This is a genomic window from Pseudomonas sp. MSSRFD41, from assembly GCF_014230245.1.
Lineage (GTDB): Bacteria > Pseudomonadota > Gammaproteobacteria > Pseudomonadales > Pseudomonadaceae > Aquipseudomonas > Aquipseudomonas piscis.
In genome coordinates this window covers 673,130-784,621 of the sequence record NZ_JACKZK010000001.1, presented here as the reverse complement: position 1 = coordinate 784,621, position 111,492 = coordinate 673,130, and the positions used below count along the sequence as shown (strand labels likewise).

General features: G+C 63.9%; 99 protein-coding genes, 1 tRNA gene and 2 pseudogenes (1 of these 102 running past the window's edge). 56 read left to right on the top strand and 46 right to left on the bottom strand.

Going from position 1 to position 111,492, the window contains the following annotated elements; translation table 11 throughout:
• Positions 1 to 31 precede the first annotated feature (31 nt).
• On the bottom strand, positions 32 to 1,231 hold the full coding sequence (gene tyrS, locus H7A76_RS03680; protein WP_185697244.1) for a tyrosine--tRNA ligase: 1,200 nt from the start codon (positions 1,229 to 1,231) through the stop codon (positions 32 to 34).
• Between the two features lie 210 nt (positions 1,232 to 1,441).
• Between tyrS and H7A76_RS03675 the strand changes: the two genes are divergently transcribed.
• Entirely contained in the window at positions 1,442 to 2,863 is a 1,422-nt protein-coding gene (locus tag H7A76_RS03675) for a peptidoglycan DD-metalloendopeptidase family protein (protein ID WP_185697258.1), read from the top strand.
• 3 nt (positions 2,864 to 2,866) lie between these two features.
• On the top strand, positions 2,867 to 3,958 hold the full coding sequence (locus H7A76_RS03670) for an anhydro-N-acetylmuramic acid kinase (RefSeq protein ID WP_185697243.1): 1,092 nt from the start codon (positions 2,867 to 2,869) through the stop codon (positions 3,956 to 3,958).
• Positions 3,959 to 4,025: 67 nt separating this feature from the next.
• On the opposite strand, the gene erpA is transcribed toward H7A76_RS03670, so the two are convergent.
• Positions 4,026 to 4,376 (bottom strand): iron-sulfur cluster insertion protein ErpA, encoded by a 351-nt coding sequence (gene erpA / locus H7A76_RS03665; protein WP_011063789.1) that lies wholly within the window; start codon positions 4,374 to 4,376, stop codon positions 4,026 to 4,028.
• Positions 4,377 to 4,546: 170 nt separating this feature from the next.
• The gene (gene argC, locus H7A76_RS03660; RefSeq protein WP_185697242.1) at positions 4,547 to 5,581 is read right to left on the bottom strand and encodes an N-acetyl-gamma-glutamyl-phosphate reductase; all 1,035 of its coding nucleotides are present in this window, start codon (positions 5,579 to 5,581) and stop codon (positions 4,547 to 4,549) included.
• Positions 5,582 to 5,716: 135 nt separating this feature from the next.
• On the opposite strand from argC, the gene hemJ reads away from it, so the two are divergent.
• The 6 genes from hemJ to coq7 all read left to right on the top strand — a co-directional run bounded on the left by hemJ (position 5,717) and on the right by coq7 (position 10,219).
• Complete coding sequence (gene hemJ / locus H7A76_RS03655; protein ID WP_053137565.1) at positions 5,717 to 6,148, top strand: protoporphyrinogen oxidase HemJ; 432 nt, start codon at positions 5,717 to 5,719, stop codon at positions 6,146 to 6,148.
• Positions 6,149 to 6,180: 32 nt separating this feature from the next.
• Positions 6,181 to 7,149: an NAD(P)H-dependent flavin oxidoreductase gene (locus H7A76_RS03650; RefSeq protein ID WP_185697241.1), complete on the top strand. Its 969-nt coding sequence runs from the start codon at positions 6,181 to 6,183 to the stop codon at positions 7,147 to 7,149.
• Between the two features lie 95 nt (positions 7,150 to 7,244).
• Entirely contained in the window at positions 7,245 to 8,186 is a 942-nt protein-coding gene (locus H7A76_RS03645; protein ID WP_185697240.1) for a DUF805 domain-containing protein, read from the top strand.
• A gap of 61 nt (positions 8,187 to 8,247) precedes the next feature.
• Entirely contained in the window at positions 8,248 to 9,036 is a 789-nt protein-coding gene (locus H7A76_RS03640; protein WP_022641394.1) for an SDR family NAD(P)-dependent oxidoreductase, read from the top strand.
• A gap of 74 nt (positions 9,037 to 9,110) precedes the next feature.
• On the top strand, positions 9,111 to 9,449 hold the full coding sequence (locus H7A76_RS03635) for a histidine triad nucleotide-binding protein (protein WP_185697239.1): 339 nt from the start codon (positions 9,111 to 9,113) through the stop codon (positions 9,447 to 9,449).
• A 122-nt stretch (positions 9,450 to 9,571) separates the two neighbouring features.
• Positions 9,572 to 10,219 (top strand): 2-polyprenyl-3-methyl-6-methoxy-1,4-benzoquinone monooxygenase, encoded by a 648-nt coding sequence (gene coq7 / locus H7A76_RS03630; protein WP_022641396.1) that lies wholly within the window; start codon positions 9,572 to 9,574, stop codon positions 10,217 to 10,219.
• Between the two features lie 60 nt (positions 10,220 to 10,279).
• Here the strand turns inward: coq7 and H7A76_RS03625 are convergent, their stop codons facing one another.
• The gene (locus tag H7A76_RS03625) at positions 10,280 to 10,702 is read right to left on the bottom strand and encodes an OsmC family protein (protein ID WP_185697238.1); all 423 of its coding nucleotides are present in this window, start codon (positions 10,700 to 10,702) and stop codon (positions 10,280 to 10,282) included.
• A 239-nt stretch (positions 10,703 to 10,941) separates the two neighbouring features.
• On the opposite strand from H7A76_RS03625, the gene crp reads away from it, so the two are divergent.
• Positions 10,942 to 11,586: a cAMP-activated global transcriptional regulator CRP gene (crp, locus tag H7A76_RS03620; RefSeq protein WP_185697237.1), complete on the top strand. Its 645-nt coding sequence runs from the start codon at positions 10,942 to 10,944 to the stop codon at positions 11,584 to 11,586.
• Here the strand turns inward: crp and H7A76_RS03615 are convergent.
• The 14 genes from H7A76_RS03615 to H7A76_RS03550 all read right to left on the bottom strand — a co-directional run bounded on the left by H7A76_RS03615 (position 11,583) and on the right by H7A76_RS03550 (position 27,106).
• Entirely contained in the window at positions 11,583 to 12,284 is a 702-nt protein-coding gene (locus H7A76_RS03615) for a lipoate--protein ligase family protein (RefSeq protein ID WP_185697236.1), read from the bottom strand. The two genes, crp and H7A76_RS03615, sit on opposite strands and share 4 nt — an antisense overlap.
• A gap of 68 nt (positions 12,285 to 12,352) precedes the next feature.
• Positions 12,353 to 13,189 (bottom strand): indole-3-glycerol phosphate synthase TrpC, encoded by an 837-nt coding sequence (gene trpC / locus H7A76_RS03610; RefSeq protein WP_185697235.1) that lies wholly within the window; start codon positions 13,187 to 13,189, stop codon positions 12,353 to 12,355.
• Complete coding sequence (gene trpD / locus H7A76_RS03605) at positions 13,186 to 14,235, bottom strand: anthranilate phosphoribosyltransferase (protein ID WP_185697234.1); 1,050 nt, start codon at positions 14,233 to 14,235, stop codon at positions 13,186 to 13,188. Before trpD ends, trpC begins: the two co-directional genes overlap by 4 nt.
• Positions 14,236 to 14,244: 9 nt before the next feature.
• Positions 14,245 to 14,838, bottom strand: a complete 594-nt coding sequence (locus tag H7A76_RS03600) for an aminodeoxychorismate/anthranilate synthase component II (protein ID WP_185697233.1) — start codon at positions 14,836 to 14,838, stop codon at positions 14,245 to 14,247.
• 13 nt (positions 14,839 to 14,851) lie between these two features.
• Entirely contained in the window at positions 14,852 to 16,339 is a 1,488-nt protein-coding gene (gene trpE / locus H7A76_RS03595) for an anthranilate synthase component I (RefSeq protein ID WP_185697232.1), read from the bottom strand.
• A gap of 71 nt (positions 16,340 to 16,410) precedes the next feature.
• Positions 16,411 to 17,229 carry a phosphoglycolate phosphatase gene (locus tag H7A76_RS03590; protein ID WP_185697231.1) on the bottom strand — a complete coding sequence of 273 codons (819 nt, stop codon included), beginning with the start codon at positions 17,227 to 17,229 and terminating at the stop codon, positions 16,411 to 16,413.
• Entirely contained in the window at positions 17,226 to 17,900 is a 675-nt protein-coding gene (gene rpe, locus H7A76_RS03585) for a ribulose-phosphate 3-epimerase (RefSeq protein WP_185697230.1), read from the bottom strand. The genes H7A76_RS03590 and rpe overlap by 4 nt, the downstream gene beginning before the upstream one ends.
• 80 nt (positions 17,901 to 17,980) lie before the next feature.
• Positions 17,981 to 19,129, bottom strand: a complete 1,149-nt coding sequence (locus H7A76_RS03580; protein WP_185697229.1) for an iron-containing alcohol dehydrogenase — start codon at positions 19,127 to 19,129, stop codon at positions 17,981 to 17,983.
• Between the two features lie 261 nt (positions 19,130 to 19,390).
• Positions 19,391 to 20,215 carry an ABC transporter permease gene (locus H7A76_RS03575; protein ID WP_068575567.1) on the bottom strand — a complete coding sequence of 275 codons (825 nt, stop codon included), beginning with the start codon at positions 20,213 to 20,215 and terminating at the stop codon, positions 19,391 to 19,393.
• A 13-nt stretch (positions 20,216 to 20,228) separates the two neighbouring features.
• On the bottom strand, positions 20,229 to 21,476 hold the full coding sequence (locus H7A76_RS03570; RefSeq protein ID WP_185697228.1) for an ABC transporter permease: 1,248 nt from the start codon (positions 21,474 to 21,476) through the stop codon (positions 20,229 to 20,231).
• A gap of 76 nt (positions 21,477 to 21,552) precedes the next feature.
• Positions 21,553 to 22,596 (bottom strand): ABC transporter substrate-binding protein, encoded by a 1,044-nt coding sequence (locus H7A76_RS03565; RefSeq protein ID WP_068575569.1) that lies wholly within the window; start codon positions 22,594 to 22,596, stop codon positions 21,553 to 21,555.
• A gap of 44 nt (positions 22,597 to 22,640) precedes the next feature.
• Positions 22,641 to 23,765 (bottom strand): ABC transporter ATP-binding protein, encoded by a 1,125-nt coding sequence (locus tag H7A76_RS03560; protein ID WP_185697227.1) that lies wholly within the window; start codon positions 23,763 to 23,765, stop codon positions 22,641 to 22,643.
• Between the two features lie 298 nt (positions 23,766 to 24,063).
• The gene (locus tag H7A76_RS03555) at positions 24,064 to 24,693 is read right to left on the bottom strand and encodes a response regulator transcription factor (protein ID WP_103325778.1); all 630 of its coding nucleotides are present in this window, start codon (positions 24,691 to 24,693) and stop codon (positions 24,064 to 24,066) included.
• Between the two features lie 13 nt (positions 24,694 to 24,706).
• Positions 24,707 to 27,106, bottom strand: a complete 2,400-nt coding sequence (locus H7A76_RS03550) for a PAS domain S-box protein (RefSeq protein ID WP_185697226.1) — start codon at positions 27,104 to 27,106, stop codon at positions 24,707 to 24,709.
• A 74-nt stretch (positions 27,107 to 27,180) separates the two neighbouring features.
• Between H7A76_RS03550 and H7A76_RS03545 the strand changes: the two genes are divergently transcribed.
• The gene (locus H7A76_RS03545) at positions 27,181 to 28,173 is read left to right on the top strand and encodes an alpha/beta hydrolase family protein (RefSeq protein ID WP_185697225.1); all 993 of its coding nucleotides are present in this window, start codon (positions 27,181 to 27,183) and stop codon (positions 28,171 to 28,173) included.
• Between the two features lie 50 nt (positions 28,174 to 28,223).
• Here the strand turns inward: H7A76_RS03545 and H7A76_RS03540 are convergent, their stop codons facing one another.
• Genes H7A76_RS03540 through H7A76_RS03530 form a run of 3 tightly spaced genes read right to left on the bottom strand, consistent with a single transcriptional unit; the run spans position 28,224 to position 30,689 of the window.
• Positions 28,224 to 28,991, bottom strand: coding sequence for a TerB family tellurite resistance protein (locus tag H7A76_RS03540; RefSeq protein WP_185697224.1), 768 nt, complete (start codon positions 28,989 to 28,991; stop codon positions 28,224 to 28,226).
• A gap of 1 nt (position 28,992) precedes the next feature.
• Complete coding sequence (gene murU, locus H7A76_RS03535) at positions 28,993 to 29,667, bottom strand: N-acetylmuramate alpha-1-phosphate uridylyltransferase MurU (RefSeq protein WP_185697223.1); 675 nt, start codon at positions 29,665 to 29,667, stop codon at positions 28,993 to 28,995.
• Positions 29,664 to 30,689 (bottom strand): aminoglycoside phosphotransferase family protein, encoded by a 1,026-nt coding sequence (locus H7A76_RS03530; RefSeq protein WP_185697222.1) that lies wholly within the window; start codon positions 30,687 to 30,689, stop codon positions 29,664 to 29,666. Before H7A76_RS03530 ends, murU begins: the two co-directional genes overlap by 4 nt.
• Before the next feature lie 131 nt (positions 30,690 to 30,820).
• On the opposite strand from H7A76_RS03530, the pseudogene H7A76_RS32695 reads away from it, so the two are divergent.
• The 12 genes and pseudogenes from H7A76_RS32695 to H7A76_RS03475 form a co-directional block, all read left to right on the top strand.
• Positions 30,821 to 31,019 (top strand): annotated as a pseudogene (locus tag H7A76_RS32695) (hypothetical protein); the annotation flags it as partial.
• A gap of 62 nt (positions 31,020 to 31,081) precedes the next feature.
• Positions 31,082 to 33,652, top strand: a pseudogene (locus H7A76_RS03525) (LPS-assembly protein LptD); the annotation flags it as partial.
• The gene (gene surA / locus H7A76_RS03520; protein WP_185697220.1) at positions 33,633 to 34,949 is read left to right on the top strand and encodes a peptidylprolyl isomerase SurA; all 1,317 of its coding nucleotides are present in this window, start codon (positions 33,633 to 33,635) and stop codon (positions 34,947 to 34,949) included. The pseudogene H7A76_RS03525 and the gene surA, both read left to right, overlap by 20 nt.
• Positions 34,946 to 35,935, top strand: a complete 990-nt coding sequence (gene pdxA / locus H7A76_RS03515; RefSeq protein WP_185697219.1) for a 4-hydroxythreonine-4-phosphate dehydrogenase PdxA — start codon at positions 34,946 to 34,948, stop codon at positions 35,933 to 35,935. Before surA ends, pdxA begins: the two co-directional genes overlap by 4 nt.
• Positions 35,932 to 36,741: a 16S rRNA (adenine(1518)-N(6)/adenine(1519)-N(6))-dimethyltransferase RsmA gene (gene rsmA / locus H7A76_RS03510; RefSeq protein WP_185697218.1), complete on the top strand. Its 810-nt coding sequence runs from the start codon at positions 35,932 to 35,934 to the stop codon at positions 36,739 to 36,741. Before pdxA ends, rsmA begins: the two co-directional genes overlap by 4 nt.
• 125 nt (positions 36,742 to 36,866) lie before the next feature.
• Complete coding sequence (gene apaG / locus H7A76_RS03505; protein ID WP_185697217.1) at positions 36,867 to 37,247, top strand: Co2+/Mg2+ efflux protein ApaG; 381 nt, start codon at positions 36,867 to 36,869, stop codon at positions 37,245 to 37,247.
• Positions 37,247 to 38,107: a symmetrical bis(5'-nucleosyl)-tetraphosphatase gene (locus tag H7A76_RS03500; protein ID WP_185697216.1), complete on the top strand. Its 861-nt coding sequence runs from the start codon at positions 37,247 to 37,249 to the stop codon at positions 38,105 to 38,107. Before apaG ends, H7A76_RS03500 begins: the two co-directional genes overlap by 1 nt.
• A gap of 29 nt (positions 38,108 to 38,136) precedes the next feature.
• The gene (glpE, locus tag H7A76_RS03495) at positions 38,137 to 38,466 is read left to right on the top strand and encodes a thiosulfate sulfurtransferase GlpE (RefSeq protein WP_185697215.1); all 330 of its coding nucleotides are present in this window, start codon (positions 38,137 to 38,139) and stop codon (positions 38,464 to 38,466) included.
• Positions 38,467 to 38,768: 302 nt separating this feature from the next.
• Entirely contained in the window at positions 38,769 to 40,691 is a 1,923-nt protein-coding gene (locus H7A76_RS03490) for a PrkA family serine protein kinase (RefSeq protein WP_011063831.1), read from the top strand.
• A gap of 140 nt (positions 40,692 to 40,831) precedes the next feature.
• Positions 40,832 to 42,106, top strand: a complete 1,275-nt coding sequence (locus tag H7A76_RS03485) for a YeaH/YhbH family protein (RefSeq protein ID WP_185697214.1) — start codon at positions 40,832 to 40,834, stop codon at positions 42,104 to 42,106.
• Complete coding sequence (locus tag H7A76_RS03480) at positions 42,103 to 43,665, top strand: SpoVR family protein (protein WP_053137625.1); 1,563 nt, start codon at positions 42,103 to 42,105, stop codon at positions 43,663 to 43,665. Before H7A76_RS03485 ends, H7A76_RS03480 begins: the two co-directional genes overlap by 4 nt.
• A gap of 65 nt (positions 43,666 to 43,730) precedes the next feature.
• Positions 43,731 to 44,960: a multifunctional CCA addition/repair protein gene (locus H7A76_RS03475; RefSeq protein WP_185697213.1), complete on the top strand. Its 1,230-nt coding sequence runs from the start codon at positions 43,731 to 43,733 to the stop codon at positions 44,958 to 44,960.
• Positions 44,961 to 45,006: 46 nt separating this feature from the next.
• On the opposite strand, the gene folK is transcribed toward H7A76_RS03475, so the two are convergent.
• Both folK and folB read right to left on the bottom strand, forming a co-directional pair.
• A complete protein-coding gene (gene folK, locus H7A76_RS03470) occupies positions 45,007 to 45,522 on the bottom strand; it encodes a 2-amino-4-hydroxy-6-hydroxymethyldihydropteridine diphosphokinase (protein ID WP_185697212.1) in 516 nt (171 codons plus the stop codon).
• Positions 45,513 to 45,866 (bottom strand): dihydroneopterin aldolase, encoded by a 354-nt coding sequence (gene folB, locus H7A76_RS03465; protein WP_185697211.1) that lies wholly within the window; start codon positions 45,864 to 45,866, stop codon positions 45,513 to 45,515. The genes folK and folB overlap by 10 nt, the downstream gene beginning before the upstream one ends.
• A gap of 74 nt (positions 45,867 to 45,940) precedes the next feature.
• Here folB and plsY point away from each other — a divergent pair, with 74 nt between their 5' ends.
• A complete protein-coding gene (gene plsY / locus H7A76_RS03460) occupies positions 45,941 to 46,510 on the top strand; it encodes a glycerol-3-phosphate 1-O-acyltransferase PlsY (RefSeq protein ID WP_022641433.1) in 570 nt (189 codons plus the stop codon).
• A 46-nt stretch (positions 46,511 to 46,556) separates the two neighbouring features.
• Here the strand turns inward: plsY and tsaD are convergent, their stop codons facing one another.
• Complete coding sequence (tsaD, locus tag H7A76_RS03455) at positions 46,557 to 47,582, bottom strand: tRNA (adenosine(37)-N6)-threonylcarbamoyltransferase complex transferase subunit TsaD (RefSeq protein ID WP_185697210.1); 1,026 nt, start codon at positions 47,580 to 47,582, stop codon at positions 46,557 to 46,559.
• 202 nt (positions 47,583 to 47,784) lie between these two features.
• Between tsaD and rpsU the strand changes: the two genes are divergently transcribed.
• The 16 genes from rpsU to H7A76_RS03375 all read left to right on the top strand — a co-directional run bounded on the left by rpsU (position 47,785) and on the right by H7A76_RS03375 (position 68,808).
• The gene (gene rpsU / locus H7A76_RS03450; protein ID WP_002551877.1) at positions 47,785 to 48,000 is read left to right on the top strand and encodes a 30S ribosomal protein S21; all 216 of its coding nucleotides are present in this window, start codon (positions 47,785 to 47,787) and stop codon (positions 47,998 to 48,000) included.
• Positions 48,001 to 48,457: 457 nt separating this feature from the next.
• Entirely contained in the window at positions 48,458 to 50,434 is a 1,977-nt protein-coding gene (gene dnaG / locus H7A76_RS03445; RefSeq protein ID WP_185697209.1) for a DNA primase, read from the top strand.
• Between the two features lie 67 nt (positions 50,435 to 50,501).
• Positions 50,502 to 52,349 carry an RNA polymerase sigma factor RpoD gene (rpoD, locus tag H7A76_RS03440; protein ID WP_185697208.1) on the top strand — a complete coding sequence of 616 codons (1,848 nt, stop codon included), beginning with the start codon at positions 50,502 to 50,504 and terminating at the stop codon, positions 52,347 to 52,349.
• Between the two features lie 107 nt (positions 52,350 to 52,456).
• A complete protein-coding gene (locus H7A76_RS03435) occupies positions 52,457 to 56,200 on the top strand; it encodes an EAL domain-containing protein (RefSeq protein ID WP_185697207.1) in 3,744 nt (1,247 codons plus the stop codon).
• Between the two features lie 15 nt (positions 56,201 to 56,215).
• Positions 56,216 to 56,292: transfer RNA gene (locus H7A76_RS03430), tRNA-Ile, on the top strand.
• A 170-nt stretch (positions 56,293 to 56,462) separates the two neighbouring features.
• The gene (locus H7A76_RS03425) at positions 56,463 to 57,563 is read left to right on the top strand and encodes a pyridoxal phosphate-dependent aminotransferase (protein WP_185697206.1); all 1,101 of its coding nucleotides are present in this window, start codon (positions 56,463 to 56,465) and stop codon (positions 57,561 to 57,563) included.
• Positions 57,564 to 57,658: 95 nt separating this feature from the next.
• A complete protein-coding gene (locus H7A76_RS03420) occupies positions 57,659 to 58,120 on the top strand; it encodes an Lrp/AsnC family transcriptional regulator (protein WP_185697205.1) in 462 nt (153 codons plus the stop codon).
• Positions 58,121 to 58,280: 160 nt separating this feature from the next.
• Complete coding sequence (locus H7A76_RS03415; protein ID WP_185697204.1) at positions 58,281 to 59,963, top strand: NAD(P)/FAD-dependent oxidoreductase; 1,683 nt, start codon at positions 58,281 to 58,283, stop codon at positions 59,961 to 59,963.
• A gap of 106 nt (positions 59,964 to 60,069) precedes the next feature.
• Positions 60,070 to 60,864 (top strand): carbon-nitrogen hydrolase family protein, encoded by a 795-nt coding sequence (locus H7A76_RS03410; RefSeq protein WP_185697203.1) that lies wholly within the window; start codon positions 60,070 to 60,072, stop codon positions 60,862 to 60,864.
• Positions 60,865 to 60,912: 48 nt separating this feature from the next.
• On the top strand, positions 60,913 to 63,372 hold the full coding sequence (pqqF, locus tag H7A76_RS03405; protein ID WP_185697202.1) for a pyrroloquinoline quinone biosynthesis protein PqqF: 2,460 nt from the start codon (positions 60,913 to 60,915) through the stop codon (positions 63,370 to 63,372).
• A gap of 157 nt (positions 63,373 to 63,529) precedes the next feature.
• The gene (gene pqqA, locus H7A76_RS03400; protein WP_003194766.1) at positions 63,530 to 63,604 is read left to right on the top strand and encodes a pyrroloquinoline quinone precursor peptide PqqA; all 75 of its coding nucleotides are present in this window, start codon (positions 63,530 to 63,532) and stop codon (positions 63,602 to 63,604) included.
• A gap of 103 nt (positions 63,605 to 63,707) precedes the next feature.
• Positions 63,708 to 64,619 carry a pyrroloquinoline quinone biosynthesis protein PqqB gene (gene pqqB / locus H7A76_RS03395; RefSeq protein ID WP_022641450.1) on the top strand — a complete coding sequence of 304 codons (912 nt, stop codon included), beginning with the start codon at positions 63,708 to 63,710 and terminating at the stop codon, positions 64,617 to 64,619.
• Between the two features lie 228 nt (positions 64,620 to 64,847).
• Complete coding sequence (gene pqqC, locus H7A76_RS03390) at positions 64,848 to 65,600, top strand: pyrroloquinoline-quinone synthase PqqC (RefSeq protein ID WP_053137658.1); 753 nt, start codon at positions 64,848 to 64,850, stop codon at positions 65,598 to 65,600.
• The gene (gene pqqD / locus H7A76_RS03385; RefSeq protein ID WP_022641451.1) at positions 65,597 to 65,872 is read left to right on the top strand and encodes a pyrroloquinoline quinone biosynthesis peptide chaperone PqqD; all 276 of its coding nucleotides are present in this window, start codon (positions 65,597 to 65,599) and stop codon (positions 65,870 to 65,872) included. The genes pqqC and pqqD overlap by 4 nt, the downstream gene beginning before the upstream one ends.
• The gene (gene pqqE / locus H7A76_RS03380; RefSeq protein ID WP_185697201.1) at positions 65,844 to 67,010 is read left to right on the top strand and encodes a pyrroloquinoline quinone biosynthesis protein PqqE; all 1,167 of its coding nucleotides are present in this window, start codon (positions 65,844 to 65,846) and stop codon (positions 67,008 to 67,010) included. Before pqqD ends, pqqE begins: the two co-directional genes overlap by 29 nt.
• Complete coding sequence (locus tag H7A76_RS03375) at positions 66,976 to 68,808, top strand: S9 family peptidase (RefSeq protein WP_185697200.1); 1,833 nt, start codon at positions 66,976 to 66,978, stop codon at positions 68,806 to 68,808. Before pqqE ends, H7A76_RS03375 begins: the two co-directional genes overlap by 35 nt.
• 34 nt (positions 68,809 to 68,842) lie before the next feature.
• On the opposite strand, the gene H7A76_RS03370 is transcribed toward H7A76_RS03375, so the two are convergent.
• The 3 genes from H7A76_RS03370 to H7A76_RS03360 all read right to left on the bottom strand — a co-directional run bounded on the left by H7A76_RS03370 (position 68,843) and on the right by H7A76_RS03360 (position 71,272).
• Positions 68,843 to 69,001 (bottom strand): YqaE/Pmp3 family membrane protein, encoded by a 159-nt coding sequence (locus H7A76_RS03370; RefSeq protein WP_011063854.1) that lies wholly within the window; start codon positions 68,999 to 69,001, stop codon positions 68,843 to 68,845.
• Between the two features lie 262 nt (positions 69,002 to 69,263).
• Positions 69,264 to 69,989, bottom strand: coding sequence for a type 1 glutamine amidotransferase (locus H7A76_RS03365; RefSeq protein ID WP_185697199.1), 726 nt, complete (start codon positions 69,987 to 69,989; stop codon positions 69,264 to 69,266).
• Entirely contained in the window at positions 69,989 to 71,272 is a 1,284-nt protein-coding gene (locus H7A76_RS03360; RefSeq protein ID WP_185697198.1) for an aspartate aminotransferase family protein, read from the bottom strand. Before H7A76_RS03360 ends, H7A76_RS03365 begins: the two co-directional genes overlap by 1 nt.
• A 229-nt stretch (positions 71,273 to 71,501) precedes the next feature.
• On the opposite strand from H7A76_RS03360, the gene H7A76_RS03355 reads away from it, so the two are divergent.
• On the top strand, positions 71,502 to 72,431 hold the full coding sequence (locus H7A76_RS03355; protein ID WP_185697197.1) for a LysR family transcriptional regulator: 930 nt from the start codon (positions 71,502 to 71,504) through the stop codon (positions 72,429 to 72,431).
• 235 nt (positions 72,432 to 72,666) lie between these two features.
• Here the strand turns inward: H7A76_RS03355 and H7A76_RS03350 are convergent, their stop codons facing one another.
• The 9 genes from H7A76_RS03350 to bioB form a co-directional block, all read right to left on the bottom strand.
• Positions 72,667 to 74,445, bottom strand: a complete 1,779-nt coding sequence (locus tag H7A76_RS03350) for an acyl-CoA dehydrogenase C-terminal domain-containing protein (RefSeq protein WP_185697196.1) — start codon at positions 74,443 to 74,445, stop codon at positions 72,667 to 72,669.
• 417 nt (positions 74,446 to 74,862) lie between these two features.
• The gene (locus tag H7A76_RS03345) at positions 74,863 to 76,155 is read right to left on the bottom strand and encodes a GGDEF domain-containing protein (RefSeq protein ID WP_185697195.1); all 1,293 of its coding nucleotides are present in this window, start codon (positions 76,153 to 76,155) and stop codon (positions 74,863 to 74,865) included.
• A gap of 218 nt (positions 76,156 to 76,373) precedes the next feature.
• Positions 76,374 to 78,179 carry a phenylacyl-CoA dehydrogenase gene (locus H7A76_RS03340; RefSeq protein WP_185697194.1) on the bottom strand — a complete coding sequence of 602 codons (1,806 nt, stop codon included), beginning with the start codon at positions 78,177 to 78,179 and terminating at the stop codon, positions 76,374 to 76,376.
• A 304-nt stretch (positions 78,180 to 78,483) separates the two neighbouring features.
• Entirely contained in the window at positions 78,484 to 78,780 is a 297-nt protein-coding gene (locus H7A76_RS03335) for a pyrroloquinoline quinone biosynthesis protein PqqE (protein ID WP_185697193.1), read from the bottom strand.
• Between the two features lie 107 nt (positions 78,781 to 78,887).
• The gene (gene bioD, locus H7A76_RS03330; protein WP_185697192.1) at positions 78,888 to 79,568 is read right to left on the bottom strand and encodes a dethiobiotin synthase; all 681 of its coding nucleotides are present in this window, start codon (positions 79,566 to 79,568) and stop codon (positions 78,888 to 78,890) included.
• The gene (bioC, locus tag H7A76_RS03325) at positions 79,565 to 80,377 is read right to left on the bottom strand and encodes a malonyl-ACP O-methyltransferase BioC (RefSeq protein WP_185697191.1); all 813 of its coding nucleotides are present in this window, start codon (positions 80,375 to 80,377) and stop codon (positions 79,565 to 79,567) included. Before bioC ends, bioD begins: the two co-directional genes overlap by 4 nt.
• Positions 80,370 to 81,101 (bottom strand): alpha/beta fold hydrolase, encoded by a 732-nt coding sequence (locus H7A76_RS03320; protein WP_185697190.1) that lies wholly within the window; start codon positions 81,099 to 81,101, stop codon positions 80,370 to 80,372. The genes bioC and H7A76_RS03320 overlap by 8 nt, the downstream gene beginning before the upstream one ends.
• Positions 81,094 to 82,272 (bottom strand): 8-amino-7-oxononanoate synthase, encoded by a 1,179-nt coding sequence (gene bioF, locus H7A76_RS03315; protein WP_185697189.1) that lies wholly within the window; start codon positions 82,270 to 82,272, stop codon positions 81,094 to 81,096. The genes H7A76_RS03320 and bioF overlap by 8 nt, the downstream gene beginning before the upstream one ends.
• Positions 82,273 to 82,390: 118 nt before the next feature.
• Positions 82,391 to 83,446 carry a biotin synthase BioB gene (bioB, locus tag H7A76_RS03310; protein ID WP_185697188.1) on the bottom strand — a complete coding sequence of 352 codons (1,056 nt, stop codon included), beginning with the start codon at positions 83,444 to 83,446 and terminating at the stop codon, positions 82,391 to 82,393.
• 92 nt (positions 83,447 to 83,538) lie between these two features.
• Here bioB and H7A76_RS03305 point away from each other — a divergent pair, with 92 nt between their 5' ends.
• The 5 genes from H7A76_RS03305 (at position 83,539) to rarD (ending at position 89,203) form a co-directional block, all read left to right on the top strand.
• Entirely contained in the window at positions 83,539 to 84,273 is a 735-nt protein-coding gene (locus H7A76_RS03305; protein WP_185697187.1) for a ComF family protein, read from the top strand.
• Between the two features lie 65 nt (positions 84,274 to 84,338).
• Positions 84,339 to 85,103, top strand: a complete 765-nt coding sequence (locus tag H7A76_RS03300) for a TOBE domain-containing protein (protein WP_185697186.1) — start codon at positions 84,339 to 84,341, stop codon at positions 85,101 to 85,103.
• 106 nt (positions 85,104 to 85,209) lie between these two features.
• The gene (locus H7A76_RS03295; protein ID WP_185697185.1) at positions 85,210 to 87,111 is read left to right on the top strand and encodes a PhoX family phosphatase; all 1,902 of its coding nucleotides are present in this window, start codon (positions 85,210 to 85,212) and stop codon (positions 87,109 to 87,111) included.
• 127 nt (positions 87,112 to 87,238) lie between these two features.
• A complete protein-coding gene (locus H7A76_RS03290; RefSeq protein WP_185697184.1) occupies positions 87,239 to 88,213 on the top strand; it encodes a serine/threonine protein kinase in 975 nt (324 codons plus the stop codon).
• A 102-nt stretch (positions 88,214 to 88,315) separates the two neighbouring features.
• On the top strand, positions 88,316 to 89,203 hold the full coding sequence (gene rarD / locus H7A76_RS03285) for an EamA family transporter RarD (RefSeq protein ID WP_185697183.1): 888 nt from the start codon (positions 88,316 to 88,318) through the stop codon (positions 89,201 to 89,203).
• 225 nt (positions 89,204 to 89,428) lie between these two features.
• On the opposite strand, the gene H7A76_RS03280 is transcribed toward rarD, so the two are convergent.
• Complete coding sequence (locus H7A76_RS03280; RefSeq protein ID WP_185697182.1) at positions 89,429 to 89,947, bottom strand: glycine cleavage system protein R; 519 nt, start codon at positions 89,945 to 89,947, stop codon at positions 89,429 to 89,431.
• A gap of 473 nt (positions 89,948 to 90,420) precedes the next feature.
• Between H7A76_RS03280 and H7A76_RS03275 the strand changes: the two genes are divergently transcribed.
• Positions 90,421 to 92,598 carry a malate synthase G gene (locus H7A76_RS03275; protein WP_185697181.1) on the top strand — a complete coding sequence of 726 codons (2,178 nt, stop codon included), beginning with the start codon at positions 90,421 to 90,423 and terminating at the stop codon, positions 92,596 to 92,598.
• Positions 92,599 to 92,676: 78 nt separating this feature from the next.
• On the opposite strand, the gene H7A76_RS03270 is transcribed toward H7A76_RS03275, so the two are convergent.
• Positions 92,677 to 93,123 (bottom strand): response regulator, encoded by a 447-nt coding sequence (locus H7A76_RS03270; protein ID WP_185697180.1) that lies wholly within the window; start codon positions 93,121 to 93,123, stop codon positions 92,677 to 92,679.
• A 310-nt stretch (positions 93,124 to 93,433) separates the two neighbouring features.
• Between H7A76_RS03270 and H7A76_RS03265 the strand changes: the two genes are divergently transcribed.
• The 7 genes from H7A76_RS03265 (at position 93,434) to H7A76_RS03235 (ending at position 101,767) form a co-directional block, all read left to right on the top strand.
• On the top strand, positions 93,434 to 95,368 hold the full coding sequence (locus tag H7A76_RS03265; protein WP_185697179.1) for a putative nucleotidyltransferase substrate binding domain-containing protein: 1,935 nt from the start codon (positions 93,434 to 93,436) through the stop codon (positions 95,366 to 95,368).
• Complete coding sequence (locus tag H7A76_RS03260; RefSeq protein WP_185697178.1) at positions 95,365 to 96,072, top strand: PolC-type DNA polymerase III; 708 nt, start codon at positions 95,365 to 95,367, stop codon at positions 96,070 to 96,072. Before H7A76_RS03265 ends, H7A76_RS03260 begins: the two co-directional genes overlap by 4 nt.
• 249 nt (positions 96,073 to 96,321) lie before the next feature.
• Positions 96,322 to 96,840 (top strand): RNA polymerase sigma factor, encoded by a 519-nt coding sequence (locus H7A76_RS03255; protein WP_185697177.1) that lies wholly within the window; start codon positions 96,322 to 96,324, stop codon positions 96,838 to 96,840.
• Positions 96,837 to 97,814, top strand: a complete 978-nt coding sequence (locus H7A76_RS03250) for a FecR family protein (RefSeq protein WP_185697176.1) — start codon at positions 96,837 to 96,839, stop codon at positions 97,812 to 97,814. The genes H7A76_RS03255 and H7A76_RS03250 overlap by 4 nt, the downstream gene beginning before the upstream one ends.
• A gap of 154 nt (positions 97,815 to 97,968) precedes the next feature.
• Positions 97,969 to 100,398, top strand: a complete 2,430-nt coding sequence (locus H7A76_RS03245; protein ID WP_185697175.1) for a TonB-dependent siderophore receptor — start codon at positions 97,969 to 97,971, stop codon at positions 100,396 to 100,398.
• A gap of 62 nt (positions 100,399 to 100,460) precedes the next feature.
• Positions 100,461 to 101,582, top strand: coding sequence for a PepSY domain-containing protein (locus H7A76_RS03240; RefSeq protein WP_185697174.1), 1,122 nt, complete (start codon positions 100,461 to 100,463; stop codon positions 101,580 to 101,582).
• A complete protein-coding gene (locus H7A76_RS03235; RefSeq protein WP_185697173.1) occupies positions 101,579 to 101,767 on the top strand; it encodes a hypothetical protein in 189 nt (62 codons plus the stop codon). Before H7A76_RS03240 ends, H7A76_RS03235 begins: the two co-directional genes overlap by 4 nt.
• Here H7A76_RS03235 and H7A76_RS03230 read toward each other — a convergent pair.
• Positions 101,745 to 102,167 (bottom strand): hypothetical protein, encoded by a 423-nt coding sequence (locus H7A76_RS03230; protein ID WP_185697172.1) that lies wholly within the window; start codon positions 102,165 to 102,167, stop codon positions 101,745 to 101,747. The genes H7A76_RS03235 and H7A76_RS03230 overlap by 23 nt on opposite strands.
• A 105-nt stretch (positions 102,168 to 102,272) precedes the next feature.
• On the opposite strand from H7A76_RS03230, the gene H7A76_RS03225 reads away from it, so the two are divergent.
• Entirely contained in the window at positions 102,273 to 102,902 is a 630-nt protein-coding gene (locus H7A76_RS03225) for a glutathione S-transferase (RefSeq protein WP_185697171.1), read from the top strand.
• On the opposite strand, the gene H7A76_RS03220 is transcribed toward H7A76_RS03225, so the two are convergent.
• The 5 genes from H7A76_RS03220 to H7A76_RS03200 all read right to left on the bottom strand — a co-directional run bounded on the left by H7A76_RS03220 (position 102,899) and on the right by H7A76_RS03200 (position 107,274).
• Complete coding sequence (locus tag H7A76_RS03220; RefSeq protein ID WP_185697170.1) at positions 102,899 to 103,075, bottom strand: hypothetical protein; 177 nt, start codon at positions 103,073 to 103,075, stop codon at positions 102,899 to 102,901. The genes H7A76_RS03225 and H7A76_RS03220 overlap by 4 nt on opposite strands.
• Entirely contained in the window at positions 103,068 to 104,444 is a 1,377-nt protein-coding gene (gene creD, locus H7A76_RS03215) for a cell envelope integrity protein CreD (RefSeq protein WP_185697169.1), read from the bottom strand. Before creD ends, H7A76_RS03220 begins: the two co-directional genes overlap by 8 nt.
• Before the next feature lie 135 nt (positions 104,445 to 104,579).
• Entirely contained in the window at positions 104,580 to 105,998 is a 1,419-nt protein-coding gene (gene creC / locus H7A76_RS03210) for a two-component system sensor histidine kinase CreC (protein WP_185697168.1), read from the bottom strand.
• On the bottom strand, positions 105,998 to 106,681 hold the full coding sequence (gene creB / locus H7A76_RS03205; protein ID WP_185697167.1) for a two-component system response regulator CreB: 684 nt from the start codon (positions 106,679 to 106,681) through the stop codon (positions 105,998 to 106,000). The genes creC and creB overlap by 1 nt, the downstream gene beginning before the upstream one ends.
• Positions 106,682 to 106,773: 92 nt before the next feature.
• Entirely contained in the window at positions 106,774 to 107,274 is a 501-nt protein-coding gene (locus tag H7A76_RS03200; protein WP_185697166.1) for an ATP-dependent zinc protease, read from the bottom strand.
• A 234-nt stretch (positions 107,275 to 107,508) separates the two neighbouring features.
• On the opposite strand from H7A76_RS03200, the gene H7A76_RS03195 reads away from it, so the two are divergent.
• Positions 107,509 to 108,303, top strand: coding sequence for an alpha/beta fold hydrolase (locus tag H7A76_RS03195; protein WP_185697165.1), 795 nt, complete (start codon positions 107,509 to 107,511; stop codon positions 108,301 to 108,303).
• A gap of 14 nt (positions 108,304 to 108,317) precedes the next feature.
• Positions 108,318 to 109,457: an NAD(P)/FAD-dependent oxidoreductase gene (locus H7A76_RS03190; protein WP_185697164.1), complete on the top strand. Its 1,140-nt coding sequence runs from the start codon at positions 108,318 to 108,320 to the stop codon at positions 109,455 to 109,457.
• 26 nt (positions 109,458 to 109,483) lie between these two features.
• Here the strand turns inward: H7A76_RS03190 and H7A76_RS03185 are convergent, their stop codons facing one another.
• On the bottom strand, positions 109,484 to 110,488 hold the full coding sequence (locus H7A76_RS03185) for an AraC family transcriptional regulator (RefSeq protein ID WP_185697163.1): 1,005 nt from the start codon (positions 110,486 to 110,488) through the stop codon (positions 109,484 to 109,486).
• A 204-nt stretch (positions 110,489 to 110,692) separates the two neighbouring features.
• Positions 110,693 to 111,492, bottom strand: partial view of an alpha/beta hydrolase gene (locus tag H7A76_RS03180; RefSeq protein ID WP_185697162.1) — the 3' portion only. Its footprint extends 76 nt past the window's final position; the window shows 800 of its 876 coding nt (coding positions 77–876); its start codon lies beyond the right edge, outside the window; the stop codon is at positions 110,693 to 110,695.

Below are 111,492 nucleotides of genomic sequence, written 5' to 3'. Positions count from 1 at the left end.
TTAAACTCGCCGTCAACACTTATTTTCAGTTTTATTCGGACCTAAGCGTGATACGTGCAAAAGCCTTCTTGCCAGCCTGACAGACGTAGGTAGAACCCAACACGCATATAAAGGCGCGATCCACTACCCGACCATCTACACGCACGCCGCCAGATCCTAGAAGATCGCGAGCTGCTGCGGAGTTCTTCACCAGCCCCGCCTTATTAAGGACGGCAGCAATCGGCATATCCTCATCCGCGACCAACTCAACTTCAGGCAGATCATCCGGAAGCTCGCCATCCTTCATGCGGTTACCGGCGGCACGATGAGCATTCGCAGCAGCCTCCTCACCATGGAAACGAGCCACGATCTCTTCAGCCAGCTTGATCTTGATATCACGCGGGTTGGCACCGGCCTCCACATCAGCCCGGAATGCATTGATTTCATCCATCGAGCGAAAGCTGAGCAGCTCGAAATAGCGCCACATCAAGGCATCAGGGATGGAAACCAGCTTGCTGTACATCACCCCCGGCGCTTCCTGGATACCTACATAGTTACCCAGGGACTTGGACATCTTCTTGACGCCATCCAGCCCTTCAAGCAGAGGCATGGTCAAGATGCACTGAGCCTCCTGGCCATAACCGCGCTGCAGCTCACGCCCCATCAGCAAGTTGAACTTCTGATCAGTACCGCCCAACTCGACATCCGCACGCAGGGCTACCGAGTCATAGCCCTGCACCAGCGGATAGAGGAACTCATGGATCGCGATCGGCTGGTTGGTAGAGTAGCGCTTGTCGAAATCATCTCGCTCCAACATGCGCGCAACGGTGTACTGGGAAGTCAGGCGAATGAAGTCTGCCGGCCCCATCTTGTCCATCCAGGTAGAGTTGAACGCCACCTCGGTCCTGGCCGGGTCCAGAATCTTGAAGACTTGGCTCTTGTAGGTTTCGGCGTTGTCCAGGACCTGCTCACGAGTCAGCGGTGGACGCGTAGCACTCTTGCCGCTCGGATCACCGATCATGCCGGTGAAATCACCAATCAGGAAGATGACCTGATGCCCCAGCTCCTGGAACTGACGCAGCTTATTAATGAGCACGGTATGCCCAAGATGCAGGTCCGGTGCAGTCGGATCGAAGCCTGCCTTGATACGTAGCGGCTCGCCACGCTTGAGCTTCTCGATCAACTCGGACTCGACCAACAACTCTTCCGCACCACGCTTGATCAGCGCTAGCTGCTCTTCAACCGACTTCATAACAGACCCGCAAGGCTCAGATTCAAAAAGGAACCAACCATACAAGATCACGGACTAATTACAAGTTTTGCCCGGCGTACGGATATATCAGGAGAAGGGAGTGTCCGTGCGCTTGCGTCACAGATGATTTGGTTATATTTTATACAGTTATTTCATCTTCATCATGTCATTCATCTTTTCCATTTCATCTTTTTCAAAGTCAAATTACCTATGAGCACCGAACCGCCTAAAGCGCCACCGCTTTATCCGAAGAGCCACCTGCTCGCCGCCAGCGGCATAGCGGCCCTCCTCAGCCTGGCCTTGCTGGTATTTCCTTCCAGCGATGTCGAGGCAAAGAAAACGACATTGAGTCTTGATCTGGAAAGTCCGATCGAACAGCTGCGACAAGATCAAGACGCTGCATCCGTCGAGCAGGCCACAAACGAGGCGGTTGCATCGCCATTTGCGCAGATCGACGACGCAGCCCAAGCCCCCACCGAAACGGCCGAAAGCGAGCCAGCCCCTCCCATCGCGGAAGAACCCAAGGCTCCAGGACATCGAGAAGTCATAGTAGCGAAGGGCGATACCCTCTCGACCCTGTTCGAGAAGGTCGGCCTGCCAGCCGCGGCTGTCCATGAGGTGCTGGCCAGCGACAAGCAAGCCAAGCAATTCTCCCAGCTCAAGCACGGCCAAAAGCTCGAGTTCGAGCTGTCGCCCGACGGCCAGCTGAACAAGATTCACAGCAAGGTCAGCGACCTTGAGACCATCACCCTGACCAAGGGCGCCAAAGGCTTCTCCTTCGCCAAGGTCACCACCAAGCCGGTGGTCCGTTCAGCCTATGTCCATGGCGTCATCAACAACTCCTTGTCACAATCCGCCGCCCGCGCCGGCCTCTCCCATAGCCTGACCATGGATATGGCGAATATCTTCGGCTATGACATCGACTTCGCTCAGGACATTCGCCAAGGCGATGAATTCGATGTGATCTACGAGCAGAAGGTGGTCAACGGCAAGGTCACGGGCACCGGCAATATCCTTTCCGCGCGCTTCACCAACCGCGGCAAGACCTACACCGCCGTGCGCTACACCAACAAGCAAGGCTCCAGCAGCTACTACACCGCAGACGGTAATAGCATGCGCAAGGCATTCATCCGCACTCCGGTGGATTTCGCCCGTATCAGTTCGCGCTTCTCCGCGGGCCGCAAGCACCCCATCCTGAACAAGATCCGCGCCCATAAGGGTGTCGACTATGCCGCGCCACGAGGCACGCCAATCAAGGCGGCCGGCGATGGCAAGGTCCTGTTGGCTGGCCGTCGCGGCGGCTACGGCAACACCGTGATCATCCAGCACGGCAATACCTACCGCACCCTGTACGGCCACATGCAAGGCTTCGCCAAAGGAGTCAAGACCGGCGGCTCGGTGAAACAGGGCCAAGTGATCGGCTACATCGGCACCACCGGCCTGTCCACTGGCCCGCATCTGCATTATGAGTTCCAGGTCAACGGCGTCCACGTCGACCCTCTGGGCCAGAAGCTGCCCATGGCCGACCCGATCGCCAAAGCCGAACGCGCGCGCTTCCTTCAGCAGAGCCAGCCGCTGATGGCCCGGATGGAACAGGAAAAGGCCACGATGCTGGCCTCGAGCAAGCGCTGAGCCATGGCGCTTTATATAGGAGTCATGTCCGGGACCAGTCTTGATGGCCTGGACATCGCCCTGATCGAGCAAAGCCCGGCGATCAAACTGGTCGCCACCCATTACATTCCCATGCCCTCCCCTCTGCGCGCTGAGCTCCTGAGCTTGTGCGCCAGCGGCCCCGATGAAATCGCCCGCTCCGCCATTGCCCAGCAGCACTGGGTCCAACTGGCGGCCGAGGGCATCCAGACCCTGCTGCGACAACAGCAGCTGCAGGCCCGGGATATCCGGGCCATTGGTAGCCATGGGCAGACCATACGCCACGAGCCGAGCCACGGGTTCACCGTACAGATCGGCAACCCGGCGCTACTTACCGAGCTCACTGGAATCACCGTCGTCAGTGATTTCCGTAGCCGTGACGTAGCCGCGGGCGGACAAGGCGCCCCCTTGGTCCCGGCATTTCATGAAGCGCTGTTCGAGCAGCGCTCGGGCAACCGGGCAGTCCTGAACGTGGGCGGTTTCAGCAACCTGAGTCTGATTGAAACCGCCAAGCCAGTCGCCGGCTTCGACTGCGGCCCAGGCAACGTCCTGCTCGATGCCTGGATCCAGTTGCAACGCGGAGAGAGTTTCGATCGCGGCGGCCAATGGGCTGCCAGTGGCAAGGTCGATCCATTGCTCTTGAAGACCCTGCTCAGCGACTCGTTCTTCGCCACTCGTGGACCAAAGAGTACGGGACGCGAAGTCTTCAACCTCCCATGGTTGCAGCAGCAATTGGCGCAGCACCAGACCATCACCGCCGAGGATGTCCAGGCCACGCTGCTGGAACTGACCGCCCGGACAATCGTCGAGTCCCTGCAATCGGCCCAGGACGACACCCAGGAGTTGCTGGTATGTGGTGGCGGCGCTCACAACACCACCCTGATGCAACGCCTGGCGACCCTGCTGCCCGCTACCCAGGTCAACAGCACCGCGGTTTATGGCGTGGATCCGGACTGGGTGGAAGCCATGGCCTTCGCTTGGCTGGCCCATTGTTGCCTGGAGGGAATTGCCGGCAATCGCCCCAGCGTTACTGGAGCCCGGGGCCCGCGCATCTTGGGCGCGATCTACCCAGCTTGATCACCAGACAGCAAAACGCCGCAGGACCATGGGCCCTGCGGCGCTAGAGAAAGCGTGTGCTGGCTGACTAGATCGAGAACGAAGACCCACAACCACAAGTAGTCGTGGCATTAGGGTTCTTGATCACGAAACGCGAACCTTCCAGGCCTTCCTGGTAGTCCACCTCAGCACCTGCCAGGTACTGGAAACTCATGGGGTCGACAACCAGGCTCACGCCTTCGCGCTCAACGATGGTGTCGTCCTCGGCCACTTCTTCATCGAAGGTGAAACCGTACTGGAACCCCGAACAACCGCCGCCCGTAACGAATACGCGCAGCTTCAAGCGATCATTCCCCTCTTCATCGACCAGGGTCTTCACCTTGTGCGCTGCACCTTGAGTGAATTGCAAAGCCGTAGGGGTGAAGGATTCAACGCTCATGCTGACTATCTCCCGGCGTTACGCCGCCATACTGCGTGATGACGCGCATTATCCGCTTCTCCCAGAAAAGCGGTCAACTATTGTTACGGTATATCAATAGTCGTACAGCAATGCCCAGAGCGCAAAAAGGCCCGTCAAGCGGGCCTTTTTTCTTCAGTGCAACCACGAACTCAGGGCAGCATGCCCGCATGGGACAGGCCCAGGCGCTCATCCAGGCCGAACAGGATGTTGAGGTTCTGCACCGCCTGGCCGGAAGCGCCCTTGACCAGGTTGTCGATCACCGACAGCACCACCACCAGGTCATCACCCTGTGGCCGGTGCACGGCAATCCGGCAGACGTTGGCACCCCGCACGCTACGAGTCTCGGGATGGCTCCCCGCCGGCATGACATCGACGAACGGCTCGTTGGCATAGCGTTTCTCGAACAGCGCCTGCAGATCGACCGACTTGTCCACGACAGTGGCATAGAGCGTGGAATGGATGCCCCGGATCATTGGCGTCAGGTGCGGCACGAAGGTCAAGCCGACATCCTTGCCCGCCGCCCGGCGCAGGCCCTGGCGGATTTCCGGTAGGTGGCGGTGCCCCTTGACCGCATAGGCCTTCAGGCTCTCGGAGGTTTCCGAATACAGCGAGCCCACACTGGCGCCACGGCCAGCACCGCTGACACCGGACTTGCAGTCCGCAATCAGGCGGGACGTATCAGCCAGGCCAGCCTCCAGCAGCGGCAGGAAGCCCAGCTGGGTCGCCGTCGGATAGCAGCCCGGAACCGCAATCAGGCGCGCCTGCTTGATCTTCTCGCGATTGACCTCCGGCAAACCGTAGACCGCTTCGTCCAGCAGCTCGGGAGCACCGTGGGGCTGGCCATACCACTTGGCCCACTCATCGGCGTCCTGCAGGCGAAAGTCCGCCGACAGGTCGATGACCTTGGTCCCGGCAGCCAGCAGCTCGCCAGCCAGCGCATGGGCCACGCCGTGGGGGGTGGCGAAGAACACCACGTCGCAGGCACCGAGGGTCTTGATATCCGGCACGCTGAAGGCCAGGCCGTCATAGTGGCCACGCAGGTTCGGATACAGGTCGGCTACGGCCAGGCCCGCCTCGGATCGCGAGGTGATGACCTCCACCCGCGCCTGTGGATGCTGTGCCAACAGACGCAATAGCTCGACCCCGGTGTAACCCGTGCCGCCGACGATACCGACCTTGACCATAAACCTTGCCCTCAACGAACCCACTGGAAAGCTGCCGATAATAGGGGCGGCAACCCCCTGCGACAACCGTCAAGGTGACGTATGGATGCTCTAGCCTCTACTATCGCGCCACCGTGAATCTGGGGGATAACCAAAATGCTCTATCTATGGCTCAAGGCCTTTCATATCGTCAGCGTGGTCTGCTGGTTCGCCGGCCTGTTCTACCTGCCGCGCCTGTTCGTCTATCACGCCCAAAGCGAGGACAGCATCAGTCGCGAGCGTTTCTGCGTCATGGAGCGCAAGCTCTATCGCTTCATCATGGGCCCGGCAATGATCGCAGCGCTGGTCTTCGGCATCGGACTGATCAGCCTCAATCCCGGTGCCTACTTCAGCCAGGGCGGCTGGATGCACGCCAAGCTCACCCTGGTCGTGATACTGATCGGCTACCACCACATGTGCGGCGCCCAGGTGAAACGCTTTGCCCGTGGCGAAAACGCCCGCAGCCATGTCTTTTATCGCTGGTTCAATGAAGTACCGGTTCTGTTATTGCTGGCTATTGTAATTCTGGTCGTCGTACGACCGTTCTAACTCTATCCAGCTGCTTTCCCGGGGGTATACCGATGTCTCTGCCCGCTTTGCTCGAACAACGCTTGCGCCTGCCCGTGGTGGCGGCACCGATGTTCCTGATCTCCAATCCGGAACTGGTCCTGGCCTGCTGTCGCAATGGCGTGGTCGGCAGCTTCCCGGCGCTCAACCAGCGCGAAAGCAGTGGGTTCAAGGCCTGGCTGGAGGAGATCGAAGCGGGCCTGGCCATCCTGGAGAATCCCGCGCCCTATGCCGTGAACCTGATCGTGCACAACAGCAACCCGCGCGTGCAGGCCGATCTGCAGATCTGCATCGAACACAAGGTGCCGATCGTCATCACCAGCCTGGGGGCGGTCAAGGAAGTGGTGGATGCCGTACACAGCTATGGCGGCCTGGTATTCCATGACGTGACCACTCGCCGCCATGCGGAAAAGGCCGCCGAGGCCGGGGTCGATGGGCTGATCGCCGTTGCCGCGGGCGCCGGCGGCCATGCCGGGACCTGGAGCCCGTTCTCGCTGGTCGCCGAAATCCGCCAGTTCTTCGACAAGACCCTGCTACTGGCCGGCTGCCTGAACCACGGGCATGAGATTCTCGCCGCCCAGGTGCTGGGCGCCGACCTCGCGTACCTCGGCACCCGTTTCATCGCCACCAGCGAAAGCCACGCGCCCCAAGGCTACAAGGACATGCTCCTGGGCTCCCAGGCCGCCGATATCGTGCACACCGCCGCCGTATCCGGAGTGCCCGCCAGCTTCATGCGCCAGAGCCTGGAGAACGCCGGCTTCGACATGGCGGCCCTGCAAGGCAAGGGCGAAGTCAATTTCGGCGCCAAGCTCAAACCCATCAGCGACGAGGCCAAGGCCTGGAAAACCGTCTGGTCCGCCGGCCAGGGCGTTGGCGAGATCGATGACCTGCCCGGCATCGACCAGTTGATCGAGCGCCTGGACAAGGAGTACCGCCGGGCGCAGGAACGTTGTGCCCAGCTACCCAAACGCTGGCCACGATAACCAGTTCTCATAGTTTTTTGGCCAGCTGGGGGGCGCTGGCCTTAAACTACGCGACTTTATGTAAGCCTTCATTTCAAGTGACAGGGAAGCCCCCCATGAGCGAGATCCGCTACAAAATCGTCTTCGACGGCACTTTGCTGCCCGGCGTCGAGAAATCCACCGCGCAACTGAACCTCGCTGAACTGTTCAAGACCGATACCGCGGCAGTGGAGCGTCTGTTCAGCGGCCAACCGGTCGAGCTCAAGCGCGACCTGACCCAGGCCGATGCCCAGCGCTATCTCGAAGCCCTGAAAAACGCCGGCCTCGATGCCCGGGTCGAAGCCGAACCAGGCCTGGAACTGAACCTGGAGGCCGTCACCCCGGCCGCACCGCGCCCAGCCAGCGTCGCGGATTCGCCTTACGCACCGCCACAGGCCACCGTCGGCGATGCCGTTCCCCAATACGCGACACTCAATGTCTTCAGCTTCGAAGGACGTATCGGCCGCCTGCGCTACCTGGCCTGGACCCTGGTGCTGACCGTAGCCCTGTTGGCGGTGATCGGTGCCGGTGCCTTGTTCGGCGTCATTACCACAGCAGTCCTCAACTCCACCCTGCTCATGGGCCTGGGAATTCTCGCCGGCGCCGTGGTGTTCATCGGCTTCATCGTCGTCAGTATCCAGATCAGCGTACAGCGCCTGCACGACCTGGGCTGGTCGGGCTGGCTGTGGCTGCTGAACTTCGTGCCCATCGTCGGCAGCATCTTCCCCCTGGTACTGATGGTCAGCCCCGGCAGCAACGTGGCCAACCGCTATGGCGCCCCACCGCCGCCCAACACCACTGCGGTCAAGGTCCTGTCCTGGATGTGGGTGGTACTGCTGGTCGCGATCATCATCGGCATGGTCGCTGGCGGCCTGAGCTCCCTGGAAGACCGCTACAGCGAAACCAGCTACAGCGAATCCTATGACTCCAGCAGCGACGAGGCCGAAAGCGCTGCCGATGCCGCCGCAGCGGCTGAAGCCGCCGATGCCGCGAGCACTGTAGAATCCGAGGAAGAATAAACGCGTCCGGGCCTGCGACCCTTCCCGTCGCGGGCCGTCGGCCGTTGCGATGGAGAACTGCATGACCCGTTACGCTCTGATCACCGGTGCTTCCAGCGGCATAGGCCTGGCCATGGCCGAAGCCCTGGCCCGGCGTGGCCGCAACCTGCTCCTGGTGGCCCGCCAGCGTGATCAGCTGGAAAGCATCGCCCTGGAGCTGACCCAGCGCTTCGGCGTCGAGGTCCTGTTCCGCGCCTGCGACCTGGGCGAGCCCTTGAGGTTGTCCGGGTTCCTGCTGGAGCTGGAGGAAGGCGACCGGCAGATCGACCTTTTGGTCAACTGCGCCGGCATCGGCACCAGCGGGCCGTTCCTGGCCCAGGACTGGATGACCGAGCAGGACCTGATCGAAGTCAACATCCTCGCCCTCACCCGCCTGTGCCATGCCCTGGGCAACAGCATGGCGTTGCTGGGCGGCGGGCAGATCCTCAATGTCGCTTCGGTGGCCGCTTTCCATCCCGGCCCCTGGATGAGCACCTACTACGCCAGCAAGGCCTATGTCCTGCATTTCTCCGAAGGGCTGCGCGAAGAACTGAAAAAATGCGCGGTCAAGGTCTCGGTACTCTGCCCCGGGCCGACCCGGACCGCCTTCTTCCAGAACGCCCAGATGGACACCCGCAAGGTCGACGACAGCAAATGGCTCATGAGTCCCGAGGAAGTGGCGCTGTATACCGTCCGAGCCCTGGAGAAGAACCGCGCCATCATCATTCCCGGGCGCCTGAACCGCTGGATGGCCCAGCTTGGCCGCCTGAGTTCACGCTGGCTGACCCGCAAGATCGTCGGCTACGTCAACCGGGCCTACTGCCCACGCTAGACACCCCGTCGGGGCTGGGCGCAGGGCTTGCGCCTGAGTACACTCAGCCCGGACCAACCAATGGAGAAACAGCTGTGGATACTCTGTTCACCAAGATCATCAACAGAGAAATACCCGCGAAGATCATCTACGAGGACGACCAGGTCCTGGCCTTCCACGACATTGCCCCGCAAGCGCCGGTGCACTTCCTGGTGATCCCGAAGAAACCCATCCCGACCCTCAACGACCTCACCGAGGACGATAAGGCCCTGGCCGGACACATCCTGTTCACCGCCCAGCGCCTGGCCAAGGAGCAAGGCTGCGAGGATGGCTTCCGAGTGGTGATGAACTGCAATGAGATGGGCGGCCAGACCGTCTACCACATTCACATGCACGTCCTGGGTCAGCGCCAGATGAACTGGCCTCCGGGCTGATCGAACCTCCCCCTCTTCCAGCGCCCTTGCGCCCGCCCCGGGCGAAGGTGCGCTGATCCAGCGCAGGTTTCACCCCATCGATTGGAGTAAACTGGCCGCCGTGATTCTTCCCGGAGATAAGCATGACTACCCAACGTCACTACTCGCCGATCGACCGCCTGCTGCTGCAAGCCGATATGGCCATGCGCACGCTGCTGCCGTTCAGCGGCCAACCTTATCGCCCGTCGCCGGCCATCGTGCAGCCGGAAGCGCAGATGAGTGACGAGGACACCCGGCACGTGGCCGGCCTGATGCGCATCAACCATACCGGGGAAGTCTGTGCCCAGGCGCTGTACCAGGGCCAGGCCCTGACCGCCAAATTGCCCGAAGTGCGCCAGGCCATGGAGCACGCGGCCGAGGAAGAAATCGACCACCTGGCCTGGTGCGAGCAACGCATCCGCCAGTTGGGCAGTCATCCCAGCGTACTCAATCCGCTGTTCTACGGGCTGTCGTTCGGTATCGGCGCCGCCGCCGGGCTGATCAGCGACAAGGTCAGCCTCGGGTTCGTCGCCGCCACCGAGGACCAGGTCTGCAAGCACCTGAACGACCACCTGGAACAATTGCCGCCCGAGGACGAAAAATCCCGGGCCATCCTCGAGCAGATGCGCATCGACGAGGAGCACCATGCCGAAACCGCCCTCGAAGCCGGTGGCTTCCGCTTCCCGGCACCGGTGAAGTTCGGCATGAGCCTGCTGGCCAAGGTCATGACCAAGAGCACCTATCGGATCTGAAGCAAGAACAAGCAAAAAGGGCGCCCCTGGGGCGCCCTTTTCTTTTGCCGCAGCCTGGGTTCAGCCCAGCTCGACGATCTCGTAGTCGTGGGTAATGGCGACGCCGGCCGCGCCGAGCATGATCGAGGCCGAGCAGTACTTTTCGGCGGACAGCTCCACGGCACGCTTGACCTGGGCTTCCTTCAAGCCACGGCCCTTGACCACGAAGTGCAGGTGGATCTTGGTGAAGACCTTGGGATCTTCACTGGCACGCTCGGCCTCCAGGAAGGCCTCGCAGCTCTCGACCGCCTGCCGGGACTTCTTCAGGATGCTGACCACATCGAAATTACTGCAACCGCCCACGCCCAACAGGAGCATTTCCATGGGGCGCACACCCAGATTGCGCCCACCGGACTCAGGCGGACCATCCATCACCACCACGTGGCCACTGCCCGACTCACCGAGGAACATGGCCTCGCCAGCCCATTGGATGCGTGCCTTCATCGCCCAGACTCCACTGCGTTTAAAAAAAGGGTCGCCAGCTTAGCACAGCGGTTGGGACCGGCAGCGAGCAGCATCTTGATGCCAAAAGCGACCCACCTGTAAGAAAATTCTTAAATCTGCCTAGGATGTGTCTGTTAAGCTGACGCCAAATGAATGGCGCATCGCCAGCTTTATGCGCCGATGCTTTCCGCCCCATAAGAACACCACCCCATACCGTGCAGGCTTTCCGGGATACAACCATGGTTGCTATTGCCCCAACTCCCAAGATCAAACACCTCGACAAGCTGCTGATGCACTGTCAGCGCCGTCGCTACCAGGCCAAGAGCAATATCATCTGCGCCGGTGATGTGGCCGACAGCCTGTACTTCATCATCAAGGGCTCGGTGACCATCCTCATCGAAGACGATGACGGCCGGGAGATGATCATCGCCTACCTCAACGCCGGGGACTTCTTCGGCGAACTGGGGCTGTTCGAGGAAGCGGGACACGAGCAACTGCGCAGCGCCTGGGTCCGGGCCAAGGTGGAATGCGAAGTGGCCGAGATCAGCTACGCCAAGTTCCGCGAGTTATCGCAGAGCGATCCGGACATCCTCTATGCGCTCAGCGGCCAGATCGCCCAGCGCCTGCGCGACACCACGCGCAAGGTCGGCGACCTGGCCTTCTTCGATGTGACCGGGCGTGTCGCCCGTTGCCTGCTGGAACTGTGCAAGCAGCCGGACGCCATGACCCATCCGGACGGCATGCAGATCAAGGTCACCCGCCAGGAGATCGGGCGCATCGTCGGTTGCTCCCGGGAAATGGTCGGTCGCGTCCTCAAGGATCTGGAAGAGCGCAACCTGGTGCACGTCAAGGGCAAGACCATGGTGGTCTTCGGCACCCGCTAGCCCGGCAGAAAGCTGGCGAGCATCTGTCGATACAGGCTGTCCAGGCGCGCCATGGCATCCGGGGCGGCAAACGCTTCATGCAAGGCGATATGGCTTTCGGCCCGGCAACGCTGCTCCAGTGCGCAAGCCTGGTTGAAGGTATTGACCGCCCCCACCATGGACTCGCGCTCGTCATCCAGCAGCAGCGCCCCGTGCACCAGGCCCACCGGCCGCTGCCCACCTTTGCTCTGGCGCCAGCGCTGGGCCGTGCCGACCATCTTGCGGCCATCGAGATTGACGTTGAACCGCCCATCGCAGAAGGCCCCCTCCACTTCCCCCAGCGACGGATTGCCGCCCAGTTCGCTGAGCAGATCGCAGATCGGCTGGCACAGGCGCCGGTAAGCCATTTCGATCCGACCCTGGTCGCCTTCGCTGCGCGGTGGGGCATAAACCAGTGCAATATTCACCGTGGCCGCCGATTGCGGCACCGGCTCGCCGCCGGTTTCCCGCAGCAGTACCGGCCAGCCATTGGCTCGCGAGGCCTCGCAGGCCTGCTCGAACCCCGGCAAGCGGCTCAGGCGCCGGGGCATCACCAGCGCCCGGTCGCTGGGCTGCCAGAACAACAAGCCGAATGCCTGGTCGCCAGCACAAACCTGGGCCAGCAGATCCTGCTCGGCCTGCAGGCCGGCTTCGACGGTAAGCGCGAGGGGTTGGGTCATGGCAGCGGCAATTCCTTGGCAATCATCATGAAAAAGCCGGCATGGCCGGCTCGTTCATCGTCTCAGGTTCAATCCAGGGTCGAGCCCGTCACCGGCACGCCACGCTCCGGGAAGAACAGGCGCTGCAACTCGGTGCCCGGGTTCTCGGCGCGCATGAAGGCCTCGCCCACCAGGAACGAATAGACATCGCTGATCTCCATCAGCTCGACATCGGCTCGGTTGAGAATGCCGCTTTCGGTAATCACCAGGCGTTCGCGAGGAATCCGCGGCAACAGGTCGAGGGTGGTTTCCAGGTCGACCTCGAAGGTGTGCAGGTTGCGGTTGTTGACCCCGACCAGCGGCGTGTCGAGGGTCTTCAGCGCCCGCTCCAGTTCATCGCCATCGTGCACTTCCACCAGCACATCCAGGCCAACGCCCTTGGCCACCGATGCCAGTTCGGCCATGCGCCCATCGTCCAGCGCGGCGACGATCAACAGCACGCAATCGGCGCCCAGGGCCCGGGCCTCGACGATCTGGTAGGGATCGATCATGAAATCCTTGCGGATCACCGGCAGCTTGCACGCCGCGCGCGCCTGCTGCAGGTAGAGGTCGGCACCCTGGAAATAATCCACGTCGGTGAGTACCGACAGGCAAGTGGCGCCGCCCTTCTCATAGCTCTTGGCGATATCGGCAGGCACGAAGTTCTCGCGGATCACACCCTTGCTTGGCGAGGCCTTCTTGATCTCGGCGATCACCGCCGGCTGCTTGAGCTTGACCTGCTCCTGCAGCGCCTTGGCGAACCCGCGTGGCGCATCGGTCGACCGGGCCAGGCCCTCCAGCTCGCCCAGGCTGACGCGCGCGCTGCGCTCGGCAACCTCCTCGACCTTGCGGGCGAGGATCTTTTCCAGAACTGTCGGCACGCTCATCCTTCATTCTCCTGCTTGAACACCGCGGTAAAGGCTCCCAGCTCCTCGAGCTTCTCCCGGGCCAGGCCGGTGTGCAAGGCGTCATGGGCCAGGGCTACCCCTTCTTTGAGGCTACTGGCGTGATCGGCAGCATACAAAGCGGCACCGGCATTGAGCACGATCATTTCGGCAGCCTTCTGGCCATGTTCGGTCTTGCGCCGCCCCAGGGCATCGCGGATCAGCTCCAGGGAAGCCGCCGGGCTTTCCACCACAAGGCCGAACAGGCTCTGGCTCTTGATGCCCAGGTCTTCAGGCTGGACCCAGTACTCGGTGACCTGGTCGTTCTTCAGTTCGGCGACAAAGGTCGGCGCCGCCAGGCTGAACTCGTCCAGGCCATCCTGGGAATGCACCACCAGCACATGCTTGCTGCCCAGGCGCTGCAGGACTTCGGCCAACGGCCGGCACAGGGCCTGGGTGAACACGCCCACCACCTGGTGCTTCACGCCAGCCGGATTCGTAAGCGGGCCGAGCATGTTGAACAGGGTGCGCAGGCCCAGGTCACGACGCGGGCCTGCGGCATGCTTCATGGCGCCATGGTGGGATTGGGAGAACATGAAGCCGATGCCGACGTTATCGATGCAACGCGCCACCTGGACCGGGGTCAGGTTCAGGTAGACGCCAGCTGCCTCCAGCAGGTCGGCGCTGCCGCTCTTGCCGGATACCGCGCGGTTGCCGTGCTTGGCCACGGTGCAACCGGCGGCGGACACCACGAAGGCCGAAGCGGTGGACACGTTGAAGATGTTGGCGCCGTCACCGCCAGTGCCGACCACATCCACCACACCATCGAGGGTCTTGAGCTCGACCTTGTCGGCCAGCTCACGCATCACCGACACGGCACCGACGATCTCGTCGATGCTTTCGCTCTTCATGCGCATGGCCATCATGAAAGCGCCAATCTGCGCCTCGGTGCATTGGCCGGTCATGATCTCGCGCATGACATCGCGCATCTCATCGGTGCTCAGGTCCAGGTGGCCGACGATACGGCTCAGGGCAGTCTTGATATCCATGAAAAGTCCTTAGCGCGTGCCGCCGCTCTGTTTGAGGAAGTTGGCGAACAGCTCGTGGCCCTGCTCGGTGAGGATGGATTCAGGGTGGAATTGCACACCCTCGATGTTCAGTGTCTTGTGCCGCAGCCCCATGATTTCGTCCACGGAGCCATCGTCCAGCTGGGTCCAGGCGGTGACCTCCAGGCACTCGGGCAAGGTCTCGCGCTTGACCACCAGGGAGTGGTAGCGGGTCACGGTCAGCGGCATGTTCAGGCCGCCGAACACCCCCAGGTCGCGGTGGAATACCGGGCTGGTCTTGCCATGCATCACCTGGCGGGCCCGCACCACCTGGCCGCCGAAGGCCTGGCCGATGGACTGGTGGCCCAGGCAGACGCCGAGGATCGGCAGCTTGCCGGCGAAATGCATGATCGCCTCGATGGAAACCCCGGCCTCGGTCGGCGTGCAGGGGCCCGGGGAGACCACGATGCGCTCGGGCTTGAGCGCCTCGATCTCGGCCACGGTCAGTTCGTCATTGCGCACCACCTTCACCTCGGCACCCAGTTCGCCCAGGTACTGCACGACGTTGTAGGTAAAGGAGTCGTAGTTATCGATCATCAGTAACATAGGTGGAAACTCCTCAAGCCTTGGATGCGGGGGTTTGTTCAGCCAGTGCCACGGCACGGAACATTGCACGACGCTTGTTCAGCGTCTCTTCCCACTCCAGGGTCGGGACCGAGTCGGCGACGATGCCGCCGCCGGCCTGGACATGCAGTTCACCATCCTTGATCACCGCCGTGCGGATGGCGATGGCGGTATCCATGTTGCCGTTCCAGGCGAAGTAGCCCACGGCACCGCCATAGACCCCGCGCTTGACCGGCTCCAGTTCGTCGATGATTTCCATGGCGCGGATCTTCGGCGCGCCGGACAAGGTGCCCGCCGGCAGGATCGCTCGCAGTGCGTCCATCGCGGTCAGGCCTTCCTTCAATTGGCCGGTGACGTTGGACACGATATGCATCACGTTGGAATAACGCTCGATGACCATCTTCTCGGTGAGCCGTACCGAGCCGATCTCCGAGACCCGCCCGGTGTCGTTGCGCCCCAGGTCGATCAGCATCAAGTGCTCGGCGATCTCCTTGGCGTCGGACAGCAGGTCCTGCTCCAGGGCCAGGTCGGCTTCCTCGGTGGCGCCCCGCGGACGAGTACCGGCGATGGGTCGCACGGTGATCAGGTTGTCCTCGACTCGCACCAGCACCTCCGGCGAACTGCCCACCACGTGGAAGTCGCCGAAGTTGAAGAAGTACATGTAGGGAGTCGGGTTGAAGCAGCGCAAGGCCCGGTACAGATCGATGGGCGCGGCCTGGAAGTCGATGGACATGCGCTGGGACGGCACCACCTGCATGCAGTCACCGGCCAGGATGTATTCCTTGATGGTGTCCACTGCACGCTCGTAGTCGCCCTGGGTAAAGCTGGAGCGGAATACCGGCTCGGCGGCCGGCGGGCGGTCCAGGTCCAGGCCGCGCCGTGGCGTGATCGGCTGGCGCAGCTGTTCGAGCAATGCTTGCAGGCGCGCCTGGCCAGCTTCATAGGCATTGGCCTGGCTTGGATCGGCCAGCACGATGGCGTGCATCTTGCCCGCCAGGTTGTCGAACACCACCACCGCGTCGGAAACCATCAACAGGATGTCCGGTACGCCGATCGGGTCCGGGTTCGGGCACTGGCCCAGCCGGGGCTCGACATAACGCACGCAGTCATAACCGAAGTACCCCACCAGGCCACCGTTGAAGCGTGGCAGGCCGGCGATGGTCGGGACGTTGTAGCGCGCCTTGAATTCCTCGACGAAGGCCAACGGGTCGGCCACCTCGTGGCTTTCGATCTCGACACCGTCGTGGGTCACGCTGACCCGGTAGCCGTGCACTCGCAGCACGGTGCGGCACGGCAGGCCGATAATCGAATAACGCCCCCATTTCTCGCCCCCCTGCACCGACTCCAGGAGGTAGGAGTTGGGCTGGTCGGCCAGTTTCAGGTAGATCGACAACGGAGTATCGAAGTCGGCAATGGTCTCGCAGGCCAGCGGGATACGGTTGTAGCCAGCTGCGGCCAGGCGCAGGAATTCTTCGCGAATCATGGGATGCCTCGTGGCTTGAGGGTCTAACAGTCAGGTATGCAAACGCGCCGGCAGGGCCGGCCAGACAAAAATCAGGCGCGCCAACGCCAACGGGCCAAGGCCTTGATGACTTTCATCCAGAGTTTGCGAGTGACCACCACGATGGAGCTTCCAGAAGGGGATGGGACAGCGTCGGGCAACGTTATCTCAGCGGCAGGTTCTAAGCAACCGGGGATCAGCGCCCGCAGGTCGTCGATTACCAGGGCCGGAGACTCCTCGGCAATCGGCCGTCCATGGTTGTAGCCGTAGCTCAGCGCCACGCACTTGACGCCCGCTGCCCGGGCCGCCAGTACATCGCTGCGCGAGTCGCCGACGAACAGCGATTGCGAGGCCGGGATGCTGGCCATTTTCATCACGAAGAACAGCGCCGCCGGGTCGGGCTTCTTCTGCGGCAGGGTATCGCCGCCGATGATCCAGCGGAAATAACGACCGATGCGCATCTGGTCCAGCAAGGGCGCGACGAAACGCTCGGGCTTGTTGGTGATCAGGGCCAGTTCCACGCCCTGCTTGTACAACCATTTGAGGGTTTCGCGCGCACCGGGATAGACCACGGTCAATTCGTGGTTGCCCTCGTAGGCGGCGTTGAACAGCTCCAGGGCCTGGGCGACCTCGGCATCGTCGATGTCCTGGGGATCCAGCCTGTTGGCCAGGGCCCGGCGCACCAGCATCGGCGCACCATTGCCGACCCATTGGCGCACCGCCTCGATCCCCGCGGGCGGGCGGCCCAGCTCGAGCAGCATCCGGTCCACGGCGGCGGCCAGGTCGGGCACCGAGTCGACCAGGGTGCCATCCAGGTCGAACATCACCAGCCGTGGCAGGTTCCCGGAGAACAGCTGCTCGAAGGCACTCATGATCGAGCCAGCGCCAGCTCGGCGCGCATCTTCTCGATCACTTCCTGGTAGTTGGGCGCATTGAAGATCGCCGAGCCGGCGACGAAGGTGTCCGCGCCGGCCGCGGCGATCTCGCGAATATTACTGACGTTCACGCCACCGTCGATCTCCAGGCGGATGTCCCGGCCGCAAGCATCGATCAAAGCCCGCGCCTCACGCAGCTTGTCGAGGGTGCCGGGGATGAACTTCTGCCCGCCAAAGCCCGGATTCACGCTCATCAGCAGCACCATGTCGACCTTGTCCATCACGTACTTGAGCACGTCCAGCGGGGTCGCCGGGTTGAACACCAGGCCGGCCTTGCAACCACCCTCGCGGATCATTTGCAGGGAGCGATCCACATGCAGCGTGGCCTCGGGGTGGAAGGTGATGTAGGTGGCGCCCGCCTCGATGAAGTCGCCGATGATGCGATCCACCGGGCTGACCATCAGGTGCGCATCGATCGGCGCGGTGATCCCGTACTTGCGCAGCGCGGCGCAGACCATCGGCCCGATGGTCAGGTTCGGCACATAGTGGTTGTCCATGACATCGAAGTGGACGATATCGGCACCGGCGGCCAGGACATTGTCCACTTCCTCGCCCAGGCGGGCGAAGTCGGCGGAAAGAATCGACGGAGCAATAGCGAAGGGCTGCATGACGCACCTTTTTTGAGCGGAATCACGATGGCGCGCATTGTATACCTCATGCTTTGGAGCGCACACCGTCACCTCGATGATCAGTAGGCCGCCCGATAGATCTGCTCGATATCGGCGGGACTCAGCTTGCGCGGGTTATTGCGCATCAGCCGCTCGATACCCGCGGCCTCCTGGGCCATGCTCGCAAGCGCCTCCTCGGGCACGCCGAAACTACGCAAGCCCCTGGGTATCTCCACGGCGGCACACAGGGCGCTCATCGCCTCCACCGCCCGGTCAGCCGCCTCGTTGGCACTCAAGCGCGCCGTACGCACCCCCATGGCTGCGGCGATATCCTGCATGCGCTCGACACAAGCCACCTTGTTCCAGGTCATGACATAGGGCAGCAGCAAGGCGTTGCTGACCCCATGGGACACGTGAAAGCGCCCGCCCAGGGGATAGGCCAGGGCATGCACCGCGCCCACTCCGGCATTCCCGAAGGCCATGCCGGCCATCAGGCTGGCGGTCGCCATGTCTTCCCGAGCCTGCAGGTTGGACGGATTGGCAAACGCCTTGGGCAGGGCCTTGGCGATCAAGCGAATGGCGCCGATGGCCAGGGAGTCGGTGATCGACGAAGCATTGAGTGAAAGGTAGGCCTCGACGGCATGCACCAGGGCATCGACGCCACTGGCAGCGGTTACGCTGCGCGGGCAGGTCAGGGTCATCTGTGGGCTGACCAGGGCCACGTCCGGCAGCAGATAGTCGCTGACGATGCCCTTTTTCAACTGCGCGGCCTTGTCCGAGAGGATCGCCACGTTGGTGACCTCCGAGCCGGTGCCGGCCGTGGTGGGAATGGCGATCAGCGGCGGCCCCTTGCGTGGCACCTGGTCGACCCCGAACAGATCCTGCAAGGCGCCGTGATACCCGGCATAGGCCGCGACACTCTTGGCGATATCGATGGCGCTGCCACCCCCCAGGCCAATCAGGCCGTCATGTCCACCTTCGCGATAGACCTGCATGCAGTCCTCGACGATGGCGATTTCCGGATCAGGGCGCACTCGGTCGAAAATCTCGTAGTCACGCCCTCCCAGGTGCGCCAGCGCCAGGCCCACCGTGCCGGACTCGAGCAGGATGACATCGGTGACGATCAAGGGGTTATCCACATCCAGGCGAGTCAGTTCGGCGCCCAGTTGCTCGATGGCGCTGCTGCCGGTGAGCAGCTTATGGGCGATCTTGAAAGAGGAAATACTCATGTGCGCAGCCTCTTATATAAAGATGAGAGCCGGCACAAGCGTAGCTGGGATTGCAAAACCAGGCCGCCGTAATGCCCGATCGGCATCACGACAGGGAAAGCCGGCGGCTCCTCGCTACGGCACGAGCCCTCACCAGGGTCGGGTTGGAATGCCCCGCGCCCTCGCAGGCATGAGGCAATCCAGGTCCTTGGGTGGAGCCATTGTGGTGTTCGGCGGCAACCAAACCCTTGCCACAGATCAGGTTATCGCTCGGCCCAGGGCTCAAACCTGGGCCGTACGCAGTTTTTCGCTGCGCCCGCGCAGCCATTCCAGGGTCAGCAGCAGGATCACCGAGAAGGCGATCAGCAGCGTCGCCGCGGCGGCGATGGTGGGGCTGAGGTTCTCGCGGATACCGCTGAACATCTGCCGGGGCAGCGTCGCCTGCTCGGGGCCGGCGAGGAACAGGGTCACCACCACTTCGTCGAACGAGGTGGCGAAGGCGAACAGCGCGCCACTGATCACGCCCGGGGCGATCAACGGCAGGGTCACCCGGCGAAAGGTGGTCAGCGGCGAGGCGCCCAGGCTGGCCGCCGCCCGCACCAGGTTGTGGTTGAAGCCCTGCAAGGTCGCCGAGACGGTGATGATCACGAACGGCACCCCGAGCACCGCATGCACGATGATCAGCGACAAGAAGCTGTTGCCCATGCCCAGCGGGGCGAAGAACAGGTAGCTGGCGACCCCGATGATCACCACCGGCACCACCATCGGCGAGATCACCAGGGCCATGACCAGCGACTTGCCGGGAAAATCGCCGCGGGTCAGGCCGATGGCCGCCAGGGTGCCGAAGACCATGGCCAGCACAGTGGCCGCCGGGGCCACGATGATGCTGTTCTTCAGGGCGCGCATCCATTCGGCGGAGGCGAAGAAGTCCTGGTACCAGTGCAGCGAGAAGCCCTGCAGCGGATACACCAGGAAGCTGCCCGAGTTGAACGACAACGGGATGATCACCAGCACCGGCAGCACCAGGAACAACAGGATCAAGCCGCAGAGGATCCGCAAGCTGTAGAACCAGACCCGCTCGACGGGCGACATGTAGGGGCTCAGCATTTCGATTCTCTCCTTAGCTCAGGCGCAGGCGACTGGCGCCCACCAGCCAGCTGTAGATCAGGTACAGCACGATGGTCGCCAGCAACAGCAGGCCGCCCAGGGCGGTGGCCATGCCCCAGTTGATGCTGGTGTTGGTGTAGAAGGCCACGAAGTAGCTGACCATCTGGTCGTTCGGGCTGCCCAGCAGGGCCGGGGTGATGTAGTAGCCGATGGCCAGGATGAACACCAGCAGGCAACCGGCGCCGACCCCGGCATAGGTTTGCGGGAAGTACACCCGCCAGAAGCTGGCGAACGGATGGCAGCCCAGGGAGATCGCCGCGCGCATGTAGGTCGGCGAGATGCTCTTCATCACGCTGTAGATCGGCAGGATCATGAACGGCAGCAGGATGTGCACCATGGAGATGTAGACCCCGGTGCGGTTGAACACCAACTCCAGGGGCTTGTCGATCACGCCCATGGCCAGCAAGGCGCTGTTGATCAGGCCGCCGGATTGCAGGAGCACGATCCAGGCCGCTACCCGCACCAGGATCGAAGTCCAGAACGGCAGCAAAACCAGGATCATCAGCAGGTTGCTCTTGCGCGCCGGCAAATTGGCCAGCAGGTACGCCAGGGGATAGGCCAGCACCAGGCAGATGGCGGTGATCACCAGGCCCATCCAGAAGGTCCGGGCGAAGATGTCCAGGTAGATGGCCTGGTCCGGGGTGGCCGGGGCCAGTTCGCCCAGGTCGTCGATCCGGTGGTCCAGCGCCGCCAGCAGATAGTAGGGAGTCAGGCTGCTGGTATTGCGCCGGATCGCCTGCCAGTAGGCCGGGTCGCCCCAACGCTCGTCCACGCCCTCCATGGCTTCTTTGTAGGATTCGGGCTCGGCCTTGAACGGCAAGGCGCGGGCGGTCTTGGTCAGCAGGCTGCGATAGCCGGCCAGTTCCATGTTCAGGCGCTTGGACAGGTCGCCCAGGCCCTGGTTCTTGCGGGCCTCGGCCAGGTCTTCGCTCAAGGCCTTGAAGGCGGCCTCGGCGGGCAGGCCGCGACCGTCCCAGGCATTCACGGCCACCACCGTGCGCGGCATGCCGCCGACCACTTCCGGGTTGCCGACGCTCTTGTACAGCAGCGCCACGATCGGTACCAGGAACACCAGCAGCAGGAACAGCACCAGCGGCGCGATCAGGGCCTGGGCCTTCCAGCGGTTGACCCGCTCGGCACGAGCCAGTCGCTGCTTGAGGGTCGGGCCGGCGACCGCGTCCAGGGGAACGGTGATGGTCATGACAAACTCCGCGAATCGATCTTTCGAATACACCACCGACAGGAGCGGGCCAGCCCGCCCCTGCCATTAGCGATGGTTACTTGGCCGCCCAGGCGTTGAAGCGCTGCTCCAGCTGCTCGCCGTTGTCAGCCCAGAAGCTGACGTCGATCTGCACTTGGTTGGCGATGTTCTCCGGGGTGGTCGGCATGTCCTTGAGGATGTCCTTGGCCAGCAGCGGCACGGCCTGGGTGTTGGCCGGGCCATAGGCGATGTTTTCCGAGTAGGTCTTCTGCTGCTGCGGCTGCACCGAATAGGCGATGAACTTCTTCGCCGCTTCGGCTCGGGCCTTGTCCAGGCCCTTGGGGATGGCCCAGGCATCGAAGTCGTAGATGCCGCCGTTCCACACCACCTTCAGGTTGCTTTCCTTCTGCACCGCGGCGATCCGGCCGTTGTAGGCCGAGCTCATGACCACGTCGCCCGAGGCCAGGTACTGCGGCGGCTGGGCACCGGCTTCCCACCACTGGATGTTGGGCTTGAGCTCATCGAGCTTCTTGAAGGCACGGTCCTGGCCATCCTTGCTGGCCAGCACCTTGTACACGTCCTTGGGCGCGACGCCGTCGGCCATCAGGGCGAACTCCAGGGTGTACTTGGCCCCCTTGCGCAGGCCGCGCTTGCCCGGGAATTTCTGCGTGTCCCAGAAGTCCGCCCAGCTGCCTGGCGGCGCCTTGAGCTTGTCGGCGTTGTAGGCCAGCACCGTGGACCAGACGAAGAAGCCCACGCCACACGGCTGGATGGCGCCCTTGACGTAGTCTTCGCCCTTGCCGAACAGCGCCGGGTCGAGGGGTTCGAACAGGTCTTCGTCGCAACCGCGGGACAGCTCGGGGGACTCCACTTCCACCAGGTCCCAGGACACGCTCTTGGTGTCGACCATGGCCTTGACCTTGGCCATCTCGCCGTTGTACTCGCCGGCGACGATCTTGCCGTTGCCCGCCGCTTCCCACGGAGCGTAGAAGGCCTTGACCTGGGCGGCCTTGTTCGCCCCACCAAAGGACACCACGGTCAGGTCCGGTCCCGCCGCCAGGGCGTGCGCCGCCCCCAGCATGCCCAGCGTCAGGGCTGTGAGTTTCAGGGATCTCAGCATTTTATTGTGTTCTCCACGTGCAGGTTGGTGTTGCAGGGGGGCGATCAATTCGCCTCTAGAAGCGGGTCGAGCGCACGAACGTGCTCGACTTGCCAGCCAAGCGGTACCACGTCGCCCACCGCCAGCGCGGGATCGAGCTCGGCGATCGGCTGTTTCACGAAGAAGTCGCTCTTGCCGCAGACTTCCAGGCGTACCCGGACGTGGTCGCCCAGGTAGATGAACTCCGCCACCCGCCCGGAAAAGCGGTTGGCGCAGTGTTCGCTGGAACCGTTGAGGCTCACCCGCTCCGGGCGGATGGACAGGGTCACCGGGCCGCCGACCTGGCCGACGTTGACCGCCAATGCCTCGACTTTCTCGCCACGCCCCAGCTCCACCACGCAGCGCTCGCCGTCGTGGCTGTGCAGGCGGCCGCTGAGGCGGTTGTTCTCGCCGATGAAGTTGGCGACGAAGGTGTTCTTCGGTTCTTCGTAGAGGGTCCGCGGCGGTGCGATCTGCTGGATCTCGCCCTGGTGGAACACCGCCACCCGGTCGGACATGGTCAAGGCTTCGCCCTGGTCGTGGGTCACGTAGACCACGGTCACGCCCAGGCGCTGGTGCAGGTGCTTGATCTCCATCTGCATGTGCTCGCGCAGCTGTTTGTCCAGCGCCCCCAGGGGTTCGTCCATCAGCACCAGCTGCGGTTCGAACACCAGGGCCCGGGCCAGGGCGACCCGTTGCTGCTGGCCACCGGACAGTTGCGCCGGATAGCGCTGGGCGAAAGCGTCCAGCTGGACCATGCTCAGCACGCGCTTGACCCGCTCGCTGATGTCGGTCTTGCCCAGGCCCCGTACCGACAGCGGGAACGCCAGGTTCTCGGCCACGGTCATGTGCGGGAACAGCGCGTAGTTCTGGAACACCATGCCGATATCGCGCTTGTGCGGCGGCACATTGTTGATCGAGCGCCCGGCCAGTTGGATCTCGCCAGCGGTCGGTGTCTCGAAACCGGCCAGCATCATCAGGCTGGTGGTCTTGCCGGAACCGGACGGCCCCAGCAGGGTGAGGAACTCGCCCTTGCGAATTTCCAGGTTGAGGTCCTTGACGATCAGGTTCTCGCCGTCGTAGCTCTTCTGCACACCACGAAAGCTGACCAGAACATCATTGGCCCCAGCGCTTGAATCGACCTCGCTCATACCCGCACCTTTTTGTTTTAGACGGCTGTAGGGCAAGCCTAGTGCAGCCCACAAGGGCCGAAAATCGGGGGGTAGGAGAGATTCACCTCAGCCGCCTGGAAGGCTGCCTGTAGGGATTGCCCTACAAGAATGGCGGAAACAGGCAAGAGCAGGGGCGAGCGTGAAGCGGCAAGCCGCAAGAACAGGCACAGCCCGGGACGTGGCGATGTCGTAAACGGATATGCCCCGCCAATGCCTTGACCAGGACCATCGATCTCGGGGCGTCTCCATTGTGGCGGGGCAGCGTGCTCCCGCTGGCTCAGAGCAGCTTGTGCTCCATGGCGTATTTCACCAGTTCGGCCAGGGAGGTGACGTTGAGCTTCTGCATCAGCCGCGCCTTGTGGGTGCTGATGGTCTTGTTGCTCAGGGCCAGTTGCTGGGCGATGTCGTTGACGTTGGCGCCCTGGGCCAGGCGCTCGAACACCGAGAATTCACGCTCGGACAACAGCGAATGCAGGGGCCGGGCATCGGTCAGGCCAACCTCGAAGACCATGCGGTCCGCCAGTTCCGGATCTATGTAGCGCCCACCGGACGCCACCTTGCGGATCGCGGTCAGCAGCAGCGATGGATCGCTGTCCTTGGTGGCATAGCCGGCGGCGCCGATCTTCAGGGCCCGGGCGGCCATCTGCGCCTCGTCATGCATCGACAGCACCAGGATCGCCGGCGGATCGCTCAGGGCGCGGATTCGTGGGATGGCTTCCAGGCCGTTCACCCCAGGCATGGAGATGTCCAGCAACACCACCTCGCAAGGCACCTGGCGCAGGGTCTCCAGCAGTTGCTCGCCGTTGCTCGCCTCCCCTGCCACCGTCAGGTCCTTGGCCAGGCCGATCAATTGCTTGATGCCTTCGCGGACGATGGTGTGGTCTTCGGCTACCAGTACACGGATCACGCGGTTCTCCTCGTTATTGTTGGCGGTCCAGGGGCACCCGCACGGTCAGGCTGGTGCCCTCCCCCGGTTCGCTGTGCAGCGCCAGGCTGCCGCCCATGATCAGCACCCGCTCGCGCATCCCCACCAGGCCAAAGGAGGTGGGGCGCGTGGCGGCGGTATCGAATCCCAGGCCATCGTCGCTGATACTCATGCACAACTGTGGCCCGTCCAATACCAGGGACAGCTCCACAGTATGCGCCTGGGCATGGCGCATGACGTTGGTCAGGGCCTCCTGGAGGATGCGGAACAGGCCGATGGCCTTGGCGTCGCTCAGGCGTGGCAGGTTATCCGGCACGTCCACCAGGCACGGGATCTGCGTACGCGCCTCGAAACGCCGGGCCTGCCATTCGATGGCCGAGGCGATACCGGCATCCAGGATCGGCGGGCGCAGGGCCGTGGCCACGTCGCGCACCAACTGGAACAGCTGGGTGATCAAGCGCTTCATGCTGTTGAGGCGTTCGTTCAGCCCGGGATCGAGCTGGGCGTAGGCCAGCTCGCACATGGAGGTCTCCAGCTTGAGCACGGTGAGCATCTGCCCCAGTTCGTCATGGACTTCCCTGGCAATGCGGGCCTTTTCCTCTTCCCGCACGCTCTCCAGGTGCGCCGACAGCTCGCGCAGCTGCTCGCGGGAACTGGCCAGCTCCAACTCGATGCGCTTGCTCTCGCTGATGTCCCAGACGATGCCGTCCCAGACGAAGGTGCCGTCGTCCAGCTGCCGGGTAATCGCCTTGATCTCGGCCCAGCGCTGCTGGCCCTGGCGGGTGAGGATACGCCCCTGCCAGGACCAGTCGCTGTCGCTGTCCAGGGCCCGATCCTGGGTCTGGTGGTAACTGGCCTTGTCATCGGGGTGCACCAGGCTGCGCAAACCTTTGTCGCGATGGGCGAGGACCGCGGGCGAGTAGCCCACCAGGGTCTGGCTGCCCTCGCTGATGTAGGCGAAGTCGATCTGCCCGCTGACTGGCGCCCGCTCCAGGCGAAACACCAGGCCCGGCACGTTGGCGGCGATGCCTTGCAGCCGCGCTTCGCTCTCGCGCAGGGCCGCCAGGGCGCGACGGCGCTCGGTGACATCGGTGAGGTAGACCACCAGGTACTCGCTGTCGCGAAAACGCAGGAAGCTCAAGGACACGTCCGCCGGCAGGATGCTGCCGTCGGCCCGTACGCACTGGCTTTCGAAGCTCTGCACGCCCCCGGCGCTGGCCCGGGCGCGCTTCCACAGGTTGAGCCAGCGATCCATGTGCAGGTTGGGTTCGAAATCGATCAGCGGCCGCTCTATCACTCCGCCCGGGGCATAGCCGAGCATTTCCTCGGCGGCCCGGTTGGCATAGCGCACGTGGCTGTCCCAGTTGACCCAGAGGATGCCCACGGTGCTCTGGTCGATGGAAAACTGGGTCAGGCGCAGCGCTTCCTCGCTGGCGGCGCGCAAGGCGATGTCTTCCCGCGCCGCCAGCAGTTGCTGTTCCAGCCCACGTTGCTGGCGGCGCAGCCAGAGGATCAGGCCCAGGCTGCCCAGCAACAGCAGGGCCAGCAACAGGCTGAGGCTGCGCCAGGCGCCGGGGGACTCGCCCAGGCGCGGATACTTGGGTTGCAGCCAGCGGTTGTGCAGTTGCTCCAGTTCCTTGGCGGGGATCGTGCGCAGGGCGGCTTGCATGATGCTGGCCAGTTCCGGCCAGTCGCGCCGGGTAGCCACCCGCAACAGCTGCGGCAGGCCGATATCGCCCACCACCGCCAGGCCGGAGAACTCCGCCTCGGCGGACAGGCGGCTGAGCTGGGCTTCATCCACCACCGCGTAGCGGGCCTGCTGGCTCAAGAGCAACTGCAAGGCCTGGCGCTCCTGGGGCACGCCTTGCAAGTTGAGGTGGGGGTAGGTCTGGCGCAGGTACTCGGACACCGCGCTGGGCATGCGCACTGCCACCCGGACCTGGCTGTCGAGTTTCTCCAGCTCCACCGCCCCGGAAGCCTTGCGCGCGCCCACCACCAGTTGCGGTACCCGCATGTAAGGGTCGCTGTACAGCCACAGGCGCAGGCCGGCGGGGGTCTGGGTCAGGCCCGGGGCCATATCGATCTCGCCGTCGCGCAGGGCCTTTTCCAGTTGGGCCTGGTCGGGAAAGTTGCGCCAGCTGAACTCGGTGCCCAGGGTCCTGGCCACGGCCTGCATCAACTCGACGTTCGCCCCGGACAAGCGTTGCAAGCGCCGGTCGTACTGGGCCAAGGGCGCCTGCAGCACCACCCCCACGCGCAACTCCGGGTGCTGTTCCAGCCACTGGCGCAGCTCATGGCCCAGGACCGCGGCAGGCTCGCGGGGGGCCGGCGCCGCCGTGCCTATCAAGGGAAGGCACAGACAGCCGATAAGCAAGAGGCAGCGAAAGCGCATCATCTGAAGTCTCACACCCTGACAAATACTGACCAACCCATTAGGCTGCCGGAATTACTTCTGGCCTGGAATATCCGATGCCCCTCGTCCCCCGCTCGGCACTGCCCGTATTGTGCCTGTCGCTGATCCTGCCCTGGAGCTTTTCCGCCCACGCCGACGATCCGGCTCCCGAGGCCAAGCCTGCCGAGGAACAACCGGCGCCGCGTCCCGCCCTGCCCGAACGCAGCCAGGAAGATGCCATCGCCCTGGAGCGCCGCTTGCCCACCCAGGAACAGCAACAATTGCAGGCTGGCGACAGCAGTTTCCTGGCCCTGTGGAAACCGGCCAACACCAGCGAGCCCAAGGGCGTGGTGATCATTCTTCCGGGAGCCGGGGAAAGCGCCGACTGGCCACAGGTGGTCGCGCCCTTGCGCAATCGCCTGCCCGACACCGACTGGGGCAGCCTGAGCCTGACCCTCCCCGATATGCAAAGCGAAGCGGCACAACCGCGAATTGTCGAGGCGGCTCCAGCGGCCCCGACCGAAAGCGCCAATACCGCCAAGGACGCCAGTACCGAGGCCAAGCCCATCGAGCAGGTCGCCGGCGGTGAAGCCGACGTGGCCGATCATCCGGTCGCCGAAACCACCGAGGAGCAGGTCAAGGCCGACGCCGAGCGCATCTTCGCCCGGGTCGACGCGGCCCTGGCTTTCGCCGAACAGCAGAATGCCCGCGGCATCGTGCTGCTGGGCCATGGCACCGGCGCCTATTGGGCCGCGCGCTACCTGAACGAGAAACAGCCATCGCAAGTACAGAAACTGGTGCTGGTCGAGGCTCGTTCGCCAAGCAACGTCAAACCGCAACTGGCGGAGCTGACCCCGACCCTGAAACTGGCCACCGCCGATCTCTTCTATGTCGACACGGCCGTGGCGCGCAAGGAAGCACTGGAGCGGCTGCAGGCCAGCAAGCGCCTGAAGCACTCGAACTTCAGCCAGATCTCCCTCAAGGCCCTGCCCGGCAACGACCGTGCCCAGCAGGAACAGCTGTTCCGCCGGGTCCGTGGCTGGCTCAATCCACAAAACGCCGATCACTGAAAACAAAAGGCCGCCGTAGCCAGAAAGGCAGCGGCGGCCCCGCTTTGCCCTCAGCGAAAAGCCCGGCGCTGGCGCACCAGCGCATAGGCGCTGTGCAGTTCGCGGGTTTTCTCCGTGGCATCGCGCACCTGCTCCGGCGTCGCACCGCTGCCGGCGATCTTGTCCGGATGGTGGCGACTGAGCAATCGCCGGTAGGCGCGCTTGATCTGCGCCGGCTCGGTGGTCGCCGCCACCCCCAGCAGGCGCAGGGCTTCCTGGTAGCTCATGCCGATTTCGCTCGGGTTTCGCCTGGCGGGACCGTAGTCCTGGGCCAACGCCTGGATCTGCTCGCTGCTCCAGCCCAGCCATTTGCCCCAGGACTGGATCAACTCACGCTCCGCCGCACCGACCCGGCCGTCGGCCCAGACCATGCGCCAACAAGCGCGCAGCACGCCTTCGGCAGCATGGGGCTGGCTACCCAGCCGGCGCAGGTAGCCGCGCAAGTGGTCATTGCCCGACTTGCCGCGGTTGAAGGCGGCGATGGCCCGGCGCCGCGCCACTTCGTTCATGTCCAGTGAACGCATTTCCTGGCGCGCCTGCTGGATATGCCCATCCACTACCCGGCCGTCGCTTTTCGCCAGGCGCCCGAGCAACACGAACAGCAGCTCGTCGTTGCGCAGCGCCGGGCGCCCACCCAGGCGTTCACGGACATGTGCCCAGCTGTGCAGTTGCAAGCGCCGATCCAGCGCCTGCCCCAGCAACGCACCTAGCATGGCCCCCGGAATGCTGGCTATGGCAAAACCTGCTCCGGCTCCGATCAGAGTCCCTGGCCACCACATGTCAGCGCCCCGCTTGCAGCAGGTGCTCGACCTGCGCCAGACGCTCGACGGTTCCCACATCGACCCACTGGCCGCGCATGTGTTCACCGCTGACCTGATCCCGGGCCATGGCCTCGCGCAACAGCGGCGCGAGCTTGAAGGCGCCAGCGGTGCAATGCTGGAACAGGCGCGGATGCAGCACCGAGATGCCGCTGTAGGTCAGGGTCGGCACACCCGGCTGGCCGTCGTGCAGCAGGCCGTTCTCCAGGCAGAAATCACCACCGGAGGGATGGTGCGGCGGGTTGTCGACCATCACCAGGTGGGCCAGCCCATCCAGGGGCCGGCGCAGGCTGGCGAAATCGTAGTCGGTCCAGATATCGCCATTGACCACCAGGAAGGGCGCGTCACCGAGCAACGGCAAGGCCTTGAGGATCCCGCCACCGGTCTCCAGCGGCTGGTCCTCCGCCGAATAGCGGATGCTCAGGCCCCAGCGCTGGCCGTCGCCCAGGGCATCCTCGATCTGCTGGCCAAGCCAGGCATGGTTGATGACGATCTCGTGGAAGCCTGCGGCCGCCAGGGCCCGCAGGTGATATTCGACCAGAGGCACGCCCGCCACCGGCAGCAGGGGCTTGGGCGTGGTCAGGGTCAATGGGCGCATGCGCTCGCCCTTGCCTGCCGCCAGGATCATCGCCTTCATGCCTGGGCTCCCGCCGGCGGGTTCAAGCTGAACAGCAGTTGCGTAAGCTCCGACAACTCGGGCCGACGAGCCAGCACCGCTTCTATATAAGCCAGGAACCGCGGGACATCGGCCAGGTAGCGCGGCTTGCCGTCGCGGTGGCAGATGCGCGAGAAGATCCCGATCACCTTCAGGTGGCGTTGCACGCCCATCAGGTCGCTGGCCCGCAGGAATTCCTGGAAATCCTCCTGGACCGGGATACCCAGCGCCCGGGCGCGGGTCCAGTAGTTTTGCTGCCAGAGCCGCACGCGCGGTTCCGGCCAGCTGAGGAAGGCGTCCTTGAACAGGCAGGTGATGTCGTAGGTCACCGGGCCATAGACCGCGTCCTGGAAGTCCAGCACCCCGGGGTTCGGCGTGCTGAGCATCAGGTTGCGCGGCATATAGTCGCGATGGACCAGCACCTTGGGCTGCGCCAGGGCGCTGTCGATCAGCAGGTCGCTGACCCGCTGCCACTGCTGGCGCTGCTCGGCGGTGAGGGTAATGCCCAGCTCACGGCCGACGTACCACTCGGGGAACAGCTCCAGCTCGCGGCGCAGCAGGGCCACATCGTAGCTGGGCAAGGCGGCGTCCATCGGCAGTTGCTGGAAAGCCAGCAGCGCTTGCAACGCGTCTTCGAACAGCACGTCGGCATTGTCTTCGTTTATTACATCCAGGTAGGTCTGGCTACCCAGGTCATTGAGCAACAGGAAGCCGCGCTCCAGGTCCTGGGCAAAAATTTTCGGCACATTGATACCGGAAGTCGCCAACAGGCCAGCAATTTCCACGAAGGGCCGGCAGTTCTCCAGAGGGGGCGGGGCGTCCATGACCACGAAGCTGCGGCCAGCGCCCTGCCAACGGAAATAACGGCGGAAACTCGCGTCGCTGCTGGCCGCGACCAAGGTAGCCGGGGGCACTTCACCCCAGCCCTGCGCTGCATAGACAATCGCCAACTGTTCATCGAGCCAAACTTTCAGGTGTTGCAAGCGTACATCTTGGTCAGGCATTACAAGGGTCTCCGACGGCGCTAGCCGTCAAGCGGGTCATGCTTTATTATCCAGCATCTTTTTCAGACCATCGAGAGGCGTGCGGCCCAACACCGCGGGCAGATGGCACGCAGGAAGCCCGGACTAATAAGATGGCATTGAAATCCCCCGCGTTTCGTAAAAAATTCCCGTTGCTGGTCACTGGCGGTTTGCTGGCCCTGCAACCTCTAGCCACTTCCTTCGTGGTCGCCGCGGAACAGTACGACTGTTCGGTCTCCGCTAGCGGTGGCTGGGCCTGCGCCCCCAAGACCAGCGCAGCCCAACTGCCTCCGCGCCCGGTCCACGATGCCAACTCGCTCACCTCCAGCGGCGCCACCGACAGCGGTGCGACGCAAGATGCTGGCGACAAGCCCGTGTTGGTGACCGAAGCCAAGGGTCGCGGCCTGAAGTCCCGCAGCGCGGACTACAGCCATCTCGACTGGGTCCCGCGCGAGCAGCTCACCGCCGCCCAACTGGCCGAGACCGGTCCTTACTGCTCTGGTTCCTATATCGAACCGATTCGTCCTGGCATGAATGACAAGACGAAGAAAAGTGACGCACCGACCTTCATCGGCGCCAAGGCCTCGCGTTACCAGCAGGAACAGCAGGTGGCGACCCTGGCCGGCGACGTGGTCATGCGCCAGGGCAGCATGCAGGTCGAGGCCGACGAGGCCAACCTGTACCAGGCCGAGAACCGCGGCGAACTGAGCGGCAACGTACGTATCCGCGACAACGGCACGCTGATGGTCGGCGACCACGCCGACGTCCAGCTCGACACTGGCGAGGCCAAGGTCGACAACGCCGAGTACGTGATGCACAAGTCGCGGGTTCGCGGCAGCGCGCTGTATGCCAAGCGGGCGGAAAACGCCATCATCCGCCTCAAGGATGGTACGTACACCACTTGCGAACCGAACAGCAACGCCTGGCAGCTCAAGGGCAACAACATCACCCTGAACCCGGCGACCGGCTTCGGTACCGCGACCAACGTGACCCTGCGGGTCAAGGACTTCCCGGTTCTCTACACCCCGTACATCTACTTCCCGATCGACAATCGTCGCCAGTCCGGCTTCCTGCCGCCGAGCTTCGGCACCAGCAGCGACACCGGCTTCACGCTGGTCACCCCGTACTACTTCAACCTGGCACCGAACTACGATGCCACGTTGTACCCACGCTACATGGCCAAGCGCGGCATGTTGATGGAAGGCGAGTTCCGCTACCTGACCAAGAGCAGCGAGGGCCAGTTCGGCGCGGCGTACCTGAACGATGAAAGCGACGACCGCAAGAAGCAGACCGACTCCGAAAAAACCCGCTACTTGCTCAACTGGCAGCACAAGGGCGGGCTCGACTCTCGAACCATGACCGAGGTCGACTACACCAAGATCAGCGACCCGTACTACTTCCAGGATCTGGAAACCGACCAGATCGGCGTGAAGAGCGTCGACTACGTCAACCAGCAAGGTGCGGTGACCTACCGCGGCGACGACTACACCGCACGCCTCAACGTGCAGGCATACCAGCTGGCGACGGTTTCCAACATCACGCCGTACGACAAGCTGCCGCAGATCACCTTCAACGGCGCCCTGCCCTATCACCCCGAAGGCCTGGATTTCACCTACGAAACCGAGCTGGTGCGCTTCGAACGGGATCTGTTGAAAGGCAACTATACGGACAAGGACGGCGGGCCGTTCAACCCGGAGAAGAATACCTACGGCACTCCCCGGCTGGATACCAACGTCTCCGGCCTGGACCGTGCCAACGGCGATCGCCTGAACCTCAAGCCCGGTGTCAGCCTGCCGCTGAACTGGACCTATGGCTACCTGACTCCATCGCTCAAGTACATGTACACCCGCTACAACCTTGACCTCGACAACACAGGCAAGCAGGGCATTATCAAAGCACGCAATGCAGCTGCCACCAATGGTACCCGCTACATTGGCGGCGACTACAGCAGCTCGCAGAGCCGTGGCGTACCGATCGCCAGCGTCGATGGCGGCCTGTACTTCGATCGCAACACCCAGTGGTTCGGCAAGGACTATCGCCAGACCCTGGAACCGCGGATGTTCTACCTCTACGTCCCGGAGAAGGATCAGGAAGATATCCCGACATTCGATACCGGCGAACCGACCTTCAACTACTCCTCGCTGTTCCGCGACAACCGCTTCAGCGGTTCCGACCGTGTGGGCGATGAGAACAAGCTGTCCCTCGGCGTGACCAGCCGCTGGATCGAAGACAACGGTTTCCAGCGCCAGCGCATCAGCGTCGGCCAGGCCTTTTACTTCAAGGACCGCACCGTCCAGTTGCCTGGTATCGACTACCGCACCCGCGACGATGCGACAGCCAACGTGTCGCCCTACGCGCTCGAGTATGAATATCGCTATAACCGCGACTGGCGCACCACCGCCGAATACAACTGGGATCCGGATAGCCGCAGCCCGCGTTCCGGCAGCGCGATGTTCCACTACCAGCCGGAAGACAACCCGAACAAGGTGGTCAACGTCGGTTATCGCTATCGCAACGACCAGATCCGCTACGACCAGAACAGCGGCTCCTGGAAAATGGGCGGCGACTATGGCACCCCGGGCCAACCTGGCTACGTGAAGGACTACTACAAGATCCAGCAGCACGACTTCTCGACCATCTGGCCGATCGTGCCGCAGTGGAACCTGATCAGCCGCTGGCAGTACGACTACAACCGCAACCGCACGCTCGAGGCCTTCGGTGGTTTCGAATACGACAACTGCTGCTGGAAACTGCGCCTGATCAACCGTTACTGGGTCAAGTATGACGAGTTCAGTCAGAACGCTCCGGAGAACGAAAAAGGCGACCGCGGCATCTTCCTCCAAATTGTTCTGAAGGGTCTCGGTGGCGTCATGGGCACCAAAGTAGAGAGCTTCCTCGACAAAGGCATCCAAGGTTATCGTGAACGTGAAGACCAAGCTTTCTGATTGTCTGCGCCCGCTGATGCTGGGCGCGCTGTTCCTGAGCACTGCGGCCGGCGCCGCGGTGCAGTCCCTCGACAAGGTCGTGGCCATCGTCGACAACGATGTGGTCATGCAGAGTCAGCTGGACCAGCGGGTACACGAAGTCCAGCAGACCATTGCCAAGCGCGGCGGCGGCATGCCTCCCGCCAGCGTCCTGGAACAGCAAGTACTGGAGCGCCTGATCGTCGAGAACCTGCAACTGCAGATCGGCGAGCGCTCCGGCATCCGCATCACCGACGAAGAACTGAACCAGGCCATCGGCACCATCGCCCAGCGCAACAACATGAGCGTCGAGCAGTTCCGTGCCGCCCTGGCCCGTGACGGCCTGTCTTATCAAGATGCCCGCGAGCAGGTACGCCGCGAGATGGTCATCAGCCGCGTGCGCCAACGCCGTGTGGCCGAACGCATCCAGGTATCGGAGCAGGAAGTGAAGAACTTCCTCGCCTCGGACCTGGGCAAGATGCAGCTCTCCGAGGAACTGCACCTGGCCAACATCCTGATCCCGACTCCGGAAAGCGCCAGCTCCGAAGCCATCCAGGGCGCTGCCCGCCAGGCCATGGAGGTGTACCAGCAGCTCAAGCAGGGCGCCGACTTCGCCCAGCTGGCCATCGCCCGCTCCGGCAGCGACAACGCCCTGGAAGGCGGCGACATGGGCTGGCGCAAGGCCGCGCAACTGCCACCTCCGTTCGATCGCGAACTGAGTTCGATGGCGGTTGGCGACATCACCCAGCCGGCTCGTACTCCTGGCGGCTTCATCATCCTCAAGCTGCTGGACAAGCGTGGCGGTGGCAACCAGGTGCGCGACGAAGTGCATGTGCGCCATATCCTGATCAAGCCTAGCGAGATCCGCAGCGAAGAAGAGACCAAGCGCCTGGCGCAGAAACTCTACGAGCGCATCACTGCCGGTGAAGACTTCGCCGAACTGGCCAAGAGCTACTCGGAAGACCCGGGCTCGGCACTCAACGGTGGCGACCTCAACTGGATCGATCCGAACGCCCTGGTGCCGGAGTTCCGCGAAGTGATGGCCAAGACCCAGCAGGGCCAGCTGTCCAAGCCGTTCAAGAGCCCTTATGGGTGGCATGTACTGGAAGTCCTTGGCCGTCGCGCCACCGACAGCACCAGCCAGGCCCGCGAACAGCAAGCCATGACCGTCCTGCGTAACCGCAAGTACGATGAAGAACTGCAGACCTGGTTGCGGCAGATCCGCGACGAGGCCTACGTCGAAATCAAGCTGCCTGGCGCTGAACAGGCGGCACAGTGAAGCCCGCGCGCTTCGCCCTGACGCCCGGCGAACCGGCGGGCATAGGCCCCGACCTATGCCTGCTGCTCGCCGCGCAACCCCAGCCCCACCCCCTGATTGCCATTACCAGCCGCGACCTGCTCCTCGAGCGGGCCGCGCAACTGGGAGTGGCCGTCACCCTGCTGCCGGTGGACCCGGAGCACCTGCCGGATGCTCCAGCAGCGGCGGGCAGCCTCTATGTCTGGGATACCCCCCTGGGTAAACCCGTAGTCAGCGGCCAGCTGGACCAGGCCAATGCCGCCTTCGTCCTGCAGACCCTGACTCGCGCCGGCCAGGGTTGCCTCGACGGTCGCTTCGCCGGAATGATCACCGCTCCCGTACACAAGGGCGTGATCAACGATTCCGGGATCGCCTTTTCCGGGCACACCGAGTTCCTCGCGGACCTGACCCAGACCCAGCAGGTGGTCATGATGCTGGCCACCCGCGGCCTGCGCGTGGCTCTGGTGACCACCCACCTGCCGCTGCGGGATATCGCCGATGCGATCACCCCCGAGCGCCTGGAACGGGTCACGCGGATCCTGCATGCCGACCTGCAGCAGAAGTTCGGCATCGCCCAGCCACGCATCCTGGTCTGCGGGCTCAACCCCCATGCCGGCGAAGGCGGCCACCTGGGCCGCGAAGAAATCGACATCATCGAACCTACCCTGGAGCGTCTGCGCCAAGAAGGCATGGACCTGCGCGGCCCCTTGCCGGCCGACACTCTGTTTACCCCCAAATATCTGGAGCACTGCGATGCAGTGCTGGCGATGTACCACGATCAGGGCCTGCCCGTGCTGAAGTACAAAGGCTTCGGCGCCGCCGTCAACGTGACGCTAGGCCTGCCGATCATCCGCACCTCGGTCGACCATGGCACCGCCCTGGACCTGGCCGGCAGCGGCAGGATCGACACCGGCAGTCTGCAGGTCGCCCTGGAAACCGCCTACCAGATGGCCGAGAACCATATATGAGCGAGCAATACCAACACCGGGCGCGCAAGCGCTTCGGCCAGAACTTCCTGCATGACGCCGGCGTCATCGACCGCATCCTGCGGGCGATCAATGCCAAGCCCCAGGACCGCATGCTGGAAATCGGCCCGGGCCAGGGCGCTCTCACCGAGGGCCTGCTGGGCAGCGGCGCGCACCTGGACGTGGTGGAACTGGACAAGGACCTGGTGCCGATCCTCAACCAGCAGTTCGCTGGCCGCGCCAACTTCAAGCTGCACCAGGGCGATGCCCTGAAGTTCGACTTCAACACCCTGGGCGCCGCGCCAGGCAGCCTGCGGGTAGTGGGCAACCTGCCCTACAACATCTCCACGCCGCTGATCTTCCACTTGCTGCACAACGCCAGCCTGATCCGCGACATGCATTTCATGCTGCAGAAAGAAGTGGTGGAGCGCCTGGCCGCCGGCCCTGGCGGTGGCGACTGGGGCCGCTTGTCGATCATGGTCCAGTACCACTGCCGCGTGGAGCACCTGTTCAATGTCGGCCCTGGCGCCTTCAACCCGCCGCCGAAGGTCGACTCGGCGATCGTGCGCCTGGTACCCCACGCCGTGCTGCCGCACCCGGCCAAGGACCACCGGTTGCTGGAACGCATCGTTCGCGAAGCCTTCAACCAGCGTCGCAAGACCCTGCGCAACACCCTCAAGGCCCTCCTGAGCAATGCCGAGATCGAAGCCGCCGGCGTCGACGGCAGCCTGCGCCCTGAACAGCTGGACCTGGCCGCGTTCGTGCGCCTGGCCGACCAATTGGCCGACCAGGCCAAGCCCGCCAGCTGAGTCCCCCTCCCAGCGCCAGCGGGCAGGACGCCAATCAGGACGTCTGGTGTCCTACCCGCTACTTGACCTAGACTGACCTGCGTCAATCCTGTCCCGCGCCCCGCTTTGCTTTAAAGGCCCTTTGCATGTCCGATCCCCGCTATCAGATCGACGTCAGCGTCGTCACTCGCTTCCTGGCAGACCAGTCGCAACCCGAGCACAACCGTTTCGCCTTCGCCTACACCATCACCGTGCGGAACAATGGCCTGCTTCCAGCCAAGCTGCTGTCCCGGCACTGGGTGATCACCGATGGCGACGGCCACGTGGAGGAGGTACGCGGTGCCGGCGTGGTTGGCCAGCAACCGCTGATCGCCGTCGGCAAGAGCCACACCTACAGCAGCGGCACCGTGATGACCACACAGGTCGGGAACATGCAGGGCAGCTACCAGATGCTGGCCGAGGACGGCAAGCAGTTCGACGCCATCATCGCGCCCTTCCGCCTCGCGGTCCCCGGAGCGCTGCACTGATGGCAACCTACGCCGTTGGCGACCTGCAAGGCTGCCTGGAACCGCTGCAGTGCCTGTTGGAGCAGGTAGCCTTCGATCCCGCCCGGGACCGCCTGTGGCTGGTCGGCGACCTGGTCAACCGCGGCCCACAGTCCCTGGACACCTTGCGTTATCTCTATTCCATCCGCGAGTCGCTGGTCTGCGTACTGGGCAACCACGACCTGCACCTGCTGGCCGCGTGGCGCAACATCGAGCGCCTGAAGAAATCCGATACCCTGCGCGAGATCCTGCAGGCCCCGGACTGCGAGGAGCTGTTGCAATGGCTGCGCCAGCAGCAATTGATGCACTACGACGAAACCCGCAACGTCGCCATGGTGCATGCCGGCATCGCTCCACAGTGGTCCCTGAAGAAGGCGCTCAAGTACGCAGCGGAAGTCGAACAGGCGCTGCGTGACGACAACCTCTTCGAGCCCTTCCTGGACGGTATGTACGGCAACGACCCAGCGAAATGGGACAGTGAGCTCAAGGGTGTCACCCGCTTGCGGGTCATCACCAATTACTTCACGCGCATGCGCTTCTGCTCCAGCGACGGGAAGCTCGATCTCAAGACCAAGGAAGGCCTGGATACCGCGCCTGCCGGCTATGCCCCCTGGTTCAGCCACAAGGAACGCAAGACCCGGGAGTTGAAGATCATCTTCGGCCACTGGGCGGCCCTGGAAGGCCAGTGCAACGAACCGGGCGTCTTCGCCCTGGACAGCGGTTGTGTCTGGGGCGGCTCCATGACCCTGATGAATGTCGATACCGGCCTGCGCCTGGCCTGCGACTGCGATGCCCATGGCCATGCAGCGCCCGCCCCCATCCATACCCGGCCCGTCCCCTAGACGGCGCCGACCCAACCCAGGAGTCCGCCATGAGCGAATTCAAACGCATCCCTCCAGAACAAGCCCAGGCCCTTCGCGAACAAGGCGCCGTCGTGGTGGATATCCGTGACCCGCAAACCTACGCCCTGAATCACATCAGCGGCTCGCTGCACCTGGACAACCACTCCATCTCGGACTTCATTCGCAACGCCGACCTGGATGCCCCGCTGGTGGTGGTGTGCTACCACGGCAACTCCAGCCAGAGCGCCGCGGCCTACCTGGTCAGCCAGGGTTTCTCCGACGTCTACAGCCTCGATGGCGGCTTCGAACTGTGGCGCAGCACCTATCCTGCGGAAACCACCCGGGACAACGCCGAATAATTTTTTTCTACCGCTCTAGCCCGCGTACTACGCGGGCTGACGCTCCACCAGACGAACGGTAGCGTGTAACTAATCCGCCATCTCGCCTTGACCTCTGCGATTCCGAACTATCCTTAGCCACAGGCCATCCAAATCAGGGGAGAGCCGGTACACCGGCGAGCGGGTCATCGGTACTAGCTTTCAAGCTCGATAGCTTTGAAAGTGTTCTGGGGGGTAAACAGCAACTGGAACTTCGTCAGTTGCATGCCAGCACTTGACTGACTGATCCGCGGCCGGCTCCACGTATCGAGCGAGGTGACGTCATGAGTATTTTTAGCCACTTCCAACAACGCTTCGAATCCACGCGCCAGGAAGAGTTTTCCCTGCAGGAATACCTCGAACTGTGCAAGAAGGATCGCAGCGCCTATGCCTCGGCCGCAGAACGCCTGCTATTGGCCATTGGCGAACCCGAGCTGCTGGACACCTCGACCAATTCGAGGCTGTCGCGAATCTTTTCCAACAAAGTGATCCGGCGCTATCCGGCCTTTGAAGACTTCCATGGCATGGAAGAATGCATCGACCAGATCGTTTCCTATTTCCGCCATGCCGCCCAGGGCCTGGAAGAGAAGAAACAGATTCTCTACCTGCTGGGTCCGGTAGGTGGCGGTAAATCGTCCCTGGCCGAGAAGCTCAAGCAACTGATCGAGAAGGTGCCCTTCTACGCCATCAAGGGCTCGCCCGTCTTCGAATCGCCACTGGGGCTGTTCAACGCCACGGAAGATGGCGCCATCCTCGAGGAAGATTTCGGCATTCCACGGCGCTACCTGAACACCATCATGTCGCCCTGGGCGACCAAGCGCCTGTCGGAGTTCGGTGGCGACATCAGCCAGTTCCGCGTCGTGAAGCTGTATCCGTCGATCCTCAACCAGATCGCCGTGGCCAAGACCGAGCCTGGCGACGAGAACAACCAGGACATCTCGGCCCTGGTGGGCAAGGTGGATATCCGCAAGCTCGAGGAATTCCCGCAGAACGACGCCGATGCCTACAGCTATTCCGGGGCGCTGTGCCGGGCCAACCAGGGCCTGATGGAATTCGTCGAGATGTTCAAGGCCCCCATCAAGGTCCTGCACCCGCTGCTGACCGCGACCCAGGAAGGCAACTACAACAGTACCGAGGGCCTGGGGGCGATTCCATTCACCGGCATCCTCTTGGCTCACTCCAACGAATCGGAGTGGCATACCTTCCGCAACAACAAGAACAACGAGGCCTTCATCGACCGGATCTATATCGTCAAGGTGCCGTACTGCCTGCGCGTGACCGATGAAGTGAAGATCTACGACAAGCTGCTGTTCAACAGCTCCCTGGCCAAGGCCCATTGCGCCCCGGATACCTTGAAGATGCTCGCGCAGTTCACCGTGCTCTCGCGCCTCAAGGAGCCGGAGAACTCCAATATCTATTCCAAGATGCGGGTCTACGACGGGGAAAACCTCAAGGACACCGATCCCAAGGCCAAGTCGATCCAGGAATACCGCGACAGCGCCGGCGTCGACGAGGGCATGAACGGCCTGTCGACGCGCTTCGCCTTCAAGATCCTGTCCAAGGTCTTCAACTTCGACCCTCACGAAGTGGCGGCCAACCCGGTGCACCTGCTGTATGTGCTGGAACAGCAGATCGAGCAGGAGCAGTTCCAGGCCGAAACCCGCGAGCGCTACCTGCGCTTCCTCAAGGAATACCTGGCGCCGCGCTACATCGAGTTCATCGGCAAGGAAATCCAGACGGCCTACCTGGAGTCCTACAGCGAGTACGGCCAGAACATCTTCGACCGCTATGTGCTGTACGCGGACTTCTGGATCCAGGACCAGGAATACCGTGATCCGGAGACCGGCGAAATCCTCAATCGCGTGGCGCTCAACGAAGAACTGGAAAAAATCGAGAAACCGGCGGGTATCAGCAACCCGAAAGACTTCCGCAACGAGATCGTCAACTTCGTGCTGCGCGCCCGGGCCAATAACAACGGCAAGAACCCCACCTGGCTCAGCTACGAGAAGCTGCGGGTGGTCATCGAGAAGAAGATGTTCTCCAATACCGAGGACCTGTTGCCGGTCATCAGCTTCAACGCCAAGGCCAGCAAGGAGGATCAACAGAAACACAACGACTTCGTCACCCGGATGGTGGAGCGTGGCTACACCGACAAGCAGGTACGCCTGCTGTCGGAATGGTACCTGCGGGTCAGGAAATCGCAATAAAGCGGCAAGCGACAAGCCGCAAGCTGCAAGTCGTCCGGCGTCGGGCTCGTACCCGCGCCGTGGCTTGCGGCAGCGGTGGCTGCTCTTTCTTGCAGCTTGAAGCTTGAGGCTTGCGGCTGCATCCAGTCACCGGAGGAATCATGAGCTACGTAATCGACCGACGCCTGAACGGCAAGAACAAGAGCACGGTGAACCGCCAGCGGTTTCTGCGGCGCTACCGCGACCACATCAAGAAGGCCGTCGAGGAGGCCGTGAGCCGCCGCTCCATCACCGACATGGAGCATGGCGAACAGATCAGCATTCCCGGGCGGGACATCGACGAACCTGTGCTGCACCACGGGCGTGGTGGCAAGCAGACCGTGGTGCACCCGGGCAACAAGGAATTCACTGCCGGCGAGCATATCGCCAGGCCCCAAGGGGGAGGCGCAGGCGGCGGGGGCCGCGGCAAGGCCGGTAACTCCGGCGAAGGCATGGACGAGTTCGTCTTCCAGATCACCCAGGAGGAATTCCTCGAATTCATGTTCGAGGACCTTGAACTGCCCAACCTGGTCAAGCGCAACCTGACCGGCATCGACACCTTCAAGACCGTACGCGCGGGCATCAGCAACGAAGGCAACCCATCGCGAATCAATATCATCCGCACCCTGCGCTCGGCCCATGCACGGCGCATCGCCCTGTCCGGCAGCAGCCGGGCCAAGTTGCGCGAAACGAAAGAGGAACTGGCCCGCCTGAAGCGCGAAGAGCCGGATAATTTCGGCGATATCCAGGAACTTGAAGCAGAAATCGAACGTTTGAGCGCGCGAATTCACCGCGTTCCCTTCCTCGATACCTTCGACCTCAAGTACAACCTGCTGGTGAAACATCCCAACCCCAGCTCCAAGGCGGTGATGTTCTGCCTGATGGATGTCTCCGGCTCCATGACCCAGGCCACCAAGGACATCGCCAAGCGGTTCTTCATCCTTTTGTACCTGTTCCTCAAGCGCAACTACGACAAGATCGACGTGGTGTTCATCCGCCATCACACCAGCGCCCGGGAAGTGGACGAGGAAGAATTCTTCTATTCAAGGGAAACCGGCGGGACCATCGTCTCCAGCGCCCTGAAGCTGATGCAGGAGATCATGGCCGAGCGCTACCCCAGCAACGAATGGAACATCTATGCCGCCCAGGCCTCCGACGGCGACAACTGGAACGACGACTCACCCATTTGCCGCGATATCCTGATCAACCAGATCATGCCGTTCGTGCAGTACTACACCTACGTCGAGATCACGCCCCGGGAACACCAGGCCCTATGGTTCGAATATGAACGCATCGCAGAAGCCTTTTCCGAGACTTTCGCGCAGCAACAACTGGTTTCGGCCGGAGACATCTATCCGGTCTTCCGTGAACTCTTCCAGCGCAGGTTAGTGACATGACCGCCAGAGAGCAGAAACGCCAGCCCATCTCCACCGGCTCGGAATGGACCTTCGAGCTGATCCAGGCCTACGACCGCGAAATCAGCCGTATCGCGGCCCGCTACGCCCTGGACACCTATCCCAACCAGATCGAAGTGATCACCGCCGAGCAGATGATGGACGCCTACGCCTCGGTCGGCATGCCCCTGGGTTACCACCACTGGTCCTACGGCAAGCACTTCCTCAGCACCGAGAAATCCTATAGCCGCGGCCAGATGGGCCTGGCCTACGAGATCGTCATCAACTCCGACCCGTGCATCGCCTACCTGATGGAGGAAAACACCATCTGCATGCAGGCCCTGGTGGTGGCCCATGCCTGCTACGGCCACAACAGTTTCTTCAAGGGCAACTACCTGTTCCGCACCTGGACCGATGCCAGTTCGATCATCGACTACCTGGTCTTCGCCAAGCAGTACATCTCGCAGTGCGAGGAACGCCATGGCATCGATGCGGTGGAAGACCTGCTGGACTCCTGCCACGCCCTGATGAACTACGGTGTCGACCGCTACAAGCGGCCTTACCCGATTTCCGCGGAAGAAGAACGGCGCCGGCAAAAGGACCGGGAAGAGCACCTGCAAAAGCAGATCAACGACCTGTGGCGCACCATCCCCAAGAACGCCGACAAGCTCAGCGACAAGGACAATGCACGCTTCCCCGCCGAACCCCAGGAGAACATCCTCTACTTCATCGAGAAACATGCGCCCTTGCTGGAGCCCTGGCAGCGAGAGATCGTGCGCATCGTGCGCAAGATCGCCCAGTACTTCTATCCACAGCGCCAGACCCAGGTGATGAACGAGGGCTGGGCCACCTTCTGGCACTACACCCTCATGAACGATCTGTACGACGAAGGCCTGGTCACCGACGGGTTCATGATGGAGTTCCTCGCCTCCCATACCAGCGTGGTGTTCCAGCCGGGCTTCGACAGTCCCTACTACAACGGCATCAACCCCTATGCCCTGGGTTTTGCCATGTATCGCGACATCCGGCGCATGTGCGAGGAGCCCACCGAGGAGGACCGCCGCTGGTTCCCCGAACTGGCCGGTACCGATTGGCTCTCGAGCATCAAGTTCGCCATGAGCAGCTTCAAGGACGAGAGCTTCATCCTGCAGTATCTCTCGCCCAAGGTGATCCGCGACTTGAAGCTGTTCAGCATCCTCGACGACGACCAGCGGGACGACTTGCTGGTCCCGGCGATTCATGACGAAAGCGGCTACCGCATCATCCGCGAGACCCTGGCCGCGCAATACAACCTGGGCAACCGCGAACCCAACGTGCAGATCTGGAGCATCGATCGGCGCGGCGATCGCTCGCTGACCCTTCGCCACCAACAGCATGACCGCAAGCCGCTGGGCGATTCCACCGACGAGGTGCTCAAGCACCTGCACCGACTCTGGGGCTTCGATATCCACCTGGAAACCCTGCAGGGCGACCAGGTGATGAAGACCCACCACGTACCGCCCAGGAACGAGCACGGCGAAAGCGACTACGGACGACTGGACCTGGCGGTCATCCACCTCTGAGGCCGACGACAAGCCTCCGTTGGCACGACACAAGGGTTATCCTGTCGCGCTAACGGAGGTTTTCTATGCAAATTTACAAAGTCGGTGGCGCGGTACGGGACCGCTTGCTGGGTCGGGCGGTCACCGATGTCGACTGGGTGGTGGTCGGCGCCAGTGCCCAGCAAATGCTCGACCAGGGCTTTCGGCCCGTGGGCGCCGATTTCCCGGTGTTCCTGCACCCGCATACTGGCGAGGAATATGCCCTGGCCCGAACCGAACGCAAGAGCGGACGTGGCTATGCCGGTTTCACCTTCCACGCCAGCCCCGAAGTGACGCTGGAAGAAGACCTGATCCGCCGCGACCTGACCATCAACGCCATGGCCGAGGATGAGCAGGGCAAGATCACCGATCCCTACCATGGCCAGAAGGACCTCGAAGACCGACTTCTACGCCATGTTTCACCGGCGTTCGCCGAAGATCCCTTGCGAGTGCTACGGGTTGCCCGATTTGCCGCCCGCTATGCCGAGCTGGGGTTCCGCGTGGCCCCGCAGACCCTCGAACTGATGCGCCAGCTCAGCCAGTCAGGAGAGCTACAGGCCCTGACAGCGGAGCGCAGCTGGAAGGAGATTTCCCGCGCCCTGATGGAGGATCAGCCCCAGGTGTTCATCCAGGTGCTGCGCGAGTGCGGTGCCCTGGCGGTGCTGATGCCGGAGGTCGATGTGTTGTTCGGAGTGCCGCAACCGCCCGCCCATCATCCGGAAGTGGACACCGGCCTGCACATCCTCAGCGTCTTGCAACAAGCAGCCCTGCACCGGCAACCACTGAGCGTGCGCTGGGCCTGCCTGCTGCACGACCTCGGCAAGGGCGCCACCCCCGAGGATCAATGGCCACGGCATATTGGCCATGAGCAGGCTGGCCTCGAACTGATCAAGGCGCTCAATGAGCGCTTCAAGGTCCCCCGGGAATGCCAGGAGCTGGCCTTGCTGGTGGGCCAGTACCACACCCATGGCCATCGCGCCCAGGAGCTCAAGGCCTCGACCTTGCTGGAATTGTTGCAGCACTTCGACATTTTCCGGCGCCCCCAGCGCTTCGAGGAATTCATCGCCGCCTGCGAAATGGACGCCCGTGGCCGCCAGGGCCTGGAATCACGACCTTATCCACAGGCCGACTACTTGCGTGGCGCAGCCAATGCCGCACGCTCCGTGGCCGTGCAACCGTTGCTGGAACAAGGATTCAAGGGGCCGGAGCTGGGCGAGGCCTTGCGCCTTGCGCGTCTGAAAGCGATCAAGGCCTACAAGGAACAGCACGCCGCTTGAAAGCCCGCGGGCGAGGTCTTGTGCCTTGCCCGCCGGCCAACGGACCTTACAGATCCGGGGGAGTCAGTTGCTGGCCGCGCCATTCGAAAGGCACGGGCGCCAGCACCTGGTCTATCTGCGCTTGCCGCCAGAGCTCCGCCAGGTTCTTGCCGGCCAATGGATGCACACGTTCTGGAGCCATCAGCGACAACGGCCACAGCACGAAGGCATTCTTCAGGATTTCTGCGCGAGGCAGTACCAGGCCATCGAAGTTGCCGGTCAGGTCGCCGTACAGCAGCACATCGATATCCAGCGGCAGGCCCTTGCGGTCCGGCGCATAGCGGCCGTTGTCCGCCTCGATGAACTTGAGGCGTCGGTCGAGCTCGATCAAGGGCAGGTCGGTGAAGGCCGACACCACCAAATTGAAGAACGGGCCGCTCTTGATGCCCACCGCCTGGCTTTCGAACACCGCTGAACAGCGCATGTCCACCAGGAACCCGGCCAACGCGTCGAGCCCGGCACGCAAATGGGTCTCACGCTCGATATTGCTACCAAGCCCTAGGAATACCTGAGTCAGCGACATCCGCGCTCGATCTCCACGCCCACGCCCTTGGCAGCCGGGACAGCGCCTGGCTTGGTCAGCTTCAAGCGCAGCCAGGGAATGTTGAACTCGCTCATCAACACCTCGGCGAGGCGCTCGGCAAAGGTCTCCACCAACTGGTACTGGGCCTGCTCGGCAAACACCTGGATCCTTGTCGAAACACTGGCGTAGTCCAGCGCCAGGGACAGGTCATCGCCTGCCGCGGCCGGGCGGTTATCCCAGGCAAAGCTCAGGTCAAGACGCAGGCACTGGCGGATCCCCCGCTCCCAGTCATAGGCGCCAATCACGGTGTCCACTTCCAGTCCTTCGATAAACACTCTGTCCAAGCACTCTTCTCCGCAGCACGACAAGGGCGCAATGCCCCGTTAGAATCAGGGCGTCCTCGCCCGGAATAGTTAGCATGTTTTGGTTACTGGCGATTCTCGCCTACCTGCTCGGCTCTCTGTCCTTCGCCATCCTGCTCAGCCGCCTCACGGGCAACCCCGACCCGCGCATGAGCGGTTCCGGCAATGCCGGCGCCACCAACATGCTGCGCCTGGCCGGCAAGAAGCTCGCCATCCTGACCCTGCTGGGGGATCTGTGCAAAGGCCTGGTACCTGTGCTGATCGCCAGCCTCGCAGGGCTTTCGCTGCAGCAACAGGCTTGGATCGGACTCTACGCCGTGCTCGGCCACCTGTTCCCGCTGTATTTCCGTTTTCGCGGCGGCAAGGGCGTCGCCACCGCCGCCGGCATGCTGCTGGGGCTGTATCCCCCTGCGGCCCTGGTTGCCATCGCCGCCTGGGTCCTGACCTTCTACCTCACCCGCACCAGCTCGCTGGCGGCGCTCATCGCCACGCCCCTGAGCCTGCCGCTGCTGGCTTGGCAGGAGCCCGAGGCGCTGTTGCCGATGAGCGTGCTCACGCTGCTGATCGTCTGGCGCCACCGCGGCAATTTACGCGACCTGTTCGCCGGGCGCGAACGGCATTTTTGAATCCCGCAGGTGAAAAGCCTGCAGCTTGCCACCTGCCACAGCGCCATCAGATGGCCGACAGTTGCTCCATCGGCCAACGCGCCTGCACGCTGATCGCCAGCCCCTCCTGTTGCCCGGCCTGCAGCCGCTGGCAACCGGCGAAGGCAATCATCGCGCCGTTGTCGGTACAGAATTCGGGGCGAGCGTAGAACACGTTGCCCTTCATCTCGCCAAGCATATTCTCCAGGGAAGCCCGCAGCGCCTTGTTGGCGCTCACGCCCCCGGCGATCACCAGGCTCTTGAGGCCGGTCTGCTTCAGGGCGCGCTTGCACTTGATGGTCAGAGTGTCCACCACCGCTTGCTGGAACGCGAGGGAGATGTCGCAACGGGTTTGCTCGCCGTCGTCCCCAGCGCTGACGCACTGCTGCCAGGTGTTCAGGGCAAAGGTCTTGAGGCCGCTGAAGCTGAACTCCAGGCCAGGACGATCGGTCATGGGCCGTGGGAAGACGAAGCGTCCCGGCACACCCCGGGTGGCCAGGCGGGCGATTTCCGGACCGCCCGGGTAATTCAGGCCGATCAGCTTGGCGGTCTTGTCGAAAGCTTCGCCGGCGGCGTCATCCAGGCTCTCGCCCAGCAGCTCGTATTTGCCGATGCCGTCGACCCGGACCAGCTGGGTATGACCACCGGATACCAACAAGGCGACGAACGGAAACTGCGGCGGCTGGGCTTCCAGCATTGGCGCCAGCAGATGCCCTTCCATATGATGCACACCCAGGGCCGGAATGCCCCAGGCGAAGGCCAGCGCCTGGGCGCAGGAAGCCCCCACCAGCAGTGCGCCTACCAGGCCGGGGCCGGCGGTATAGGCAATGGCGTCGATCTCGGTGGGCACGCAGTCGGCCTGCGCCAGGACCTGGCGGATCAACGGCAGCATGCGCTTGACGTGGTCACGGGAAGCCAACTCAGGCACCACGCCACCATAGACGCGGTGCAGGTCGATCTGGCTGAACAGCGCATCGGCCAGCAGGCCCCGCTCACTGTCGTAGAGCGCGACGCCGGTTTCGTCGCAGGAAGTTTCTAATCCCAGTACTAGCATGGGTTTGCGCCTTGCAGAGGCTGAATTCGAAGGCGCGCATGATAGTCGCCACTCCCTCGCCCGACCAGCGGTTTTCGATCAGAGGCTTTGCATTCCTGGCGGCGAGGGGTTAACATCCGCAACCCTTAAAAACCGACGATCTCAGCCGTGATTTTATTGCGACGAGAACGTTGACCCCGGTAATGAATGAAGGTAGCTCTGGATGCCAGCCGTCAAAGTTAAAGAGAACGAACCCTTCGACGTAGCTCTGCGTCGTTTCAAGCGCTCCTGCGAAAAAGCCGGTGTTCTGGCTGAAGTTCGTAGCCGCGAATTTTATGAGAAGCCGACTTCCGAGCGTAAGCGCAAAGCAGCCGCTGCTGTTAAGCGTCACGCCAAGAAAGTTCAGCGCGAACAGCGCCGCGCCGTACGTCTGTACTAATACGCGGACGTTCGCTGCAAGCTTCTGCCAAGCCCGGCCTCTCGCCGGGCTAATGGCATTTGCGGATCACGCTTGATGCTTCATTGTCGAAGTCGCCCTGGCGGTCGAGACAAATCTGCTTCACCACGTCAGACCTGGCTACTGCCAGCGGTGCACGTCTTTTCTGACGAGCCTTCCAAGGCTACCGACGAGCACACCTTTTAATGACTCCTGCAGACACCAGCCCAAGGCGCCTTCCTCGATGCTCGCCCGATGGCTCCTGCCGGACTCGGCGCAACACCTCAGATAGTCGAATACTGATTACGATTAACGTCAGTGGACGCTCCGCAGATACACTTCCTGACTGCGATCACGCCGAAATCCCGGGGCGAGCCGTGCATTCCTCACGCCTTGCCACCCCTGATCCCTCGACTGCATCGCCAGGACTATTTTTCCGCGCAGTGATGACGAGAAAGCCATGGCCGGGCTCATTCCCCAGAGTTTCATCGACGACCTCCTGAACCGCACCGACATCGTCGATGTCGTCAGCTCGCGCCTGCAGATCAAGAAAGCCGGCAAGAACTACACCGCCTGCTGTCCGTTCCACAAGGAAAAGACCCCTTCGTTCAGCGTCAGCCCCGACAAGCAGTTCTACTACTGCTTCGGCTGCGGCGCCGGCGGCAATGCCCTCGGTTTCATCATGGACCACGACAACCTGGACTTTCCCCAGGCCGTCGAGGAACTGGCGAAGAGCGCAGGCATGGAGGTCCCTCGCGAAGAAAATGGGCGCGGCCAGCGCAAACCTCGCCAGCCCACCGACTCACCGCTATACCCGCTGCTCACGGCTGCCGCCGACTACTACCGCCAAGCCCTCAAGAGCCATCCCGCACGTAAGGCGGCCGTGGACTACCTCAAGGGACGCGGCCTCACTGGCGAAATAGCACGGGACTTCGGCCTCGGGTTCGCCCCACCCGGCTGGGACAACCTGTTCAAGCACCTGAGCAGCGATACGTTGCAGCAAAAGGCCATGATCGACGCAGGCTTGCTGATCGAGAATGCCGAGACCGGCAAGCGCTACGACCGCTTTCGCGATCGAGTGATGTTTCCCATCCGCGATACTCGCGGCCGGATCATTGCCTTCGGTGGCCGCGTGCTGGGAGACGACAAGCCCAAATACCTGAACTCCCCGGAAACCCCAGTGTTCCACAAGGGGCAGGAACTCTACGGCCTGTTCGAAGCGCGCAAGAACAATCGCAACCTCGAGGAGATCATCGTCGTCGAAGGCTACATGGACGTGATCGCATTGGCCCAGCAAGGCCTGCGCAACGCGGTCGCGACCCTGGGCACCGCCACCAGCGAAGAACACCTCAAGCGTTTATTCCGCATAGTGCCCAGCGTGCTGTTCTGCTTCGACGGCGACCAGGCCGGACGCAAGGCCGCCTGGCGCGCCCTGGAATCCACCCTGGGCTCCCTGCAGGACGGGCGCCGTGCGCGCTTCCTGTTCCTGCCCGAGGGAGAAGACCCGGATACCCTGGTTCGCTCGGAAGGCACCGATGCCTTCCTGGCCCGGATCAACCAGCACGCCCAGCCGCTGGCCGACTACTTCTTCCAGCAATTGATCGAGGAAGCAGACCCGCGCTCGCTGGAAGGCAAGGCCCACCTGGCAACGCTGGCCGCCCCGCTGATCGAGAAGATCCCCGGGGCCAACCTGCGGATCCTGATGCGCCAGCGGCTCACCGAGATCACCGGCCTGACCAATGAAACGGTCAACCAACTGACGCACAACCCCATGCCGGAAGCCCCGCCCCCCTACGACGCGGGCATCGACTACGATGGCATGCCGGACTACGCCGACTACCACCATGAGCCTCAGCAGGCAGCCTATGCTCCCCAGCAGGAGTGGACGCCGAAGAAGAACGGTGGCGGCAAGAAATGGGAAAACAAACCGTGGGACAAGCACGGCAAGGGCAAGCGCCAGGCAGATCGCGACCAGCCACGGGCTCCGCGCGTTCCCGCAGCGGTGGAACCGCCGACCCTGGCCGCCTTGCGGACCCTGCTGCATCACCCGCAATTGGCAGAAAAAGTTGAAGATGCCGGGCACTTTGCCGATGACGACAACACCAACACCCAGTTGCTGGTAGCCCTGATCGAAGCCGTGCAGAAAAATCCTAAGCTACGCTCTATTCATCAGTTGATGGCGCGCTGGCATGGGACCCAACAAGGGAACCTGCTCACCGCCCTGGCGGAAAAAGAGTGGCTGATCGACGGAGATAACCTTGAACAACAGTTTTTCGACACCATTAATAGCTTGTCCGCTCGCCAACGCGAGCGTGTTTTAGAACAACTTCTCAGGAAATCGCGCCAAAGCGAGCTCAGCAGCGAAGAGAAAAAACAGCTGGTGGAGCTTCTAAGACGCAATGTTCCCGCATCAAACCCGACCTCAACTGGCGCGTGAGGTCATAGCTCGGGTATAATCCTCGGCTTGTTTTTTGCCCGCCAAGACCTTCAGTGGATAGGGTGTTATGTCCGGAAAAGCGCAACAGCAGTCTCGCCTCAAAGAGTTGATCAGCCGTGGACGTGAGCAGGGTTACCTGACTTACGCGGAGGTCAACGACCACCTGCCGGAGGATATTTCAGATCCGGAACAGGTGGAAGACATCATCCGCATGATCAACGACATGGGGATCAACGTATTCGAGAGTGCTCCGGATGCGGATGCCCTTTTGTTGGCCGAAGCCGATACCGACGAAGCAGCAGCTGAAGAAGCCGCCGCAGCGTTGGCGGCTGTGGAAACCGACATCGGTCGCACTACCGACCCGGTGCGCATGTACATGCGCGAAATGGGCACCGTAGAGCTGCTCACTCGCGAAGGCGAAATCGAAATCGCCAAGCGTATCGAAGAGGGTATCCGTGAAGTGATGGGCGCCATCGCGCACTTCCCTGGCACGGTGGAACACATTCTCTCCGAATACACCCGCGTCACCACCGAAGGTGGCCGCCTGTCGGACGTTCTCAGCGGTTACATCGACCCGGACGACGGCATCACGCCGCCTGCCGCCGAGGTACCACCGCCTGTCGACACCAAGTCGGCAAAAGAGGACGACGACAGCGATGACGAGGACGGTGAAGCGTCCGAAGACGAGGAAGAAGCCGAAAGCGGTCCGGATCCGATCGTCGCAGCCCAGCGCTTCGGTGCCGTGGCCGACCAGTTGGAAGTCACCCGCAAGGCGCTGAAGAAGCACGGTCGCGAGAACAAGCAGGCTGTCGCCGAGATGCTCGCCCTGGCCGAGCTGTTCATGCCGATCAAGCTGGTGCCCAAGCAATTCGAGACCCTGGTCGAGCGCGTACGCAGCTCCCTGGATCGCCTGCGCCAGCAGGAACGCGCCATCATGCAGCTGTGCGTGCGTGATGCCCGTATGCCGCGTGCGGACTTCCTGCGCCAGTTCCCGGGCAACGAAGTGGATGAAAGCTGGACTGACGCCCTGGCCAAAGGCAAGAGCAAGTATGCCGAGGCCATCGCTCGCCTGCAGCCGGACATCGTCCGTTGCCAGCAGAAGCTGACCGCGCTGGAAGCCGAGACCGGCCTGAAGATCCTCGAGATCAAGGAAATCAACCGTCGCATGTCGATCGGCGAGGCCAAGGCCCGTCGCGCGAAGAAAGAGATGGTTGAAGCCAACCTGCGTCTGGTGATCTCCATCGCCAAGAAGTACACCAACCGTGGCCTGCAGTTCCTCGACCTGATCCAGGAAGGCAACATCGGCTTGATGAAAGCGGTGGACAAGTTCGAATACCGTCGCGGCTACAAGTTCTCGACCTACGCCACCTGGTGGATTCGCCAGGCGATCACCCGTTCGATCGCCGACCAGGCCCGCACCATCCGTATTCCGGTGCACATGATCGAGACGATCAACAAGCTCAACCGTATTTCCCGGCAGATGCTGCAGGAAATGGGTCGCGAACCGACTCCGGAAGAGCTGGGCGAGCGCATGGAAATGCCTGAGGACAAGATCCGCAAGGTATTGAAGATCGCCAAGGAGCCGATCTCCATGGAAACCCCGATCGGCGACGATGAAGATTCCCATCTGGGCGACTTCATCGAGGACTCGACCATGCAGTCCCCGATCGATGTGGCCACCGTCGAGAGCCTGAAGGAAGCCACCCGCGAAGTGCTTTCCGGTCTTACCGCCCGGGAAGCCAAGGTGCTGCGCATGCGTTTCGGCATCGATATGAACACCGACCACACCCTAGAGGAAGTCGGCAAGCAGTTCGACGTGACCCGCGAGCGGATCCGCCAGATCGAAGCCAAGGCGCTGCGCAAGCTGCGCCACCCGACGCGAAGCGAGCACCTGCGCTCCTTCCTCGACGAGTAACACCAAGACCCCCAGCCCTGCTGGGGGTTTTGCTTTCTGCAACCTCCCTGCGCCAATACCCCGTCTACACTCGAAGCATTCACCCGTTCCTCCACAACGAGACGGTTATGCCCAGACTGTCGGCCATGCTTCTGCTGGCGTTGCTTGACTGGACCGCAACGGCTGGCGCGCTGACTCTCACCGATGAAGAACGTGGCTGGCTCAAATCCCACCCAGAGTTGCGCCTGGGCGTGGATGCCTCCTGGCCACCTTTCGAATACCGGGACGAGGAAGGTCGCTACCAGGGCCTGGCGGCGGACTATATCCAACTGATCCAGGAACGCCTCTCCATCAGTCTCAAGCCGGTGGAGCCAGCCAGTTGGACCGCCGTGCTGGAAGATGCCCGGCAAGGCAAGCTGGACCTGTTGCCAGGGATCATGTCGACCCCCGAGCGCCAGAGCTACATGGCCTTCACTCGGCCCTACCTGGACTTCCCCATCGTGATCCTGGCCCATAAGGGCGGCGCCCAGCCCCACGACCTCGAAGACCTGTACGGGCTCAAGGTGGCCGTGGTGGAGAACTACGCACCGCACGAGTTGCTGCGCTCCCATCATCCGGACCTGAACCTGGTGGCCCTGCCCAACGTCAGCTCGACCTTGCAAGCCCTGGCCACCGACAAGGTGGATGCCGTAGTGGGCGACCTGGCTTCCAGCGTCTGGAGCCTGCGCCAACTCAAGCTCGAGGGTCTCTACGTCAGCGGCGAGACCCCTTACCGCTATCAGTTGGCCATGGGCGTACCGCGGGACAACAAGGTCCTGGTAGGCATTCTCGATAAGGTTCTCGCCGATCTCAGCCCGGAAGAAATCAGCACTATCCAGCAGCGCTGGGTCGGCAGTGTGCTCGACCACCGCACATTCTGGCGGGATGTACTGGTCTATGGCCTGCCGGGGCTGCTGCTGTTGGTTACCGTACTGGCGGTAGTGATCCGCATAAATCGCCGCCTGAGCTCGGAAATCTCCCGGCGGGTAGCCCTGGAGCAGGAACTGCGCAGCAGCGAATACCACTACCGCAGCCTGGTGGAGAGCCTCTCGGCCATCGCCTGGGAGGCGCGCGTCAGCGATTTCACCTACAGCTACGTCTCGCCCCACGCCGAGCCGCTGTTGGGCTATCCCCTGTCCCATTGGCTGGTCCCCGGCTTCTGGCGCAACATCATCCACCCCGCCGACCTGACCCGCGCCCAGGCGTTCTGCGATCACGAACTCGAGGCCGGACGCGATCACAGCCTCGATTACCGAGTGATCGCCGCCGACGGTCGTTGCCTCTGGGTCCGGGATATCGTCAGCCTGATCGAGCACGGCCACGAACCGGTGATGCGCGGCCTGATGATCGACATCAGCGAGGCCAAGCACACCGAGGAAGCCCTGCGCCTGTCCGAGCAGAAATTCGCCTCGGTGTTCCAGCAATGCCCGGACCTCCTGGTGATCGCCCGCTTGTCCGATGGCTGCCTGCTGGAGGTGAACAAGGCCTTCGAGGAACAGATCGGCCTGAGCGCCGCGCAAGTGATAGGCCAGACCGCCACCCAGCTCAACATCTGGGGCATCCCCGGGGTCGGCCCCAGTCTTCTGCAACGCTTGCAGGCCGGTAGCATCCGCAACCTGGAGATGCCCTTCCGGCGGCACAACGGCCAACTGTTCACCGGGCTCATCTCCGCCGAACCCTTCGACCTCGACACCACCCCGGCGCTGGTCGTGGTGGTGCGCGACATCAGCCCGCTCAAGGAAACCCAGCAACGACTGCAGACCTCCGAGGAGAAGTTCGCCAAGGCCTTCCACGCTTCCCCGGACGGCCTGCTGCTGAGCCGACAACGCGACGGCCTGTTGCTGGAGGTCAACGAGGGCTTCAGCCGCATCACCGGGTTCGACAGCGCCATGTCCCTGGATCGCTCGACCCTTGACCTGGGAATCTGGGTCAACCTCAACGAACGCAAACAGTTGCTCGATCTCTTGCAACGGGACGGATTCGTCCGCGACTTCACCTGCCATATCCGCCGCAGCGACGGCCAGGTCCGGCTCTGCGAAGTCTCCAGTCGCCCCCTGCCCATCGGCGAGGACGATTGCATGCTGACCATCGCCCGGGACATCACCGACCGCCACCTGATGCAGGAAAAGCTGCAACAGGCCGCCACGGTCTTCGAGAGCACCGCCGAAGGCGTGATGATCACCGACACCCAACAGCGCATCAGCGCGGTCAACCGCGCTTTCAGCGAGATCACCGGCTACAGCGAGAGCGAAGCCCTGGGCCACACCCCGCGCCTGCTGGCCTCGGGGTTACACGACAGCGCCTTCTACGCGGCGATGTGGCACCAGCTCACCCTGGAAGGGCACTGGCAGGGCGAGATATCCAACCGCCGCAAAAACGGCGAGTTGTATCCCAACTGGCTGACGATCAATGCGGTACGCAACCAGGAACAGCAGACCACCCACTTCGTCGCGGTGTTCGCCGATATCTCCAGCCTCAAGCACGCCCAGGCAAGGCTCGACTACCAGGCCCACCACGATCCGCTGACCGGCCTGCCCAATCGCACCCTGTTCGAAAGCCGGCTGCTGGCGGCGCTCGATAGCCAGCAGGACAGCGGCGGCCAGGGCGCGGTGCTGTTCCTCGACCTGGACCGCTTCAAGCACATCAACGACAGCCTCGGCCACCCGGTGGGCGACCTGTTGCTCAAGGGCATCGCCGTGCGCCTCAAGGAACAGCTGCGCGACATAGACACCGTGGCCCGCCTGGGCGGGGACGAATTCATCATCCTGCTCCCCGGCCTGCACCAGCCCAGCGACGCCGACTACATCGCCAGCAAGCTGTTGAACTGCTTCACCGCGCCATTCCAGGCCGGCGAACACGAGTTCTTCATCAGCGCCAGCATCGGTACCAGCCTGTACCCCAAGGACGGCTGCGACGTCGCCACCTTGATCAAGAACGCCGATGCCGCCATGTACCGCTCCAAGGCCAAGGGCCGTAACCGCGTGGAACGCTACACCCGCGAACTGACCGCCCAGGCCAGCGAGCGCGTGGCCCTGGAACATGAACTGCGACGAGCCATCGAACGCAACGAACTGACCCTGTATTTCCAACCCAAGATCAGCCTCGGCAACCATGAACTGGTCGGCGCCGAAGCCCTGATTCGCTGGCGCAACCCCAACTTCGGCGAAGTCGCGCCCGAACACTTCATCCCGCTGGCCGAGGAAAACGGCTTGATCCTGCCGATTGGCGACTGGGTGCTGGAACAGGCCTGCCTGCATCTTCAACACTGGAACCGGCACTACGAAAGCTTCGGCCCACTGTCGGTCAACCTGGCCGGCGCCCAACTACGTCAACCCAACCTGCTGGACCGCATCGAACAGTTGCTGCGCGACCACGACCTGCAACCCGGGCTGCTGCAATTGGAGATCACCGAAAACTTCATCATGAGCCAGGCCGAAGAGGCACTGGAGGTCCTGCACCAACTCAAGCGCCTGGGCGTGCAACTGGCCATCGACGACTTCGGCACCGGCTATTCATCCCTGAGCTACCTCAAGCGCCTGCCGCTGGACTTCCTCAAGATCGACCAGTCGTTCGTGCGCGGCCTACCGGACGACCCCCACGACGTGGCGATCGTGCGCGCCATCATCGCCCTGGGTCGCAGCATGCAATTCACGGTGATCGCCGAAGGCGTGGAGAACCAGGAACAGCAAGCCTTCCTCGCCCTGGAAGGCTGCGAACAGATCCAGGGCTACATCGTCAGCCTGCCGCTGGAAGCCGAAGAGTTCTGCGCACGCTTCCTGCAGATCCGCGTTTCCGGTTTTTCGGATAGCACAGCCGAGAAACCATCGTTATAATCCGCCGCCTACTGAGGGCCTATAGCTCAGTTGGTTAGAGCAGAGGACTCATAATCCTTTGGTCCACGGTTCGAGTCCGTGTGGGCCCACCAAACATCAAAACCGCGCATTGCGCGGTTTTTTCATGCCTGCGAACCGGCCTCCCGTACCACGAGCCATCGAATCGCCAGTTTAAATCCCGCTGTTTTCCCGCCGTCATATCGATGTCCAACCAGGACAAAGGACGCCTCGGGGTCTTTCACGATAAGAAAGGGATTTATCGATGGTTGAGATTACGCGCCGATCACTCATGGGGCTGGTATCCGCCCTGCCGCTGCTTTCACTGCCAGGCTGGAGCCAGGCTGCCGAACCCGCCCCATCGTCGGTACCGCCGCCGGCCACCGATGTCCTGATCAACTTCAACGAAAGCCCCTGGGGCCCTTCACCCGCCAGCCGCCAGGCCATGCAGCAAGGCATCGCCCTCAGCGGTCGCTATCCCTACAAGATCCAATATCGGCTCAACGCGCTGTTCGCCCGCCAGCAGGATATTCCCGAGGATCATGTACAGAGTTTCTGCGGCTCCAAGGCCGCGTTGCAGCACGCGGTCATGGCCTTCACCCGAGACGCCAGCCTGGTCATGGCCAGCCCCTCCTACGAGGCGCCCAGGGAAGCTGCCGAAGGGTGCCAGGCCAAGGTGCACGAAGTACCGCTGGATGCCAGCCACGCCCACGACCTGCAGGCGATGCTCGCCGTCGATCCCGCGCCGGGCCTGCTCTACCTGTGCAACCCCAACAACCCCACCGGCACCCTGACGCCACGCCAGGCCATCGAGCAGGCCCTGGCGCGCCTGCCCAAGGGCACGGTCATGCTGATCGACGAGGCCTACATCGAGTTTTCCACGGCCAGCACCTGCATCCCGCTGGTCAAGGAACACCCGCAACTGCTGGTGCTGCGCACCTTCTCCAAGATCTACGGCATGGCCGGGGCGCGACTGGGCCTGGCCGTGGGCCAACCGGCGCTGCTCGAGCGCCTGGAAGCCTACGGCGGCTACAACGTGCCGGCGGCGTCGACCTTGCTGGGAGGGCTGGCCAGCCTGGAAGACCCCAACCTGCTGGCCGAGCGCAAGCGGCACAACCAGCAGCTGCGCGACCAGACCATCGCCTGGCTACGGCAACGCGGATTCAACTGCACCGCCTCCCAGTCCAACTGCTTCATGGTCGATGTCCGGCGTCCGGCCCAGGACGTGGTGGATGCCCTGGCGGCACGCCAGGTACGCATCGGTCGGGTCTGGGACCACTGGCCGAGCTGGGCACGGGTCAGCATCGGCTCCGAACAGGACATGCAGCGCTTTCGCCACGCCTTCGCCCAGGTCATTCCCGCCTGAGCCCGCGCCGCCCAGGACCAGATCCCGGGCGGCGAGCGGCGGACCGTGGGAGACGCTAACATGTGCGCTCCCCGATCACCGCGCTGGAGCCCATCTTGTCCGATAGCCGTCCTCCCGTTCTCGACGAAGTCGACCGTCAGCTGATCGCCGCCTTGCAGATCAACGCACGTGAAAGCGTGGCCATGCTGGCCCGGCAACTGGGCATCGCCCGCACCACCGTGACCTCGCGCCTGGCGCGCCTGGAGAAGACCCGGGTGATCACCGGCTACGGCGTGCGCCTGGGCCAGCGGGTGGTCGATGGCGGGCTGCAAGCCTATGTCGGCATCAAGGTCCAGCCACGCTCCGGCAAGGACGTCCTGCGCCGCCTGAGCGGCATGGCCCAGGTCCAGCAGTTGTGTGCAGTCAGTGGCGAGTTCGACTATGTGGCCTGGCTGCGCACCGAATCCCCGGAGCAGCTGGACCAGTTGCTGGACCAGATCGGCAGCATCGATGGCGTGGAGAAGACCACCACCTCGATCATCCTCAGCAGCAAGATCGATCGCGGGCACGCACTGTGACAAGGCGCTCGTCACTCTGAACACAAGCTTCGTCACATCGAAAAATAACAATGCATAACGACGACAGTTTGCGTCTTATTTACGAGTTTCCCCCTCTCTAGAATGGCTGACATCTTTTCCTATACTCAGCATTCCGCTGAGCCGCCCGCCAAGGTCAGCCATGAACAAGAACAATCGCCATCCCGCAGACGGCAAGAAACCTATCACCATCTTCGGCCCGGATTTCCCTTTCGCCTTCGACGACTGGATCGAGCACCCCGCCGGCCTGGGCAGCATTCCTGCCGAGAAGCACGGCCAGGAAGTGGCCATCGTCGGCGCCGGCATTTCCGGCCTGGTGGCGGCCTACGAGCTGATGAAGCTGGGCCTCAAGCCGGTGGTCTACGAGGCCTCGAAGATGGGCGGCCGGCTGCGTTCGGAAACCTTCGAAGGCGCCGACGGGATCATCGCCGAGCTGGGCGGCATGCGGTTCCCGGTGTCGAGCACCGCCTTCTACCACTACGTCGACAAGCTCGGCCTGGAAACCCGCCCCTTCCCCAACCCGCTGACCCCGGCTTCGGGCAGCACCGTGGTCGATCTGGAAGGCACCAGCCACTACGCCGAGAAGATGGACGACCTGCCGGAAATCTTCCGCGAAGTCGCCCAGGCCTGGGCCGACGCCCTGGAAGACGGCGCGCGCTTCTCAGAGATCCAGGACGCCATCCGCGAGCGCGACACGCTCAAGCTCAAGGCCCTCTGGGACGAGCTGGTACCCAAATGGGACGACCGCACCTTCTATGACTTCGTCGCCACCTCCAAGGCGTTCTCGCAGCTGTCCTACCGCCACCGCGAGATCTTCGGCCAGGTTGGCTTCGGCACCGGCGGCTGGGACTCGGACTTCCCCAACTCCATGCTGGAAATCTTCCGCGTGGTGATGACCAACTGCGACGACCACCAGCACCTGGTGGTCGGCGGCGTCGAGCAAGTGCCTCGCGGCATCTGGAGCCACATCCCGGAAAAATGCGCCCACTGGCCGGCCGGCACCTCCCTGGCCAAGCTGCACAACGGCGCACCGCGTCCCGGTGTGAAGAAGATCGCCCGCGCCGCCGATGGCACCTTCGCCGTCACCGACTACTGGGGCGATACCCGCCACTACGCGGCGGTATTGGCCACTTGCCAGACCTGGCTGCTGACCACCCAGATCGAGTGCGAGGAAGCGCTGTTCTCGCAGAAGATGTGGATGGCCCTGGACCGCACCCGCTACATGCAGTCGTCGAAGACCTTCGTGATGGTCGACCGGCCATTCTGGAAGGACAAGGATCCGCAGACCGGCCGCGACGTGATGAGCATGACCCTCACCGACCGCCTGACCCGTGGCACCTACCTGTTCGACAACGGCGACGACAAGCCTGGGGTGATCTGCCTGTCCTACTCCTGGATGAGCGATGCCATGAAGATGCTGCCGCACCCGGTGGAAAAGCGCGTGCAGCTTGCGCTGGATGCATTGAAGAAGGTCTACCCGAAGGTCGACATCGCTGGCCACGTCATCGGCAACCCGATCACCGTCTCCTGGGAGGCCGATCCGCACTTCCTCGGCGCCTTCAAGGGCGCGTTGCCGGGCCACTACCGCTACAACCAGCGGATGTATGCGCACTTCATGCAAGACGACATGCCTGCCGAACAACGCGGCATCTTCATCGCCGGCGACGACGTCTCCTGGACCCCGGCCTGGGTCGAGGGCGCGGTGCAAACCTCCCTCAATGCGGTGTGGGGCATCATGAAGCACTTCGGTGGCGCCACCCATCCGGAGAACCCGGGGCCTGGGGATGTGTTCCACGAACTGGGCCCGGTGGCCCTGGCCGACTGAGCCATGCTGGGCCGGACCGGCGCCTACGAAGGCACCCTCCGGGCCTGGCCCGAGTCTGCGGTAGCGGCGAAGATGACCGCTACCGCAAGTCAGAGGAGTGAAGAACATGCGTGTCGCCCTGTATCAGTGCCCTCCACAGCCGCTGGACGTAGCCGCTAACCTGCATCGGCTGCAGCAGGTGGCCGCGCAGGCCACCGCAGTCGACCTGCTGGTGCTGCCGGAGATGTTCCTCAGCGGCTACAACATCGGTCCCGAGGCCGTCGGCGCCCTCGCCGAAGCCCAGGACGGCCCGGCCGCCCAACGGATCGCCGCCATCGCCCAGGCCGCCGGCATGGCGATTCTCTACGGCTATCCGGAACGTGACGCCAACGGCCGGATCTACAACGCCGTGCAGCTCATCGACGCCAACGGCCAGCGCCTGTGCAATTACCGCAAGACCCACCTGTTCGGTGACCTGGACCACTCGATGTTCAGCGCCGGCACAGACGATTTCCCCCTGGTGGAGCTCAACGGCTGGAAGCTCGGCTTCCTGATCTGCTACGACATCGAGTTCCCGGAGAACGCCCGGCGCCTGGCCCTGGCCGGCGCCGAACTGATCCTGGTGCCGACGGCGAACATGATCCCCTACGACTTCGTCGCCGACGTGACCATTCGTGCCCGGGCCTTCGAGAACCAGTGCTACGTGGCCTACGCCAACTACTGCGGCCACGAGGAACAGATCCGCTACTGCGGCCAGAGCAGCATCGCCGCTCCGGACGGTAGCCGGATCGCCCTGGCCGGGCTGGACGAGACCTTGATCATCGGCACCCTGGACCGCGACTTGATGAACGAATCCCGGACCCTGAATCGCTACCTGGCCGATCGCCGCCCCGAACTTTACGCAGCGCTGGGCAAGCGCTGATCCGGGGATATCCGCTAGCATGGGCGCCTCTCTGTCCTGGATGTGCCCATGCCCGCGCCGAACCACTCCCTGCCCCACCTGGAAACCCTGGCCAACGGCCTGCAGGTCTCCCTGCGCCATGCTCCCCACCTGAAACGCAGCGCCGCGGCGCTGCGGGTCGCCGCGGGCAGCCATGACGTACCACAGGCCTGGCCGGGCCTGGCGCACTTCCTGGAACACCTGCTGTTTCTCGGCACCGAGCGCTTCCCCGCCGAACGGGGGCTGATGGCCTACGTCCGCGCCCAGGGCGGGCAACTGAACGCCAGTACAGGCGAACGCAGCACCGAGTTTTTTTTCGAATTGCCAAGCAACGCCTTCGCCGGTGGCCTGGAGCGCCTGTGCGACATGCTCGCCCGGCCCCGCCTCGACCTCGCCGAGCAACGCCGGGAACGCGAAGTGCTGCATGCGGAATTCCTCGCCTGGTCCCGGGACGCCAACGCCCAGCGCCAGTTCGCCTTGTGCGACGGCCTGTCCGCGACCCACCCGCTACGGGCCTTCCATGCCGGCAACCGCTATAGCCTGAACCTGGCCAACCCGGCCTTCCAGCAGGGCCTGTGGCAGTTCCACCGCGATTTCTACCGGGCTGGGCAAATGACCCTGAGCCTGGCCGGACCGCAATCCCTGGCCGAGCTCCGGGCCCTGGCCGAACGCTACGGCTCGGGCCTGCCCGCGGGCCCGCGCCAGCAACAAATAGCACCAGTGCCACTGTTGGCCAGCACCGCCAGCAACTATCAACGGTTCGACGGACAGCGCCTGGACATGCTGTTCGCCCTTGAAGGACTGCCGGAAGGCGCCGGCGTGGCGCTGGATTTCCTTTGTACCTGGCTGCAATCGGATAAACCCGGCGGATTGCTTGCCAAGCTCCAACAACAGTCACTGGCCCATAGCCTCAAGGCCCAGGCGCGGTATGAGTTCGCCGGGCAAGCATTGCTGCATCTGGAACTGGATCTGGGCCAGGCGCCCAGCGAGGCGCCAGCACAAATCCGCCAACGGGTGCTGGACTGGCTGGGGTTCTTCAGCGCCCAGGGCGACTGGCCGCACTTGCGCGAGGAATATGCCCTGCTGCAACAACGCCGGCTGCAAGTCGGTAGCGCCCTGGAACTGGCCCGTCGGGACAGCCGGCACACCGCCCAGGAGCTGGGCGCCGACGGACTCCTGGCCCTCAAGGCGCTCCTGCGGCAATTGCAGCCCCAGGTTGTGGATGACCTCAGTGGCGACTGGCAATTGCCACCCGCCAACCCGTTCTTGCGCGGCGCCATCGAGGCGCCCCAGGCCGGCCTGATCCGCGGCCAGAGCAGTAAGCATCGCGGCCTGCGGACCTTCGCCCAGGACCGCAGCCGAGGCCGGCGGGATAACCCGGCCCTGAGCTTCAGCCAGGCTCTGCCCACCGATACCGATACAGCGCAGTTGCTGTTGCGCTGGCGCCTGGCGAGTCCCGCGCCGAGCGGCCTGCACCGGCGTTTGCAGCACAGCCTGGCAGCCCTGGCCGGGGACGCCCGGCAAGCCGGGGTGGAACTGAGCTTCAGCTCCTGCGGCATGGACTGGCTGCTGCAATTGCACGGCCTGCAGCAACCCATGCCGGCGGTGCTGCAACAGGCGCTGCGACAGCTGGGCCAGCCATCCCCGGAGTTCTGGCAAGCAGGCAGGATCGACGTAGAGACACCACCGATGCCCCTGCGCCAACTGCTCGAGACCTTCGCCGAACAACCACTGCCCGACAGCGGTACGACCTTGAACGCCGAGGCCCTGCAAGCGCTATGGGCCACGGCCCGCTGGGACGGTTTGGCGCTGGGCGTGCCGCCCCACGGACAGGACGCCTTCGCCCGGGCCCTGCAGCGGATGCCCGGGACCGCGGATACCAACCTGAACCAGGCACCGCAGCCAGGAACCGGCCATGTCTGGCAGACGGTGCCCATGGACAGTGCAGAGCAGGCACTGCTGCTGTTCTGCCCAAGCCCATCGAGCCTACTGGCCGACGAAGCTGCCTGGCGCCTGCTGGGCCAACTCTGCCAGACCCCGTTCTACCAGCGTCTGCGGGTCGAGCTGCAACTGGGCTATGGCGTGTTCAGCGCAGTACGCCAACTCGATGGCCGCACCGGCCTGCTGTTCGGGGTGCAGTCGCCGAACGCCAGCCTGGGCGAGATCCTCGGCCATCTGGAACAGTTCTTCCTGCGTTTGCCCGAACAGTTGCAGGCCCTCGATGCCCAGGCCTGGCTCGACCAGCGCCAGGTTCTAGCCCAGCAATTGCTACCCTCCCAGTTGCCCCAGCAACAGGCGGCGCAACTGCTGTGGCAGGCGCGATTGGCCGGCCATCCGTCGGACTACCTGGAACGATTGCAAGCCCACATCGAGGCCCTGACGCCCGCGCAGGTGATCCAGGCCGCCCGGCAGTTGCAGCACGCGAGCGGAGGTTGGAAGGCCCTGGCCAACGGCTCTTGCCCAGGTTCACCCTGGCAAGCGGCAAAATGATCGTTACCAGCGCTGTAACGAGCTTTCTTTAAGAATTGCAGGCAAGCCGTTATGTGAATTTAGTAAGATAGCCGCCTAAGCATCTGAACATCTCCGCCCGGAGGTGGACTATATGTATAGGCAACACCCGTCCGACCCACCTCAAAGGAGCATTTTCATGACTTGGTCCAAACCGGCTTACACTGACCTGCGCATCGGCTTCGAAGTCACCATGTACTTCGCCAGCCGCTGATTCCTGGCTCCGGCCGGAACGTCCAGCGCAACGCCTCGGCTCGTCCGGGGCGTTTTCATTTTCAGTCGTCCACAATCTTCAAGTCACAGCCCAGGGAGCGCCCATGTTTGTCCAGATTCTAGGTTCCGCCGCCGGCGGTGGTTTTCCGCAGTGGAACTGCAACTGCGTGAACTGCGCGGGATTTCGCGACGGCAGCCTGCGCGCCCAGGCCCGTACCCAGTCGTCCATCGCGATCTCCGATGACGGGGTGAATTGGGTGCTGTGCAACGCCTCCCCGGATATTCGCGCCCAACTGCAGGGCTTCGCTCCCATGCAACCCGGTCGAGCCCTGCGCGATACCGGGATCAGCGCCATCATCCTCATGGACAGCCAGATCGACCACACCACCGGCCTGCTCAGCCTGCGCGAAGGCTGCCCGCATCAGGTCTGGTGCACCGACATGGTCCACGAGGACCTGAGCACCGGTTTCCCGCTGTTCAAGATGCTCAGCCACTGGAACGGCGGCCTGCAATGGAACCGCATCGAACTGGACCAGAGCTTCAGCGTGGCCGCCTGCCCCAACCTGCGCTTCACCCCGCTGCCCCTGCGCAGCGCCGCGCCGCCCTACTCGCCCCATCGCTTCGACCCGCACCCGGGCGACAACATCGGCCTGATCGTCGAGGACCTGCGCACCGGCGGCAAGCTGTTCTACGCGCCGGGCCTGGGCAAGGTGGACGCGCCGCTGCTGCAGATCATGGCCGCCAGCGACTGCCTGCTGGTGGACGGCACCTTATGGGAAGACGACGAGATGCAGCGCCGTGGCGTCGGCACCCGTACCGGCCGGGAGATGGGCCACCTGGCACAGAACGGCCCCGGCGGCATGCTCGAAGTGCTGGAGCAACTGCCGCGCCAGCGCAAGGTGCTTATCCACATCAACAACACCAACCCGATCCTCGACGAAGACTCCGCCGAACGTGCCGAACTGGTACGCCGAAAGGTGGAAGTGGCTTACGACGGAATGAGTATTGAGCTGTAGCAGGCCGTTGAAAAACTATCTGCGTTGCCATCGCTGCGTTAAAAACAGGCTCAAAATGCTCATTTACCACTCGTAAACTGCGCTTTTTCGCCTGTTTTTGCCTTGCGCTGGCTGCCTCGCCAACGTTTTTCAACGGCCTGCTAGCCCACGAGCTCGGCCCCAGCGCCCTGGGGCCGTTTGCGCAACCGCGGGCCCGCCCGCGACCAGGCCAAGCCCCGGAGAACCCAGATGACCGACACCCCGCTGTCCCCCGCCGAATTCGAACAGGCCCTGCGCGCCAAGGGCGCCTATTACCACATCCATCACCCCTACCACGTGGCGATGTACGAAGGCCGGGCCAGCCGCGAGCAGATCCAGGGCTGGGTCGCCAACCGCTTCTACTACCAGGTGAACATCCCCATGAAGGATGCGGCGATCCTCGCCAACTGCCCGGACCGGGAAGTGCGCCGCGAGTGGATCCAGCGCCTGCTGGACCATGACGGCGCCCCCGGCGAGGACGGTGGCATCGAGGCCTGGCTGCGCCTGGGCCAGGCCGTGGGCCTGGACCCGGACCAGCTGCGTTCCCAGGAGCTGGTATTGCCGGGGGTGCGTTTCGCCGTGGATGCCTACGTCAACTTCGCCCGGCGCGCCAGCTGGCAGGAAGCCGCCAGCAGCTCCCTGACCGAACTGTTCGCCCCGCAGATCCATCAGTCGCGCCTGGACAGCTGGCCCCAGCACTATCCGTGGATCGACCCGGCCGGCTACCAGTACTTCCGCACGCGCCTGGGCCAGGCCCGCAGAGACGTGGAGCATGGCCTGGCCATCACCTTGCAGCACTACACCACCCGCGCGGGCCAGGAGCGCATGCTGGAAATTCTCCAGTTCAAACTGGACATTCTTTGGAGCATGCTCGACGCCATGAGCATGGCCTATGAACTGAACCGCCCGCCTTATCACAGCGTCACCGAGCAGCGGGTCTGGCACAAAGGGATCACCTTATGAGTTTCGATCGCAGCAAAACCCCACGCTGGCGCCCCGGCTACCGCTTCCAGTACGAGCCGGCGCAAAAGGGCCATGTCCTGCTGTACCCCGAGGGCATGATCAAGCTCAACGACAGCGCCGCCCTGATCGGCGGCTTGATCGATGGCGAGCGCGACGTGGCGGCGATCATCGGCGAGCTGCAGGTGCAGTTCCCCGGGGTCGCCGAGCTCGGGGACGATATCGAGCAATTCATGGAGGTCGCCCGTGCCCAGCACTGGATCGAACTCGGCTGATCCCAGCGTGCCCGCCAAGCCACAGATCGGCCTGCCGCTGTGGCTGCTGGCCGAGCTGACCTATCGCTGCCCGCTGCAATGCCCGTATTGCTCCAACCCGCTGGACTTCGCGGCCCAGGGCCAGGAGCTCGATACCGCCCAGTGGCTCAAGGTGTTTCGCGAGGCCCGGGAGATGGGCGCCGCGCAGCTGGGCTTTTCCGGCGGCGAACCGCTGGTGCGCCAGGATCTGGCCGAACTGATCGGCGAGGCGCGCAAGCTGGGGTTCTACACCAACCTGATCACCTCCGGCATCGGCCTCACCGAGCAGAAGATCAGCGACTTCAAGAAGGCTGGCCTGGACCATATCCAGATCAGCTTCCAGGCCAGCGACGAGCAGGTGAACAACCTGCTGGCGGGCTCCAAGAAAGCCTTCGCGCAGAAGCTGGAGATGGCTCGCGCGGTGAAGGCCCACGGCTACCCGATGGTGCTGAACTTCGTCACCCATCGGCACAATATCGACAAGATCGACCGCATCATCGAGCTGTGCATCGCCCTGGAAGCCGACTTCGTCGAATTGGCCACCTGCCAGTTCTATGGCTGGGCCCAGCTCAACCGCGTTGGCCTGCTGCCGACCCGCGAGCAACTGGTGCGCGCCGAGCGCACCACCAACGAGTACCGGGCCAAGCTGGAGGCCCAGGGCCACCCGTGCAAGCTGATCTTCGTCACTCCGGACTACTACGAGGAACGCCCCAAGGCCTGCATGAACGGCTGGGGCAGCCTGTTCCTGACCGTGACCCCGGACGGCACCGCCCTGCCTTGCCACGGTGCGCGGCAGTTGCCGGTGCAGTTTCCCAATGTGCGCGAGCACAGCATGCAGCACATCTGGTATGAGTCCTTCGGCTTCAACCGCTTTCGCGGCTACGATTGGATGCCCGAGCCGTGCCGCTCCTGCGACGAAAAGGAACAGGACTTCGGCGGCTGCCGTTGCCAGGCGTTCATGCTGACCGGCGACGCCAGCAATGCCGATCCGGTATGCAGCAAGTCGGCGCACCACGGGATGATCCTCAAGGCCCGGGAAGAGTCCGAAACCGCCACCCAGACCATCGAACAACTGGCATTTCGCAATGAACGAAACTCACGCCTCATCGCCAAGGGTTGAACCCTTCAGTGCCAGCCAGGCCACCGCCGCTGGCGTCGACTTCGCCGAACTGCAACTGACGCCCCAAGGCCTGTTCTGGAATGAATATCGCCCAGAAGATGCCAGTTGCCGGATCTGGCACTGGCACCAGGGCCAGGCCCGCTGCCTGACCCCCACGGGCTTCAGCGCCCGCAGCCGGGTCTATGAATACGGCGGTGGTGCCTTCTGCATCGGCGCCGACAGCCTGCTGTTCGTCAACGACGAGGACCAGCAGCTGTATCGCCAGTCGCTGGCCGGTGGCACTCCCGTGGCGCTGACCCAGGGCGACTGCCGCTATGGGGATGTCCAGCATTACGCCGGCCAGGTCCTGGCCGTGGAGGAATGCGGTGACCGCCATCGGTTGCTGGCCATCGATATCGAAACCGGGCACCAGCATCTGCTGGCCGCCGGTGCCGATTTTTATGCCGCGCCAACCCTGAGCCCCAACGGCCAGCGCCTGGCCTGGATCGAATGGGACCGCCCGCACCAACCCTGGACCAGCACCCGCCTGATGCTCGCCGAGCGCCTGGCCGACGCCAGTTGGGGCGAACCACACTGCGTGGCGGGCAACGACGAGCCGGAATCCTTGCAACAACCGCGCTTCGACCCGCACGGCAAGCTGCATTGCCTCACCGACCGCCAGGGTTTCTGGCAGCCCTGGGCCGAGTCTGGCCTGGGCCTGCGCCCACTGCCCTGCGCGCCGGCGGACCACGCCCCGGCCCCCTGGCAGCTGGGTGGCTGCACCTGGCTGCCACTGGGCGACGATAGCTGGCTGGGCAGCTGGACCGAGGAGGGTTTCGGCCGTCTCGGGCTGCACCAGGCCGATGCTGCACCGCAGGATTTCACTGGCGCCTACAGCCGCTTTCGCAGCCTGGCCCTGGATTCGCAGCGGCTGTATTGCATCGCAGCCTCGCCCACCAGCCCCTCGGCAGTGCTGGCCATCGACCGTGCAACGAGCCAGGTCCAGGTCCTGGCCGGAGGCGTCGCCCCCCTGCCTGCGGAGCTCATCAGCCGTCCGCAGACCCTGTGCTATCCCAGCGGCGGGGGCCAGGCCCATGGTTTCTTCTACCCGGCCATGAATGGCGCGGGTCGTCCCCCCCTGGTGGTGTTCATCCATGGCGGCCCGACCTCGGCCTGCTACCCGATGCTCGATCCGCGCATCCAGTTCTGGACCCAGCGCGGTTTCGCCGTGGCCGACCTCAACTACCGGGGCAGCAGCGGTTATGGCCGGGCCTATCGCCAGGCCCTGCATCTGCGCTGGGGCGAAGTGGACGTGGAAGACGCCTGCGCGGTGGTGGCCTACCTCGACCAGCAAGGCCTGATCGACCCTGGGCAAGCGTTCATCCGCGGCGGCAGCGCCGGCGGCTACACCACCTTGTGCGCACTGGCCTTCGCCCAGGTCTTTCGTGCCGGCGCCAGCCTCTACGGGGTCAGCGATCCCCTGGCCCTGGTCCGCACCACCCATAAGTTCGAAGGCGACTACCTGGATTGGCTGATCGGCGATCCCGAGCAGGACCGCGAGCGCTACCTGGCCCGGACGCCCTTGCTGCACGCCAGCAACATCCAGGTGCCCGTGGTGTTCTTCCAGGGTGAACTGGACGCCGTGGTGGTGCCCGAGCAGACCCGGGTCATGCTCAAGGCCCTGCAAGAGCAGGGGCTTGCCGCCGAGGCCCATTACTACCCGGAGGAACGCCACGGCTTTCGCAAGGCCGAGAACCAGGCCCACGCCCTGGAGCAGGAATGGTTGTTCTACCACAAGGTGTTGCAGGCGCAGCACTGAATATCAGGCCCGCCTGGGGCGGGCCTGATGGTTTCTAGCGCTTGGCGATGATGTACACCGCATGCACGATGCCGGGAATGTATCCGCACAAGGTCAAGAGGATGTTCAGCCAGAAGGCGCCGCCGAATCCCACTTGCAGGAACACGCCAAGGGGCGGCAACAGGATGGCGAAGATAATGCGGATCAGATCCATAAATGGCTCCAGACAGAAACGGCTCGGATGAGCCCTACCTGCAATCGACCCTGACCCCTGGCCAGGGTTCAGCCCAATTGCCGACCGGCCCAGGACACTCAGGCGAGAATCTCGATCCCATGCTTGTGCACGATGTTCAGTAGCTTGAGGGCCATGCCGCAGGGGTGTTCGGGTCTGGAAAAAACGGCGACAAAAAAACGCCCCGTGCGAAAGATCGGACACGGGGCGATGCGTTATACCGCGAGACGGTTCAGGAATTCTGTTAGCGCAAGGTCGGCAGGGGCCCGGACAAGTAGTCCAGCATTCGGAACAGGGTCGGCGCCAGGCCGCTGCAATGGGGAATGCCGGCGATGATCGCCTGGCGGTCCTCGACGGTTTCCGGCCCGGCATCCTGCTCGGCGCTCAACCAACCCTGGGGGCGCGATTGCAGCAGCGCCTCGATGCTCTGCAAGTCGCTCTGCAACAGGCACTGCAAGCCAATGGCCCGTTCCTGCCAGATGAATCCCTGGTTGGCACAGGCGGCAGAGCGATAGAGCGGCAGGGCGCCCTTGGGCAGATCGAAACTTTCACCATGCCAATGGAAAGCCATCAGGCGTTCGGGCAACGCCAGCCCCAGGGGCGAGTCCTGGGCGCTGGGGTACTTTTCCACCGGCCACCAGCCAATCTCGCTGGCCGCGCAAGGACGTACCCGGGCGCCCAAGGCCTGGGCCAGGAGCTGGCCGCCCAGGCCGATGCCCAGCACCCGCTTGCCGGCGGACAGGGCCTTGCGCAGCAGGCGCTTTTCCGCGACCAGCCAGGGCGCCTGGATTTCGTCATGCACACTCATGGGACCGCCCAGCAGGATCAGCAGGTCGAAGCTGTCGAGCCGTGGCAGGCGGGCCTGGGCATGCAGATGGCAGATATGCACCGAGGTGGCGCGCTCCAGCAGCCACTGGTTGATTCGCCCCGGACCGGCAGCCGCGCTGTGCTGCAGGATCAATACTCGCATCAGACGGCCACTCCCTTGCGGCATTGCAACTGCGCGGTACGAACCCGGGCGAAGGCTCGGGCCAGGCGCAGCAGCATTTCATCGATATTGCCCTTGCTCACGGTCAGCGCCGGGGTGAAGCGCAGGCAGTCCGGCTGCACGGCATTGAGCAGCAACCCTTCCTGCAAGGCGGCCTTGACCACTGCCTCGGCCGAGTCATCGGCCAGGGTCATGCCCCAGAGCAGCCCTTGGCCACGGACCTGGCCCTGGGCATGACGACTGGCCAGGCGAACCAGGCCCTGGCCCAGGTACTGGCCATTGCTGCGTACTTGCGGCAAGAAGCCCTGTTCCTGCAAGCAGTCGAGCACCGCCAGCCCGGCCGAGGTCATCAGGGCATTGCCGTGGTGGGTGCCGTCCAGTTCGCCATGCTCGAAACAGCAGGCCTTGCCCCGGGCCAGCAGGGCTGCCAGCGGCACTCCGCCACCCAGGCCCTTGCCCAGGGCGATGATGTCGGCGCGCACGCCATACAGTTGTTCGGCCAGCAAGGTGCCGCAACGACCGATACCGGTCTGGACTTCATCGAGGATCAGCAGGATGCCCAGCTCGCGGCACAGCCGCTCCACGCCCTTGAGGTAATGCTCGGTGGCCGGCACCACGCCCGCCTCGCCCTGGATCGGTTCGAGCATGATCGCCACGGTTTGCGCATCCACCGCCGCATGCAGGGCCGGCAGGTCATTGAACGGCACCTGGCTGAAACCCGGCAGGCGCGGCTCGAACCGATTGCCGCTGGCATTGCCCGCAGACGCCGACAGCGCGGCGAAACCCCGGCCATGGCAAGCCTGGCTGGCGGTGATGATGCCTGCCGCGCCACCGCGATGCAGTTGCCCCCATTTGCGCGCCAGCTTGATCGCCGCTTCACACGCCTCGCTACCACTACCCAACAGATAGGCCTGGTCGCTGCCGGTGCTGCGGCACAACCGTGCGGCAAGCTTGAGCATGCCGCGGTTATAGAACCCGGAACCCGGGCTGATCAGCGATCGCGCCTGGACGGTCAGTGCGTCGACCAGCACCGACGGGCTGTGACCAAGGCTGTTGGCGGCTCCGGCCTGGGTGAAATCGAGGTAGGTTCGGTCGTCGCTGTCCCATAACCAGGAGCCCTGGCCGCGAACGAATACCGGCTGCGGCCTGGGTACGCTGGGCATCAGGCAGTCGCTGGAAAGGTTGTCGACAACAGTGGCCGCGCTCGGGGCCATGGCCAGCTGGTCCAGGCTGGGCGGGGTGCGACGCAGGTTGAACAGGTTCATGCCCGCAGGCTCCATGACCATGATCCGAGCTGCTTTGCAAGGGTGTGCCGGCCCTCGTCATGGACCTGTCCTGGGTCGATGTTTATTGTCTTTCCTATGTAAAAGCCATCGACCTGAACGCTACTCATCTTCTTTCGTGGCCCTGTAAGCCCTGTGAATAAGCGTAGACTAGGCCCCTACGGGGCTTTGGGCCATTTCGATTTTTAAGCTTTTTCGATAAGAATTACTTATGGATTTCAAGCAACTGCGTTATTTCGTCGCGGTGTATGAAGAAGGTCACGTAGGGCGCGCCGCAGAGCGCCTTTCGATCTCCCAACCGGCGCTTTCCCAGCAGATTCGCCAGTTGGAGCAGCACTTGGATGTGAGCCTGTTCGAGCGCAGCAGCAAGCGCCTGTTGCCGACCCTGGCCGCGCATACCCTGTACAACCATGCCCTGCCTCTGCTCGATGGCCTGCAACAGGCCCGCGAAGCCCTGCGCAACTTCAAGGGCCAGGCCCTGCGGACCCTGGCCATCGGCGTGCTGCAAACCGTGCACAGCAGCCTGGTGCCGCAGATGCTCGAACGGGTGCGCAAGGCCCAGCCGCACCTGGTGGTGCAGATCTACGAATTGACCGGCCTGGAAATCGAACGGCGCCTGCTCAATGGCTCGCTGGATATCGGCATCAGCTATCTGCCACCGCGGCAACCGGGGCTGCATGGCGTACCGCTGTACGAAGACGAACTGACCCTGGTCATCCCCGAGCAGCATCCCCTGCGCGAATTCAAGAAAGTCTCCATGAGCCAGGCGGCCGAGCTACCGATGCTGCTACTGGGGGAGGAGTTCCAGATCCGCCAGATCTGGCAGGCCCAGTTGGCCAACCTGGGGCGCCGTCCGCAGGTACAGGCGGAGCTGAACAATATGGCCGGGATCCTCGACAGCCTGCCCCATACCCGGCTGGCCACCGTATTGCCGGGACGCTCCCAACAGCAGAACGGCAATCGGCAATTGCTCTGGAAACCCTTGAGCGAGCCCAGGGTGCCGTTGAAAGTCGGATTGGTTTGCCGTGACCTGCAGCGTCAGCAGGGAACCCTGGAATTGCTGCGCACGCTATTGGAGGACCCGCTGCACAGCCAGGACGGGCGCCTGGGCGGGCCGGCACTGCCAGAAACACTGCCCTGAAGCGGAGCCGGAAAAATCCGCACAAAAGAAAAACCCCGCCGAAGCGGGGCTTTGCAGACTGTTTCCCTGACATCCATTTCACTCCACCATCCTGGCGGAATCCTACGTGTCCGTGTTATTTCTTTGCGCTTCCTGCGCTACGTCCATGTCACGTAGATTAGCGATCCCCCTCGTTCGCCGATATGGGCGATCTGCAGCACGCAACGTAAGAAATGTCTTACAGGCACTTTGCCTCTTAGAACTGCTCCGCCGGCAGTAGATACAGCGACTCGCTGCCCGCCTTGACCGAAGCGCTCAACGAGTGGATACGCGGCAGCAGCCGGGCGAAGTAGAAGCGCGCGGTCCCCAGCTTGCTGGCGTAGAACTCGTCTTGCTGCTCCTTGCCCAACGCCGCCTTGGCCATCAGCGCCCACATGTAGGCGTAGGCGGTGTAGCCGAACGCTTGCAGGTACTCCACGGAAGCCGCGCCAATCTCGTTGGGGTTGCTGGCCGAGCGGTCCAGTACCCAGGCCGTCAGCTCATCCAGGTTGTCCAGCGCGGCATTCAACGGCCGCACGAACTCCCCGAGCTGGGCATCGGCGGTGGCGGTGAAGTGGCGGATCTCATCAGCGAACAGCTTGTAGAACGCGCCGCCGCTGCCGACGATCTTACGCCCCACCAGGTCCAGGGCCTGGATGCCGTTGGTGCCTTCGTAGATCTGGGTGATGCGCACGTCGCGCACCAGCTGCTCCTGGCCCCACTCGCGGATATAGCCGTGGCCGCCGAAGATCTGCTGGCCATGGACGGTGGTCTCCAGGCCCAGGTCGGTGAGGAAAGCCTTGGCCACCGGCGTCAGCAACGCCACCAGGTTTTCCGCACGCTTGCGAGTCTCGGCGTCCTCGCTGAACTTGGCGGTGTCCAGTTGCATCGCCACGTAGGTGGAGAAAGCCCGGCCGCCTTCGTTGGCGGCCTTCATGGTCAGCAGCATGCGCCGCACGTCCGGGTGGACGATGATCGGGTCGGCAGTCTTGTCCTTGGCTTGCGGGCCGGTCGGGGCACGGCTCTGCAGGCGATCGCGGGCATATTCCACGGCGTTCTGGTAGGAACGCTCACCCGTGGCCAGGCCCTGGATGCCCACGCCCAAGCGCTCGTAGTTCATCATGGTGAACATGGCCGCCAGGCCCTTGTTCGGCTCGCCCACCAGGTAGCCAACGGCCTGGTCGAAGTTCATCACGCAGGTGGCGGAAGCCTGGATGCCCATCTTGTGCTCGATCGAACCGCAGCTCACCAGGTTGCGCTCGCCCAGGCTGCCATCGGCATTGACCATGAACTTGGGCACCAGGAACAGGGAAATGCCCTTGGGTCCGGCTGGGGCGTCCGGCAGCTTGGCCAGTACCAGGTGGATGATGTTTTCGGTCAGGTCGTGCTCGCCGCCGGTGATGAAGATCTTGGTCCCGGTGATGGCATAGGCGCCGTCCGCCCGTGGCTCGGCCTTGGTGCGGATGATCCCCAGGTCGGTACCGGCGTGAGGCTCGGTCAGGCACATGGAGCCGGCCCAGACGCCGGCATACATGTTCGGCAGGTAGATGGCCTTGAGCTCGTCGCTGGCGTGGGCGTTGATCGACAGGCAGGCGCCGGCGGTCAGCATCGGGTACAGGCCGAACGCGAGGCTCGCGGAGTTGACCATTTCCTCGACCTGGGCCGATACCGCCTTGGGCATGCCCATGCCGCCGAATTCTGGATCGCCGCCGACACCGACCCAGCCACCTTCGGCGTAGGTCTGGTAGGCCTGCGGGAAACCTTCCGGGGTGGTCACCACGGTGTCGTTCCAGCGACAGCCTGCTTCGTCGCCACTACGGCTCAACGGGGCAATGCTGCGGGCAGTGACCTTGCCCGCTTCTTCCAGGATCGCCTCGACCGTCTCGGCGTCCACTGTTTCCGCCAGCGCTGGCAACTGGGCCCAGAGCTTGGCGACCTCGAAGACTTCATTGAGGACGAAGCGCATATCGCGCAGGGGCGCTTTGTAGTCAGCCATGGCAAACCTCGCAGGATCTAAACAGGCGGGCCGGAACGGGCCCATTCACGGGAAACCGAGTGTACCCGAACAACTTTTGCGACACATAGGGTCATCTAGTGACTTTTTTATTATTTTTAGTCAATTTCTAGCCATAAGACAGGAAAACCCGCCAGGGGCGGGTCTTGCCGGGAACACGTCCGTTTGTCCACTGGGGCAGGTGCCCTGTCGGCAGTTAGGCGTTGGCAAGTGATAAACATCCACGAGCATGCATCTCGCCCAGGCAGAGCCGCTGGCAAACAGTCATCGAATACAAACTGCCGGGCGAAAGCCCTTGGCCCTGAGCCATGGCGACGCCTCGACAGCAGGTCGTTGTAACCTACTGTCGTCACCGGGGCCTGCCAATCACCCTGCGGACGCTGAATGCGCCGTCATAAATCAGCCTGCGGCCGCGTCCATCCGCACTGCGCCGCGGCGGTTCTGCCCAAAGGCCATCACGCAGTTACGCCCCGCGCCCTTGGCGCTATAGAGCGCCTGGTCGGCGGACTTGAGCACTTCCTCGGGCGTACGATGCTCCATCAACCGCTCGGCGACGCCAATGCTGATGGTCACCGACACACTGGAAGCCCCGGAGGCCCCACGCCGCTGGCGCCCCTGCTGGTCGTCCTGGGGACGGTTTTCCTGGTTGCGCAACTGGATGTTATAGCCGGCGATGATCTCGCGAATCATCTCCAGGTGCGGCATGCACTCGTCCAGGCTCTTGCCGGCGAACACCACGGCGAACTCTTCACCTCCATAACGGTAGGCACGGCCGCCACCGGTGACCTTCGACAACTTGCTGGCCACCAGGCGCAGCACCTGGTCGCCAACATCGTGGCCATGGGTGTCGTTGAATTTCTTGAAGTGATCGACGTCGGTCATGGCCAACACGTAGTTGCGCCCCAGGCGCTGCATGCGCTCGTTCAGGGCACGGCGCCCCGGCAACCCGGTCAGCTCATCGCGAAAGGCCATCTGGTAGGCCTCGTGGGCCACCGCGGCGGCGATCATCAGCATCACCTGACTGCACATGATGTTCAGGGTAAAGGGCAAGATGAAGGTCTTGGGCAACATCCAGAACAGCCCGAGCAAGCCCACCAACTGCGCCGCATGCAACGGTCGCGGACTGCGCCAGTACTGGATCGCCAAGAGCAGGAAGGCCGCAAGGAATACTGGATAGGACAACTGGATCAAGCTCATCCAGCTGCCATGCAGGGCCGGCCAGCGGATCTCCGCCAGCCACGCCAGCAGCGCCTGGGGATAACTCTGCTCCAGGCCCAGGGCCACGCTGCCGAAGGCGAGCAGCACGGCGAAGCGCGCCACCATGTCCTGGAACAAATGCGTGCGCTCCTGCCAGGCGGCGAACAAACCGAACAGCAAGGGCAGCAACAAGCAACACAGGTGGAACACCACCGCCGCATCCTCGCGCACCCTGCCATTGTCACGGTAGAAGTCGGTCTGGGTATCGAGCAGGAAATAGGCGATGTATACCGTGACCATCAGGAACAGCTCGCGCTGGCGCCGATAAACGGCGCAATACGCCCCGCCGAGCAACAGCACCAGGGTCGGCAGCACGTTGAACAGCGAAGTGAAGAATACGTTGAGATCCTTGACGTAGGCGGCCGCCAGCCCAGCAAGCAGAAGCAGTAAAGACGGAAGAAAGTGACTGAAACGTACAGCGGAAGAACGCGGCAAGGGTAAAACTCCAACCCGGCTTATCAGTAGATAGCATTGTGCCTTCATTGCAGAAGTTAAGCACATGCGACGTGACAGGCGTCACATTGCCATCTCTTTAACGGCAGGGAATCGCTTCAGCTTAGCGTTTTAGTCGGGAATTTTTCCGCAGACTGCGCAGATGCAAAAAAGCCGCTCGCCCCGAGGGGCGAGCGGCTTCGAAGTGGAGCCGGACAGGCTTAGTAAGCCAGGCCGAAATCCTCTTCCTTCATGTCCATCAGGTTATTGGCGCCTGAGAGCATGGCGGCGACATGGCCACGGGTGCGCGGCAGGATGCGCTGGAAGTAGAAGCGCGCGGTCTGCAGCTTGGCGGTATAGAAGGCCTCTTCGGTGGTACCGGCGGCCAGTTTCTCGGCGGCCAGGCGTGCCATGTCGGCCCAGAAGTAGGCCAGGCAGGCGTAACCGGAGTACATCAGGTAGTCCACCGATGCGGCCCCGACCTCTTCGCGGTCCTTCATCGCGGCCATGCCCACTTTCATGGTCAGCTCGCCCCATTCCTTGTTCAGTGCCGCCAGCGGTGCCACGAATTCCTTCACGGACTCGTTGCCTTCGTTGTTCTGGCAGAACTTGTGAACGATCTTGGTGAAGCCCTTCAGCGCCTCGCCCTGGGTCATCAGCACCTTGCGACCCAAGAGGTCCAGGGCCTGGATGCCGGTGGTGCCTTCGTACAGCATCGAGATACGGCTGTCGCGAACGTTCTGCTCCATGCCCCACTCGGCGATGAAGCCGTGGCCACCGTAGATCTGCACGCCGTGGTTGGCGGATTCGAAGCCCACCTCGGTCATGAAGGCCTTGGCGATCGGGGTCATGAAGGCCAGCAGTGCATCGGCCTTCTTCTTCTCTTCTTCATCCACACCGTACTTGACGATGTCCACCTGCTTGGCGGTGAAGTAGACCATGGCGCGGTTGCCTTCGGCGAACGCCTTCATGGTCAGCAGCATGCGACGTACGTCCGGGTGCACGATGATCGGGTCGGCAGCCTTGTCCGGCGCTTTCGGACCGGTCAGCGAGCGCATTTGCAGGCGATCGCGAGCATATTTCAGGCCCCCCTGGAAACCGATCTCGGCGTGGGCCAGGCCTTGCAGCGCGGTACCCAGGCGAGCAGTGTTCATGAAGGTGAACATGCAGTTCAGGCCTTTGTTCGCCGGGCCGATCAGGAAACCGGTGGCTGCGTCGAAGTTCATCACGCAAGTGGCGTTGCCGTGGATACCCATCTTGTGCTCGATGGAACCGCAGCTCACCGCGTTGCGCTGGCCGATGCTGCCATCGGCGTTGGGCAGGAACTTGGGCACGATGAACAGCGAGATGCCCTTGGTGCCGGCCGGGGCGTCGGGCAGGCGGGCCAGCACGATGTGGACGATGTTGTCGGCCATGTCGTGTTCACCGGCGGAGATGAAGATCTTGGTGCCGGTGACTTTGTAGGAACCGTCGGCCTGAGGCTCGGCCTTGGTGCGCAGCATGCCCAGGTCGGTGCCACAATGTGGCTCGGTCAGGCACATGGTGCCGGTCCACTCGCCGGTCACCAGCTTGGTCAGGTAGGCGTCTTGCTGCTCAGGCGTACCGTGGGCGGAAATGGTGTTCATCGCGCCATGGGACAGGCCTGGGTACATGCCCCACGACCAGTTGGCCTCGCCGACCATTTCGCTGACCGCCAGACCCAGCGACTCAGGCAGGCCCTGGCCGCCGTGCTCGACGTCGTGGGCCAGGCTTGGCCAGCCGCCTTCGACGAACTGCTTGTAGGCTTCCTTGAAGCCGGTTGGGGTCTTAACGCCGGATTCACTCCAGGTGCAACCTTCCAGGTCGCCTACACGGTTCAGCGGCGCCAGCACCTGCTCACAAAACTTCGCACCTTCCTCGAGAATGGCGTCAACCATGTCCGGAGTGGCGTCCTGGCAAGCCGGGAGGCTCTGATAGTGCGCCTCATAACCAAGCAGCTCGTCACGAACGAAGCGAATATCACGCAAGGGGGCCTTGTAGTCAGGCATAGCGATAAACCTCTGCTGATGTAACCGGGAATGAACGACCGCGTTGAGTTTTTATGGCGGTCAAACAGTTGTTTGAAACATACGTTTACGCCCAAATCTTGTCAAGCGTCGGACAAATACCTTTCGTCATCGGCAGGTAACACCCGCGCAGGCCAAGGCCCACGGCATCTGTCATGAAGTGTAGAAGCCGGGTAGCCGGCAATCAGTCAGCGAGGGAAATCAGCCGAGGAAATGGCATGCATAAAGGAAGGCATGAAAAAGCCCGGCCCCCGAAAACGGGGGCCGGGCTTCAACGAAAAGACGATCAGGCGTAGGTGTCGATCAGTGTACCCAGGGCTTCATCCGAGGCCTTGGCGACCTTGACGCCCAGTTCGACCTGGAACTTGCCGGCGGACATTTCCACCACGCTGCTGGCCAGGTCCGACTCCTGGCTGCGGTCCACGCCACGCAGGCGATTGACCTGGAGCTCCGACGACTGGCTACTGGCGGAGCGCTCGACGGCCGTGCTGGCGATCTGGCCAGCGGCTTGATCGACCCGGTTCTGCCCGGCCTGAATCGCGTTCAGCCCGGCGTAGTAAGCGCTGTTCCCGGAAATTTCCATGGGATGACTCGACCTGGAAAATGAATGACGTTGCCAATTGAAGCAGACCCGTCAAGAAAACACCCGTCAAAAACACTAATGGCCATCTGCCCTGTCATAGGCAAAATCTAGTCCAGCAAGTCCAGTTGCAGGTGTTCGGCCACCGCCTCGGCCCCGGCCAGCCTGAGCCGGGGCACCCTGCCCAGGCACGGCGCGGGAAGGCGCTCGGCCAGGGTCGCCAGGTTCTCTTCCAGACGGGAGGTCTGCGGATCGACGATATTGGCCACCCAACCGGCCAGTTGCAGACCGTCCCGGGCAATGGCCTCGGCAGTCAGCAAGGCATGATTGATACACCCCAGCCGCACGCCCACCACCAGGATCACCGGCAACCCCAGGGCCATGGCCAGGTCCGAGAGGTTGTCCTGGCCCGCCAGGGGCACGCGCCAGCCACCCGCCCCTTCGATCAGGGTGAAATCCGCGCCCTTGGCCAGGACGTGGCGCATGGGCAGCAACAGCGACTGCACCGTCAGTGCCACGCCCGCCTCGCGTGCGGCCAGGTGCGGAGCGATGGCCGGCTCGAAGGCGATCGGGTTGATCTCTTCATAGCTCAGCGGCAACGACGCCTGCGCCTGCAAGGCCAAGGCATCGGCGTTGCGCAAGCCCTTGGCCGTCAGCTCGCAACCGGACGCCACCGGCTTGCCCGCCGCCGTGCTCAGCCCGGCCTGCCGCGCGGCATGCAGCAAGCCAGCGGCGATGGTGGTCTTGCCCACCTCGGTGTCGGTGCCGGTGATGAAATAGGCAGGACTCATCGTGGTTTCTCCAATACGCCATGGACTACTTGGTAAGTCGCCGGCAGCCCCTTGGCCTGGCGAAAGCCCTCGTAGGCGGCGATCAATCCGGCGATGCGCGCCCGTCCCGTCAAGCCACCAGGACGGCCAGGGTTGAGATTGTGCGCCCCCAAGGCCTTGAGTTCGTGGGTCAGGCTGCGCACATCCGGGTAATGCAGGACATGGGGCACACGCTCCAGGCTACGCACCCGCAAGCCACTGGCGTCGCACAACTGGCCATAACGCTCGAAAGCACGAAAGCGGTTGACGTGCACCTGCCCGTCCACCTGCCCCCAGCTGTCGCGCAGCTCTTGCAGGGTCCCCACGCACAGGCTGGCGAACGCCAGGACACCGCCGGGCTTGAGCACCCGCCGGGCCTCGCTGAGCACCGCGGCAAAATCGGCGCACCACTGCACCGCCAGGCTGGAGAAGATCAACTCGCAACTGGCCGCCTGCAATGGCAGGCGCTCGGCGTCCCCGGCAATGAAGTACTCGGCCCCACCCAGGGGCCGTGCGTGCTGGAGCATGCCTTCGGCGATATCCACGGCCAGGCCCTGGCTACCCGCGAACCGCTCCCCCAGCGCCCGGCTGAAATGCCCGGTGCCGCAGCCCAGGTCGAGCCAGCGCCCCGGGGTCCAGTCAGCAGGCAGGCGGCTCAACAACTGCTGGCCAACCGCCCGCTGCAACTCGGCCACGCTGTCGTAGCTGGCCGCCGCGCGGGAAAACGAAGCCGCCACCTGGCGCTTGTCAGGCAAGCCGGTGGCCAGCACAGGAATAGACAGATCAGTCATCACCGGACTCATGCAAGAACGCCTGGATCGCACCCGCCACTCCGTGGGGGTCCTCCAGAAGAAAACCGTGGCTGGCCTGTTCGATCAGGCCAACTTCCACATCCGGCAACAATGCCAGCAACTCGGCGGCCGTTTCAGCCGGTACCAGGCCATCGAGCCCGGCGAACAGGTGCAACTGCGGCCCACGAAAACCTTGCAAGGCCTCGCGGGTATCGAGCCGCGCCAACAATTCCAGGCCCGCCAGCAACACCTGTGGCTGGGACACCGGTGCGCCCCCCGACAATGCCCGGGACAAGCCGCGATGGTCGAGGGCGCCCTGGGCGCAGAGCAACGAGAAACGCTTGAGGGTGCCTTGCGGGTCGGCGGCACAGCCCGCCAGGAAGGCGGCGAAGGTGTCCTGGGCCATGGCGCTTGGCCACTGCGCATGGGCGACGAAGCAGGGATTGCTGGCCAGGGTCAGCAGCCCGCAGCACCGTTCACCACGACGGGCCGCCAGCGCCGAGGCCAGCATCCCGCCCAGGGACCAGCCACCCAGCCAGGCATCGTCCGGCAGCGCGTCGTCCAGTTCATCCAGCCAATCGTCCGGGTCGCTGGACATCAGTTCCGGCAACGGCTGGACCTCTACCCGCAGGTGCTGGTCCAGCCCCCGCAACGCTGCCGCCAGGGGCGCCAGGGGCGACACGCCCAGCCCCCAGCCGGGCAACAGGATCAGTCGATCACGCATGGCTCGGCTCCACTTGCAGTTCACCGTGACAATCGGCCAATGCGTCTAACAATAGCTGCACCTGGCTCTCGCTGTGGGCCGCAGACAGCGTCACCCGCAACCGTGCGCTGCCGGTCGGCACCGTCGGCGGGCGAATGGCGGTGACCAGGATCCCGCGCTCGCGCAATTTCTGCGACAGCGCCATGGCTCGCGCACTGTCGCCGACCAGGATCGGCTGGATCGGGGTGAAGCTGTCCATCAGCTCCAGGCCGATCTGCTCGGCGCCACGGCGGAACTGGCGGACCAGGCTCGCCAGGTGCTCGCGTCGCCAGTGCTCGCTGCGCAATAGCTCCAGGCTCTTCAAGGTGGCGCAGGCCAGCGCCGGTGGCTGGCTGGTGGTGTAGATATAGGGCCTTGCGAACTGGATCAGGCTCTCGATCAACTCCTCGCTGCCGGCGACGAAGGCCCCAGCGGTTCCGAAGGCCTTGCCCAGGGTGCCCACCAGCACCGGCACCTCATCCAGGCCCAGGCCGAAATGCTCCACCAAGCCTGCGCCATTGGCACCCAGGGGACCGAAGCCGTGGGCGTCGTCGACCATCAGCCAGGCGCCTCGGGCCTGGGTTTCACGGGCCAGGGCCGGCAAGTCGGCCACATCGCCATCCATGCTGAATACGCCGTCGGTGACCACCAGGGTATTGCCGGTAGCCTTTTCCAGGCGCTTGGCCAGGCTGGCCGCATCGTTGTGCAGGTAGCGGTTGAAGCGCGCGCCACTGAGCAGGCCGGCATCCAGCAGCGAAGCATGGTTGAGACGGTCTTCCAGCACCGTATCGCCCTGCCCCACCAGGGCCGTGACCGCCCCGAGGTTGGCCATGTAGCCGGTGCTGAACAACAACGCCCGGGGCCTTCCAGTGAGTTCGGCCAGGGCCTCTTCCAAAGCATGGTGCGGACCGCTATGGCCCACCACCAGGTGCGAGGCGCCACCGCCCACGCCCCAGCGACTGGCACCGGCCCGCCAGGCTTCGATCACCTGTGGATGATTGGCCAGGCCCAGGTAGTCGTTGTTGCAGAACGCCAGCAATGGCTGGCCGTCGACCACCACTTCCGGCCCCTGGGGGCTGTCGAGCAAGGGGCGCTGGCGATACAGATGCTCGGCACGGCGGGCCGCGAGGCGCGCGGAAAGATCAAAAGACATGTGGCCTCGATGATCGGGAAAGAATCCAGCACCGCAGGCAACCGGGCGCCGAAGTCCCTGTGGGATCCTCAGCGGCCCTGGAGTCGCCCGCGGCGGCGGGGATGACGTCAGCCTGGGGTCAGACGGCGGCGTTGTAGAACTGCTCGCTGCTCTTTTGCTCCACCAGGGCCTGCTCGATGGCCGCCTGGTGCACTTCGTCGGCGTGCTCTTCACGCGCTTCGGGCTGGATCCCCAGGCGGGCGAACAGCTGCATGTCCTTGTCGGCCTGCGGATTGGCGGTGGTCAGCAGTTTTTCGCCGTAGAAGATCGAGTTGGCGCCGGCGAAGAACGCCAGGGCCTGCATCTGCTCGTTCATCGCCTCACGACCGGCGGACAACCGCACATGGGACTGGGGCATGAGGATCCGCGCCACGGCCAGCATGCGAATGAAGTCGAACGGGTCCACCTCTTCGGCATTCTCCAGCGGCGTACCGGCCACCTTCACCAGCATGTTGATCGGCACCGACTCCGGGTGCTCCGGCAGGTTGGCCAGCTGGATCAGCAGGCCGGCACGATCGTCCAGGGACTCGCCCATGCCCAGGATGCCGCCGGAGCAGATCTTCATCCCGGCATCGCGCACATAGGCCAGGGTCTGCAGGCGCTCGCTGTAGGTGCGGGTGGTGATGATGTTGCCGTAGAACTCCGGCGAGGTATCGAGGTTGTGGTTGTAATAGTCCAGGCCGGCCTGGGCCAGGGCCTCGGTCTGCTCCTGGTCGAGGCGGCCCAGGGTCATGCAGGTCTCCAGGCCCATGGCCTTGACCCCTTTGACCATCTCCAGCACGTAGGGCATGTCCTTGGCGGACGGGTGCTTCCAGGCCGCGCCCATGCAAAAGCGCGTGGAGCCGATGGCCTTGGCCCGGGCGGCCTCTTCCAGGACCTTCTGCACTTCCAGGAGCTTTTCCTTTTCCAGGCCGGTGTTGTAGTGACCGGACTGCGGACAATATTTGCAATCTTCCGGGCAGGCGCCGGTCTTGATCGACAGCAAGGTGGAAACCTGGACCCGATTGGCGTCGAAATGCGCGCGATGCACCGTCTGCGCCTGGAACAACAGGTCGTTGAACGGCTGGGTAAACAGGGCTTTGACTTCAGCCAAAGTCCAGTCATGACGCAGGGTGGCGGTGGTGCTGGCGCTCATGGGCGGTTCCTTGATTATGCTTGGCAGGCGGTGCGGGACAGGGAAAGTCCACAGCCGCAACACGGATGTTCGGCATATTTAAGGAAGCCGCCATGAGCTGTCAACCAGAACGAAAAACACAGGTTTACATCTGGCTAAAAAACAAACAAACCTGTTTGCTCTGCGACGAACCCAGCGATTCGTCCCAGGGGCTGTGCGCGCCTTGCCTGGACGAACTGCCCTGGCTCGGCAACCAATGCCCCATTTGCGCCCTGCCGCTGCCGGCTGCCGCCCCGGCTTGCGGTCAATGCCTGCAACGGCCGCCGGCATTCGCACGGGTCATAGCACCCTGGCGCTACGAGTTCCCGGTGGACAGCCTGATCAGCCGTTTCAAGCACCATCAGAAGTGGCCTTTTGGTCGGCTGATGGCTGAACTTCTCCTGCAGTTCCTGCTTTATCGCTTCGATGAAGACCTACCCGGCCCGGACGCCCTGGTGCCGGTGCCTTTATCCCGTCGGCGCCTGCGCCAGCGGGGTTTCAACCAGGCCGGGATGCTCGCCCACTGGCTTGGACACCACCTGAAGCTGCCGGTGGAAACACAGTGGCTGCTGCGCACCCTGGATACTCCCGCGCAACAAGGGCTGGATGCCCGGGCCCGGCAACGCAACCTGCGCGGCGCCTTCAGCCTGGCACCCAATGCCCGGATCGCCGGCCGCCACTTGGCGCTGGTGGACGACGTGCTGACCACAGGTGCCACCGCCCAAGCCCTGGCCCGGTTGCTGCTCGATGCCGGAGCCCGGCGGGTGGATGTCTACTGCCTGGCCCGCACTCCCAGGCCCGAGGCCTGACTTGACTCTCGCGGCTCAAGCCGCAAACTTCCCGTCCATCCTCCCGTGCTCGAAGCGCTCCCGCCATGTCCCTGCCCACCTTGTTGACCCAGCACATCGTCCGCCGCCCCCAACGCATCGCGCTGCTGCAACACATCGCCGAACAGGGTTCCATCACCCGTGCGGCGAAAAGCGCCGGGCTGAGCTACAAGGCGGCCTGGGACGCCATCGACGAGCTGAACAACCTGGCCCAGAACCCATTGGTGGAACGCAGCGTCGGCGGCAAGGGCGGCGGCGGCGCCAGGCTGTCCGCCGAGGGCGAGCGGGTCTTGCGTCTCTACCAGCGCCTGCAGGAGTTGCAGGCCCAGGTGCTGGCGGCCGCCGAGGAAGCCAGCGATCTCGACTTGCTGGGACGCCTGATGCTGCGCACCAGCGCACGCAACCAATTGCACGGCAAGGTCCACGGGATCGAACCCCAGGGCTGCAACGACCTGGTCAGCCTGGAACTGCCCGAAGGGGTGCGGCTCACGGCCCGGATCACCCACGACAGCACCCAGCGCCTGGAGCTGGCCCCCGGCACCCAGGTGGTGGCGTTGATCAAGGCGGGCTGGCTGGATGTGCAGGCCGTCGGGGCCCCGGTAACAACTGGACACAATTACCTGAGCGGCATCATCGAGCGAATCCTCGATGCCGAGGATGGCCCCTGCGAAGTCCGCATCGTCCTGCCCAATGGCCAGGTCCTCTGCGCCCTGGCCGAACCGCTGCTGTTGAAAACCCTGGACCTGGCGCAGGAGCGGCCGATCCAGGTGCAGTTCTCGCCGTCCCACGTGCTGCTGGGCACCCCGCTCTGACCCTGGCCCCCAGCTCCCGTACGCCCTGATCCAGGGGCTCGGCACTGCAACGAATTCGTCATCGGTGCTCATTAAGGTGGCTGCAAAAACCCGCAGGGAGCCTGATATGAGCCTGTTAGAAGAAGACCAACCCACCGACCTGGAACAGATCGTCGGCCTCAGCCGCCGCGGCTTCATCGGTGCCGGCGCCCTGTGCGGCGCGGCCCTGTTCCTGGGCGGCAACCTGCTGAGCCGCAGCGCCCTGGCCGCAGGAGTCAGCGCCGGCAACGGCCAGCTGCTGGGCTTTGCCAGCATCCCCAGCGCCACTAGCGACACCATCACCCTGCCACCGGGCTACACGTCCTCGGTGCTGATCAGCTGGGGCCAGCCGCTGCACAAGAACGGCCCGGCCTTCGACCCCAGCGGCAACGGCACCGCCCTGGCCCAGGAAGCGCAATTTGGCGACAACAACGACGGCATGAGCCTGTTCGCCTTCCCGGATGACCGGCATCGGGCGCTGATGGCGATCAACAACGAGTACACCAACTATCGCTACCTCTATCCCCACGGCGGCCTGCCGCAGTCGGCCGAGGACGTGCGCAAGGCCCAGGCCAGCGAAGGCGTGTCGGTGATCGAGGTGCAACGCAAGAACGGCCAGTGGCAGTTCGTCCAGGGCTCGCGCTACAACCGGCGCATCCACGGCAACACGCCGATCCGCCTCAGCGGCCCGGCCGCCGGCCACGCGCTGCTCAAGACCAGCGCCGACCCCAAGGGCAAGAAAGTCCTCGGCACCTTCCAGAACTGCGCCAACGGCAAGACCCCGTGGGGCACCTACCTGACCTGCGAAGAGAACTTCACCGACTGCTTCGGCAGCAGCAACGCCGAGCACAAGTTCGACGCCGCCCAGAAGCGCTACGGCGCCTCGGTGGCCAGCCGCGACATCAACTGGCACCAGCACGACCCGCGCTTCGACCTGGCCAAGAACCCCAACGAACTCAACCGCCACGGCTGGGTGGTGGAGATCGACCCTTTCGATCCGCAATCGACCCCGATCAAGCGCACCGCCCTGGGCCGCTTCAAGCATGAGAACGCCGCCCTGGCGCAAACCCGCGATGGCCGCGCAGTGGTCTACATGGGCGACGACGAACGCGGTGAGTTCATCTACAAGTTCATCAGCCGCGACCGCATCAACCACCGTAACCCCAAGGCCAACCGTGACCTGCTGGACCACGGCACGCTGTATGTGGCGCGTTTCGACGCCGGTGACGGCAACCCGGACCGGCCCAAGGGCCAGGGCCAGTGGATCGAGCTGACCCACGGCAAGAACGGCATCGACGCCAGCAGCGGCTTCGCCGACCAGGCCCAGGTGCTGATCCACGCCCGCCTGGCCGCCAGCGTGGTCCAGGCCACGCGCATGGACCGTCCGGAATGGATCGTGGTCAGCCCCAAGGATGGCCAGGTGTATTGCACCCTGACCAACAACTCCAAGCGCGGTGAGGACGGCATGCCGGTGGGCGGTCCCAACCCCCGGGAGAAAAACGTCTACGGGCAGATCCTGCGCTGGCGCACCGGTGGCGACGACCATGGCTCGCTGGACTTTTCCTGGGACCTGTTCGTGGTCGCCGGCAACCCTGGCGTGCACGCCGGCAAGCCCAAGGGCGGCTCCGCCAACATCACCCCGCAAAACATGTTCAACAGCCCCGATGGCCTGGGCTTCGACAAGGCCGGGCGCCTGTGGATCCTCACCGACGGTGACTACAGCAACAGCGGCGACTTCGCCGGCATGGGCAACAACCAGATGCTCTGCGCCGATCCCGACAGCGGCGAGATCCGCCGCTTCATGGTCGGGCCGGTGGGCTGCGAAGTCACCGGGATCGCCTTTGCTCCGGACTACAAAACGCTGTTCGTGGGCATCCAGCACCCGGGGGAAAACGGCGGCTCGACCTTCCCCGAGCACTTGCCCAACGGTAAGCCGCGCTCCTCGGTGATGGCCATTACCCGGGAGGACGGCGGCATCATCGGCGCCTGATCCACCCCCGTGCCGAACCCGCGCCTGCCCCTGGCCAAGGCAGGCGCCACAGCGCCCTCCACCGGCCTGCCCGTCTGCGTTACCATGCTGGGCCGGACGCGGCAGCCTGCTGCGCGCAGGAGTAAGCATGTCGCACCCGTTTGATACCCTCACCCCCGACCTGGTCCTGGACGCCGTGGAAAGCATCGGCTTTCTCAGCGACGCCCGGGTCCTGGCCCTCAACAGCTACGAGAACCGCGTCTACCAGGTCGGCATCGACCAGGCCGAGCCGCTGGTGGCCAAGTTCTACCGGCCCCAACGCTGGAGCGACGAGGCGATCCTCGAAGAACACAGCTTCACCTTCGAGCTGGCCGAATGCGAAGTGCCGGTGGTGGCGCCGATCGTCCACGAAGGCCGCAGCCTGTTCGAGCATGCGGGGTTTCGTTTCGCCCTGTTCCCACGGCGGGGTGGCCGCGCCCCGGAACCGGGTAACCTCGACCAGCTCTATCGCCTCGGGCAACTGTTGGGCCGCCTGCATGCCGTCGGCGCCAGCCGGCCGTTCAGCCAGCGCGAGGCCCTGGGGGTGCAGAACTTCGGCCACGACTCCCTGGCGACCCTGCTCCAGGGCAACTTCATTCCCAAGAGCCTGCTGCCGGCCTACGAGTCCGTCGCCCGTGACTTGCTCAAGCGTGTGGAAACCCTCTACCAGGCCAACCCACACCAGAACATCCGCCTGCATGGCGACTGCCATCCGGGCAACCTGATGTGCCGCGACGAGGTGTTCCATATCGTCGACCTCGACGACTGTCGCATGGGCCCTGCGGTGCAGGACCTGTGGATGATGCTCGCGGGCGACCGCCAGGAACGCCTCGGCCAATTATCCGAACTCATGGACGGCTACAGCGAATTCCATGACTTCAATCCACGGGAACTGGCGCTGGTCGAACCGCTGCGGGCCCTGCGCCTGATGCACTACAGCGCCTGGCTGGCGCGGCGCTGGGACGACCCGGCGTTCCCTCGCAGCTTCTCCTGGTTCGGCAGCGAACGTTACTGGGGCGACCAGGTGCTGGCCTTGCGCGAACAACTGGCGGCGCTCGACGAGGAACCGCTGCGGCTGTTCTGAAGGACGCGATGGCCACGGCACGGGCGCGGGAAAAGTCAGGACAGGTCTAGACATTTGTCCTTACAATCGCGCCTTTGTTAGTTGCCTAAGCAAGGATTCTCCATGCAAGCCGCCAACCTGCGTCGCGGGTACATACTGGGCCTGACCGCCTACATCATCTGGGGCCTGTTTCCGCTCTATTTCAAAGCCATCGCCAGCGTGCCCGCCGTGGAAATCATCGTCCACCGGGTGCTCTGGTCAGCGCTGTTCGGCGGCCTGCTGCTGATGGTCTGGAAGCATCCCGGCTGGTGGCGCGAACTGCGGGACAATCCCCGGCGCCTGGCGATCCTGGCCCTGAGCGGCACCCTGATCGCCGCCAACTGGCTGACCTACGTCTGGTCGGTGAACAACGGGCGCATGGTCGAAGCTAGCCTCGGCTACTACATCAACCCCTTGATCAACGTGCTGCTGGGCATGTTGATCCTCGGTGAGCGCCTGCGCCGCCTGCAATGGCTGGCGGTGTTGCTGGCGGCGGTCGGGGTGGCGCAGCAGGTATGGCAGTTGGGCAGCCTGCCCTGGGTCTCGCTGGCCCTGGCGCTGAGCTTCGGTTTCTACGGCCTGATTCGCAAACAGGCGCCGGTCAAGGCCCTGCCCGGACTGGTGGTGGAGACCTGGATGCTGGTGCCCATCGCCCTGGCCTGGCTGCTGTTGCACCCCGATGCCAGCAGCGCCCATGCCGCGTTCTGGGCCAGCTCCCAGGCCTGGTGGCTGGTGGCGGCCGGCCCGGTGACCCTGATCCCGCTGGTGTGCTTCAACGCCGCGGCCCGGAACCTGCCCTACACCACCCTGGGTTTCCTGCAGTACCTGGCCCCGACCCTGGTGCTGCTGCAGGCGGTACTGCTGTTCGGCGAGCAACTGTCCCCCAGCACCCTGGTAGCCTTCATGTTCATCTGGGCGGGTCTGGCGGTGTACAGCGTCGATGCCTGGCTGAGCCTGCGCGGACGCAGCTGATCAATAAATAATCAATCATCTGCAGGCCACGTCCCCTGTGGCCTGCGGCGGTTCTTCCCAAGCTTATCCACAGGCTGGTCCCCGCCGTTTGTGCACAAGCCCTTGAAATTGCCGGTTTTTTGATCAATTCACGCAAAGCCGCGACGCCACTGGGCCAGCGCCCCCTCTCTACAGGTTATCCACAGGCGCATGCACGTTTTATCGGGATAACCCGGCTCACTGTCGTCAGCTTTCGCTACGCAGCACCAGCTCCACCATCAGGTCGTCGGCCAGGCTCTCCAGGCGCGCCTGCAGGACTTCCAGCGACAGGGTCAGGGGCACCGCCAGGATGGCCTCGGCGTGGAACAGCGGCTCGCTGCTCATGGGCGCCGGCCGCACCTCGGTCACCAACCGCTCCAGGTTGACCCCCTGCTCCGCCAGCAGGCGGGTGATATCCCGGACAATCCCCGGGCGGTCGTTGCCCACCAACTCCATGGCGATGGGTTTCCAGGTGCATGATTGCTCGATGCCGCTTTCGGCGATCAGCACGCGGATGCCTTGGGCCGAGAGCCCCTGCAAGGCGTCCACCAGCTCATCGTAGGCTTCGGCCGGCACCGCCACCCGGAGGATTCCGGCGAATTGCCCGGCCATCCTCGACAGACGGCTTTCCAGCCAGTTGCCACCGTGGGCGGCGATGCACTGGGCAATGCGTTCGACCTGGCCGGCCTTGTCCGCAGCGAATACCGTGAGAACCAGATGGTCCATGGCGCAGCCCTCTTTTTGGGGGTGGAAGAGCAATTATAGGCAGGCTTGCAGGCCGCACCCGGCGCCTCCGGTCGAGGCCCGAAAAAGGGGCCGGTAGACTAGGAGTACAAATCGTGTACAACTTTTTGTATTTATGTGGAACAATCCTTCGGTTTTTTGCGAACACCCAGCTTTCCAGCGTGACCGCATTGCACTGGCGAGTCGCGAAACGACGTATTTAGTCTAATTTTCACAACCGCAATTCATCATGTAGTATGCCGCAGCGCGCACTACATAATGTTGGAACGATGTCTGCCAAGGCTTGATCACAACCCCCGCGATCCCCGTCAGCAAGGCTCCGCCGTTGATTGGAAGCACCCAGCCGCCAGCGATGGCATGTACTGGTGAACAGGGTTGTGTTTTAAATGGCCGCCGGCTTCATTGTTAATTTGAAGAGCTGAAAAGCGAAATAGCTGAGCAGAGTGAGGCAAGCAATGACTGAACACGTTCAAGTCGGTGGCCTGCAGGTCGCCAGAGTCCTGTTCGACTTCGTGAACAACGAAGCCATTCCCGGTACCGGCCTCACCGCCGACGCATTCTGGGCAGGTGCCGACAAGGTCATCCACGACCTGGCGCCCAAGAACAAAGCCCTACTCGCCAAACGCGATGATTTCCAGGCACGGATCGATGCCTGGCACCAGTCCCGTGCCGGCCAGGCCCATGACGCCGTAGCCTACAAAGCCTTCCTGCAAGACATCGGCTACCTGCTGCCGGAAGCGGCGGACTTCCAGGCCACCACCCAGAACGTCGATGAAGAAACCGCCCGCATGGCCGGCCCGCAGCTGGTGGTGCCGGTGATGAACGCCCGCTTCGCCCTCAACGCCTCCAACGCCCGCTGGGGCTCGCTGTACGACGCGCTGTACGGCACCGACGCCATCAGCGAAGCCGATGGCGCGCAAAAGGGCAAAGGCTACAACAAGGTCCGCGGCGACAAGGTCATCGCCTTCGCCCGCGCCTTCCTCGACGAATCCGCGCCCCTGGCCGCCGGCTCCCACGTCGACTCGGTGAACTACAAGATCGCCGGTGGCAAGCTGGTGGTGACCCTCAAGGACGGCAGCAACAGCGGCCTGCGCGACGACGCCCAGCTGGTCGGCTACCAGGGCGACGCCGCGGCCCCGACCGCGATCCTGCTCAAGCACAACGGCCTGCACTTCGAGATCCAGATCGACGCCGCAAGCCCCGTCGGCCAGACCGACGCCGCCGGAGTCAAGGACCTGCTGATGGAAGCGGCCCTGACCACCATCATGGACTGCGAAGATTCGGTCGCCGCGGTGGATGCCGACGACAAGGTAGTGATCTACCGCAACTGGCTGGGCCTGATGAAAGGCGACCTGGCCGAGGAAGTGGCCAAGGGCGGCAATACCTTCACCCGCACCATGAACGCCGACCGCGAATACACCGGCGTCGACGGTTCGTCGCTGAAGCTGCATGGCCGCTCGCTGCTGTTCGTGCGTAACGTCGGCCACCTGATGACCATCGACGCGATCCTCGACCAGCACGGCAACGAAGTGCCGGAGGGCATCCTCGACGGCCTGGTCACCAGCCTGGCGGCGATCCACAACCTCAACGGCAACACCTCGCGCAAGAACAGCCGCACCGGCTCGGTGTACATCGTCAAGCCGAAGATGCACGGCCCCGAAGAAGCCGCCTTCACCAATGAACTGTTCGGCCGCATCGAAGACGTCCTGGCCCTGCCGCGCAATACCCTGAAGGTCGGGATCATGGACGAGGAGCGCCGTACCACGGTCAACCTCAAGGCCTGCATCAAGGCGGCCAGCGAGCGCGTGGTGTTCATCAACACCGGCTTCCTCGACCGTACCGGCGACGAGATCCACACCTCCATGGAAGCCGGCGCCATGGTGCGCAAGGCCGACATGAAGGCCGAAAAGTGGATCGGCGCCTACGAGAACTGGAACGTCGACATCGGCCTGTCCACCGGCCTGCAAGGCCGTGCACAGATCGGCAAGGGCATGTGGGCCATGCCCGACCTGATGGCCGCCATGCTCGAACAGAAGATCGCCCACCCGCTGGCCGGCGCCAACACCGCCTGGGTGCCATCGCCGACCGCCGCCGCGCTGCACGCGCTGCACTACCACAAGGTCGACGTGTTCGCCCGCCAGGCCGAGCTGGCCAAGCGCGCCCGCGCTTCGGTGGACGACATCCTGAGCATTCCCCTGGCTCCCGACACCAACTGGACCGCGGAACAGATCAAGAACGAACTGGACAACAACGCCCAGGGCATCCTTGGTTACGTGGTGCGCTGGATCGACCAGGGAGTGGGCTGCTCCAAGGTGCCGGACATCAACGATGTCGGCCTGATGGAAGACCGCGCCACCCTGCGCATCTCCAGCCAGCACATCGCCAACTGGCTGCGCCACGGCGTGGTGACCCGCGAACAGGTGATCGAAAGCCTCAAGCGCATGGCCCCGGTGGTCGACCGGCAGAACGCCGCCGATCCGCTGTACCGTCCACTGGCACCGAACTTCGACAGCAACATCGCCTTCCAGGCCGCCCTGGAACTGGTGATCGAAGGCACCAAGCAGCCAAACGGCTATACCGAGCCGGTCCTGCATCGTCGCCGTCGTGAGTTCAAGGCCAAGAACGGCCTGTAACAACGCAGCGCCAGCGGTAAAGCAAAGCCCCGGTCCATGACCGGGGCTTTTTCATGCCTGCTCGCGGTGCCGGTGGCGCTACAACTCCACGCCCAGCTCATGCTTGACCAGCGCCAGCAGCTTGCCGGTATCGATGGGCTTGAGCAGGAAGTCCACCACGCTCAGGTGCATGGCGGCGATGGCGTCGCGCACATCGGCGTCGCCGGAAATGATGATGATCGGCAGGGCCGCCCGTTCCGATTCGCGCACCTGGCGAATCAGGTCCAGGCCACTACAGGGCGCCATGCGCAGGTCGGTGATCAGCAAGCCGATGGATTTGTTCGACTCGAGCATCTCCAACGCCGCCTTGCCACTGGCCGCGGTCATGCAGCGAATGCCATCGAGACCGAGTATTTCCGAAAGCAGCTCGCGGGCATCCTTGTCGTCATCGGCAATCAGCACCCGCTGCGGCGGCAGGTCGGGTTCCAGCATGACGGCACTCAGCGCCTCGCGCTCGGCATCGCTCAGGATATCGTGGTCGGACATACAGTTCTCTACAGGATCGAATCACCTAGCACAGTGGTCAGACATCGTCAGGCAGGCCTCCAATGTGCACTTCGTCGGAAAAATTTCCAAGCATCTTGATCAGAGCTTTTTTGCATCGATCGCCAGCGGCTCAAAGCCAAATGTCCGGCCCCGGTGAACGCTGACTGCCAGCGCCCGCAAGACAGCCCGCGCCAGACGCCTGCGCGGCGCGCCGCACCTAGACTTACGTCCAATGGGCGCTGGCGGGCCCCTGGGCCGACTATTACCGGGATCCGAACACAACAAATCCAAGAAGATTGCGGTAATCGTCATGAGTAAAACGGACGCCTTCACCCAGGCCGGGAAGACCGCGGTACTGCAGAACATCCAGGGCACGGTGCAGTTCCTGCAACGTTTCCCGCCCTTCAACCAGATGGAAAACCTGCACCTGGCCTACCTGGTGGAACAATGCCAGCTGCGCTTCTACGGCCCCGGCGACAGCATCATCAAGCCGGCCGACGGCCCGGTGGAGCACTTCTATATCGTCAAGCAGGGCCGGGTGGTGGGCGAACGTACCCACGCCGCCAAGGGCAGCACCGAGACCACCTTCGAGATCACCACCGGCGAATGCTTTCCCCTGGCCGCGCTGCTGGGCGAGCGAGCCACCCGCACCGAACACCGGGCCGCCGAAGACACCTTCTGCCTGCAACTGAACAAGGGCGCCTTCATCAAGCTGTTCGCCCTGTCGGCGGAGTTCCGCGATTTCGCCCTGCGTGGGGTCAGCAGCCTGCTCGACCAGGTCAACCAGCAGGTCAAGCGCAAGGCGGTGGAAACCCTCGGCACCCAATACTCGCTGAACACCCGCCTCGGCGAATTGGCCATGCGCCATCCCGTGACCTGCTCGCCGGCCACGCCACTGCGCGAAGCCGTGGCGCAGATGCATGAACAGCAGGTGGGCAGCATCGTGGTGGTGGACGAGCACAAGGCACCCCTGGGGATCTTCACCCTGCGCGACCTGCGCCAGGTGGTGGCCGACGGCAGCCAGGACCTTGACCACCCCATCGAACGCCACATGACCCAGGCGCCGTTCTTCCTCAGCCCGGACCACAGCGCCTTCGACGCGGCCATCGCCATGACCGAGCGCCACATCGCCCACGTCTGCCTGGTCAAGGAACAGCGCCTGTGCGGCGTGGTGTCCGAGCGCGATCTGTTCTCCCTGCAACGGGTCGACCTGGTGCACCTGGCGCGGACCATCCGCAATGCCCCACGGGTGGAGCACCTGGTGGCCCTGCGCGGCGAGATCGGCCAACTGGTGGAACGCATGCTGGCCCACGGCGCCTCGTCGACCCAGATCACCCACATCATCACCCTGCTCAACGACCACACCGTGTGCCGGGTGATCGAGCTGACCCTGGCCGACAAGGGCGACCCGGGCGTGCCCTTCAGCTGGCTGTGCTTCGGCAGCGAAGGCCGGCGCGAACAGACCCTGCACACCGACCAGGACAACGGCATCCTGTTCGAGGCCCGGGACGCGGCCCACGCCGCCGAGATCCGCGGCAAGCTGCTGCCTATCGCCCAGCAGGTCAACCACAGCCTGGCCCAGTGCGGCTTCACCCTGTGCAAGGGCAACATCATGGCCGGCAACCCCGAGCTGTGCCTGTCCCGTGCCGAGTGGGCCCGGCGCTTCGCGGCGTTCATCCGCGAGGCGACCCCGGAGAACCTGCTGGGCTCGAGCATCTATTTCGACCTGCGGGTGGTCTGGGGCGACGAGCAAGGCGCCGAACACCTGCGTCGCGGGATCCTCGACCAAGTGGCCGACAATCGCCTGTTCCAGCGCATGCTGGCGGAGAACGCCCTGCGCCAGCGGCCACCGGTGGGGCGCTTTCGCGAATTCGTGCTGGCCAAAAAGAACGGCGAGAAAGCCACCCTCGACCTCAAGGTCCAGGGCCTCACGCCCTTCGTCGACGGCGCCCGGCTGCTGGCCCTGGCCAACGGCATCGGCGCCATCAACACCCTGGAGCGTTTGCGCCAGCTGGTGTCCAGGCAAGTCATCGAGCCACTGGATGGCGCCGCCTATGAAGAGGCCTACCACTTCATCCAGCAGACCCGCATGCAGCAGCACCAGCGCCAGACCCGGGACAACCAGCCCTACTCCAACCGACTAGATCCCGACAGCCTCAACCACCTGGACCGGCGCATCCTGCGTGAATCCCTGCGCCAGGCCCAGCGCCTGCAAAGCAGCCTGGCCCTGCGGTACCAGCTATGAGCCTGTTCGATTGGTTCCGCCCCGCCGCCAGCGCCTTGAGCAGCGCACAGCAACTGCGCCGCGAGCGCCTGCCAGCCTTCGCGCCACTGGGCGACGGCAGCCTGCGCGAACAGCGCTGGGTGGTGGTGGACGTGGAGACCAGCGGCCTGAACCTCAATCGCGACCAGGTCCTGTCCATTGGCGCCGTGGCGATCGAGGACGGCGCCATCGACTTCCGCCAGCAATTCGAGCGCACCTTGCAGCGCGAGGGCCACAAGCTCAGCCCCAGCGTGCTGATCCATGGCCTGGGCCCCAGCGCCATCGCGGCCGGCAGCGATCCGGTCGAGGCCCTGCTGGATTTCATGGAGTTCGTCGGCGACAGCCCGCTACTGGCGTTCCATGCGCCCTTCGACCAGCACATGCTCGGCCGAGCACTGAAGGACAGCCTGGGCTACCGCCTGCAGCACGACTTTCTCGACGTGGCGGACATGGCGCCCCTGCTGTGCCCCGAATTCCATATCCGCGACGCCGGCCTGGATGACTGGATCAACGGCTTCAAGCTCCAGGTGGTGGAGCGTCACCACGCAGCGGCCGACGCCCTGGCCACCGCCGAGCTGGCGCTGATCCTGTTTCACCGCGCACGCCAGCAACAGATCCACAGTCCCTTGAACCTGCAACAGCGCCTGGGCCAGTGGAAACGCCGCCGGCAGGCTCCCTCCTTCTGATCCACCGCACTGTGGCGAGGGAGCAGGCTCCCGCTCGGTCGCGCAGCAGTCGTAGCACCTGAGTCCCGGGGCTAGCTGGCACAACGCCTTGGGCGTGCTTGCGTCCTCGCCACAACAGGGTCCTTGTCTTGGGCACCCGCCATCCTCAGCGACAAGACAGCCGACCAGCGTGAATTGCGCCACTGTTTCGCCTCTGTCACAATCGCGAATCATTCTCGTTATTTTAAACTTCTCCCTGAGTGGTTCCCGTTGTCGTCAGTCCCAAGCCCCCGCAATGAGCTGGTTGGTGAGCTGTACCGCGACCACCGTGGCTGGCTGCTGGCCTGGCTGCGACGCAACGTGGCCTGCGCCCAGCGCGCCGAAGACCTGAGCCAGGACACCTTCGTGCGCCTGCTGGGCCGCGAAGAACTCAAGGCCCCCCGCGAGCCCCGGGCCTTCCTGGTGGCTGTGGCCAAGGGCCTGCTGTTCGATCATTTCCGCCGCGCCGCCCTGGAACAGGCCTATCTCAACGAGCTGTGGCTGATCCCCGAGGCCGAACAGCCCTCGCCGGAAGAACAGCAAGTGATCCTCGAAGACCTCAAGGCTATCGACCGTCTGCTCGACAAGCTGTCGAGCAAGGCCCGCGCGGCCTTTCTCTACAGCCGCCTCGATGGCCTGGGCCACGCCGAGATCGCCACCCGTCTCGGGGTCTCGGTGCCCCGGGTCCGCCAGTATCTGGCCCAGGGCATCCGCCAATGCTACATCGCCCTCTACGGAGAGCCGACATGACCCCCATCAGTTCCAAGCCGGTATCCGCCCGGGTGCTGGACGCCGCCATCGCCTGGCAGCTGTCGCTGGCCGGCGGCGGCAGTGCCCTGGAGCACGAAGAGTTCGCCAAATGGCATGCCGCCCATGAAGAACACGCCCGCGCCTGGCGCCAACTGGGCATGCTCGATCAACGTTTCAGCCTGGCTCCCGGCCCAGCGCGCAATGCCCTGGTGCAATCGCGCGAAGGCCTGCGCCGGCGCGTGCGCCAGCTGGGTCGCGGGATCGCCAGCGTGGTGCTGGTGGGAGGACTGGCGCTGTTCCTCGAACAGCACTACCTGCCGCTGGACTACTGGCTGGCCGACCAGCGCACCGGTACCGGCGAGCAGCTCATGCTGCGCCTGTCCGACGGCACCCTGGTCAACCTCAATACCCACAGCGCGCTGGACGTGCGCTTCGACGACAAGCAACGGCGCATCATCCTGCAGGAAGGCGAGGTCCTGATCGAAACCGGGCACGGCGACAGTCGCCCGTTCATCGTCGAAACCCGCGACGGCCGGCTTCGGGCCCTGGGCACCCGGTTCCTGGTCAAGCGCGAAGACCGGGGCACGCGCCTGGGCGTGCTGCAATCGGCGGTGGCGGCACGGCCCCAGGAAGGCCAGGACGAAGAAGTGTTCAAGGAAGGCCAGCAGGTGCTGATGCAGCGCGATGGCCTGCAAGCGCCACAGGCCCTGGCCCAGGGCGCCGATGCCTGGAGCCGGGGCATGCTGGTGGTGGACAACGTCCGCCTGGGCGACCTGATCCAGGAGCTGGGTCGCTATCGCCACGGCTACCTGGGCGTCGCCCCCGAAGTGGCCGACCTGCGCATCACCGGCAGCTTCCCGCTGCACGACACCGACCTGGCGCTCGACGCCCTGCTGCCGACCCTGCCGGTGCAGATCGAGCGGCGCACCGCCTGGTGGATCAACGTCGTCGCCAAGGCCGATCCCAAGCGTTGAAGTCCTCCTCCCCGCCGGCTCCGACCTGTCCTGGAGCCGGCGGGCGACTGCCCTTTTTTCGCAAATCTAAATTATTTTCAATTCGCCCTATCACTTTTCGAATCTCGTCCGGCTCATAGGCAATTGCGAAACATTTCCATCCAGGAGCCGCCGTATGTCCCGCCCCCTAGACACCCTGTTGCGCCCCAGCCTGCTGGCCATTGCCATTGCCCTGAACGCCCCCCTGGCCAGCCCGTTGCTGATGGCGGCCGAGCAGTCCTCCAGCGTGCGCGCCTACAACCTGCCGGCGGCGCCCCTGGCCAGCACCCTGAACCAGATCGCCAGCCAGGCCGGCCTGGCCCTGAGCCTGAATCCGTCCCTGGCCGCCGGCAAGACCTCGGCCCCGGTCCAGGGCCAGTTCGACGCCGCCGGCGCCCTGCGCGAAGCCCTGCGCGGCACCGGCCTGCAGCTGGAACACAGCAGCGCCGGGACCTACAGCCTGGTGGCCGCACCGGACGGCGTCGTGGCCCTGCCGGAAACCAATATCAGTGGCCAGCAGGCCTATGAAAGTGCCTGGGGGCCGGTGGAAGGCTACGTCGCCAGCCGTACCGCTGCCGGCACCAAGACCGACACCTCGCTGGTGGAGGCGCCGCGCTCGATTTCCGTCGCCACCCGCCAGCAGATGACCGACCGCGCCGTGCAGAACCTCGATGACGCCGTGCGCTACATGCCCGGCATCGTCTCCGCCAGCTACGGCAGTGACACCCGTTACGACTGGATGCTGGTACGCGGCTTCGAACCCACCCAGTTCCTCGACGGCCTGCCACTGCCACGGGGCGTGTACGCCAACCCGAAAGCCGAAACCTGGAACCTCGACCGCCTGGCCTTGCTGCGCGGCCCGGCATCCTCGGTCTACGGCCAGACGCCTCCGGGCGGCTTGCTGGACATGGTCAGCCGGCGCCCTAGTGCCGAAGCCAGCCACTCCATCCAACTGCAATACGGCAGCGACAACTATCGCCAGCTCAACTTCGCCAGCACCGGCAAGATCGATGACGAAGGCCGGTTCCTATATGGACTCAGTGGTGTAGTCCGCGATGCCGGGACCCAGGTCGACCACATCGATAACAAGCGCTACAACATCGCTCCCAGCCTGACCTGGAACATCGACACCGATACCAAGCTGACCCTGCTGTCGCAGTTCACCCGCGACGATACCGGCGCCACCAGCCAGTTCATGCCGATCCAGGGCACCAAGATCAAGTCACCACTGGGCAAGGTCTCCCACCACAAGAACCTGGGCGATCCGGACTACGAGTTCTACGACCGAACCTACTACGCCTTGGGCTACGCCTTTGAACATCGCGTCAACGATGTCTGGCAGTTCCGCCAGAACCTGCGCTACACCAAGTCGGAGCTGTCCTTCCAGCAACTGACCGTGGGTTCCTACGCCTACTCGCCAGCCGACGCGGCGGGCAACATCAGCCGGACCTCGACCAACGTCAACGAGGACATCGGCCAATTCGCCGTGGATAACAACTTCCAGGCCGACTTCACCACCGGCGACATCAGCCATACCGTCCTGCTCGGCCTGGACCACCAGCGCTCCGACACCTCTTATCTGTCGATCTACGGCGACGGCGGCAAAACCAACATTTTCAACCCGATCTACGGCCAGCCGATCGTGCGCCCGGCGCGCTCCGGCGCCTATTACGACTACAACCAGAAAACCGTCCAGACCGGCCTGTACGTGCAGGATCAGATGGCCCTGGACAACTGGCGCCTGAGCCTCGGGGGGCGTGAAGACTGGGTGCACCAGGGCACCACCTACTTCAACAAGAAAGACGTGACCAACACGGATCGCAGCAAGAACTTCAGCGGCAACGCGGCGCTCAGCTATGTATTCGACTCAGGTTTCGTGCCGTATCTGTCCTATGCCGAATCCTTCCAGCCGGCGAGCAATGCCAGCGCCGACCCGCTCGAGTCGTACAAACCTACCGAAGGCAAGCAGTGGGAGCTGGGCATCAAGTATCAGCCGCCAGGCTCGAACACTCTGCTGAGCGCAGCGGTCTACGACCTGACCCAGAAGAATGTCCAGGTAACCAGCATCGGTGCAGGTGGCAAGTCGATCACCAGCCAGACCGGTGAAGTGAAGGTCAAGGGCCTGGAACTGGAGGCGGTCTCCGAGGTGACCGACAACCTCAAGGTCATCGCCGCCTATAGCCTGGCCAAGTCCGAGATACAAAAAGGCCTCTACAAGGGCAACCGCCTGCAACGGATGCCGAACCAGCAAGCCTCGCTGTGGGCCGACTACACCTGGCACGACGGCGTGCTGGATGGCTTCGGTATCGGTGCTGGCGCGCGCTATACCGGCAATACCTACGGCGACCAGGAAAACACCTGGCTGGGCAAGGCCAACGCCTACACCGTGTTCGATGCCTCCGTGCACTACGACCTCGGCCGCCTGGACAAGAGCTTGAAAGGGGCGTCGTTGAAACTCAACGCCACCAACCTGTTCGACAAGGACTACATCTCCACTTGCGATGGGTCGTACTGCTACTTCGGCGATCAGCGCAGCGTGGTCGCCAGCGCCACCTACCAGTGGTAACCCGCTGAGTTAACGACCGGGCCATCCAGCAGGATGGCCTTCGCGTGCCTGAAGGCTAATGAATGAAAAGCACAACCCTCCGCCGCTGGTCCTTCATCCACACCTGGACCAGCCTGATCTGCACGGTGTTCCTGCTGATGCTGGCGCTCACCGGGCTGCCACTGATCTTCCACCACGAGATCGACCACCTGCTGGGCAATGCCCCCGAGTTGCGGGAGATGCCCGCCGACACGCCGCGCCTGGACTTGCAGCAACTGGTCAAGGCCGCCGAGGCCCATCGGCCGGGCGAGGTCCTGCAGTACTTCGGCTGGGACGAAGACGAGCCCAACGGCGTGACCACCATCATGGCCAAGACCGCCGACACCGACCCCAACCTTTCCTATACCTTCATGCTCGACGCCCGTACCGGCGAGGCACTGGAGACGCCCTCGGCCAATGACGGCCTGATGATGTTCATCCTGCGCCTGCACGTGGACATGCTCGCCGAGTTGCCGGGCAAGTTGCTGCTGGCCTTCATGGGCGTGCTGTTCGTGCTGGCGCTCATCTCCGGCACCGTGCTCTACCTGCCGTTCATGCGTCGCCTGAAGTTCGCCACCGTGCGCCAGGACAAGTCCCGCCGCCTGCGCTGGCTCGACCTGCACAACCTGATCGGCGTGGTGACCCTGACCTGGGCCCTGGTGGTGGGAGTGACGGGGGTGATCAGCGCCTGCGCCGACCTGATCATCGCCGCCTGGCGCAACGACAGCCTCGCGGCGATGGTCGCGCCCTACCGCGATGCGCCGCCGCTGCAAACTCTGGCCCCGGCCAGTCGCCTGCTGGACATCGCCCGGGACGCGGCCCCGGGCATGCAACCGGACTTCATCGCCTTCCCCGGCACACGCTTCTCCAGCGAGCATCACTATGCGGTGTTCCTCAAGGGCGATAGCCACCTGACCTCGCACCTGCTGACCCCGGTGCTGATCGACGCCAGCACCCTGGAGGTCACCGCCGTGGCCGGCCGCCCCTGGTACATGGATGCCATGGGCATGTCGCAACCGCTGCATTTCGGTGACTACGGCGGCATGCCGATGAAGGTGCTGTGGGCCGTGATGGACGTGCTGACCATCGTCGTTCTGGGCAGCGGCCTGTACCTGTGGATCGTCCGACGTCGAGCCACCCGGCCGTTACCGCAGGTGCGCCCATGAAACGCCGTCAAGCGAGCTCCTGGAAGGTCTTCGCCGCGCCCCTGGCCATCGGCCTGCTCAGCGCCGCCGGGCTGTTCGCGGCATTGCTGGGCGACGGCCTGTGGGACAGCCTGAGCTGGATCGGCCTGGGCCTGCCGGCGCTGATCGCCCTGCGCGGCCTGTTCAAGCGCCAGGGCGCGGCGTGACCCCGGCGGCCGGAAAACCGCGCCACAGGTACATGGACAGCACCAGGCCGACCAGCATCACCGGGATGAACCCGCGGTTTTCCAGCAGCGCCTCGATGGCCACCAACACGCTGAACAGCGCCAGCCCCAGCAACGGTACATAACTGGCGGCCAGGCCCCAGCGCCAGGGGCGGGTCACCCGGGCCGGGCCGCGCAGGCCCAGCAGGGCACAGCCCAGGGCCGGCAGCGCCAGCGCCGGCAAGGCCCAGTACCAGGCCATGTAGGCGAACGCCATGATCAGCTCCGGCTCGCCTTCGCCCTTGCGGCGAACCTCGTATTGCAGGGCCAGGTACACCGTCAGGGCCCCCAGCAAGGTCAGGGCCAGGCTGATCAGCCCGTGCCGAAGGTAAGAACCGCGCATTCACCACTCCTTGTCCACATCACCTACGCACCTGTAGCCAGTATCAACAGTTGCGCTAAGATCCCCGGGCGAGAGCCTGCGCTCCCCTATCCACGAGGAATATTCATGTCCATCCCCAGCATGACGCTGTTCCACAACCCGGCATCACCCTATGTACGCAAGGTCATGGTGCTGCTGCACGAGACCGGGCAGCTGGATCGAGTCGCCCTGCACGACTGCCAGATGACGCCGATCAAGCCCGATGCCACGCTGAACCAGGACAACCCGCTGGGCAAGATTCCCGCCCTGCGCCTGGCCGACGGCCAGGTGTTGTACGACAGCCGGGTGATCCTCGACTACCTCGACCAGCAGCACGTCGGCCATCCGCTGATCCCCCGCAAGGGTTCGGCCCGCTGGCGGCGCCTGACCCTCGCCGCCCTGGCCGACGGCATCATGGATGCTTCGCTGCTGGTGCGCTACGAGCAGATCCTGCGTACCCCCGACCAACAATCGCAGTCGTGGATCGAAGGTCAAAGCGACAAGATCCATCGCGGCCTCGCGGAACTGGAAGCCGAGGCCATCGCCGAACTGGCCAGCCACTTCGACATCGCCGCCATCAGTGTCGCCTGTGCCCTGGGCTACCTGGACTTCCGCCATCCGAACCTGCAATGGCGCCAGGCCCAGCCCCGGCTCGCCGCCTGGTATGCCGAGGCCAGCGAGCGCGCCTCGATGCTGGCGACCCAACCCCCGGCCTAATCGGTCAACCGGTCCGGCTCGGGGCGCCGCGCAGCGCCTGGCCCGAGCGGCTTTCCGGAACCTGCCGACTGGCGCAGCAGCCACCAGGCATCGGCTGGAAACAATCCGGCAATCCGCAGCGCCAGGTGCTCCCGCTGGCGCTGATCCTCACGCAACCCCAACGACCTACTCACGGATCGCCCCCAGGTCGAAGTGCAGCGGTTGCGTCTCCTTGCGCTGGCCAACGCCGTACCAGTCCAGCTTGCGGGTCAGCACCATGAACACGCCCAACAGGCCGAACAACAGCAACGAGCCCATCAGCAGCGCGTAGTCCTCGGCGCTCAACAAGCCGTAGAGCAGGCCGTACAAGGCAGCCAGGGCGCCCGCGAACATCGCGCCGTGACGCCAACTGCGCAGCACATGGCTGACATAGAAACCGATCAACCCCACGCAGGCCGCGGCCGACACGCCATAGGCCAGCTCGAAGCCCAGGTGCTCGGACAACGACAGCAGCAACAGGTAGAAGAACGCCAGCGCCACGCCCACCAGGGCGTACTGTATCGGGTGCACCGCCAGGCTCTTGAGCACTTCGAAGAGGAAGAAACCGGCGAAGGTCAGGCCGATGAACAACAAGGCGTATTTGATCGCCCGGTCGCTCTTGAGGTACTGGTCCACCGGGTCGATGAAACTCACGCCGAAGCTGCGGCTGTCGAAGCCCTGGCATTGGCTGCCGAATGCGCAACGCTCCATGGCCTGCTCCAGGTTGGTAGAGAAGAACGAGGTCTGCCAGAGGGCCGAGAAACCTTTCTCGGTGACTTCCCGACGCACCGGCAGGTAGTTGCCGATGAAGCTCGGGTGCGGCCAATTGGCCGTCAGCAGGACCTTGCTGGTCTTGCCCACCGGCAGCACCGCCAACTGGCCGGTACCCTGCAAGCGCAGGTCGAAGGCAAAGTCCAGGCGACTGGCCTTTCTCAGGTCCAGGGGCGGCAGCACCACATGCACCCCTTCATCCAGCCAGCTGACGAAAGTGCCCGGGGCAAAGTCCAGGACCTGGCCGTTGAGTTGCAGCTGCAGGGCATTCTCGATCCCACGGATATCGCTGATGCCCACCGCCAAAAATGGCTGGTCGAACTGGTAGTCGGCAAAATCCTCCTTGATCCCGTATTGCTCGGGCACCACGAACTGGCCACTGATGTGGTTGTCGGCATGGAACAGCCGCGCCTCGTAGATACCCCGGGCGCGCAGCTCGGTCTGGACCTTGCCGTCCAGCTCGAACTGCTCCGGCAGGAAGAACAGGCGCCCCTGCTCTTCGCCGACCTCCTGATAGCGCTTCTTGGTCTTCTCGTCGGTCTTCCAGGTGCGCACGGTCTTGCGGTAGTCCACCACCAGCACCGGGCCGCGAAGCTGCTGCTGGGTGCTGGAGCTGCGGGCGATATCCTCGAGCACGCCGTCGCGCAGTTGCTGGCGCTCGCCGATCAGGCCGCTGATCAGCAGCAACGGGATCATCAACAAGATGATCAACAGGGCAATGGCCCCGAGCTTGAAGGACAGATTTCGATTCATGGGGCTCTCCCTGTGTGAATGCAGGAGAGTCTGGGGTGCCACCATGGGGGTTTTATGGAGCCCGTGTGGAGACTCTGTGGAGAATCCCCAAGGCCTTTGTGACGAGGGTGTTCGCTCCCTCGCCTGATCCGCAGGTCAAGGCAGGCGCAAGGTGACCTGGACGCCGCCGGGCACGTTGGCGATCCGCAGTTGGCCGCCATGCAACTGCACCACCTCGTCGACGAAGTTCAGCCCCAGGCCCGTGCTCTTGCGCCCGCTGTCCGGGCGCGGCAGGGAATAAAAACGCTCGCACAGGCGTGGCAGAGCGTAGTCAGGAATCGGCTCGCCTCGGTTGAACAGCTCCAGCTCCACGCCGCCTTCGATATGCCGGGCAGAGAAGCGCAGCGAGCCCTGGGCCGGGCTGAAGTCCAGGGCATTGGCCAGCAGGTTGCCCAGGGCCTGGCGCAGCAGGAAGGGCTCGCCGGACCAGGCCAGCTCCGCCGGCACCTGTTGCTCCACCTGCAACTGCTTGCCTTCGATACGCCCGTGCTGGCTGTCGAGCAAGTCCTGGACCAGGGGCGCCAGCGGCACCTTGACCCGTTCCTCCAGGCCCTGGCGTTGCTCCACCTGGGCCAGGTTCAGCAGGCGCTCGATCAACTGCTGCATGCGTGCGCTTTCGCTGTCGATATTGCCGACGAAGCGCTGGCGCTGGGCCTGGGGCATGTCTTCCTGGAGCAGTTCCGCCGCGCCGCGGATCGCCGCCAGCGGGCTTTTCAGTTCATGGGTCAGGGTATGCACGTAGCGCTCGACGTAGGCCTTGCCTTCCAGCTGGGTGCGCATGCGCTCCACCGCCGTGGCCAATTGCTCCATCTCGCCGCCGCGATAGTGCGGCAACTCGGCCCGCCGCCCTTCGCTCACCGCCAGCGCATAAGCGGTCATGCGCCGCAGCGCGGCACTCAACCACCACGACAGCAAGGCGCCGAACAACAGGCCCATGGCGATCAGCCCGGCGCCGTACCACACAAGGCGCCGCTCGGTGCGGTCGACATAGGGCTGCAACGAACTGTTGGGCTTGGCCACCGTCACCACGCCGATGATCTGGCCGTTGTCGCGGATCGGCGCGCCCACGTGCATCACCGAAGAATTCGGGTCATCGGCCACCGCCCGTGACGAACGTGCGCCGTACTGCCCGCGCAGGGTCAGGTAGACGTCGTTCCAGCGCGAGTAGTCTTGGCCCACCGCCAGGCCGCTGGAATCCAGGACCACGATGCCCCGGGCATCGGTCACGTAGATCCGGTGGTTGACCTGGTTCTTCGGCAGGCCCCAGATGGTCGCGGCCGGCTGGCGCTCGCCATAGGCCCGCAGCAGTTGCGGCCAGCGGTTCTCGCTGAGGGTGCCGGCCTTGAAGTCGTCGCGCAGGATCTCCGCCAGCAGGTTGGCGGTGTCCACCAGGGTTTCCTCGGTGGACTGGCGCACCCCGGGGCGGATCTCCTTCATCACCGTGCTCAGCACGAAATAACCGGTGAAGCTGATGAACAGCAGGTAGACCAGGAAAATCCGCAGGCCCAGGGTCATCAGGCGTGACTCGGGCTGTAGCTGTAGCCCAGGCCGCGATGGGTCTGGATCGGTTCGGCCTGGGCCGCCACCAGGCGCAGCTTGGCCCGCAGGCTCTTCACATGGCTGTCGATGTTGCGCTCGTAACCCACGTCCGCCATCACCCCCAGGGCATCGAGCAGTTGCTCGCGACTGAACACCCGCTCGGGTTGCTCCAGCAGGCATTGCAACAGGCGGAACTCATGCCGGGTCAGGCTCAGGACCTGGCCGCGATAGCTGATCTGCACCCGCTCGGGATCGACGGTGAACAACGCCGCCGCTTCCGGCCCCGGTGCCGGGCGCGGCGCCATGCGCTTGAGGATCGCCCTGACCCGGGCCGCCACTTCCCGCGGGCTGAAGGGCTTGACCACGTAGTCGTCGGCGCCGATCTCCAGGCCCACCACCCGGTCGATCTCGCCGTCCCGGGCACTGAGGAACATCACCGGCACCTCGCTGAAGCGCCGCAGTTGCTTGCAGGTTTCGAAACCGCTGATATCCGGCAGGCCGATATCGAGGATGACCAGGTCCGCCGGGGTCGCCTGCTGGTACTCCAGGGCTGCATGCCCAAGGCTCAGCCAGGTGGTGCTGAAGCCCTCGCCCTGCAGGGCAAAAACCAGGGTGTCGGCAATCGCCGCTTCGTCTTCGACAATCAGGATATGAGGCATGGCATCCAGGCACGCAAATTCAATGGGCGAACGGTGCCGGATGCCTTGTGGACAGTCAATCGGAGCGTGCACCGCCGCGCGCGGCAGCCCAATCAGCAGTCAGGCTTGTCGGCGGTGTAGCGCCGTGCCGGGTTCACCGCCGCGCCGAATTCGCGCAGGGCCTTGGCGCCGATCAGCAACGGATAGTTGAAGCTGCTGCGGTCGGTGAGGTTGACCTCCACCGTGCGCTTGACGTTGCCCAGGCACATTTCCAGCTCCACCACCGGACGCTTGGCGGCCTGGGGCTCCTCACGCTCGTCGTCTTCGTCGGAGCGGCTCTTGATCTTGCTGATCCGCGCCACCTTGTGCTCGTAGACCTTGGCGCCGGCATCCTTGGTGGCCAGGCGAAAGCGCACCCAGTTCTCGCCATCGCGGGTGAAGGTCTGGATGTCCCTGGCCGACAGCGACGCGGTCAGGGCCCCGGTATCCATCTTGGCGGCCAGGGTTTCGCCGATTTCCGGCAGGCGGATGTATTCATAGCGACCGTACAGGGTCGGCTCGGCGGCCAGGACCGGCAACGCCACCAGAGACAGCAGAGCTAGGACGGATTTCACGACGCAGGATTCCTCGAGGAAAGGGACAGCGGGATTTTAGACCGTCGCCGGGCGATTGGTTCGCACGATATCGCGCTATCGCGGCAAACGCCTGTAGCCCCGGCCCCACCGGGACTCTGCGGATAAGGACTCTCCATCCACCGGATAGCCCGCCCCCCACCCCCGGCGCACCATTTCCCGGTGCCAGCCAGCGCGTCCCGCTGCCTCGCCAATCAATCGCAAAGGAGCGACACCATGCAGACCGTGCACCTGAACGACGTCCTGATGACCTATACCGAAACCGGCGCCCCCGACGCCCCGCCCCTGTTGCTGCTCAGCGGCTGGTGCCAGGATCGCCGGCTGTTCAAGAACCTGGCGCCACTGCTGGCCGAGCGCTTTCATGTGATCTGCCTGGACTGGCGCGGCCACGACCCGAAGCAGACCGACAGCGGCGACTTCAGCGCCCTGGACCTGGCCGACGACCTACTGGCCTTCATCGACTTCAAGGGCCTGGACCCCGTGCGCCTGGTCTCCACCTCCCACGGCTGCTGGGTCAACCTGGAGGCCTGCGAACGCCTGGGTAGCAAGCGCCTCCCCAGGACCGTGGTGATCGACTGGCTGATGCAGCCCCACCAGGGCTTCTGGCAGCAGCTCGCCCAGGGCCAGCACCCCACCGACTATGCCAGCGGTCGCCAGAGCTTCTTCGACGAGTGGGCCGCCAGCACCGACAACGCCGATGTACTCGAGCACCTGCGTGACGAAATGCCCGGGTTCGACGGCGCCATGTGGCGCCGCGCCTGCCGCGAGATCGAGCTCTGCTACCGGCGCTGGGGCAGCCCGCTGGAGCGCATGTCGAGCATCGCTGACAAGCCCCTGGTGCGGCATATCTATTCACAGCCGCTGGACCCGGGCTACCGACGCATGCAACAGGACTTCGCCGCCGAACACAGCTGGTTCGAACCTTGCCACATCCCCGGCAATACCCACTTCCCGACCCTGGAGAACCCCCAGGCCGTGGCCCGGGCCATCGATGAATTCTTCTGCGCTTGAATAGGAGCGATCCCATGAACAAGGGTTTCAACGCGATCATCGCCGGTGGTGGTTTCGGTGGTCTCGCCGCCGCCACAGCCCTGGCGCAACGGGGTTGGTCGGTGACCATTTTCGAACGCCAGGCCGAACTGCGGGCCCAGGGTTCTGGCATCTATATCTGGGAGAACGGCCTGCGTATCCTCCAGGCCCTGGGCGTCAAGGCGATTGCCGCCGATGCCTTCCATGGCCGGGCCATGGAGCAGCGCGACGGCGCCGGACGAATACTCGAGGCAGGCCAGCTACCGCCCGGGATACGCCTGGTGACAGTCACCCGCAGTGCCTTGCTGGCGGGCCTGAGGGACGCGGCACTGGCCGCCGGGGTGAATATCCGCACCGGTTGTGAAGTGCTCGGCGCCAGCGCCGCTGGCGAATTGTTGTTCGCCGGTGCCCGACACGAGCAGGCAGACCTGGCCATCGGTGCCGATGGCGTGTGGTCGGTGGTACGACGGACGCTGGGGCTGGAACAGTTCCACCAACAGACCGACGAAGGCGCCCTGCGCGCCATCATTCCCGGTACCCAGCAGGAGCTTGGCCCGGACGGCCAGGGCAAGTACCTCGAGTGCTGGAGCGGCAACCGCCGCTTGCTGATCACCCCTTTGGACGGAAAACGCATCTACCTGGCGTTGACCTGCCAGAAGGACGACATCCGGGGCAAGGCCTCGCCGCTGGATCATGCGACCTGGTGCGAGACCTTTCCAGCCTGGGCGCACCTGATCGAACGGGTGGACGAAGTGCTGCCCTGGGCGCAATACAGCATCGTCAAGGTCCGGGCCTGGTCGGCCGGGCACACGGCGCTGATCGGCGATGCCGCCCATGCCCAGCCACCGCACCTGGGCCAGGGCGGCGGCATGTCGATGCAAACCGGGCTGGCCCTGGCTCATTACCTGGAGGGCTTGCAGGATCGCCGCGATATCCCGGCACGCCTGGCAGCCTGGGAAGCCGGCGAGCGGGAATTGGCCGAGCACTGCCAGCGCTGGTCGTGCCTGTACGGCGAGGTCTCGACCCTGCCGGACGAGGCCCGGCAACGGGTGCTGCAACATGGCATGGGGGATGAGTGGGTACGCCGGCAGTTCCTGCGGGCCGCGTGCAGCCAGCCCACGGGTACCCTGGGCTAGCGTCCTGCTGTCGGCGCGGCGCGGCGTCAGTGGCCGCCCCGCCGCGCCACCAGGCGTTGCAAGGTCGCGCTGGGCGTCTCGCCGAACAGCTTGCGGTATTCGCCAGAAAACCGCCCCAGGTGGAAAAACCCCCAAGACATGGCAATCGCCGAGATATTGCCCGGGCAACCATCCTCCAGCAGTTGCTGGCGCACGCCATTCAAGCGATAGCGCTTGAGATAGATCATCGGCGGCACACCCAGGTACCGGCCAAAACACTCGAACAACTTGGAGCGCGATACCCCAGCGGCCGCTTCGATCGCATCCAGGTCCAACGTCTCCCGGGCATGGGCATGGATGAACTCCCGGGCCCGTACCAGGTAATGCGGCAAGTGGCGCTCCTGGTCCTGGCGCAACCTGGCACTGTAGTTGTTCGGTTGGGCCAGGAGCAGGCCCTTGATCAATGCATGTTCCAGGTCCCGGGTGAATCCGGGCTGGTCATACAGGGCGATGCTGGTGCGCAGGTCCTGTACCAAATGCTCGACCATGCGCCACCAGTTGCCGGAGGCACCCTGCACGGCATCGATCGAAGGTTCGAAGCGCAGCGGCTCTTGCAGCGGTCGCTGCAGCAGATGCGCCAGGCTCTGCTCCATGGCCTGGCGCGGGATCGCTATGTGCAACTGCAGGCAATTGGCGGCGATATCCAGTTGCTGGGCCCCATAGGGCGAAAGAATCACCCCACGGTTGCGATCCGAGCCCAGGGTGCATCCGCCGACACTGACCTGCTGCTCGCCGCTCAAGGGCAGGCTCAGGCTGTAGCAGTCCAGGCCCACGCCATCTTCGACCATGACACTGACCTCGGCACCGTGGCGCATCAGGCCCAAGGTCATGGCCGTCGAGCGCAGTACCGTGCCGCGATGACTGAAGCGCACCTGGCCGGGACCACGAGAGCTCAACTCATGGGGCCCGCAAATGGCGGTCATCCAATGCTGGGCATAGACAAGGTCGCGGCCCTCAGTGCAAATATCTCGAATGGAATTGATGGTGTTCATCGCACGGCACCTTGGAATGCAAGATCGGACGCTCTTGCGGCGTACTCCAGGAAGGTGAGGCACGCTCCATGCCAGCTCGGCAGGCCTCCATCGGCCAGGGCAGCCGGCGGATAACATTGGCGGTTTTTCCGGATAAGTAGCAGGCGGGCAGCCCGCCTGCCGCCCCTGGTTCCATTCGCCCGGCGTTACCGCCAGCAACGGGTGTTACCGCACGTCCAGCCCCATGAGCCGGCACAGCGCCTGGTAAAGCGGTGTACCGGGCTGGCCCAGTTCGAGCACCACATCGAAGTGGTTCTTGTCGGGCGCCGGCACCATTCGCCCGGTGAAGCCGCAATCCCTCCAGGCCTCGAGGAAGCTCGCGGACTGCCAGGCGAACTCCGCGCTTTCCAGCCCCCCGTGGCTGATCACCAGCTCCCCTGCTCCACTGCTTGGCAAATGGAACAGCGGGCTGTTGCGCCGGGCATCCTCGACGCTCAGCCGCATCCACTGGTTGATATGGGTACTGCGCAGCGGCTCCAGGTCGAACAGCCCGCTGATCGGCAGCGCACCACGCAACACATCGTCAGGCACGCCCAGGCCAGCCTGCCAGCCCCCGGCCATCAGCATGCCCACCAGATGGCCGCCCGCCGAACTGCCGCTGGCATAGAGTCGCTGTGGATCGCCACCGAATGCGCTGGCATGCCGGTAGAGCCAGGCCAATGCACGGCGGGCCTGATCGACGATCTGGTCCAGGGTCACGGCGGGCGCCAGGTCGTAGTCCAGCACCACCACACAGGCACCGGCAGCGGTGAGTGCCGGGGCCATGAACGCCGAGTCATCCTTGGACAGCGCGCGCCAGTAACCGCCATGGATGAACAACAGTACCGGGGCCCCGGCCCGCGCCGCCGGAAAGATATCCAGTCGCTCGTTGGCTCCACTGCCGTAGGCCACATCGCGATGACAGGGCGTACAGGCATGGGCGGCGTCCGATAGCGCTCGGTACAGACGCGGGTACTGGGCATAAT

What these genes read in the sequence shown, in the direction of transcription:
- H7A76_RS03425 (WP_185697206.1), top strand. Translation starts at nt 56,463, where the DNA reads ATGGTTGAGATTACGCGCCGATCACTCATGGGGCTGGTATCCGCCCTG.
- H7A76_RS03190 (WP_185697164.1), top strand. Translation starts at nt 108,318, where the DNA reads ATGAACAAGGGTTTCAACGCGATCATCGCCGGTGGTGGTTTCGGTGGT.
- plsY (WP_022641433.1), top strand. Translation starts at nt 45,941, where the DNA reads ATGTTTTGGTTACTGGCGATTCTCGCCTACCTGCTCGGCTCTCTGTCC.
- bioC (WP_185697191.1), bottom strand. Translation starts at nt 80,377, where the DNA reads ATGACTGATCTGTCTATTCCTGTGCTGGCCACCGGCTTGCCTGACAAG.
- apaG (WP_185697217.1), top strand. Translation starts at nt 36,867, where the DNA reads ATGTCCGATCCCCGCTATCAGATCGACGTCAGCGTCGTCACTCGCTTC.
- H7A76_RS03235 (WP_185697173.1), top strand. Translation starts at nt 101,579, where the DNA reads ATGAAACGCCGTCAAGCGAGCTCCTGGAAGGTCTTCGCCGCGCCCCTG.
- H7A76_RS03290 (WP_185697184.1), top strand. Translation starts at nt 87,239, where the DNA reads ATGTCGCACCCGTTTGATACCCTCACCCCCGACCTGGTCCTGGACGCC.
- H7A76_RS03625 (WP_185697238.1), bottom strand. Translation starts at nt 10,702, where the DNA reads ATGAAGGCACGCATCCAATGGGCTGGCGAGGCCATGTTCCTCGGTGAG.
- H7A76_RS03250 (WP_185697176.1), top strand. Translation starts at nt 96,837, where the DNA reads ATGACCCCCATCAGTTCCAAGCCGGTATCCGCCCGGGTGCTGGACGCC.
- H7A76_RS03370 (WP_011063854.1), bottom strand. Translation starts at nt 69,001, where the DNA reads ATGGATCTGATCCGCATTATCTTCGCCATCCTGTTGCCGCCCCTTGGC.
- folK (WP_185697212.1), bottom strand. Translation starts at nt 45,522, where the DNA reads ATGTCGCTGACTCAGGTATTCCTAGGGCTTGGTAGCAATATCGAGCGT.
- argC (WP_185697242.1), bottom strand. Translation starts at nt 5,581, where the DNA reads ATGGTCAAGGTCGGTATCGTCGGCGGCACGGGTTACACCGGGGTCGAG.
- tsaD (WP_185697210.1), bottom strand. Translation starts at nt 47,582, where the DNA reads ATGCTAGTACTGGGATTAGAAACTTCCTGCGACGAAACCGGCGTCGCG.
- H7A76_RS03490 (WP_011063831.1), top strand. Translation starts at nt 38,769, where the DNA reads ATGAGTATTTTTAGCCACTTCCAACAACGCTTCGAATCCACGCGCCAG.
- erpA (WP_011063789.1), bottom strand. Translation starts at nt 4,376, where the DNA reads ATGAGCGTTGAATCCTTCACCCCTACGGCTTTGCAATTCACTCAAGGT.
- H7A76_RS03485 (WP_185697214.1), top strand. Translation starts at nt 40,832, where the DNA reads ATGAGCTACGTAATCGACCGACGCCTGAACGGCAAGAACAAGAGCACG.
- H7A76_RS03305 (WP_185697187.1), top strand. Translation starts at nt 83,539, where the DNA reads ATGAGCTGTCAACCAGAACGAAAAACACAGGTTTACATCTGGCTAAAA.
- H7A76_RS03320 (WP_185697190.1), bottom strand. Translation starts at nt 81,101, where the DNA reads ATGCGTGATCGACTGATCCTGTTGCCCGGCTGGGGGCTGGGCGTGTCG.
- H7A76_RS03435 (WP_185697207.1), top strand. Translation starts at nt 52,457, where the DNA reads ATGCCCAGACTGTCGGCCATGCTTCTGCTGGCGTTGCTTGACTGGACC.
- H7A76_RS03225 (WP_185697171.1), top strand. Translation starts at nt 102,273, where the DNA reads ATGTCCATCCCCAGCATGACGCTGTTCCACAACCCGGCATCACCCTAT.
- H7A76_RS03350 (WP_185697196.1), bottom strand. Translation starts at nt 74,445, where the DNA reads ATGGCTGACTACAAAGCGCCCCTGCGCGATATGCGCTTCGTCCTCAAT.
- H7A76_RS03500 (WP_185697216.1), top strand. Translation starts at nt 37,247, where the DNA reads ATGGCAACCTACGCCGTTGGCGACCTGCAAGGCTGCCTGGAACCGCTG.
- pqqC (WP_053137658.1), top strand. Translation starts at nt 64,848, where the DNA reads ATGACCGACACCCCGCTGTCCCCCGCCGAATTCGAACAGGCCCTGCGC.
- H7A76_RS03640 (WP_022641394.1), top strand. Translation starts at nt 8,248, where the DNA reads ATGACCCGTTACGCTCTGATCACCGGTGCTTCCAGCGGCATAGGCCTG.
- H7A76_RS03565 (WP_068575569.1), bottom strand. Translation starts at nt 22,596, where the DNA reads ATGCTGAGATCCCTGAAACTCACAGCCCTGACGCTGGGCATGCTGGGG.
- H7A76_RS03335 (WP_185697193.1), bottom strand. Translation starts at nt 78,780, where the DNA reads ATGGAAATTTCCGGGAACAGCGCTTACTACGCCGGGCTGAACGCGATT.
- rsmA (WP_185697218.1), top strand. Translation starts at nt 35,932, where the DNA reads ATGAGCGAGCAATACCAACACCGGGCGCGCAAGCGCTTCGGCCAGAAC.
- H7A76_RS03570 (WP_185697228.1), bottom strand. Translation starts at nt 21,476, where the DNA reads ATGACCATCACCGTTCCCCTGGACGCGGTCGCCGGCCCGACCCTCAAG.
- rarD (WP_185697183.1), top strand. Translation starts at nt 88,316, where the DNA reads ATGCAAGCCGCCAACCTGCGTCGCGGGTACATACTGGGCCTGACCGCC.
- H7A76_RS03530 (WP_185697222.1), bottom strand. Translation starts at nt 30,689, where the DNA reads ATGCCTGACCAAGATGTACGCTTGCAACACCTGAAAGTTTGGCTCGAT.
- H7A76_RS03260 (WP_185697178.1), top strand. Translation starts at nt 95,365, where the DNA reads ATGAGCCTGTTCGATTGGTTCCGCCCCGCCGCCAGCGCCTTGAGCAGC.
- rpe (WP_185697230.1), bottom strand. Translation starts at nt 17,900, where the DNA reads ATGCAGCCCTTCGCTATTGCTCCGTCGATTCTTTCCGCCGACTTCGCC.
- creB (WP_185697167.1), bottom strand. Translation starts at nt 106,681, where the DNA reads ATGCCTCATATCCTGATTGTCGAAGACGAAGCGGCGATTGCCGACACC.
- coq7 (WP_022641396.1), top strand. Translation starts at nt 9,572, where the DNA reads ATGACTACCCAACGTCACTACTCGCCGATCGACCGCCTGCTGCTGCAA.
- H7A76_RS03195 (WP_185697165.1), top strand. Translation starts at nt 107,509, where the DNA reads ATGCAGACCGTGCACCTGAACGACGTCCTGATGACCTATACCGAAACC.
- H7A76_RS03265 (WP_185697179.1), top strand. Translation starts at nt 93,434, where the DNA reads ATGAGTAAAACGGACGCCTTCACCCAGGCCGGGAAGACCGCGGTACTG.
- H7A76_RS03275 (WP_185697181.1), top strand. Translation starts at nt 90,421, where the DNA reads ATGACTGAACACGTTCAAGTCGGTGGCCTGCAGGTCGCCAGAGTCCTG.
- hemJ (WP_053137565.1), top strand. Translation starts at nt 5,717, where the DNA reads ATGCTCTATCTATGGCTCAAGGCCTTTCATATCGTCAGCGTGGTCTGC.
- H7A76_RS03540 (WP_185697224.1), bottom strand. Translation starts at nt 28,991, where the DNA reads ATGTGGTGGCCAGGGACTCTGATCGGAGCCGGAGCAGGTTTTGCCATA.
- H7A76_RS03645 (WP_185697240.1), top strand. Translation starts at nt 7,245, where the DNA reads ATGAGCGAGATCCGCTACAAAATCGTCTTCGACGGCACTTTGCTGCCC.
- trpC (WP_185697235.1), bottom strand. Translation starts at nt 13,189, where the DNA reads ATGAGCGTGCCGACAGTTCTGGAAAAGATCCTCGCCCGCAAGGTCGAG.
- crp (WP_185697237.1), top strand. Translation starts at nt 10,942, where the DNA reads ATGGTTGCTATTGCCCCAACTCCCAAGATCAAACACCTCGACAAGCTG.
- H7A76_RS03245 (WP_185697175.1), top strand. Translation starts at nt 97,969, where the DNA reads ATGTCCCGCCCCCTAGACACCCTGTTGCGCCCCAGCCTGCTGGCCATT.
- H7A76_RS03375 (WP_185697200.1), top strand. Translation starts at nt 66,976, where the DNA reads ATGAACGAAACTCACGCCTCATCGCCAAGGGTTGAACCCTTCAGTGCC.
- dnaG (WP_185697209.1), top strand. Translation starts at nt 48,458, where the DNA reads ATGGCCGGGCTCATTCCCCAGAGTTTCATCGACGACCTCCTGAACCGC.
- H7A76_RS03560 (WP_185697227.1), bottom strand. Translation starts at nt 23,765, where the DNA reads ATGAGCGAGGTCGATTCAAGCGCTGGGGCCAATGATGTTCTGGTCAGC.
- pqqB (WP_022641450.1), top strand. Translation starts at nt 63,708, where the DNA reads ATGTTTGTCCAGATTCTAGGTTCCGCCGCCGGCGGTGGTTTTCCGCAG.
- H7A76_RS03355 (WP_185697197.1), top strand. Translation starts at nt 71,502, where the DNA reads ATGGATTTCAAGCAACTGCGTTATTTCGTCGCGGTGTATGAAGAAGGT.
- bioF (WP_185697189.1), bottom strand. Translation starts at nt 82,272, where the DNA reads ATGTCTTTTGATCTTTCCGCGCGCCTCGCGGCCCGCCGTGCCGAGCAT.
- H7A76_RS03280 (WP_185697182.1), bottom strand. Translation starts at nt 89,947, where the DNA reads ATGGACCATCTGGTTCTCACGGTATTCGCTGCGGACAAGGCCGGCCAG.
- H7A76_RS03545 (WP_185697225.1), top strand. Translation starts at nt 27,181, where the DNA reads ATGCCCCTCGTCCCCCGCTCGGCACTGCCCGTATTGTGCCTGTCGCTG.
- H7A76_RS03295 (WP_185697185.1), top strand. Translation starts at nt 85,210, where the DNA reads ATGAGCCTGTTAGAAGAAGACCAACCCACCGACCTGGAACAGATCGTC.
- trpD (WP_185697234.1), bottom strand. Translation starts at nt 14,235, where the DNA reads ATGGATATCAAGACTGCCCTGAGCCGTATCGTCGGCCACCTGGACCTG.
- H7A76_RS03480 (WP_053137625.1), top strand. Translation starts at nt 42,103, where the DNA reads ATGACCGCCAGAGAGCAGAAACGCCAGCCCATCTCCACCGGCTCGGAA.
- H7A76_RS03550 (WP_185697226.1), bottom strand. Translation starts at nt 27,106, where the DNA reads ATGATGCGCTTTCGCTGCCTCTTGCTTATCGGCTGTCTGTGCCTTCCC.
- H7A76_RS03650 (WP_185697241.1), top strand. Translation starts at nt 6,181, where the DNA reads ATGTCTCTGCCCGCTTTGCTCGAACAACGCTTGCGCCTGCCCGTGGTG.
- creD (WP_185697169.1), bottom strand. Translation starts at nt 104,444, where the DNA reads ATGAATCGAAATCTGTCCTTCAAGCTCGGGGCCATTGCCCTGTTGATC.
- H7A76_RS03365 (WP_185697199.1), bottom strand. Translation starts at nt 69,989, where the DNA reads ATGCGAGTATTGATCCTGCAGCACAGCGCGGCTGCCGGTCCGGGGCGA.
- H7A76_RS03410 (WP_185697203.1), top strand. Translation starts at nt 60,070, where the DNA reads ATGCGTGTCGCCCTGTATCAGTGCCCTCCACAGCCGCTGGACGTAGCC.
- H7A76_RS03230 (WP_185697172.1), bottom strand. Translation starts at nt 102,167, where the DNA reads ATGCGCGGTTCTTACCTTCGGCACGGGCTGATCAGCCTGGCCCTGACC.
- H7A76_RS03675 (WP_185697258.1), top strand. Translation starts at nt 1,442, where the DNA reads ATGAGCACCGAACCGCCTAAAGCGCCACCGCTTTATCCGAAGAGCCAC.
- H7A76_RS03580 (WP_185697229.1), bottom strand. Translation starts at nt 19,129, where the DNA reads ATGAGTATTTCCTCTTTCAAGATCGCCCATAAGCTGCTCACCGGCAGC.
- H7A76_RS03270 (WP_185697180.1), bottom strand. Translation starts at nt 93,123, where the DNA reads ATGTCCGACCACGATATCCTGAGCGATGCCGAGCGCGAGGCGCTGAGT.
- H7A76_RS03300 (WP_185697186.1), top strand. Translation starts at nt 84,339, where the DNA reads ATGTCCCTGCCCACCTTGTTGACCCAGCACATCGTCCGCCGCCCCCAA.
- H7A76_RS03475 (WP_185697213.1), top strand. Translation starts at nt 43,731, where the DNA reads ATGCAAATTTACAAAGTCGGTGGCGCGGTACGGGACCGCTTGCTGGGT.
- tyrS (WP_185697244.1), bottom strand. Translation starts at nt 1,231, where the DNA reads ATGAAGTCGGTTGAAGAGCAGCTAGCGCTGATCAAGCGTGGTGCGGAA.
- H7A76_RS03415 (WP_185697204.1), top strand. Translation starts at nt 58,281, where the DNA reads ATGAACAAGAACAATCGCCATCCCGCAGACGGCAAGAAACCTATCACC.
- pqqF (WP_185697202.1), top strand. Translation starts at nt 60,913, where the DNA reads ATGCCCGCGCCGAACCACTCCCTGCCCCACCTGGAAACCCTGGCCAAC.
- H7A76_RS03575 (WP_068575567.1), bottom strand. Translation starts at nt 20,215, where the DNA reads ATGCTGAGCCCCTACATGTCGCCCGTCGAGCGGGTCTGGTTCTACAGC.
- creC (WP_185697168.1), bottom strand. Translation starts at nt 105,998, where the DNA reads ATGACCCTGGGCCTGCGGATTTTCCTGGTCTACCTGCTGTTCATCAGC.
- H7A76_RS03240 (WP_185697174.1), top strand. Translation starts at nt 100,461, where the DNA reads ATGAAAAGCACAACCCTCCGCCGCTGGTCCTTCATCCACACCTGGACC.
- H7A76_RS03185 (WP_185697163.1), bottom strand. Translation starts at nt 110,488, where the DNA reads ATGAACACCATCAATTCCATTCGAGATATTTGCACTGAGGGCCGCGAC.
- murU (WP_185697223.1), bottom strand. Translation starts at nt 29,667, where the DNA reads ATGAAGGCGATGATCCTGGCGGCAGGCAAGGGCGAGCGCATGCGCCCA.
- H7A76_RS03340 (WP_185697194.1), bottom strand. Translation starts at nt 78,179, where the DNA reads ATGCCTGACTACAAGGCCCCCTTGCGTGATATTCGCTTCGTTCGTGAC.
- bioB (WP_185697188.1), bottom strand. Translation starts at nt 83,446, where the DNA reads ATGAGCGCCAGCACCACCGCCACCCTGCGTCATGACTGGACTTTGGCT.
- pqqD (WP_022641451.1), top strand. Translation starts at nt 65,597, where the DNA reads ATGAGTTTCGATCGCAGCAAAACCCCACGCTGGCGCCCCGGCTACCGC.
- trpE (WP_185697232.1), bottom strand. Translation starts at nt 16,339, where the DNA reads ATGATTCGCGAAGAATTCCTGCGCCTGGCCGCAGCTGGCTACAACCGT.
- rpoD (WP_185697208.1), top strand. Translation starts at nt 50,502, where the DNA reads ATGTCCGGAAAAGCGCAACAGCAGTCTCGCCTCAAAGAGTTGATCAGC.
- H7A76_RS03615 (WP_185697236.1), bottom strand. Translation starts at nt 12,284, where the DNA reads ATGACCCAACCCCTCGCGCTTACCGTCGAAGCCGGCCTGCAGGCCGAG.
- glpE (WP_185697215.1), top strand. Translation starts at nt 38,137, where the DNA reads ATGAGCGAATTCAAACGCATCCCTCCAGAACAAGCCCAGGCCCTTCGC.
- H7A76_RS03590 (WP_185697231.1), bottom strand. Translation starts at nt 17,229, where the DNA reads ATGAGTGCCTTCGAGCAGCTGTTCTCCGGGAACCTGCCACGGCTGGTG.
- bioD (WP_185697192.1), bottom strand. Translation starts at nt 79,568, where the DNA reads ATGAGTCCTGCCTATTTCATCACCGGCACCGACACCGAGGTGGGCAAG.
- rpsU (WP_002551877.1), top strand. Translation starts at nt 47,785, where the DNA reads ATGCCAGCCGTCAAAGTTAAAGAGAACGAACCCTTCGACGTAGCTCTG.
- H7A76_RS03600 (WP_185697233.1), bottom strand. Translation starts at nt 14,838, where the DNA reads ATGTTACTGATGATCGATAACTACGACTCCTTTACCTACAACGTCGTG.
- H7A76_RS03670 (WP_185697243.1), top strand. Translation starts at nt 2,867, where the DNA reads ATGGCGCTTTATATAGGAGTCATGTCCGGGACCAGTCTTGATGGCCTG.
- H7A76_RS03360 (WP_185697198.1), bottom strand. Translation starts at nt 71,272, where the DNA reads ATGAACCTGTTCAACCTGCGTCGCACCCCGCCCAGCCTGGACCAGCTG.